Below are 113,695 nucleotides of genomic sequence, written 5' to 3'. Positions count from 1 at the left end.
CGCCGGCAACGCCATCAGCAAGGGTGCGACCAGCGCGGGCAACTCCATCAAGAAGGCGTTCAGGTTCTGATCTCCGGGGCCCGGCGCGGGACGATGTGGCGCCGTTGGCGCGCCACGCCGCCCGCTGCCGGACCCCGGCCTGCCCAGCTTCGTGTCGCGCCCGCCCGGCGCGCGGCCCGGCCTCCCGTTCTCAGACCCCGGCCAGAGGGAACCACCTGCATGAGCGCACTTGCCAGTCGCGCACCCGGCAGCCCACCGTCATTCCGTGGCGGGGCGGTTGCCTTGGCGACCGTCATCCGCGGTGGCGACCGAAGGCCCGCGTCGCGCATCGTGGTCGACAACCTGGCCGCCACGCCGCAGATCCACGGGAGCGCGGCATGAGGATCGCCATCTGCGTCAAGAAGGACATCCACGGCCTTCTTGCGGCCCGTATTCTCGCCGCCCGGCTGGGATTCGCGGAGCTGCGCTTCTTCTGCAGCGTCAAGACGCGCCAGGCGGAGGACGACGTTCCGGCGCTGCGGCTGATGAAGCTGCTGGAACGCGATGTCGCCATCGACACGCTGGCGATGATGGAGCCGCCGACCCCCGGCCTGCCGCACACGGACGAATGGGTCCCGCTGCATGACATGCGCGCCGATGGCGGGGCCGCAACGCTGCTGGCCTTCAAGCCGGACATCGTCATCTCCGCGCGCTTCAGCCTGATCTTTCCGCAGCGCGTGATTGATGCGGTGCCGCGCGGCATCGTCAACGTCCATCCCGGCGCGCTGCCGGGCTATCGCGGCCTGTTCGCGCCCTTCTGGCAGGTGCTGCGCGGCGAACGGGAACTGGGCTGCACCGTGCACATGGTGGATCGCGGCATCGATACCGGACCGATCCTCGGCGTGGCGCGGGTGCCCTTCGATGCCACGCGGTCGCTGATGTGGCACACGGCGGGGCTGTATCGCGGTGGTGTCGCCATTGCCGCGACGGCCGCCACCACGCTGGCGCGCGGCAGCCAGCCGGCTGGCACGCCGCAGCCCGCGGGGGGCGCCTATTTCCGCTTTCCCAGCGCCGCGGATTTCGCCGCCCTGCCCATTCCGATCGTGCGTGCGCGCGACTACGCGCAGGTTCTGGGAGACGCCTTCATGCCGCTTCACGGGGAGACCTGCACGCCGCAGCGGCAGGCGGCATGAGGGGGGAGCTTTCCTTCGCCACGCGCCTGACCGGCGTGCTGGCGACCATGCTGCTGCTGGGCTGCGGCCTGGCGGCGGGGCTGAACTACCTGAAGTTCGAACGCATGCTGCTGGAACAGCAGGCGCGCGTGCTGGAGATCCTGGCCGGCGAGCTGGGCAGCACGGTGGAGAACAGCCTGGCACTGGGCGTGCGTCTGGCCGGCGTGCCCGGCGCGCAGGCGCTGCTGGAACGCTCGCGTGCCGCGGAGCCGCTGATCGCCGGGCTGACCATCGCGGATGCCGACCATGTCGTGCTGTTCGACACCGACCGGCAGAACATGGGCGGCACGCTGCCGCGGGACCACCTGGCCCCGCAGGGCCAGGCCGAGTCCTGGCGCTTCCGCGATGGCCCCCGCTACGGCATCGGCGCGCCGATCATCAACGGATTCGGCCAGCCCGAGGGCGCCATCCTGCTGCGCTACGAACGCTCCGCGGTGGATGAACGGCTGGCCGCCGCGCTGCTCGCCATGATGCAGGCGACGCTGCTGGCGCTGGCCATCGCCATTCCGGCCGGCGCGCTCGGCCTGCACCTGGTCACGCGCCATACACGCCGCTGGTTCGCCGCGATGCAGGAGGCGATGCAGCCCGGCGCCGCGCCGGCCGCGCTCGCCGCGGGGCTGCAGGTGGCGATCGCCGATACCGATACCGTACTGACCGAGGCCGAGGCCCAGCTGGAACAGATCGCGGCGCAAATGCCGGAGAGTGTTCCGCAACCGATGGAGGCCATTGCGCCATGACGCCTGATCGTCGCCTGGTGGGCCGCGTCGTCGCGGTCGCCGTGCTGCTGCTGACGCTCGCCGTCGGCTTCGTCTCCCACACCGCGCTGCGGAGCTTCGAGACGGAGCTGCGGCCGGAGCTGGAGCGGGAGGCCACCATCGTCGGCAGCATCGGCGCGCGCACGCTGCAGCGCGCGCTGGATCTCGGCGTGCCGTTCAACGGTCTGTCGGGGCTGGATGAATACCTGGCCAGCCTGCTCGCCGCACGGCAGGGGCTTGCCTATGTGCTGCTGACCGATGCGGCGGGGCAGCGCATCGCCAGTGCCGGCGATGCCTCGGGTGACTTCGCCGGCCTTCCGGCGGGCACCGTGGCGCCGGAGCGCGGTGCGCTGATGCGCCTGCTCGGCGGCAGCTACGATGCGGCGCTGCCGGTGCTGGAATCCGGGCGGGTCGCGGGCTGGCTGCATGTGGGCATTGCCCGCGCACGGCTCGATACCGCGCTGGATGACATGCGCTGGGACGTGTTGATCGTGCTGCTGGTGGTGCTGCTGGCCACCACGGAATTCCTGCGCTTCGTGCTGTCCCGCACCGTGGCCGCGCCGATCGGCATGGTGCTGCGCCTGCAGTCGCGGCTGGCTGGCGGCGACTGGACGCTGCGCGCGCCGGGCGACATGGGCGCGGAAGCCGGGCGCGTGGCGCGGCACCTGAATGTGCTGGTGCGCCGCATGAACGACCGCTGGGACCGGCTGTGCTGGATGGCGGCGCAGTCCGGCGCCGCGCAGCGGGCCGGCGCAGTGCTGGACGGCGTGCGCGAACGGCTGCGCTTCGGCGTCGCCGCCGTGCAGGAAGGGCTGGGCGCGGGCGCGGCCTCGGCCCGGCTGCCGCTGTTCCTGTTCGTCTTCGCCGAGCAGCTCTCCACCTCCTTCAACCCGATCTTCGCGCTGGAGCTTGCGGGCGGGCAGGGTGGCATCATGGGCGCGGCGCTGCCGATCGTGGCTTTCGTGGCGGCGGTGGCGCTGTTCACGCCCTTCGGCGGCGCCGTGGTGGCACGCCACGGGCCGCGCAATGCGCTGCTGATCGGGCTGCTGCCGGCGGCCATCGGCCATGTCGGCGCCGCGCTGGCGACGGACCTCACCACCTTCGCCATCGCCCGCGCCGTCTGCGGCGCCGGCTATGCCATCGTCACCATCGCCTGCCAGGTGCACCTGGCGCAGGAAGCGCCGCAGGGCCGCGTGGCGCGCAGCCTGGGTGGCTTCACCGCGGCGGTGATGACAGGCGCCGTCTGCGGCACCGCCATCGGCGCGGTGATGGCCGACCGCGTCGGCTTCCGCCTGACCTTCGTGCTGTCCATGCTGCTGGTGGCCGGCACCGCGCTGCTGGTGTGGCGTGCCTTCGCCGCCGGCGGTGCCAGCGAGCAGAAGCAGATGGGGCTGTGGCACAGCGCCCGCGCCGCCTTCGCCGAGCCGCGCTTCGCCTTGCTGGTGCTGTTCGCGGCGATCCCGGCCAAGGTGCTGCTCGGCGGCTTCATCTTCTTCCTCGCGCCGCTGGAGCTGCGCGAGCTGGGGCTGAGCCAGGCCGCGATCGGCCGCAACGTGATGCTGTATGGGCTTTGCATGCTGCCGGCGATCCTGGTCGGCGCCTGGCTGACCGACCGCACCGGGCGCGGCGGCCTGGTCATCGCCTTCGCCGGCGCGCTGAACGGCGTGGCGCTGCTGCTGCCGATGTGGCTGGACCGCGAGACGGCGCTGCCGCTGGCGATCATCGGCACCGGCCTGGCGCAGGGCCTGGCCGCGGCGCCGATGCTGGCGATCATCCCGGGGCTGAGCCTGATGCGCGGCGCGCCGAATTCGGCCGCCATGCTCAGCTTCCTGCGCCTGGCGGAGCGCTTCGGCAGCGTCATCGGCCCGCCCGCGGCGGCGGCGCTGCTGGCGCTCGGCACCGGGCAGGAAACCATGCTGGCGCTGGGCGTGCTCTCGCTCGCCACCGCCATCGGCTACGCGCTGTCGCTGGCGTTCCAGCGACTTCGGCAGAGGGAGGCGGCGTGATGCTGCATCGTCGACATCTTCTCGCCGCGTCGGTTCTTGCAGCACCGGCGCTGCTGCTGGCGGCCCCTGCCACGGCCCAGCAACGGCCTTTCCGCATCATGATGCTGCTGTTCCGCGGCTGGGAGGAAGCCTGCGACGGGTTCCGGGACCATTTCGCGGCACGCCGCATCCCGGTGGAACTGATCGTGCGCGACATCGCCCAGGATCTGCGCCGCGTGCCGGATCTGGTGGCGGAGGTGCGGGAGGTGAAGCCGGACCTGGTCTATGTCTGGGGCACCTCGCTCGCCATCGCGGCGCTCGGCCCGTGGGATGCGCCGGACCCGGTGCGGCACATCAGCGGCGTGCCGGTGGTGTTCAACATCGTCACCGATCCCGTCGGCAACCGCATCGTGCGGTCCCGTGCGGAACCCGGCCGCGCGGTGACCGGCACCGAATACATCGCGCCGGTCGAGGTGCAGATGCGGGCCATGGCGCGCTACCGCGCCTTCCGCCGCGTCGCCACCACCTTCAACCCGAATGAGCGCAACTCGCTGTCCGTGGTGGCGCAGATGCGCGCGCTGCTGGGCGATGGCGTGGTGGAACTGCCGGTGGCGCTGGATGCGGCGCGCAAGCCGATGCCGGAATCGATCCCGGATGTGGTGGCGCAGGCGCGGCGCGCGGGCGCGGAATGGTTGTACATTCCGCCCGACACTTTCCTGAACGACCATCGCGCCGTGTTGACCCGCGCCGCGCTGGATGAGGGGCTGCCCTGCTTCTCCGCCAGCGAGCGCTTCGTGCAGTTCGCCGAGGGGCTGGCCGGGCTGGTCAGCCGCTACTACAGCGTCGGCGCCTTCACGGGCTTCAAGGCGGAGCAGATCCTGCGCGGCGGTCGCGCCCCGGAAACCATCCCGGTGGAGACGCTGACGCGCCTGTCCTTCCTGATCCGCATGGAAAGCGCGCGGCGCCTGCAGATCTTCCCGCCCGTCGGGCTGCTGCGCGTTGCGGAGACCGTCTGAGCCATGCTCCTCCGATCCCGCATTCTGCTGCTGTTCGCGCTGGCCACGCTGCTGGTCGCCGCTTCCGTCGCGCTGCCGGCCTGGCTGGTGCTGCGCGATGGCGAGGAGCGCGCGGCAACGCTGCGCGCCAGCCTGCAATCCGCCACGCTGCGCGAAGCGGTGGACCGCGCCGCGGCCCCGCTGGTCGCCGCGCTCCGCGCCACCGCGACGGACGCGGCGCTGCTCGCGGCCCGTGCCGACAATGACGAATCGGCGCTGCGGCAGCGGCTCGCCGCCTTGCGTGAGGGCCTGGGCATGGCCGGGCGCATGGACATGGTCGGCGGGCAGGGCCAGCTTCTGGCAGCGGCGCCCGCCGCGGCCGACCCGCTGGCCAGCGGCGCCGCCGCCTTGCAGCGCGACCTGGTGCCGGGCCAGGTCAGCGCCGGCTTCGAATCCGCCGAGGGCGAGGTGCTGCTGGTGGCCAGCCTGCGGCTGCCACAGGGCGAATTGCTGTCGCTCGGCGTTCCGGCGGAAGCGGCGCTGGGGCAGATCGCGCGGCATCTCGGTGCCGACCTGCTGATGCGCAACCGTAGCGGCGCACCCCTGTTCGCCAGTACGCCGGCCTTGCGCGAAGACGCCGGGGCTTTGCAGGCGGGCGAGACGGTGCAGATGAACGGCCGGCTGTTCCGGCTGGAGGCGACGCCCTCGCAGAATTCGTCGGGGGCGGTGGTCGGCGAGATCCTCGTCCTGGCCGATGCCACGGCGGAAACCCAGTCCCGCCGGCTGCTGCTGCTGGTGGCCTTCGGCCTGCTGGTGGTGGCCGCCGCCGTCACCTGCCGGGCGCTTTACGGCGTGATCCGCGATGCGCTGGACCCGTTGACCGAACTGGCGCGCGCGCTGCAGGCGGTGGCGGGCGGCGACATCTTCGCCTCCGCCGCCATCGGCCGGCGTGGCGATGAGGTCGGCGCGATCGGCGAGGCGCTGGAGGCGCTGCGCAGCAACACCCTGACGCTGGACCGGCTGCAGACCGGCAACCGCCTCGCCGGGCTGCGCGAGCGCGCGCTGATCGGGCAGGAGATTGCCCGCCTGACCGCCGTGCTGGAAGGCCCGGCGCGGCGTGAGATCCTTGGCCTGCTGGAAGGCGAGGGCGCAACCCTCGGCCCGGCCTTCGCGCGACTTTCCGGCCATGTGGTGCAGCAGCACCGTGCCATGGCGGAACTGCTGGCGGAACGCACCCGTGACCTGGCCCTGGTGCGCCAGGCGCTGGACGAACGCCTGCAGTTCAACCGGATGCGGGAGGAACTGGACGTCGCACGGCGGCTGCAGCTTTCCTCGCTGCCCACCACCTTCCCGGAACGCCCCTGCTTCCGCCTGCACGCCGCGATGGTGCCGGCGAAGGAAGTCGGCGGCGATTTCTGCGACCTGGTGATGCTGGACGAGCACCGCCTGGTGCTGATGATCGGCGATGCCTCCGGCAAGGGCGTCGGCGCCGCCATCTTCATCGCCATGGCACGCAGCCTGCTGCGCGCCGCCATCAGCCGCGGCGCCACGCCGGCGGAGGCGCTGGCCCAGGCCAACGACACGCTGGCGGCGGATAATCCGACGCTGATGTTCGCCACCGCGATCGTCGCCGTGCTGGATTGCCGCACCGGCGTGCTGACCTACGCCAATGCCGGCCATAACGCGCCGCGCCGTCGCTGCGAGGATGGCCGGGAAGGCGAGTTGCCGGTCGAGGTCGGCATCGCGCTGGGCGTGATGGATGGCATCGACTTCGCCGACCAGACCCTGGTGCTGGAAGCCGGTGACCATCTGCTGATGTTCACCGACGGCGTGACGGAGGCGATGGGCCCGGGCGATGCGATGTTCGGCGATGCACGGCTGGCCGCCATCGTCGGCGATCCGCGCAACGCCGACCCGGCGATGCTGGTCGAGGCTGTGGCAACCAGCGTCGAGGTCTTTGCGGAGACGGAGCCGCAGGCGGATGACATCACCATGGTGGCCTTGCACTGGCGCGGCACGGAGCCGGCGTCAGTCATCTACACCCGCGAGAAGGAGACGGTTTGATGGACGTGACCACCGAAGTGCATGGCGAGGCGCTGATCCATCGTGTCAGCGGCCGCATCGATACCGGCACCGCCGCCGATGCGGAGCGCAAGCTGACCGCGGAGGTCCGCCAGGGCCGGCGTGTGGCGATGGACATGACGGGGGTGGCCTATGTCTCCTCCGCCGGGCTGCGCGTGGTGCTGATGGCGGCGAAGCTTGCCAAGGCCAATCGCGGCGCGATTTCCCTGTTCGGGCTGCAGGCAACGGTGCGAGAGGTCTTCGCCATGTCGGGCTTCGACAAGGTGGTGACGATCCGCGACGACGAGGCCTCGGCCCTTGCGGCGGTCGCGCCCTGACATGGTCGAGATCCGGCTGAGCAGCGACCGCGCGCCCGAAGCGGTAGAGAGCACGCTCGATGCGATCGAGGCGCATCTGGTGGCCGCCGGCGCGGCGGAGCCGGAGGTGATGCAGATGCGCCTGGTGGCGGAGGAGATCGTTACCAACATCGCGCGCTGCGCCTGGCCGGAGGGTGTCGACGCGCAATTCCATGTGGAGCTGGCGGCGGAAACGCGCGAGGCCGGGCTGCATGTCAGCATGACGACCATCGACGATGGCGTGGCCTTCGACCCGACCGCGCAGGCGGAACCCGATATCGAGGCATCGCTGGATGACCGCGGCATCGGCGGCCTTGGCATGTTCCTGGTGCGCGAGATGACGGATGCGCAGCGCTATGAACGTGAAAACGGCGAGAACCGGTTTCGCGTGGAGCGCCTGTTGCCGCGCGGCTGATTGGCGGCTGTGCCTGCCGGCGCGATCAATGCGCCGGCCATGCGGTGCGTAAGCGCGAATTTCGAACAACCTTGGGATCGTAGCCGGTCGCGTTGCCGGATTGGCACGTCGGCCATCCGCCTCTGCCGCAGGCGCTGGAAGCCGGATTTCCACCAGGCATCCCGGCCTCGAAAGGTTTCGCCAACAAAAAAGTAACGAATGCGGAGCAAAGTATTCGAAGGAGGCCGCCTGAATACGGCTCCTGAACTTGTCGACTCGTGCGCAGAACAATTGACCCATGGAGCCATCCTATGAGCCCTCCTGACAACAACGCATGGGTCGATCTTGATGAGGGCTCCCTCGCCTCCGTCGTCGGCGGCAGCGGTTCGACCAACGCAGCGCCGACCGGTGGTGGCGAGGAGGATGAGGCCGAGTTCGGCGGCAGCATCTCCAGCCCGACCGTGGTGTCGGGTGGCGCCTCGACGGGTGAGTCGGTCTCGACCAGCATCGTGGTGAACGGCGTGACGCTGGAAGCCGGCGCGGGCTGGGCGGCGGGTGCCGAATACGAAGTGACGCATACCGGTGCGGGTGCCGGTGCGGGCGTCGGCGCTGGCGTCTACGCGACCGGCAGCGTGACGGACGGCAACGTCACCACCACCGTGACGCTGGAAGCTGGCGCGGGCGCGCAGGTCGGCGTGGAAGTCGGCGTCACCGGCATTGGCTACTCCGCCTCGGCGGGTGTTGGCGGCAGCGTGACGGTGGAGGTCGCGACCGAGCACGACCTGGGCAACGGCACCACCGCGACCACCACCACCACCACGGAAGTGGGCGTGAAGGCCGGCGTCGAGGGTACCGTCTCGATCGGCACGGAGGGCGTGCAGACCGAGGCCGAGATCATGGCCGGGGCCTATGCCTCGGTGACGGTGGAAGCGACGATCGGCGGCGAGGAAGGCTCCGGCACCGCGTCGGTGGGCTATGTGGATCCGGGTTCGGCGGGCGTCGGCGCGGAGGTCGACGCGGGCTACCAGGATGGCGAGATCACGATCGGCGTGGGCGGCGAGGTGTCGCTGCTGGTCGGCGGCGTGAATGTTGGCGTCAGCGGCACGGTCGATGTGAACGCGGTTGGCGACACGGCCAGCGAGGCTGCGGTGCAGGCCGAGGCGCAGGCGTTGGTGGCGGCGGAACAGGCCGCCGCCGAAGCGCGCGAGGCGGTGGCCGAGGCGCGGGAAGCCGCCGAGAAGGCCGAGCAGGCCGCGGACAATGCGCGCGAGGTCGCCGAGAAGGAGGCGAAGGAAGCCGCCAATGCGGCGGGCAAGGTGGGTCGCGGCTTCGGCAACATCGGCAACATCGGCAATCAGGTCAAGGCGCAGATCGAGAAGGCGCAGGCCCAGGCCGCTGATGCGGTGGCGGATGGCCTGGAGGCGGCCGCGAGCAAGGCGGCGGCCACGCTCGCCGCTGCCCAGAAGGTCCTGGACAGCGCCGAAGGCACCGCCGGGAAGCTGCTCGACAACGCGTCCGATGCGGTGAAGGCCACGGCCGAGCAGATCGAGGCGGCGGCCGAGAAGGCCGCGGCCGAGGCGCAGGCGGCGGCCGAGAAGGCGGCGGCCGAGGTGAAGGCGGCGGCCGAGAAGGCTGCGGCCGAGGCGCAGGCGGCGGCCGAGAAGGCGGCGGCCGAGGTGCAGGCGGCGGCCGAGAAGGTGGCGGCCGAGGCGAAGGCGGTTGCGGATGCCGCGGCCTCCGCGGCGGCCAGCGCCGGCAACGCCATCAGCAAGGGTGCGACCAGCGCGGGCAACTCCATCAAGAAGGCCTTCAAGCTCTGACGCCCTGATCCGGCAGTCGGGCGGCGGAGCGCCACTGAGGCGCGACGCCGCCCGCTGCTGGTCCAAACCTGCCTCCGCCTGCCCCGCGCCCGACCGGGCGCGGGCACGGCTTTCCGTTTCCAGTCCCAGAGGGAACTATCTGCATGAGCGCCCCCTCCAGCAGCGCACCCGCCAGTCCACCGACCTTCCGCGCCGAGGCGGTCGCCTCGGCAACCTCCGTCACCGTGGTCGAGGATGCGCTGGAGGTGGTGCAGCCGCCGCTGATGGTGCTCTGGTGGGGTCTGGCGGCGCTGGTTGTCGGCCTGCTCACCTGGTCGGCGACCACCGACGTGCCGGTGAAGATCGGCGGCCAGGGCATCCTGCTCTCGGCCGGCGGGCTGACCGATATCGTCTCCGACACCGAAGGCCGCGTCGTGGAATTGCTGGTGGCGCCGGGCGATACCGTCACCGCCGGCAGCGTGGTCGCGGTGGTGGACCAGGCGGAACAACGCCTTCTGCTGACGGCGGCGGAAGGCGAGCTGCGCGACGCGCAGGCGGCACGGGCGGAAGTGCTGCGCTTCCAGGAACGCGACACGGAAGCGGACCGCGCCTGGCGCGTGGCGCGCGACGAGGGCCTGTCGCAGAGCCTGCGCTCGGCGCAGGAACGGCTGCGGCTGATGACGGAACGCGAGCAGGTGGTGCGCGACCTCGCCTCCCGCTCGCTGGCAACCCGCGATCGCGCGATCGGTGCGCAGGTCGAGCTGTTCGGCATCCGCGACCAGATCGAGACGGTCCGCAACGACCGCCGTGTGCTGGGGCTCGACGCCGTGATGCGGCAGACCCAGCGCGAGAAGGACCTGATGACGGCGGACCAGCGCGTCGCCCAGGCGGAACGCCAGGTGACCACGCTGAACGAACGCATCCGCCGCATGGGCGCCATCCGGTCGCCCTTCGACGGGCGGGTGGTGGAGGCGAAGGCCAATGCCGGCCAGGTGGTCAACCGCGGCGGCCCGCTGCTGACCCTGGTCCGCAGCGACGTGCCGGGCGCCGAGGCGGGCGGCCTGGTCGGGCTGATCTATGTCGGCGCGCAGGACGGCAAGAAGCTGCAGCCGGGCATGTCCGTGGAACTGTCGCCGGCCACCGCGCCGCAGCAGGAATACGGCTATCTGCGCGGCCGGGTGGTGCGCGTGGCGGATACGCCGGCCTCCTCCGCCGGCATGCTGCGGACGCTGCAGAACGACGCGCTGGTGACGGAATTCCAGCGCAACCAGCGCACGCTGTTCGAGGTGAACATCGTGATGGAGCGCAACGCGCAGGGTGGGCTGCTGTGGTCCGCCGGCAACGGCCCGCCCTTCACCATCGAGGGCGGCACGCCGGTGGCGATGCAGGCCACCGTCCGCAACGTGCGGATGATCTCGCTCGGCCTGCCCGCGCTGCAACGCTGGCTGGGCGAGGATGTTCGCGTGGCGGCGGCGCCGCCCGGCACCCTGGCGGCGGCGCCGCCCGGCACCCTGGCGGCGGCGCCGCCTGGCACGGTTGCGGCGGCGGCGCCTGCAACAATCGCCGTGGCGCGCTAGGGCCATGCGCACCCCCACCATCCTGCAGATCGAGGCCGCGGAATGCGGCGCCGCCGCGCTCGGCATCATCGCCGCCCATCACGGGCTGTGGCTGACGCTGGAGGACCTGCGCGCCCGCTGCGGCGTCTCCCGCGACGGCAGCAAGGCACAGCACATCGCGGCGGCAGCGCGCGAGATGGGCTTCGAGGTGCGCGCCGTGCGCGGCGAGCCGGAGGCGCTGGCCACCGTCGAAGGCCCGGTGATCCTGCATTGGGGCATGGACCACTTCCTGGTGCTGGAGGGCAAGCGCGGCGGCAGCTGGCAACTCAACGACCCGGCGCGTGGTCGCCGCCGCGTCGATGACCGCGAGCTGCGCCGCCAGTTCAGCGGCATCGTGCTGATGATCAAGCCCGGCCCCGCCTTCAAGAAGGGCGGATCGCCGCCGAGCGCGATGCGTGGCCTGGCGGACCGGCTGCGTGGCTGCCGCCGCGCCGTGCTGCTGGCGATCGGCATCAGCGTGATCCTGGCGCTGCCGGGCGTGCTCGGCCCGTCCTTCCGCCAGGTCTTCATGGACCGCATCCTGTCCGCCGGCGTCATCGCCTGGCTGTGGCCGATGCTGCTGGCGATGCTGGGCGTCGGCGCCTTCGCGGCGCTGTGCACCTGGATGCAGAAGACGCTGCAGCACAATCTGGAAACCCGCGTCGCCGTGGCCGGTGGCATCGGCTTCATGGAACGCGTGCTGCGCCTGCCGATGTCCTTCTACGGCCAGCGCGGCCCGGCCAGCATCGCCGACCGCGTCATGCTGAACGACCGCGTCGCCGGCATCGTCGCCGGCGAGATCGGCGGCACCATGCTGGCGCTGATCATGGCGGCGATCTACCTGGCGGTGCTGCTGCTGTTCGACCTGCGGCTGGGCCTGGTGGCGCTGGCCGCGGCCGCGGCGCTGGCGGTGGCGCTGGCCTTCCTCTCGGCACGGCTGAAGGAGGACCAGCAGCGCCTGATGAACGAACAGGCGATGGAGGCGGCGGAGGCGAAGCAGGGCCTGCGCATGATCGAGAGCTACCGCGCCAGCGGCAGCGAGGCGCTGCTGTTCGACCGGCTGATGGCGCGCCGCGCCCGCGCGCTGAACCTGCGGCAATCGCTGATGCTGGGCCGCACCGCGCTGCGGCACCTGCCGGGGCTGGCCACCGCCGTCGCCGCGGCCACGTCGCTGGCGATCGGCGGCGGGCTGGTGATCGGCGGGCAGATGTCGATCGGCGCGCTGGTCGCCTTCCAGTTCCTGCTGGCGGTGTTCCTGTCCCCGGTCGGCCGCCTGGTGCAGCTCGGCCCGCGCATGCAGGAAGCCGGTGCCAGCCTGCGCCTGCTGGACGACACGCTGCAACACCCGCTGGCGGAGGAGTTCACCAATCCCCCGGCGGCGCCACGGCTGATCCGCCGCCTGGATGGACGGATCGAGCTGCGCGACGTCACCTTCGGCCATTCGCGCCGCGCCGCGCCGCTGATCTCCGGCGTGTCGCTGGTGGTGGAGCCGGGCGAGCGGGTCGGCATCGTCGGTGCCTCCGGCTCCGGCAAGTCCACCCTGGCGCTGCTCGCCGCCGGGCTGCATGAGCCGTGGTCGGGCCAGGTGTTGCTGGATGGCAAGCCGTTGCGGGAGATTCCGCGCGCCGTGCTGCGGCAGAGCGTGCAGGTGGTGGACCAGACGGCGATGCTGTTCACCGGCACGGTGCGCGACAACATCGCATTGTGGGATCCGACGGTCTCCGAGGAACGCCTGCACGCCGCGGCGCGCGATGCCGCCATCCACGACTTCATCCTGGAGCGGCGCGAGGGCTACGCCTTCCCGATCTCCGGCGGCGGCACCAACCTGTCCGGCGGCCAGCGCGCGCGTATCGAGATTGCCCGCGCCCTGGTGCAGGACCCGCGCATCCTGCTGTTCGACGAGGCGACCGCGGCGCTGGACGACCAGACCGAGGCGGAGCTGCTGTCCAATATCCGGCGTCGTGGCGCCACCATGCTGGTGGTGGCCCACCGCCTGGCGCCGCTGCGCGATTGCGACCGCGTGGTGGTGATGGAACGCGGCGCCATCATCGAGATGGGCCCGCCGGCGGAGCTTGCGTCGCGACGCAGCGCCTTCGCCAAGCTGATGCTGCCGTCCGTTGCTGAAGTAGGGGCCTGAGATGGACGCCTTCGTACCGCCCGACCTGCCCGGCCAGCCCGACCCGCATTTCCAGCAGCCGCCGCGCAGCCTGGGGGAACCCGGTGCCTTCTGGCTGCTGGAGGCCGGCGAAGCCGACATCTTCGCGGCCCAGGGCGGGCTGGATGATTGGGAACCCGGCCAGGCGCCGCCCGGTCCCCACATGTTCATCGGCCGCATCCGCGCCGGCACCCTGGTGGTCGGCCACGGGCCGGATCTGGAATGCCTGGTGCTGCGCCCGGCCGCCGGGGCCCGGCTGCGGCGGCTGCCACAGCTCTCGGCGCTGGGCGGGCACCAGGCGCTGGTCGATGCGATGCAGCTCTGGGCCTCGGCGCTGGCCGGTGGCATGGGCGCGCGGCTGTGGCGCCCCTCCAACATCGACAAGGTCGCCCGCCCGGGCCGCCGCCTGCACCTCGCCGAGGGCCAATCCGCCACGGCGCGCGGGGAGGGTGTGTGGCTGGAACTGCCGCCGGGCTGCGGCATGCTGCTCGGGCTGGAGCCGGTGGGCGGCCTGCTGCCCTTGCCGCCGGAGGCCTGGCTGATCGGCGGCACGGAGCTGGATGCGCTGGTGCTCAGCGCGCCGCCACCTTCCCTGCTGGCGGAGGCGGTGGAGGGTATCACCGCCTTCACCGATGCCTGCGTCGCCATGCTGCCGGGGCTGCGCAGCCTGGCCGAGATCGACGAAAGCGGCCGGCTGGGCCAGCGCGCCCAGCATGATGCGGAAGGCGCGCAGCGCACCACGGAACTGGCCGCCGCGCTGCTGCACGCGCCGGCGCCGCAACTGGCCGCCAAGCCGGTGGAAGCCGGGCCGGCGGAGCCGCTGTTCCAGGCGATGGTCGCGGTGGCGAAGGCGGCCCGCATGCGCCCGCGCATCCAGCGCCCGACCCGGCTGCGGGAGCAGGACATCGACACCCCGCCGACCATGGACGAGATCGCCCGCGCCTCCGGCCTGCGGCTGCGGCCCGTGGCGCTGCCGGCGGAATGGTGGCAGCGCGACCTCGGCCCGCTGCTGGGCCATCTGGATGATGGCGAGCCGGTGGCGCTGCTGCCGCGCAAGGGCGGCTACCTGCTGCAGGGCTTCGGTACCGCCGCGCAGCCGATGACCGCGGCGCTGGCCGAGCGCCTGGCGCTGCGCGCCTGGACGATGATCGAGCCGCTGTCGGACCAGCAGCTGACGGTGGCCGATCTCGGCCGCTTCGTGCTGCCCAATCGCGGCGACCGCGGTCTGGCGCTGGGCGCGGCGCTGCTCGGTGCCTTCCTCGGGCTTGGCATGCCGATCGCCATGTCCTTCGCCACCGGGTCGCTGATTCCGGGCGGCAACCGGATGGGCCTGGTGGAGCTGGGCATCGCGCTGGCCTGCGTCGGCGCGGCCAATTTCGTGGTGCAGATGGCGGGCGACATCGCCAAGCACCGGCTGACGGCCACGGCGGAAGCGCCGCTGCATGCGGGTCTGTGGGACCGGCTGCTGCGGCTGCCGATGCCGGTGCTGCGCAAATTCACGCCATCCGAGATATCGTCCCGGCTGAACGTGGCGCTGTCCCTGCCGCTCGGCGCGCAGGGCTTCCGGCTTTCCATGCTGGGCTATGGCGCGGCGCTGGCCACCTCCATGGCCATGCTGTTCATGTACCACGCCATCGCGGCGCTGGTGGCGCTGGGCATCCTGGCGGTGCAGCTCGGCATCGCGGTGGTCGGCGGCATCCTGAAATCCCGCGTGCAGCAGACCGGGCAGCAGCTTTCGGGGCAGGCGGATAGCCTGGCGATCGAGGCGGTGGGCGGCATCACCAAGCTGCGGCTGGCCGGCGTGGAACACCGGCTGCTGGGCGCCTGGGCGGAACGCTTCATCGGCATGCGCCGCACCAAGCTGGTGGAGGAGCATATCGACACCTGGCTGGCCTCCGCCGCCGCCTTCCTGTCCTTCTTCGGCGTCGGGCTGCTGTTCCTGCTGTTCATGTCCGGCGCCGCGCCCGACAATGCCGCGGTGGTCGGCTTCCTGATGGCCTTCATGATCGCCAATGGCGCGGCCAACGGCATGGGCCAGGCCTTCACCGGCTTCTACCCGCTGCATGCGATGCGCAGCTACGCCGCGCCGCTGCTGCAGGCGCAGCCGGAACCGACGGCCGGGCGCATCGATCCGGGCCGGCTGACCGGCCGCATCGCCATGACCAATGTCGCCTTCGGCTATGAGGGTGCCGATACGCCGCTGTTCTCCGGCCTGAACCTGTCGATCGAGCCGGGCGAGTTCGTTGCCATCGTCGGGCGGTCCGGCTGTGGCAAATCCACGCTGGTGCGGCTGCTGCTGGGGCTGGAACGCGCCCGCTTCGGCAGCGTGACATTCGACCGGCAGGATCTGGTCTCGCTCGACCTCGGCCTGCTGCGGCGGCGCATCGGCACGGTGCTGCAGGGCGCGCAGCTGCCGCCCGGCGCTTTGCTGGACGTGCTGCGCGGCTTCAGCGAGGCGACGGAGGCGCAGATCTGGCAGGCACTGGCCGCGGCGGCCATCGCCGATGACGTGCGCGCCATGCCGCTCGGCCTGCGCACCCCGATCGCCGATGCGGCGCATGTGCTCTCGGGCGGCCAGGTGCAGCGCCTGCTGCTGGCGCGCGCGTTGGTGAACAAGCCGGATGTGCTGATCCTGGACGAGGCGACCAGCGCGCTGGACCCTGCGACGCAGGCGGTCACCACGCGGACCCTGGCATCGCTGACCTGCACGCGCATCGTCATCGCGCACCGGCTGGAGACGATCCGCGGCGCCGACCGCATCCTGGTGATCGAGCGCGGCAAGGTCGCCCATTCCGGCAGCTTCGACGCGCTGGTGGCGCGCGGCATCTTGGATGGCGGGGCGGAGCTGCGGGCGGCCTAGCCGCCCAGCATCTCTGGACCCGGCATCTCGGAGTCCAGCATCTCCGAGCCCGGCACCACGCCGCGCGGCAGCCCGGCGGCATAGGCCGCCAGCTCGCCCGGCCGGCACAGCCAGATGCGGTCGCGATGGCCCAGGATGTGGCGCAGCGCGGCGCGCAGGGGGCGCAGGCGGAAGGGTTGGCCGACGACGAAGGTGTGCAGCACCACGCTGCACACCAGCGGCCTTCGCGCCGACTGCTCCAGCATCTCATCGAACTGGTCGACGATCATGTCGGCGAATTCGCGGCCGCTGTGCTGGCGGAACACCATTGCAGGGCTGTCGTTCAGCTCGATCGAATAGGGCACGGACAGGATCGGCCCGGCGCGCGTCGCCATCCAGAACGGCTGGTCATCCGCCGGCAGGTCCATCATGTAGCGAAAGCCTTCCTCCCGCAGCAGGTCGAGGGTGACGTGACTCTGCGCGAGATAGGGGCCGAGCCAGCCCGTGGGCGCCACGCCGGCATGACGCGTGATGGCGTCGCGGGTCTCGATGATCAGGCGGCGCTCATCCTCCTCCCACATCGTGTCCTGGCGCTCGGCGTTGCTGCGGCCGTGGCCGATGAATTCGTCGCCGCGCTTGCGCAGCGCTTCCGCGATCTCCGGCATGTAGTCCAGCGCGGCGCTGTTGACGTTGTGGGCGCTGGGAATCTGCAGCTCGTCCAGCATCTCCAGCATGTTCCACAGGCCGACGCGGTTGCCGTAGTCACGCCAGGCGTAGTTGCGGAAGGATTGCGGTGCGTTGGGCTGCGCGCTGTCGCTGCCCATTCCGGCGCGATAGGCGAAATGCTCGATGTTGTTGCAGACCACCACGGCCAGGCTCGCGCCATTCGGCCAGCGATAGGTGGGGCGGGTGGGGATGGCGCTGGGTGCGTAGCGGCTGTGGCTGGGCAGCTTCATCGGGTGCGGTCCTCTACCAGGGCCGGCCGACGCTACGGGGCGCCGGCGGTCCCGGCAATCAGCCGCGGCAGGCGGAGGCGGCGATGCGGCAGGTGGCCATCGGGTCGCGCGCCCGGCACTCGGCCACCGCCTGCTGTTCTGCCTGCCCCTTGGTCCGCCCGCTGCCGGCGGAGAGCGAGGTGACGGTGTAGGAGGCGGGGTCGGAGGTCATGAACAGCGCCCATTGGCTGCGCCGCACGCCCTGCGCCGCGGCGGCGCAGCTCTCCGTGAACTCAGCCAGCATGCGGCAGCCCGGGCCGGTGGCGGCGCAGCTGCGCTCGGCCCGGCGATGCGCCGCCATCCGGTCCGGCTCGCCCACCACCAGGCCGAAGGCGGCGGAGGGGGCGCGCGCGGCGTAGATGGCGCCGTGGCCGGTGCCGGGCTGGGTGCCAGGCTGGGTGCTGGACCGGGTGCTGGTGGGCTGGATTGGCGGCCGCGCCGAGGCAGGCCGGGACGCGCGGTGGTCCTGGTGCGCCGGCCGGCCGCTTCTGGCGGCCCGGTCCGGGGTGCGGCCGGTGGGCCGGCTGGTGACCCAGTCCGGGGCGCGGGTGGTGCCTCGTGCGGCCTGGCTGTTCAGATGGGCCTGCGTCGCGGCGCAGCGAATGGCGCAGGCCTGCACCGCCTGCTGGGTGGCGCCGCCCACCCGGGTGGCAGCCATCCGGTCGCATTCCGCACGGCACATCGGCCCGGTCGCGGGCTGGGCGCCCTGCGCCGCCGCGAGACCCGGCAGGGCGACAAGGATGAGGATGAGCAGGCGGGGCAGGGCGGCGTACATGGACCTGGTCCTTGGACGCGGCGGCAGCGCGTCGTGGGGCCCTTCTGCCCGGCAAACCTTGCCGGGGAATTTCGCACGCCGGATGTAATCGTAATGATTGCTTCACCGTCAGTCCGATTGCTGCGCGGTGGGCGCCGGCCGTGACACATCATGTGACATATGTTTCGCGGCGTCGTAGGCAGCGCCGATGATGCTTCCCGAATTGCCTGTCACCGAAGCCCTGCCGCGCCTGACGGCGGCACTCCGCGCGGGCTCCAACGCCGTGCTGGTGGCCCCTCCCGGCGCCGGCAAGACCACGCTGGCGCCGCTTGCGCTGATGCAGGAACCCTGGGCCGTCGGGAAGATCCTGGTGCTGGAGCCGCGGCGCGTGGCGGCGCGGGCCGCCGCCCGGCGCATGGCGGATCTGCTGGGGGAGGGTCAGCCCGGCGGCACCATCGGCCTGGCGACGCGGCTGGATCGCATGGTCTCCGACCGCACCCGGGTGGAGGTGGTGACGGAGGGGCTGCTGGTGCGCCGGCTGCAATCCGACCCCTCGCTGGAAGGGGTGGCCGCCGTGCTGTTCGACGAGGCGCATGAGCGCAACCTGGACACCGACCTGGCGCTCGCCTTCTGCCTCGACATGCAGCGGGCGCTGCGGCCGGAACTGCGGCTGCTGGCGATGTCCGCCACGCTCGACGTGTCCCGCTTTGTCGGCCTGCTTGGGGGCCTTCTGGGCGATTGCCCGGTGATCGAATCGCTCGGTCGTGCCTGGCCGGTGCAGGTGGAACACCGGCTGCGCGACCTGAAGGAGGCGCGGGACCTGCCGGAGGCCATGGCCGGCGCCATCCGCGACGCTCTGCGGGCCCATCCCGGAGACGTGCTGGCCTTCCTGCCCGGCTGGGGCGAGATCCGCCGCACCGCGGAGCGCCTCTCGGGCATCGAGGCGGAGGTGCTGCCGCTGCATGGCGAATTGCCGCCGGCCGAGCAGGACCGGGCGCTGAACCCGTCGGACCGCCGGAAAGTGGTGCTGGCGACCTCGATCGCCGAAACCTCGCTGACCGTGCCCGGCGTGCGGATCGTGGTGGATGGCGGCTTCCGGCGCACGCCGCGGCTGGACCCGGCATCCGGCCTGGCGCGGCTGGCGACCGTGCGGATCAGCCGCGCGGCGGCGGACCAGCGGGCCGGCCGCGCCGGGCGCACCGCGCCGGGGGTGGCGATACGGCTGTGGTCGGAAGCGCTGCATCGCGGCCTGCCGCTGCAGGACAGGCCCGAGATATTGGAGGCGGAGCTGTCCGGCCTCGCGCTCGACTGCGCCGCCTGGGGCGCGGCGCCGGCCGACCTGCCCTTCCTCGATCCGCCGCCGGCCGGCGCGCTGGCCGCGGCGCGGGCGCTGCTGGCGGATCTGGATGCGCTGGATGGCCAGGGGCGCATCACCGCCATGGGGCGCGGCATGGCCCGGATGGGCACGCATCCGCGGCTGGCGCGCATGCTGCTTGCCGCGGAGGATGAGGGAGAGAAGGCGCTGGCCGCCGACCTCGCCGCGCTGCTGGAGGAACGCGACCCGATCCGGGGGCGGGACCAGCCGGCCGACATCAACCTGCGCCTGGAATTGCTGCATGGCGGCGACCACCGGGATGCGGACCGCCCGACCATCCAGCGCATCCGCCGTGCCGGGGCGCTGCACCGGCGGCGGCTGAAGCTGCATGGGTCGGCGCTGCCGGGTGGTGCCGCCGGGCCGCTGCTGGCGGCGGGGTTCCCGGACCGGATCGCGGCGAAACGCGGCAGCATGGATGGCGCCTTCCGCCTGGCCTCGGGGCAGGGTGCGCGGCTCGGCGCGACCGATCCGCTGTCCCGCGCGCCGCTGCTGGCCGTGGCGGATCTGGAATTGCAGGGCACCGAGGCACGCATCCGCATGGCCGCGCCGCTGGACCGCGCCGCGCTGGAGGCCCGCTTCCCCGACCGGCTGCGCTGGGTGGAGGGCGCCGCCTTCGATGCCCGCGCCGGTGCCGTGCTGGCCCGCCGCCGCCTGATGTTCGGCCCCCTGGTGCTGGAGGACCACGCCCAGCCCAGTGCCGACCCCGCCGCCATCGCCGCCGCCCTGGCGACCGCCGTGGCGGAACGCGGGCTGCGCGACCTGGACTGGTCCAACGCCGCGAAGCAGCTGCGCGCGCGCATCGGCTGGATGCGCCAGGCCGAGGGCGAGGCCTGGCCCGACCTCACCGACGCCGCCTTGGCCACGACGGCCGCCGAATGGCTGGCGCCGCATCTGCATGGCCGTACCAAGCTGGCGGAGGCGAAGGCGCTGGATCTGGTCGCGGTGCTGCGCGGCATGCTGCCCTGGGATCAGCAGCGGCGGCTGGATGCGGCGCTGCCGGCACGGCTGGACCTGCCGGCCGGCCGCTCCGCCGCCATCGACTACGACCGGGAGGTGCCGACGCTGGAAGCCCGCGCGCAGCATCTGTTCGGGCTGGAACGCCTGCCGCCGCTGGCTGGCGGCCGGGTGCCGCTGCAGGTGGCGCTGCTGTCCCCGGCGCAGCGGCCGGTGGCCATCACCGGGGACCTCGCCGGCTTCTGGCGCGGCGCCTGGGCCGATGTGCGGCGCGACATGCGCGGCCGCTACCCGCGCCACCCCTGGCCGGAGGAACCCTGGGCTGCGGAACCACCGCCGCCCCGCTCCACCTGATCCGTGGCCCTTGACCTGTCGCCCGGCATGGCGCCCGCTTGAGGGGCAACCATATGCTCCCTCGCCCCGTGCTCATTTGCTTCGGAGTCCGCATGTCCCACGCGCTTCCCCGCCGCGCCTTCGCCGGCCTTGCCCTGCTGCCGCTGTTCGGTTGCGCCGCGCCGCCCGCCCAGGCGCAACGGGGCGCGCTGCTGGCGCTGCCCGATTTCGCCGATCTGGCGGAGCGGGTGCTGCCGGCGGTGGTCAGCATCTCCGTCACCTCCGAGGCGCGCGAGATTCCCCCAGAACTGCGCGGCACACCCTTCGAGCGCTATTTCCGCGACCGGCAGCGCGGCCGTGGCCCGCAGGTGATGGGTGCGGGGTCGGGCTTCGTCATCGATCCCTCCGGCCTGCTGGTCACCAACAACCACGTCATCGGCAATGCCAGCCGGGTGCAGGTCACCTTCCAGAACGGCCAGGAATACCCCGCGCGCCTGGTCGGGATGGATGAGCTGACCGACCTCGCTCTGCTGCGGATCGAGGCGCAGGGCGCGCTGCCGGCGCTGAGCTGGGGCAGTTCCGCGGCGCTGCGGGTGGGCAATTGGGTGCTGGCGGCGGGCAACCCCTTCGGGCTCGGCGGCTCCATCACCTCCGGCATCGTCTCCGCCCGCGGGCGGGAGATCGGGGCGGGGCCGTTCGACGACTTCATCCAGACCGATGCGCCGATCAATCCGGGCAATTCCGGCGGGCCGCTGTTCAACATGGCTGGCGAGGTGATCGGCATCAACACGGCCATCTATTCCCCTTCCGGCGCCTCCGCCGGCATCGGCTTCGCGGTGCCGTCGGACCTGGCGCGCGGCGTGATCGACCAGCTGCGCGGCACCGGGCGGGTGGAGCGCGGCTGGCTCGGCGTCTCGGTGCAGGATGCGGAGGCGGAGCCGGGCGCGCTGCGGCGCGGCGCGGCGCCAGCCGGCGGCGTGCTGGTGGCGGGGGTGGTGCGGGGCAGCCCGGCCTCCCGCGCTGGGCTGCGGCAGGGCGACCAGGTGGTGGCGATCAACGGCGATGCGGTGGATACCAGCCGGGCGCTGGTGCGGGGCATCGCCGCGGTGCCGCCGGGGCAGACGGTGCGGCTGTCCATCCTCCGCAACGGGCGGCCGATGGAGTTGCCCGTGCAGGTCGGGCGGCGGCCGGTGGAACCGCAGGGCTGATCGCGGGCCGCCCCCGGCCGAACCCAGGCGGGGTTTTACGGCGATCGGCATGACCCGGAGGTTGCGGCCGGGCCATGCCTGATGCGCTATGGCGGCAGGTGACGCGGCGCGGCGTCCCGCCCTATTCTTCAAATCTAGCGCATTGCACTGGAACACCCATGCGGATCCTGCTGGTGGAGGACGACGTCGAAGTCGCCCGCTTCGTGAAGAAGGGGTTGCAGGAGGCCGGGCATACGGTTGAACACGCCGCGAATGGCCGCGACGGCCTGTTCCTGGCGGCGTCCGAGGGATTCGACGTGCTGGTGCTGGACCGCATGCTGCCCGGCGGGGTGGATGGCGTGCGGCTGGTGGAGACGCTGCGCGGCCAGGGCAACCGCTGCCCCGTGCTGTTCCTGTCCGCCCTGACCGCGGTGGATGAGCGGGTGAAGGGCCTGAAGGCCGGGGGCGACGACTACCTCACCAAGCCCTTCGCCTTCGCCGAATTGCTGGCGCGGGTGGAGGCGCTGGGGCGCCGCCCCTCCGCCGAGGTGCCGACCACGCGGCTGAAGGTGGCCGATCTGGAGCTGGACCTGCTGTCGCGCACCGTGACCCGCGCCGGCCGCAAGATCGAGGTGCAGCCGCGCGAATTCCGCCTGCTGGAGCATCTGATGCGCCATGCCGGCCAGGTGGTCACCCGCACCATGCTGCTGGAGAAGGTGTGGGACTACCATTTCGACCCGCAGACCAACGTGATCGACGTGCATGTCAGCCGGCTGCGGCACAAGCTGGACAAGGGCTTCGACAAGCCGCTGATCCACACGGTGCGGAATGCCGGCTACATGATCCGGGCGCAGGCCTGAACGGGCCCGCCCTGCGCAGGCGCCGCCCGGCATGAACCCAAGCCTGGCGCAATTGCCGCTGATCGGGCTGTTGCGGAGTGCTTCGGGCCGCTTCGCCCTGCTGTTCACCGCACTGTTCGCCGCCGCCGCCACCGCGGCGGCGGTGGTGCTGTGGTGGAACACCGCCGGCGCGCTGGACCGGCAGACCGATGCGGCGATCCGCGCCGATGCGGTGGCGCTGTCCGAGCGCCAGCATGGCGCGGGGCTGGCCGGGCTGGTCACCGCCATCGATGATCGGCTGGCGCTGGATGTGCAGAATGAGGCGCTGTACCTGCTGGTGACGCCGAGCCGCGGCATCCTGGCCGGCAATCTGGAGGCCTGGCCGCCGCAGGCCGAGGCCGACGCGCCCTGGATCCGCATGCCGCTGCTGCGCGACGGCACGGAAAGCGAGGCGCGGCTGCTGCGGGTGGACCTCGACGACGGCTATCGCCTGCTGGTCGGCCGCGACGTGGCGGAGAAGCTGCGCCTGCGCGCCCTGCTGAGCGAGGGAATCGCCTGGGCCGCCGCCTCCTCCGCCCTGATCGCCGTGCTGGGCGCCTGGTTGCTGCGCCGGGCGCTGGAGGACCGGCTGGCGCCGGTCTACGGCACCGCGGCGGCGATCAGCGGCGGCGACCTGTCCCGCCGCGTGCCGCTGTCCGACCGGCAGGATGAATTCGACCGGCTGGGCATGACGATGAACGCGATGCTGGACCGCATCGCCCAGTTGATGGAGGGGGTGCGCGGCGTTTCCGACGCCATTGCGCATGACCTGCGGACCCCGATCGCCCGCGCCCGCGCCAAGCTGGAGGAAAGCCTGGACTCGGCGGCGGATGAGGAGGCGCTGCGCGCGGCGGTGGAACAGGGCATCGCCGACCTTGATGACATCGCGCGCGTCTTCAAGGCGGTGCTGCGCATCGCGGAGGTGGAGGCCGGCGCCCGCCGCGCCGCCTTCGCGCCCTTCGACCTGGCGCCGATGCTGGCCGATGTGGCGGAGCTGTATGGCGCGGCGGCGGAAGCCGGCGAACAGACGCTGGAAGGCACGCTGCCCGATAGCCTGATCATGGTCGGCGACCGCGACCTGCTGCTGCAGGCGGTGGCGAACCTGCTCGACAACGCGCTGAAGTTCAATCCGCCGGGCGGCACGGTGGCGCTGGCGGCGCGATGGCATGGTGGGCTGGTGGAAATCAGCGTGGCGGATGACGGGCCGGGGCTGTCGCCGGAGGATCGCGTCCGGGTCGGCGAGCGCTTCTTCCGCACCGATGCGGCGCGCACCACCCCTGGCTCCGGCCTCGGCCTGTCGCTGGTCCGCGCCGTGGTGGCGCTGCATGGCGGGGAGATGGTGCTGGCGGACCGCCACCCCGGCGCCGAAGCCCGTGGCCTGCGCGTGACGCTGCGGCTGCCGGCCGGCAAGCTGTCCGGGCTGGGTGCTGGGCCGGGTATGGGGCCGGGTATGGGGCCCGCGGGCGGACCAGGATCCACGCCGGCCGCGGCGGCGGCATGAGGCGATGCCCGGCCTGGCCGGATCGGCGCGGATGAGCTTCTGGCGGCCCGCCCTGGCGGCGGCGGCGACGGTCTTCGCCGGCATCGGCCTGGCCCGCTTCGCCTATGTGCCGCTGTTCCCGGCGATGGTGGGGGCCGGCTGGGTGGATGGCGGCGGCGCCGGGCTGCTCGGGGCGGCCAATCTGGCGGGCTACCTGGCCGGGGTGCTGGGCGGGCGTGGCCTGGCGGCGCGGCTCGGTGTGCCGCGGGCGCTGGATGCCGGCATGGCGCTGGCGCTGCTGGCCTTCGCCGCCTGTGCGGTGCAGGGCGGGCTGTGGTGGTTCGTGCTGTGGCGCGGCCTGGCCGGAGCGGCGGGCGGCGTGCTGATGGCGCTGGCCGGGCCGGCCGCGCAGGCCAGCGTGGCGCCGGATCGGCGCAGCATGGCGGGCGGCGTGGTGATGTCCGGCGCCGGCAGCGGCGTGGCGGCGGCCGGGCTGCTGGTGCCGCTGCTGCTGTGGGGCGGGCTGGCCTTCGCCTGGGCCGGGCTTGCGGTGGTGGTGGGGCTGCTGTGGCTGGCGGCGCGGCCTTCCTGGCCGAATCCGCCGGCGCTGGCGGCGGCGGAGGTGGCGCAGGCGGTGCCCCGCGCGCTGCGGCTGCTGCTGGCCTATGGGCTTTCGGGCGCCGGGATGGTGGCGCCGATGGTCTATCTCGCGGATCTCGCCGTGCGCGGCCGCGGCCTGGCTGTCGAGGCGGCGTCGCTGGTCTGGGTGCTGTTCGGGCTGGGGGCGGTGGCCGGCACGCTGCTGGGCGGCCGGATTGCCGGGCGCATCGGTGGCAGGCGGGCGCTGCCGATCTGGCTCGGCGTGCAGGTGCTGGCGCTGGCCCTGGCGCTGCTGCCCTGGTGGCCGGCTCTGCTGCTGGCCGCGCCGCTCGGCGGCTTCGCCGGCATCGGCGCCACGGCGGTAACGCTGGCGGCGACGCAGGAGGTGGCGGGCGCGCGGGCAGGCGTGGTGTGGATCCGCGCGACCGCCTGCTATGCCGTGGCGCAGGCGGCGGTGGCCTTCGCCCTGGCCGCGCTGTTCGCCGCGACCGGCGACAGCCATGCGGCGGTGTTCGGCGCGGGGCTTCTGCTGTCTGCCTGCGCGCTCGCAGCCTCCCTGGCCCGCGGCTGACGTGCATCTTGCGGGCAAAGAAAAGGCGGGACCCCGGGGAAGGGGCCCCGCCGAGTTTCGGATGCTGGCGAGATCGGGGGGAGGCAGCCAGCATCCCGAGGGAGAGACGGGGTGCGGAAGCTCGGCAACCCCAGGACCGTTATGCAGGCAAAATGGTTTCCCCTTTGTTGCCGGTGCGATGAATCGCGTGGCCTTTTCGTGAAGCCGGCGCTGCCGTAAGCCCTTCCCGCGACTTGAAGGGGATGGCTGGCATGGATGGGGCGAATGCGCCGCAGCAGGGCGGATTGCCGCTGGCGGGGCTGCGGGTGGTGGAACTTGGCCACTACATCGCCGGGCCCTTCGCCACGCGGCTGCTGGCCGATCTGGGCGCCGAGGTCATCAAGATCGAGCCGCCGGAGGGTGACCCGATCCGCGGCTGGGGCAGCCGGCACAATGGCCATCCGGTGTGGTTCAGCATCCATGGCCGCAACAAGATGTCCGTCACGCTGGACCTGAAATCGGCCGAGGGGCGCGCGCGCATCCTGAAGCTGGTGGGCCGCGCCGATGCGCTGGTGGAGAATTTCCGCCCCGGCTATCTGGAACGCATCGGGCTGGGGCCGGAGGTGCTGCACCAGGCCAATCCGCGCCTCGTCATCGCCCGCGTCTCCGGCTACGGCCAGGACGGCCCGTACCGGGACAAGCCGGCCTTCGGCTCGATCGGGGAGGCGATGGGCGGGCTGCGCCACCTGACGGCGACACCTGGCGTGACCGACCATCCGCCGCCGCGCTGCGGCGTTTCCATCAGCGACGATCTGGCCGGGATGTACGCGGCGCTGGCGGTGACCGCGGCCTGCTGGGGCATCAAGGGCAACCCCGGGGCGCGCGGCCGCATCATCGATGTGGACCTGGTGGGCGCGGTGTTCAGCCTGATGGAGGGGATGCTGCCGGAATACGGGCTGACCGGGGCGGTGCGGCAGCCGGCCGGGTCTGCCATCCTGACCGCGGCGCCGACCAACACCTATCTCTGCGCCGATGGGAAATGGCTGTGCATCGGCGGCAATTCGGACCCCATCTTCAAGCGCCTGTGCGACGCCATCGGCAACCCGGCCATGGGCGCAGACCCGCGCTTCGTCGATAATCGCGGCCGCTGCGCCAATATGGCGGAGATCGATGCCGAGATCGGCCGCTGGACCCGCACCCTGCCGGCGGCGGAGGCCGAGGCGGTGCTGGAGGCGGCGGATATTCCCTGTTCACGCCTGTATGACATCCGCGACTGCGCCGAGGACCCGCATTTCCGCGCCCGGCAGACGGTGATGGAGGTGGAGGATCCGCTGATGGGCACCACCCTGCTGCACCCCGCCGCGCCTTTCCGCTTCGACGGCGTGACGCCGCGGGAGATGGTGCGATGGACGGCGCCTGCGGTGGGTGCGCACAACGACCATGTGTTCGGTGAATTGCTGGGGGAGAAGGCCAATGGCTGACGCGGTGATATCCGAGGTCGCGCCGCGCGACGGGCTGCAGTCCATCGGCCCCTTCGTGCCGACCGAGACCAAGATCGAGCTGGTGCGGAGGCTGCACGCGGCCGGGCTGCGGCGCATGGAGATCGGGTCCTTCGTCAGCCCGAAGGCGGTGCCGCAGATGGCCGATACCGGCGCGGTGCTGGAGGCGGCGCTGGCCCTGCCCGGGCTGGAATGCACCGTGCTGGCACCGAACCGGCGGGGCTTCGAGATGGCGAAGGCGGCTGGCGCGCATCGCGTCGGCGTCTTCATGTCCATCACCGAAAGCCACAACAAGGCCAATGTGAACCGCAGCCGGATGGACAGTTTCCTCGACCTGTCGGGCATCGTGGCCGATGCCGTGGCGGTGGGTATGAAGGTGCGGTTCAACCTGTCCTGCGCTTTCCACTGCCCATTCGAGGGCGTGGTGCCGGAGCATGACGCGCTGGATTGGGTGGAGCGGGTGCAGGCGCTGGACCAGGGCATCGAGATCAGCATCTGCGACACCACCGGCAATGCCGCGCCCGACCAGGTGCGCCGCGTCTTCGCCCAGGCCATCCGAAGCTGGCCGGATGCCGATGGCGGCCCGCGCTTCGCCTTCCACGGCCACGATACCTACGGCATGGGCGTGGCCAATTGCGCCGCGGCATGGGAGGCCGGCTGCCGGGTCTTCGACAGCGCCGCCGGCGGCCTCGGCGGCTGCCCCTTCGCGCCGGGCGCCACCGGCAATGTGGCGACGGAGGATGTCGCCTGGCTGTTCGGCCGCATGGGCGTTGCCACCGGGGTGGATTGGCCGGCGCTGCTGCAGGCGGCGGATTTCGCGGCGGCCATTCCAGGCGCGCTGCCCGGCGGGCGGATGCGGGCGGTGCCGGCGGCGCGGGCGGCGTAACGACTGGCTTCGGCGCGGCGGCTTTGTTAGAACAAGGTCATGCGCGCCGTCCTTGCCATGCTGATGCTGCTGACGCTCGCGGCCTGTGGCGGCGGGCGGGGCGCGGCGCCTGCCGTGGTCGCGCCGCTGCGGCCGCATCTCGGCGAGCCGATTTCCTGCGTCCCCTATGCCCGCGCGCGGTCCGGCATCGGCCTGTCGGGTGATGCCTGGCAGTGGTGGGATGCCGCGGCCGGGCGGTATGACCGCGGCGCGGCGCCGCGGCCGGGCAGCGTGCTGGTGCTGGGCCGCACCCCCCGCATGCGGGCCGGCCACGTCGCCGTGGTGTCCCGCGTGCTGGGGCCGCGCGAGATCATGGTGGACCACGCCAATTGGGCGACCGGGGCGGCGCGCGGGCGGATCATGACGGATCAGCGCGTGGTCGATGTCTCGTCCTACAATGATTGGTCGCGGGTGCGGGTCTGGTATCCGCCGATCGGCGCGCTCGGCAGCACCGCCTTTCCGGCGCATGGCTTCATCCATTCCGCCAGCCGCTACGCCGGCGGCTGAGGGCCGCCACCGCGACGCCAGCGGCCCAGGTGTTTCCGCCCAGGCCTTTCCGCCGAGGTCTTTCCGCCATGGCATGCAGCGGGCATTCTGCGTCCCAACAATCCCGGAGGAATTCCCCCATGACCCAGACCCGCCGTGGCCTGCTGGCCGCTGCCGCAGGCCTCGCCAGCGCCCCGATCCTGTCCGCGCGCGCACAATCCAGCTGGCCGGACCGGCCGGTGCGATTCATCGTGCCCTTCCCCGCGGGGTCCAGCCCGGACCTGACCGGGCGCGTGGTCACGGCGCATCTGGCGACTGCGCTCGGCCAGCCGGTGGTGGTGGAGAACCGAGCGGGCGCGGGCGGCAATATCGGCACGGATGCGGTGGCCAAGGCGAATGACGGCCACACCATCGGCCTGTCGATCAACGGCCCGCTTTCCACCGCGCCGGCACTGTTTGCCAACCTGCCCTATGACCCGGTGCGCGACCTGAAGGCGGTGTCGCTGCTGGTGCGCGGGCCGCAATTCCTGGTGGTGAACAACGACCTGCCGGTCACCGACCTCGCCGGCTTCGTGGCGCATGCGAAGGCCAATCCGGGCAAGCTGGCCTTCGGGTCGGTCGGCCCCGGCTCTGGCGGGCATCTCGGCATGATCGACCTGATGGCCAAGGCCGGCGGGCTTGAGATGCTGCACGTGCCCTATCGCGGCTTCCCGGATGCGACGCTGGACCTGATCGCCGGGCGCATCCAGGCGATGGTGGTGACCACCGCCGCCGTCATGGGCCAGGTGCGTGCCGGCAGCATCCGTGCGCTGGCCGTGACCTCCAAGGACCGGTTCCGGCTGACGCCGGATGTGCCGACGCTGGCGGAACAGGGCATCGCCAATGCGGAATCCTATGGCTGGCAGATCATGGTGGCACCGGCCAACACGCCGCCCGATCGCATCGCGCGGCTTGCGGCGGAAGCGCAGAAGGGCCTGCGCGAGCCGGCCGGGCGCCAGCGGCTGGAGGCTGCCGGCTTCGAGGTGATGGCCACCGGCCCCGAGGAAGCCGCCGCCTTCCTGGCGGAGGAGACGGATCGCTGGGGCGGCATGATCCGGCGCCTCGGCATCCGCATGGATGCCTGAAGCCCGCATCCGCATGGATGCCTGAAGCCCGCATCCGCATGGATGCCTGAAGCCCGCATCCGCATGGATGCCTGAAGCCCGCATCCGCATGGATGCCTGAAGCCGCATCCGCATGGATGCCTGAGGCGCTTCCCGGACCGGCTTCCTGATGCACTCGTCCCCGTCACCACGCACAGGTGACGGGGCGCGGTGATGCCCGCGCCGATCCGCCGTCTCCCGCAAAGAACCGCTGCCGCCTGATGCCGTTCGTCCCGTATACCCAACGGGAGAAGCCCCATGTTCCTGCGCATCGACAAGCTGCAGACCGAATTGCCGCCGCCCCGGCGCCAGGACCCCAACGAGGCCGCGGCCCTGCAGGAACTACTCGGCGGCAAGTATGGCGAGATGTCGACCCTCGGGAACTACCTGTTCCAGAGCTTCAACTTCCGCAGCAAGGCCAAGCTCCGCCCCTTCTACAGCCTGGTCGCCAGCATCACGGCGGAGGAGCTGGGCCATGTCGAGCTGGTGAGCAACGGCGTGGCGATGCTGAACAACGGCCCCGACAGCGAAGGCGATGACGAGGGTGATGGCGGCGACATCTCCGGCGCGCCCTTCGCGGACATGAAGGACATCCGCCTGGCCGCCGGCTTCTTCTCGCATGGCGGTGGCGCGGTGCCGGTGAACAGCAACGGCATGTCCTGGAATGCGGACATGGTGACCACCACGGGCAATGTGGTGGTGGACCTGCTGCACAATTTCCACCTGGAATGCGGCGCGCGGCTGCACAAGCTGCGGGTCTATGAGACGGTGAAGGACCCGACGGCGCGGGAGGTCTGCGGCTACCTGCTGGTGCGCGGATCGGTGCATGCCCATGCCTATGGCCTGGCGCTACAGCAGCTGACCGGCGTCGACATCCACAAGATGCTGCCGACGCCGAACATCAACCTGATGAACATCCCCGAATGCCAGAAATACCTGGATGAGGGGTCGCACCGCCGGCTCTATCGCTTCAGCCCGAACGACTATGCCGAGATGTCGGCGATCTGGGGGCAGGGCGAGATGGCGCTGCCCGGCGATCCGCCGGGTGAGCTGGAGGTGGTGCCCGGCATGCCGGAGGGCGGCAAGATCCACCAGCTCACCGGCGTGCCCTCCGCCTTCACGCCCGACTACGCGCCGGAGGAGATGTTCGAGATCGCCGCGAAGCTGACCGCGAAGATCTGAGCCGCACGAGGCCAGGGGCCGGCACCCGGGACGGGTGCCGGCCCTTTTCGCAGGTTCAGCCGGCGCGCTCGATCGCCGCCTGCTCGGCCTCCAGCGCATTATCTGCCGGTGGCGCGTTGCGGGTCTTCCACAGGGAGTAGAACACGCCGCCCGCGATCAGCGCCGCGGTGACGCCGAGCGAGACGGCCGGGTCCACCTTCCCGAAGATCTGGTTCCAGAAGATCTTCGCGCCGATGAACACCAGCACCATGGCCAGCGCATACTTCAGGTAGTGGAAGCGGTGCACCATGGCGGACAGCGCGAAGTACAGCGCGCGCAGGCCGAGGATCGCCATGATATTGGCGGTATAGACGATGAAGGTGTCGGTCGTGATGGCGAAGATCGCCGGCACGCTGTCCACCGCGAAGACCAGGTCGGCCAGGTTGATGACGACCAGCGCCAGGAACAGCGGCGTGGCCCAGGCGACGATCTTGCCCGTCTTCGGGTCCGGCTTGCGGACGAAGAACTTCTGGTCGTGCAGCTCATCCGTCACCCGCATGTGGCGCTTCAGGAAGCGCACCACGGGGTTCTTCGAGATGTCGGCATCGCCTTCCGGCACCACCATCATCTTGATGCCGGTGCCGATCAGGAAGGCGCCGAAGATGAACAGCAGCCAGTCATATTCCTGCACAAGCGCCGCGCCGACGCCGATCATGATGCCGCGCAGCACGATGACGGCGATGATGCCCCAGACCAGGGCGCGGTACTGGTACTTCCGGGGGATCGCGAAGAAGCCGAAGATCAGGCTGATGACGAAGACATTGTCGATCGACAATGCCTTTTCGATGAAGAAGCCGGTGAAATAGGTGACGCCCGCATGGGTGCCGTCCTCGGTGGCGATGTGCCCGGCCTCATAGGCCCACCAGATCATGCCGCCATACAGCGTGGCGAAGCCGATGTAGAAGGCGGACAGCCACAGGCTCTCGCCGATGCCCATCTCGCGGTCCTTCCTGTTGAGGACGCCGAGGTCGAAGGCGAGCAGGGCGAAAACGATGGCCAGGAAGCCGGCCCACATCCAGATCGGCTTGCCGATCCATTCGAACAGTAGAAAATCCATGAAGGTTTCGCTCCGGGTCATGCGGAAGCCGCCGCCCTTTCGGGACGGAATCAGACGACTTCACAGGGGCACCCCGGCGCGGGTGTCACGATCCGGGCCGGGGTCGTGGCAGGCTCTGGCGATCCGACATCACGGGGGCGGCGGCCGGCGAAGCGCCGGAAAACCGCCCGGACCGCCAGAGGGGCCCGGATCGAGGCGCGAATTGGGGGCGGAGGGAGGGAGCTTCAACCCCTCCGCACATGGACGGGCGGAAATAATTTGGCCATCTGTCCCGCGGCCCCGGCAGGCCCCGCCGGCCGGCGCGGAAAACCGATTATCGGGCCGCCCCCGGTTGTCTCGGGCGCGGCGACAGGCCATGTGCGGTTTGCGGAAGACGCCGGGGCGGATTACTCTCCGGCCCCGAGGCAATCCGGCCCCCTGCCACGGGTGGGCCACTCACGGGATCGAGGCGTCGCTATGGGTTCTTTCAGCATCTGGCATTGGCTTGTCGTTCTGCTGGTCGTCCTGCTGCTGTTTGGCAGCGGCAAGATCAGCGGGCTGATGGGTGACGTCGCGAAGGGCATCAAGTCCTTCAAGGCCAACATCAAGGAGGAGGACGGCAAGGACGCCTCCATGGCGGCAGACCCGGCGGCGCAGACGCCGGTGCCGCCCACCGGCTCCATCGCCGCGCCTGGCACCCAGCAGACCACGGCGCAGACGGCGAATCCGTCCCGCCCGGCGGCCTGAGGCAGCCGGTCGGCTCTCCGGGGCGGGCGCAGGCCCGTGCCGGTCGTGGAGCGCCGGCGTCGCGGGTTGCTGGCATCGCTGGTTGATCGCAAGGCGCCCCCGGCCTAGTCTCGGAGCGCAATGGACGTGCCCCGCCAGAAGGTGGGGTCGCGCGCCGACCCTGGTAAACGGGGCCGGCGCGTTGCGTTTGGGGGGCTTCAAGAATGAATAGGCCGGCAATGGGCGGCGCAGGGCACGCCTCGGGTGGTGCGCCAGGCGCGACTGCGGACGCGGCTGCGGCAGCAACTTCTGGCGCCAGCCCGGGCGTTGTGCAGATCGACGACATGGAGTTCGCGTCCGCCCGGCGTGAGCTGGCCGGGTGGCAGGGCTATGCCTGGCGCGCTGCCGCCGTTGCCTTCGTGCTGTGGCACATGTGGATCCTGTTGGTCGCGCCTGCCGATCCCACGGTGGCGCGCGCGGCCCATGTGTTTCTTGGCGCCGCGCTCGGCTTCGCGCTGTTCGCGCCGGTCGCGGTCCAGGGTGGGGCAGGCGCTGGAACCCGGGTGCCCTGGTACGACTGGTTGCTGATGATCCCCTGCCTGCTGGTGCCGTTGCACTACATGCTGGATGCGGACGGCATCGAGATGCGGTCCTTCATGGGACCGAACTGGCAGGACATCGCCGTCGGCAGCGTCGGCATCCTGCTGGTGCTGGAATTCGCCCGTCGCACCGCCGGCTTCATCATGCCGCTGATCGCCGTGCTGTTCATCTCCTACTGCTTCGTCGGCCCCTGGATGCCCGGCATCCTGTTCCACGGCGGAATCGCCTTCGATCAGGCGGTCGTGGAACTGTTCAACAACAACGGGGTGCTCGGCACCATCGTGCAGGTTTCGGCCACCTTCATCATCCTGTTCGTCACCTTCGCCGCCTTCCTGACAGCCTCCAAGGCCGGCGATTATTTCAACGACTTCGCCCTGGCGCTGGTTGGCCGGGCGCGCGGTGGGCCGGCCAAGGTCACCGTCATCTCCGGCATCCTGTTCGGCGCCATCTCCGGCTCCGCGGTGGCAAATGTCGTCGCCTCCGGCACCTTCACCATCCCGATGATGCGCCGCGTCGGCTATTCGCGGGAAACCGCGGCGGCCGTGGAGGCGACGAGCTCGACCGGCGGGCAGATCACGCCGCCGGTGATGGGCGCCGGCGCGTTCATCATGGCCGAGGTGCTCGGCATTCCCTACACGGAGATCGCGCTCGCCGGGCTGATCCCGGCGCTGCTGTTCTACCTGGCCAACTACATCCATTGCGACCTGAACGCCCGCAAGTCCGGCATCATGGGTCTGCGGCGCGACGAATTGCCGCGCTGGGTGGACCTCGGCCGGCGCGCCTACATGGCGGCGCCGCTGATCCTGATGATCGTCATGCTGGTGTTGGGGTATTCGCCATTCCGCGCGGCGGCCACCGGCATCGCCGCCACCATCGCCATCATGCTGGTGACCTTCCTGGTGCATCGCCTTGTGCTGCGGCGGGAAGGGCTGGTGGCCGGCGTGGTGGGCGCCATGGTGGAGCTGTTCCAGGCCATCGAGCGCGCCCTGGCAGGCTCGGCGAAGGAGGTGATGCAGCTCATCGCCGTCTGCGCCGCGGCCGGGCTGGTGGCCGGTGTCATCGGACTCACCGGGGTGGGCGGGCGCTTCGCCAACATGCTGCTGGAGATCGCGTCTTCCTCCGAGTTCCTGGCGATGCTGTTCGCGATGGTGGTGGCGATCATCCTCGGCATGGGAGTGCCGACCACGGCGGCCTATGCCATCGCGGCGGCCGTGGTGGCGCCAGGGCTGATCAACATCGGCGTGCCGGCGCTGGTGGCGCATATGTTCATCTTCTACTTCGCCATCCTGTCCTCGATCACGCCGCCGGTTGCGCTGGCCTCCTTCGCCGCTGCATCCATGGCCGGTGCCGATATGTGGAAGACCAGCATGATCGCGGTGAAGCTGGGTCTTGCCACCTTCATCGTGCCCTTCATGTTCTGGATCTCTCCGGCGCTGCTGGCGCAGGGGGAACTGGTGGTGATCCTGCAGGCGGTGGCTACAGCGGGCTGCGGCGTGTTCCTGCTGGCCTGCGCGACGGAAGGCTGGATGCTGAATGGCCGCCTCATTCTGCCGCTGCGCCTGGTGGCGGGCGCCGCCGGCCTCGCCCTGATGGCGCCGGAGGGCATGACCGATCTCGTTGGCCTCGCCGTCGGCGTCGGCCTGCTCGCCTGGCAGTACCGCGCCTATCCGGAAGCGCGCGCGGCATGAGGCTGGAGGAGCAGGCGGCGGTGCAGATCGTCGCCGCCGGGCGGCGGCTGGATGCGCTGGGCTGGGTGCCGGCAACGGCGGGCAATTTCTCCGTGCGGCTGGATGCGCGGCGCCTCGCCGTCACCGTCTCCGGCCGCCACAAGGGCTTTCTCACCACCGATGACGTGATGGTGGTGGACCTGGATGGCGTGGCGGAGGATCCGGCGAAGCGATCCTCCGCCGAGACCCTTCTGCATTGCGGCATCTACCGTCGCTTCCCGGAAGCCGGCGCCGTGCTGCATGGCCATTCCATCGCCAACACCGTGCTGTCCCGCGTCGCGGGCGGCAGCGTGACACTGGCAGGCTACGAGTTGCTGAAGGTGTTTCCCGGCCTGCCGACGCATGAGGCCAGCGTGGACCTTCCGGTGGTGCCGAACGACCAGGACATCGCCCGCATGCAGCGCGGCCTGGATGCATTGTGGGACGGCATGGGAGCCATCCCGCCAGGCTACTTGATCCAAGGCCACGGGTCCTATGTATGGGCGCCCGACATGCCCATGGCGCTGGCCCGCATGGAGGGGCTGGAATTCATGCTGCGCTGTGTGCTTGAGGAAAGGAGCCTGCGATGAGCCGCCTGACAGTCTGGGATGCCGCGACCGACGCGCAGATCCAGGTCACCGAGGACCCCGCCGAGATCGGCCGGGCCCTGTCCGCCATCGGCGTGCGCTTCGAGCAATGGCCGCTGGCCGACCTGCCCGCCGACGCCCCGGCCGAGGCGGTGCTGGAGGCCTATCGCCCGCGCCTCGATGCCTTCATGGGCGAGACTGGCGCGGGCACCGCGGATGTCATCAAGCTGACGCCGGACCACCCGCAGAAGGACGCGATGCGCGCCAAGTTCCTGTCGGAGCACATCCACACCGAGGATGAGGTGCGCTTCTTCCATGCCGGCTCGGGCAATTTCGTGCTGCATGTGGATGGGAAGGTCTTTGACGCCCATTGCACGCCGGGCGACCTGATTTCCGTGCCGGCCAATTCCAAGCACTGGTTCGACGCCGGGGAGAACCCGAACTTCGCCGTGCTGCGCGTCTTCACCGACACCTCCGGCTGGACCCCGCACTACACCGGCACGGACATGGCGAACCGCTTCCCCGCCGCCACGGCATGAGCACCCGCCCGGCGCTGGTGCTGACGGATATCGAGGGCACCACCAGCGCCATCGCCTTCGTCAAGGATACGCTGTTCCCCTTCGCCGAGGCGGAGCTGGATGCCTTCCTGGCCGCGCGCGGCACGGAGCCTGAGGTGGCGGCGATCCTGGCCGAGGTGCCGGGCCCGGACCAGGCGGCGACCCTGCGCGGCTGGATGGCGGCGGATGCCAAGGTGACCGCGCTGAAATCCCTGCAGGGGCTGATCTGGGCGGCGGGTTTCGCCGATGGGCGGCTGCGCGGCCATCTCTGGCCGGATGTGGCGCCCTGCCTGCGCGCCTGGCATGCGTCGGGGGTGGCGCTCGCGGTCTATTCCTCGGGCTCGGTCGGCGCGCAGAAGCTGCTGTTCGGCCATTCGGAGGCCGGTGACCTGCTGCCGCTGTTCTCCGGCTTCTTCGACACCCGCATCGGCGCCAAGCGGGAGGCCGCCGCCTATGCATCCATCGCCGCCGAGGCCGGCCACCCGCCGGGGGACATCCTGTTCCTGTCCGACGTGGCGGAGGAACTGGACGCCGCGGCTTCCAGCGGACTGATGACCTGCCAACTCGTCCGTCCGCAGGATGGCACCGTGGCCTGCGGGCGACACCGGCAGGCGGCCGATTTCCCCGGTGTCGCCCGGCTGTTCAAGCTGCCGCTGCCCCCGGTGACAGGCACCATCGCGGCAGGCTAGATGCCCCGTGCCCCCCGGGCGCGGGAGTCCAATCAACCATGATGACGAGCTACGCCGTCCTTGACGGTCGCCTCGCCCTGCGCGACGGGGTCCTGCCGCCGGAACAGATCGCCGGCGCGGTCTGGATCGACCTGCTCAATCCGACGGCGGAGGAGGAGCGGGCGGTGCAGGATGCGCTGCGCCTGGAAATCCCGACCCGGGAGGAGATGCAGGAAATCGAAAGCTCCTCCCGCCTGTATCGGGAGGATGATGCGCTGTTCCTGACCGCCAACTTTCTCTACGGCGTGGATGGCGGCGACTACGGCTCCACCCCCATCACCTTCGTGCTGAGCAACCAGGCGCTGGTCACCGTGCGCTATGCCACGCCGAAGGCGTTTTCCGTCTTCGCCCTGCGCTGCCAGCGCAACCCGGTGCTGGTTTCCACCGCCGACGGGGTTATGCTGCATCTGTTCGAGCAGATCGTCGACCGGCTGGCGGATATCCTGGAACGGCTGGGGGCGGATATGGACCGCGCCTCCTCCGCCACCTTCCGCGGCGCCCGGGCCAAGGCCAAGACCGGCCCGAAGACCACGCTGGGCGGCGAGCATCTGCGCGACACGCTGATCACGCTCGGCCTGGTGGGAGAGGTGACGACCCGCGCCTCGGAGACGCTGCTGGGCCTGTCGCGCATCCTGACCTTCGTGGGCGCGGAGAAGTCGCACGCGGTCCGCAAGGAGAACCAGGTTCTCATCAAGACCCTGGTGCGGGACGTGCGAAGCCTGGTGGACCATTCGAAGGTGCTGAACGACAAGGCGCAGTTCCTGCTGGACGCGGTGCTCGGAATCGTCAATGTCGAGCAGAGCAACATCATCAAGACCTTCACCGTGGCCTCCGTCGCACTGATGCCGCCAACGCTGATCGCCAGCATCTACGGCATGAATTTCCAGTACATGCCGGAGCTGAACCAGGCCTGGGGCTACCCGGCGGCGCTCGGGCTGATGGTGGTCTCCGCCGTGCTGCCGATCGTCTACTTCAAGCGCAAGGGCTGGTTCTGATCCTGCCCTTCCTGTTCCTCGCGCTGCTGTTGCTGCTGGCCGCGGGGCAGGGGCAGGCCCAGCCTTCGCCGCAGCCGGCCATGCCGCCGCCCGTCCCGGCACCGGTGGCCTGCCCGCCGCGCGGTGCGCCGCTGGTCCGCGTCACCGTCTCGGACCCCGATCCGCGCGTGCTGGCCCCGGTCAGCGCGGAGGATCTGCGCCGGCTGGCCGACCTGCCGGAGGAATCCACCCCAGGCACCGTGCTGCACCATCTGGGCCTGACCATGTCGCGGGTGGAATGGCGCAGCGAGATCACGGTCCGCAGCCAGGGGCCGGATGCCGGGCCGGTCTGCGGCGTGCCCTCCGAGGTGCGGCTGAGCCTGGTGCATGCCGAGCACAGCATCCGCCTGGCACGGGAGATTCCGCGCGGCGGCTGCCTGGCGCGGCAGGTGCTGGCGCATGAGCGCCGCCATGCCGAGGTCAACCGCCGCACGCTGCGCGACGCCGCGGATGGCCTGCGCCAGGCGGCGCGCGCCTGGGCGGCCCGCGCCCGGGCCGAAGCCCCCGATGCCGGCGCCGCCGCGCTGCAGCTGCAGGAGGATCTGACGGCGGCGGTGGAGCCGGTGCTGGCGCGGCTGCGCGAGGCGCGGGAGGCGGGGCATGACGCGATCGACACCCCGCAGGAATACCGCCGCCTCGGCCGCGTCTGCCCGACCGACCAGCGCCGCCTCAGCACCCGGCTGCAGTCGCATTAGGCCACCACATTGACCGGCCCTTGCGGCCTTGCTGCACTGCCTTCCTGATCCACTGAGGTGCCCCATGCCCGCCAGCCACCGCATCGCCGCCACGCCCGAGACCATTCGATGGGGCGCCTTCGACGCCAGCTTCGACCCGGTCCTCACCATCGCCAGCGGCGACCTGGTGGTGCTGGAATGCGTCTCCGGCGCGCCCGAGGTGATGCCGAAGCCGGAGACGGGGCTGCGGATCCCGCACGCGCTGGCCGCCATCCACGCCGCCAAGCCGCCGCGCCTGGGGCCGCACATGCTGACCGGGCCGGTGGCGGTGGCGGGCGCCGAGCCGGGCGATGCGCTGCGGATCGACATCGAGCAGATCGAGCTGGGCTGCGACTGGGGCTTCTGCGGCTTCCGCCCGCTATTCGGCACGCTGCCGGAGGATTTCCCCTACCAGCGCATGCTGCATATCCCGGTCGACAAGGCGGCGATGACCGGGCACGTGCCGGTCGGCCCGGGCGTGACCCTGCCGTTGTCGCCGTTCTTCGGCGTGATGGGCGTGGCCCCGCCGGCACCCTGGGGCGCGATCTCCACCAAGGAACCGCGGGCGCATGGCGGCAACCTGGACAACAAGGAACTGACGGCCGGCACCACGCTGTGGCTGCCGGTGCATGTGCCCGGCGGTAATTTCTCGGCCGGCGACGGCCACGGCGTGCAGGGTGATGGCGAGGTCTGCATCAACGCGCTGGAGATGTGCCTGACCGGCCATTTCCGCCTGACACTGGAAAAGGGCGGCGGCGCGCAGGACCCGGCGCTGCGTTTCCCGCGCGCCGAGACGAAGACGCATTTCATTTCCATGGGGATGAACGAGGATCTCGACCTTGCCATGAAGCAGGCGCTGCGGGAGATGATCGCCTTCATCGTCGCGCGGATGAACGTCTCCGCCGCCGATGCCTACCAGCTCTGCTCGCTGGCGGTGGATTTCCGGGTGACGCAGACGGTGAACGGCGAGAAGGGTGTTCACGGGATGCTGAAGAAAGGACTGCTGTTCTGACCTTGCGTTAAGGTTCGGAAAGCTTCGCCCCAGTCTGTCCACAGGAATCATGCGCTTCGGCTCATTCTACAACTTGTAGTCGTCCCCCGCGTTGCCCTACCGTATGTTGTGTCAGGCGGGGTTGTGGAGAGAGCGCATGGATTGGACAGCGGAGGCCATCGAGCGGCTTCGGGCGCTCTGGGCGGAAGGTCATTCGACGGCTGAGATCGGCCGCCGGATGGGCATCTCGAAGAATGCGGTGGTGGGCAAGGCGCATCGCCTGAACCTGCCGGCGCGTCCCAGCCCGATCCGCCGCGAGGCGGTGGAACGCCCGGCGCAGCCCGCGCCGATGCGCCTGCCGCGCCCGGTCGCGGTGGCTTCGCGCAGCACGCTGCCTGCCCCGCCAGCCAGCCAGGCCGCTGGTGCGCCGCAGGCGGCGAACCAGCCCCAGGTTCCGCCCCCGGTCCCGATGGCGCCGCCGCAGCCGGCGGTCGTCCGCTCCTTCCCGCGCTTCGGTTCGGCACGCAGCTGCTGCTGGCCGATCGGCGAGCCGGGGACGCCGGATTTCCGCTTCTGCTCCGCCGAGGCGACACCGGGCAAGCCGTACTGCACGCAGCATGCGGCGGTGGCCTATGTGAAGGCGCGGGACCGGCGCGAAGACGCGGCCTGACGTCGCCCCGCCCCGCGCGCGGGGCGGCCACGCCGGGATACGGGGTGCTCGGGCAGGATCGTCGCTGGCATAGGGACTGGCATGTCACGGTCCCTCCAGGGCGTGCTGCTGCAACTCGTGGCGCTCGCGCTGTTCGTCACCATGGATGCGCTGCTCAAGGTGCTGGTGGCGAACCACGCCGTGCCGCAGCTCATGTTCGTGCGCTTCGTCTTCCACACGCTGCTGGTGATGGCGGCGCTGAAGCTGCTGACCGGCAAGGTGCCGTTCCGCAGCCGCGCACCGTGGCTGCAGACCCTGCGAAGCCTGTGCCTCGCCACCGCCAATGCGGCGCTGTCCGTGGCGCTGATCCATATCCCCCTGGCCGATGCCACGGCGGTGGCCTTCGCCGCACCGGTGCTGACCGTGGCGCTGGCCGCGGTCTGGCTTGGCGAGAAGGTCTCGCCCCGCCGCTGGCTGGGCTGTGGCATCGGGCTGGCCGGCGTGCTGGTGGCGCTGCGCCCGCCCTTCCTGACCGGGGAGGCGCTGCACTGGGCCATGCTGCTGCCGCTGGTCACCGCGGTGGCCAATACGGTCTACCAGATCCTGACCCGCAAGCTGGCCGGGGTCGATGAGCCGCACACCACCTTCGTGCACACCTCGATCGCCGCCGCGCTGGTGACCGGCCTGGCGCAGCCCTTCGTATGGGTGACGCCGGGGGTGTGGGACTGGCCGCTGTTCGCCGCGCTCGGCCTGCTCGGCGGGGCCGGGCATTGCCTGCTGGTGCTGGCCTTCGCCCGCGCGCCGGCCTCCGTCCTGGCGCCGATGTCCTACACGCAGCTTCTGTGGGCGGGGCTGGCCGGGGTGCTGGTGTTCGGCGACTGGCCGGATGGATGGACGGCGCTGGGGGCGGTCATCATTGCCGCGGGCGGCATCCTGGTGGCACTGCCGGAGAGGCGGGCGACCCGGTGAGAGCCGCCAGGGTCGTGATCCGTGAGCGGCAAACCCGCGCGGGCCGTGAGCAGCGGCCGGAACAGCGCCGATGGCAGGGACGTGATGGCCTTTTGGCGGCTGCCCGGCGCTTGCGTGACAACCCGGTGTCATCATCGGGCTTGCCTAAACCAGCCTGAAAGGACTAGCCCCTTGCTTATTCCTGCAATTGGCCCGGCATGACCATCCGAACCGACGCTCCCGAACGCGACCACCCGCGCACCGCGCTCGATGCGGCGGGCGTGCGCGATGCCTACCGGCGTTGGGCCGGGGTGTATGACACGGTGTTCGGCGGGGTCTCCGCCTTCGGCCGCCGCCGCGCGGTGGCGGAGGTGAACCGCCTGCCCGGCACCCGCGTGCTGGAAGTTGGCGTCGGCACCGGCCTCGCCCTGCCGCGCTACGGCGGCGACAAGCGCGTGGTCGGCATCGACCTGTCGCGGGAGATGCTGGAGAAGGCGGCGGAGCGGGTGCGGGAGGAGCGACTCGGGCAGGTCGTCGGCCTGGCGGAGATGGACGCCGAGCGGATGGCCTTCGCCGATGGCGCTTTCGACATCGCCGTGGCGATGTTCACCGCCAGCGTGGTGCCGGATGCGAAGCGCCTGTACGGCGAGATGTCGCGCGTCGTGCGGCCCGGCGGGCACCTGCTGTTCGTGAACCATTTCGCGGCCGAGGATGGTCCCCGCTGGTGGGTGGAGCGCGCGATGGCGCCGCTGTCCCGCCTGCTGGGCTGGCACCCGGATTTCGCGCTGCGGGACCTGCTGGATCCGAGCCTGGTGCAGGTGGAGGCGATTGAAGCCTGCAGGCCGGCCGGCCTGTTCACCCTGGTGCGGGTGCGCAACCTGCCGGAAGCCAGTTTTGCCGTAGCTGCCTGATTCCACGGCGTCTCGGCGTTTCCTCCCCGTTGACGATTCGGGTGCGACTATGCCCATGGGCATGCTCGACCTGGTAATTTCTTAACCTTACCAACGGGGCAGCAGGCCGGCGGCTTGCGGAAGTGATGGGCGGCGTCACTTGTGCGGTGCAAGGGCGGACACTATGGTCCGCCCGCAGCGCGACCTGCCGCGGCGGCGGTGGAAGAGGCGCGCTTGGGACCGGGGCGGGCGGGCCGCCCCTCGGTCTTGCGACAGTTTCGGCGCGCGACGCGGTGCGCTGACGGGATGACAGGATGCGGCACGTGATCGGTGCGTTTCGGAAAATGACGGGTCGGCAGGTGGCGGGCCGGGTGACCGGCCTGCTGGGTCTGGCATGCCTGGCGGCGGCGCTGGCCGCCTTCGGCGTGCCGGCGGCAGCCCTGGCCCAGGCGGCCGTGGCGCAGGACGCCATGATTGGCGCGCCGCAGCCCTGGGGCATGGGGCTGCAGGCCTCCGGCGGGCCGATCAAGGACGCGATCTCGTCCTTCAACACGCTGGTGTTCTGGATCATCGTCGCCATCACGATCTTCGTGGCGGCGCTGCTGGCCTATGTGATGTGGCGCTTCAAGGCCGCGTCGAACCCCAACCCCTCCCGCACCAGCCACAACACGATGCTGGAGATCGCCTGGACGGTGGTGCCGGTGCTGATCCTCGTGGTCATCGCCATCCCGTCCTTCCGGCTGATCTACTACCAGGACCGGACGGTGGAGGCGGACCTGACGGTCAACGTCCAGGGCCGCCAGTGGTATTGGCACTATGGCTACCCGGACAACGGCAACTTCACCTTCGACAGCTACCCGGTGCAGAACGAAGACCTGCAGGCCGGGCAGATGCGGAACCTGGAGGTCGACAACCCCCTGGTGATCCCGGTGGGCGCCAATGTGCGGGTGCTGACCACGGGCCAGGACGTGATCCATTCCTTCTTCGTCCCCTCGCTCGGCGTGCAGCGCTATTCCATCCCCGGCCGGACGCTGGAGACCTGGATGCGCGCCGACCGCCCTGGGACCTTCTACGGCCAGTGCAACCAGATCTGCGGTGTGAACCACTGGTTCATGCCGATCGTGGTCCGCGCCGTGCCGCAGGCGGAATATGACGCCTGGGTCGCGCAGGCGCGCACGCGCTTCGCCGAGGGTCTGCCGCCGGGCCCGCCCGCGGCGATCGCCGCCAGCGCCACCCCTGGCGCGCCGGCCACCGGTAACCAGATCAACGTCGCCGAGGTCCGCCGGTAAGGCGGCCCCGAAGCCAACATCAGAAGCGGATACACCCCGATGGCGACCGCGGCACACGCGCACGACGATCATCACGATCACAAGCCGAACTTCGTGAACCGGTGGCTGTTCTCCACCAATCACAAGGACATCGGCACCCTCTATATCGGCTTCTCGCTGATCGCCGCGCTGGTCGGCATCGGCCTGTCGCTGCTGATGCGGATCGAGCTGCAGCAGCCCGGCATGCAGATCTTCGCCGATGGCCAGATGTGGAACGCCTATGTCTCGGCCCACGGGCTGATCATGGTGTTCTTCGTCATCATGCCGGCGCTGATCGGTGGCTTCGGCAACTGGTTCGTACCGCTGATGATCGGCGCGCCGGACATGGCCTTCCCGCGCATGAACAACATCAGCTTCTGGCTGCTGGTCCCGGCCTTCCTGCTGCTGGGCGCCTCGCTGTTCATCGGCGGTGGCGCGGGCGCGGGCTGGACGATCTACCCGCCGCTGTCGGATGACACCTACCAGACCGGTCCGGCGATGGACCTGGCGCTGTTCGGCCTTCACCTGGCTGGCGCCTCCTCCATCCTCGGCGCGGCGAACTTCATCACCACCATCTTCAACATGCGCGCGCCGGGCATGACCCTGCACAAGATGCCGCTGTTCGTGTGGTCCATGCTGGTCACCGCCTTCCTGCTGCTGCTGGCGGTGCCGGTGCTGGCGGGTGCGATCACCATGCTGATCACCGACCGCAACTTCGGCACGGCCTTCTTCGACCCGGCCGGCGGTGGCGACCCGGTGCTGTTCCAGCACCTGTTCTGGTTCTTCGGCCATCCCGAAGTCTACATCATGATCCTGCCGGCCTTCGGCATCGTCTCCCACGTGGTGTCCACCTTCAGCCGCAAGCCGATCTTCGGCTATCTCGGCATGGCCTATGCCATGGTCGCGATCGGCGTGGTCGGCTTCATCGTGTGGGCCCACCACATGTTCCAGTCGGGCATCGACGTCGACACGCGCGCCTACTTCATGGCGGCGACGATGGTCATCGCCGTGCCGACCGGCATCAAGATCTTCTCCTGGATCGCCACCATGTGGGGTGGTTCGCTGAAGTTCGACACGCCGATGCTGTTCGCCATCGGCTTCATCTTCCTGTTCACCGTGGGTGGCGTGACGGGCGTGGTGCTGGCCAATGCCGGCCTGACGCAGATCCTGCACAACACCTACTACGTGGTCGCCCACTTCCACTATGTGCTGTCGCTGGGCGCCGTGTTCGGCATCTACTGCGGGATCTACTACTGGCTCGGCAAGATGTCCGGCCGGCAGTACCCGGAGATGCTGGGCAAGATCCATTTCTGGCTCACCTTCATCGGCGTGAACCTGACCTTCTTCCCGATGCACTTCCTGGGCAACCAGGGCATGCCGCGCCGCTATCCGGATTATCCGGATGCCTTCGCGGGCTGGAACCTGGTGGTTTCCGTCGGTTCCTACATCTCGGTCGCCGCGTTCCTGATGTTCTTCTACGTGCTCTACGTGACCTTCGCGCGCGGCGCCAAGGTGGCGGCGAACCCGTGGGGCGAGGGTGCGACGACGCTGGAGTGGCAGGTCAGCAGCCCGCCGCCCTTCCACTCCTTCGATGAACTTCCGCGCGTCCGGTAAGGCTTGATGAGCAGCACCACGATCCCTGTTGCCGGTCCCGAGACGGCCTCCGGCAGCGACCTGTCCGAGGTTCGCGACTGGATCGCGTTGCTGAAGCCGCGCGTGCTGACGCTCGTGGTGTTCACCGGCCTGATCGGGCTGCTGGTGGCGCCAGGGCACATCCACCCGGTGCTGGGGCTGACGGCGGTGCTCTGCATCACCATCGGCGCCGGCGCCGCCGGTGCGCTGAACATGTGGTACGACCGCGACATCGATGCGGTGATGCGCCGCACCCAGCGCCGGCCTATCCCGGCCGGGCGCATCGCGCCGAATGCGGCGCTCGGCTTCGGCGTTGTGCTGTCCGTCACCTCCGTCGCCATGATGGGGCTGGCGACGAACTGGGTGGCGGCCGGCTGGCTGGCCTTCTCCATCCTGTTCTACGTGGTGGTCTACACCGCCTGGCTGAAGCGCCGGACCAGCCAGAACATCGTCATCGGCGGCGCCGCCGGGGCCTTCCCGCCGATCATCGGCTGGGCCGCCGTCACCGGCGACGTCACGCTGGTGCCCTGGCTGCTGTTCACCATCGTCTTCGCCTGGACCCCGCCGCATTTCTGGGCGCTGTCGCTCTGGGCGCATGGTGACTACGCCCGCGCCGGCGTGCCGATGCTGCCGGTGGTGAAGGGCGCGCGGGAAACCCGCAAGCAAATCCTGATCTACACCGTGGTGCTGGCCGTCGCCGGCCTGGCGCCCTGGTTCGTCGGCTTCGCCGGCCTGCCCTATGCCGCGGTGGCCGTGGCGCTGGGCGGCGGCTTCCTCTACCACGCCATCCGCACCTGGCGGGAGGAGCAGGACGAGACCGGCCGCAGCCTGGTGCAGGACGCGGCCGCGCGCCGCACCTTCGCCTATTCGCTGATGTACCTGTTCATCCTGTTCGGTGCCCTCGCGATCGACCGCCTGGTGCTCGCATGACGCCGGAAGAAAAGCTGGCCTTCGAGAAGCGCCGCCGCGGCCGCAACTGGGCGCTGCTCGGCGCGCTGCTGGCGCTGGTGGTGCTGTTCTACTTCATCGCCACCGCGCGGCTGATGCAGGGCTGACGCCATGACACCGGACCAGCAATCACGCCTCGACCGCCGCAACCGCCGCACCGTGCTGGCCGCCTTTACCGGCGTGGCGGGCATGGTGGGCGTCAGCTTCGCGGCCGTGCCGCTATACGACCTGTTCTGCCGCGTCACCGGCTTCAACGGCACGCCGATGATCGGCGGCGCCGCGGCGCCCGGCGCCGGGGAACAGGTGCTGACCATCCGCTTCAACGCGAATACGCAGCCCAACCTGCCGTGGCGCTTCGAGCCGGCGGTGCCGAGCCTGCGCCTGCGGGTGGGGGAGGAGGGGGTCGCCTTCTACAACGCCACCAGCAGCGGCGAACGCCCCTCCACCGGCATCTCGACCTACAACGTGACGCCCGAGGTGGTGGGCAAGTATTTCCACAAGACCGCCTGCTTCTGCTTCGAGGAACAGACCCTGCAGCCAGGCCAGCAGGTGGACATGCCGCTGGCCTTCTGGGTGGACCCGGCGATCTCGCAGGACCCGAACACGCGGGACATCCGCACCATCACCGTCAGCTACACCTTCTTCCGCAGCCTGAACGACGCGGATCGCGCCGGCGCGCTGGCCAGTGCCGGACCGCATGTCGGCCGGCGGCCCTCCGCCACGCCTTGAGACCCCACCCCGCGCGGGCGGAGGCTTGAAAAAGTCGCCGCCTTCGAGGATTGATTTCGCGCAGCCCGCCAGGATGCGCGCAGACCGAACGGATACCAGGACGACCATGGCAAGCGAATCCGGCCACCCGACCTACAAGCACCCCTACCACCTGGTGGATCCGTCCCCCTGGCCGCTGCTCGGCGCCTTCGCCGGCGGCGCGCTGGTGCTCGGCATCGTCATGATCGCCCATTACAACAGCTGGTGGATGCTCGGCGTCGGCCTGGCGGGCGTGCTGGCGACCATGTTCTTCTGGTGGCGCGACATCCTGAAGGAGAGCAGCACCGCCGGCCTGCATTCGCCGGTGGTCCGGCTCGGCCTGCGCTACGGCATGATCCTGTTCATCGCCTCCGAGGTGATGTTCTTCGTGGCCTTCTTCTGGGCCTATTTCCACTTCGCCCTGTTCCCGGACCATGTCTCCGGCTCCGCCGCCGCCACCGCGGTCTGGCCGCCGGCCGGCACGCTGACCTTCGACCCCTTCGGCCTGCCGCTGCTGAACACCCTGATCCTGCTGCTGTCCGGCTGCACGGTGACCTGGGCGCACCACGCGCTGATCGAGAATGACCGCAAGGGGCTGATCACCGGCCTGGCGCTGACCGTGTTCCTCGGCATGTTCTTCACCTTCTTCCAGGCGGTGGAGTACCTCGAGGCGCCGTTCCAGTTCTCCGGCGGCGTCTATCCCTCGACCTTCTTCCTCGCCACCGGCTTCCACGGCTTCCATGTCATCGTCGGCACCATCTTCCTGACGGTCTGCCTGATCCGCGCGCTGCGCGGCGGCTTCACGCCGGAAAAGCATTTCGGCTTCGAGGCGGCCGCCTGGTACTGGCACTTCGTCGACGTGGTCTGGCTGTTCCTGTTCGTCTCCATCTACTGGTGGGGCGCCGGGGAGATCATGCCGCACTGAGCGGCACCCGTATGACGCATGAAACGACCCCGTCCGCCTCGGCGGGCGGGGTCGCGCCGTTCTGGAGGGTCGCGATCCTCGGCCGGTGCCCGCGCTGCGGCCAGGGGCACCTGTTTTCCGGCCTGCTCACCGTGGTGCCGCGCTGCGCCGCCTGCGGGCTTGATCTTTCGGCGCAGGATCAGGGGGATGGCCCGGCCGTGCTCGGCATCTTCGTGCTCGGCGCGCTGACCATGATCGGCGCCTTCCTGGTGGAATTCCGCCTGGAACCGCCGCTCTGGGTGCATGCGCTGCTGTGGCCCGCGTTGCTGATCCCGGCCTCCATCGTGACCATGCGCTTTGCCAAGGCGGCGCTGGTCGCGCTGACCTGGCGCCAACGGGGGGCCTGATGCGCCGGCTGTTGCTTCCCGTGCTGGTGATGTTGCCGGTGCTGGGCGTGCTGCTGGCCCTCGGCACCTGGCAGGTGCAGCGGCTGGGCTGGAAGACGCAGCTGCTGGCCGATATCGCCGCCGCCGAGGCCAACCCCGCCATCCCCATCCCGGCCGAGCCGCAGCCCTGGACCAAGGTCGCCGTCACCGGCCGCCTGGACCATGGGCGGGAGGCGCTGCTGGGCCTGGAGGTGCGCGGGCCGGTGCTCGGCACCCACCTGCTGGTGCCGCTGCTGCGCGAGGATGCGCCGGCCATCCTGGTGGATCGCGGCTGGGTGCCGCTGGAAAGCAGCCGGCCCATCGCCCGGGCGGAGGGCCCGGTGACGCTGGAAGGCTATGTGCGCCCCGGCGAGACGCTCGGCCTGTTCGCGGCCACCGACGATACCGTGGGCCGGCGGTTCTACAGTTTCGTCCCGGCCGCGATCGGCGGCGCCCTGGGGCTGGATCGGGTGGCGCCCTATGGCCTCGTGGTGCTCGGCCCGGCTGACGGGCTTCCCGACCCGGCCCGCACCTTGCCGCGCCCGACCAACAGCCATCTCGGCTACGCAATCACCTGGTATGGCCTGGCGCTGTCCCTGCTCGGCGTCTTCGCCGTCTGGGCCCGCCGCCGCCTGAGGGAACCTGCATGACCGCCTATCAGCGCCTGACCGCCCGCTTCGCCCGCCTCGGTGCCCTGGGGGAGGCGGCGGGCATGCTGCATTGGGATGCCAGCGCCATGATGCCGCCGGGCGGCGGCGCGGCGCGTGGCGAACAGCTCGCCGCGCTGGCCGGCCTGCGGCACGACCTGCTGGTGTCGCCGGATGTCTCGCTCGACCTGGGCGAGGCGACCGGGACGACGCCCTGGGAACAGGCCAATCTCGACCTGATGCGCCACGAACACCTGCGCGCCACCGCCCTGCCGACCGCGCTGGTGGAGGCGGTGGAGCGGGCCAATTCGGCTTGCGAGAAGGTATGGCGCCAGGCCAAGGCCGCCGCCGACTTCGCCCTGGTCCGCCCCTACCTCGCCGAAGTGGTGCGGCTGCAGCGGGAAGTGGCGCAAGGGCTGGGGGAGGCGCTGGGCATGGCGCCCTATGATGCGCTGATGGATGGCTACCAGCGCGGCGTCACCGCCGATGACGTGGACCCGGTCTTCGCGGCCTACGAGGCCTGGCTGGCCGAGGCGCTGCCGCGGGCGGAGGCGATCCAGGCCCGCCGCGGCCCGGCCCTGCCGCTGCCCGGCCCCTTCCCGGTGGCCGCCCAGCGCGATCTTTGCCGCGCCATGGCGCAGGTGGTCGGGCTGGATTTCGCCCATGCCCGGCTGGATGAAAGCCTGCATCCCTTCTGCGGCGGCACGCCCACCGACGTCCGCATCACCACCTTCTACGACGAGGCCAACGTCGCCAAGGCGCTGCTCGGCGTGCTGCATGAGACCGGCCACGCGATGTACGAACGCGGCCTGCCGGAGGCTTTCGCCCGCCAGCCGGTTGGCGAGGCCGCGGGGATGGCGGCGCATGAATCGCAATCCCTGATCGTCGAGATGCAGGCCTGCCGCTCCGACGCCTTCCTGCAATTCCTCAGCGCCCGCCTGCAGGCCACCTTCGGCGGCGACCCCGCGCCCTATGCGGCGGAGAACCTCGGAAAACTGTGGCGGCGGGTGGAGCGCGGCTTCATCCGCGTCGATGCGGATGAAATGACCTACCCCGCACACGTCATCCTGCGCTTCCGCCTGGAACGCGCCATGATCCAGGGCAGCCTGGAGGTGGCGGAACTGCCGGAGGCCTGGAATGCGGGGCTCGCCACGGCACTCGGCATCGCCCCGCCGAACGACGCGCTGGGCTGCCTGCAGGACATCCACTGGCATGACGGCGCCTTCGGCTACTTCCCCAGCTATACGCTGGGTGCCATGGCCGCCGCTCAGCTGATGGCGGCGCTGCGCCGGGCGGAGCCGCAGCTGGATGCGCAGCTCGCCCGCGGCGACATGGCGCCGATGATGGCCTGGCTGCGCGACAAGGTGCATGGCCAGGGCGCCCGCCTCGGCTTCCAGGACCTGCTGCGGTCGGCCACCGGCAAGCCACTGGACCCGGCCGATTTCACCGCGCATCTCGCCTCGCGCTACCTGGCCGACTGAAGGTAATCCGCCACCGCCGCGCGGTCCGCCGCATCGGCCAGGAAGTTGGCGCCCATCCAGGTGCCGGGGAACATCTCCTCCGGATCGGCCAGGAAGCGCAGCAGCCGGTCCCGGTCCCACACGGCGCCGGCCTGCTTCCCTGCCTGGTCCAGCGCCGGGGAGTAGCCGAAGGCGGGGTCGCCGCCGATGCGCCGGCCGATCACGCCCGCCAGGTTCGGTCCGGCCTGTTCCGGGGCATCGCGGTCCACGGCATGGCAACTCGCGCAGTGGTTCTCGAAGACCGCGCGGCCCTCCTGCGCCAGCGCCGCCCCGTGTAGCGCCAGCAGCAGCACCAAGCCGCGGATCAAAGCCCGTATTCGATCCGGACGATGCGATCCGTGCCGCTCTCGCCGCCCCAGGCCTCGCCCGCCACGCCGTCCATCTGCCGCACATTGGCGCCCGGCCGGTTCGACGGAAATGACAGGAAGCTCTCATCCGCCGGGTCGAAGCGGACGATGGCGTTGCCGGGGAAGTCCGTCAGCCAGACCTTATCCGTCGGGTCGACCCACACCGAATAGGCCCGCGGCCGCTCGCCCGGCAGGCGCCAGGCCTTCCAGGACCCGTCGCGCGGGTCATGGACGGAGACGTTGCCGCTGTTCCATTCGCTGATCCACAGGCGCCCCTGGCTGTCGCTCCAGACCCGGCGGGCGCCCTGGTTCGGCGTCGCCGGCTCGATGATCCGCACCCGGGCGGTCTCCAGATCCTCGATCTGCGCCAGGTGGTTGCCGGCGAGCGAGACGTACCAGATGCCGCCCTGCGGCGTGCGGGTGATGCCATAGGGGCCGCGACCGCGCGGCGCCTCCCACACCTCCATCTGCTCGGAGGCCGGCCTGAAGCGGCCATAGATGCCGTTCTGGCCGGTGAACCACAGCGTGCCCTGCGGGTCGAAGACGGCGGTGTTGAGGTTGCCGTTGGCGAAGCGCTCCGGCAGCTTCCAGATCTGGACCCTGTGGTCCTTCGGATCGACGCGCGCGATCGCGTTCTGCCCGCCCTCCGTCACCCAGGCGGCGCCGTCCGGCCCGGTGATGACGCCATGCGGCCGGGCGCCGGCGCCCAGCTTCACCTCCTGGATCGACCCTTCGCGCGGATTGAGCCGGTTCAGCGTGCCGTTGCGCTGGCCGCAGAACCAGAAGGTGCCGTCGCCGGCGGCTGTGATGTCGCGCGAGCCGACACGCTCCGTCGCACCGGGTTGCCTGGCGTCGAACCAGGTCACGCGGTATCCCGGCGGCGGGCTTGGCGTGGCGGCGGCGGACCGGCGTGCATTCAGGACGAGGGGAGCGGCGAAGGCCGCCCCGGTAAGGGTAAGCAGGCCGCGGCGATGCATCGCATCCTCCCATCGTGTGGCCCCGGTTGGGCACAAGAAAACGGGCAGTGGGCGGCAGCCGCCGCCTTGACGATTCCTGCCATCTGGGTCCGAAACGCGCGCCCCGCAAGGCCGTCCGATCCGCCCCGCAGCCGGCATCGGGGCGCTGGCCGTTGCATTCGTGCACGGTGCGGCAACCCTGGTATGGTGCCGCGATGAGATCCGAACGGACCCCCGGAAGGGCCGCCGCGGCGCCCGGGGAGGGGCCGCCCGCCCGCTCCAAACCCGCTCCCATCTGGCCTGGCAGACGGCCCTTCCGGCTGCGTGGCCATCTGGTCGTGCTGGTGCTGGCGGTGCTGCTGCCGGCGTTGGCCTTCGGTGCGGCCGCGTCGTGGGAGGCGCTGCGCAGCCGCACCGCGGCGGGCGAGACGGCGCTGATCGACCGGGCGCAGGCGCTGTCGGCGGGGATCGACGCCCATATTGCCGGGCATGTCGCGGCGCTGACCGTCCTCGCGGCCTTTCCGCAGGCGAATGAAGCGGCCTTCGCCAGCCTGGCCCGCGAAGTGGGCGCGGCTTTCGGGGGCTGGGTGGTGGTCATGGACCGGAGCGGGCGGCCGCTGCTGAACACCTATCCCGAAAGCAGTGCACTGCCCGGGCCGGGCGGCGCGTTGGGGCCGGGCGGCGGCGGACGCTGGGTGGCCCAGGTCTTCGCCAGCGGGCAACCGGTGGTGACGAACCTTGCCGCCGGTCGCGTCTCCGGCCAGACGGTGGCCTTCGTCTTCGCGCCCATCCTGCGCGGCGGCTCTGTCTGGCGCGTGGTCGGCATGCCGCTGCGGCCGGAACGCCTGTCCGCCCTGCTGGCGCAGCGCGAGAGCACCGGGCCGGGTGCGACCGCGCTGACCGATGGCCTTGGCGTGATAGTGGGGCATTCGCGCGCCGCCGCGCAGCTGGTCGGCCTGGTCCGGCCCACGCGGGCGGCGGACGGTGAACTCGGTACATCGGGCATCCTGCACGGACGCAGCCTGCTGGATGGCGCGGCGCTCCGCACCGCCTTCCACCGCCTGGAAGCCGCGCCCGGCTGGATGGTGTGGGCGAACGAGCCTGAATCGACCTTCACCGCGGCGCGGCGCGGGCCGCTGCTGGCGCTGGTTGGCGGCGGGGCGCTGGCGCTGCTGATCGGGCTGGCGCTGGCCGCGGCGCTGACCCGCCGGTTGCTGCGGCCGGTGGAGGCGCTGGTGGCGCATGCCGAGGCGGTGGCCGGCGGCCGCACCCCGCCGGCCGCCAGCGTGGCGCCGGCCAAGGTGCTGGAATTCGAGCGGCTGCGCCTGGCCGTGGCCGCGGCGGAGGCCGCCTTGCGCGAAAGGGGCGAGGAACTCCGCCGGGTGCAGCGGATCGGCCGCGTCGGTGGCTTCATGATCGACTTCCGCACCGGCGAAAGCCGCCGTTCTGCCGAATATCTCGACCTGCACGGCAGCAGGACCGAGGTCGATGGCAGCCATGAAAGCTGGATCCGCGACCTGCACCCGGAGGACCGGGACCGCGCCGAGGCCCATTTCCTGCACGCCATCGCCGCGGGTACCGGCACCACCCAGTATGTGCAGGATTACCGGGTGGTGACGGAGGAAGGCACGCGCTGGGTCTCCGCCCGGGCGGAGGTGGAGCGCGATGCCCAGGGCCGCGCGGTGCGGATGATCGGCGCCCATGTCGACGTTACCGCGCTGAAGCTGGCCGAGCAGGCGCTGCGCGACAGCGAGGAACGCCTGCGCCTGGCGCTGGAGGCGGCGGAACTCGGCGCCTGGGAGGTGGACCTGCAGAATGGCCGTGCCACACGGACCGGGCGCGCGCTGGAAATCTTCGGCTACGGCTCGGAGGCGCAGTTCGGCGCTTACCCATCCTGGCGCGACCGCATCCACGCCGATGACCGCAGCCGGCTGGCGGAGGCGGTGGAGACGGTGCGGCGCGGTGAAGCGGAACGCTATGTGGTGGAGTACCGGTTCCTGCGGCCGGATGGGCAGTGGCGCTGGGTGGAAAGCCACGGCCGGGCGGTGGAGCGCGATGCCGGCACCGGCGCGGCGCTGCGGCTGATCGGCACCACGCAGGACGTGACGGCGCGGCGGGACGCGCAGGAACGCCAGGCGCTGCTGTCGCGGGAGCTGGACCACCGCGCCAAGAACGCCCTGGCGGTGGTGCAGGCGGCGTTGCGACTGACGCCGCGGGACGATGCGACGGCCTTCGCCACCGCTATCGAGGGCCGCGTGATGGCGCTGTCCCGCGCCCATACGCTGCTGGCCGCGGCGCATTGGTCCGGCGCGGAGCTGCGATCGGTGCTGCAGGGGGAGGTGGCGGCCTTCCTGGCCGCTTCCGGCCCCGGCGCGGCGTTCGAGGGCCCGGCCCTGGCGCTGTCCCCTGCCGCGGTGCAGGCGCTGTCCATGACCTTCCACGAACTGGCGACCAACGCCGCGAAATACGGCGCGCTCTCGGTGCCGGCCGGCCAGGTCCGGATCAGCTGGTGGCTGGTGGACGATGAGGCCGGGAAGCGCCAGCTCCAGCTGTGCTGGGCGGAGACGGGCGGGCCGGATGCCTGCGGGACGCCGCCGCGCCGCGGCTTCGGCTCATCCCTCATCGAGGCGACGGTGGTGCGCCAGCTCGGTGGCCGCCTGGCGGTGGACTGGCGGGCGGAGGGCCTGCTGTGGCACGCTTGGCTACCGCTCGACCGCATCCAGGCTCTGCCGCGCTGAGGGCCTGACGATCCAGGCGCATCTTGCGGATTGCCAGGCGTTGCCGCCTGGCCCGGAAAGCTTCAGCCGCAGCGCACGGACATGCCGCCATCCACCACCAGCTCGGTCCCGGTGATGAAGCGCGCTTCCTCCGAGGCCAGGAACAGCACGGCATTCGCCGTGTCCCGCCCATCGCCGGCGAAGCCGAGCGGGATGCGCGCTAGGCGCTGCTTGATCAGCGCATCGACATCGCCGCCTGCGCGCTGGCCGGCCAGGCGCACTTCCACCATCGGCGTGTGCATCTGGCCCGGCACCACGGTGTTCGCGCGGATGCCCTTGGTGGCGTACTGGATTGCGACGACGCGGGAGAACTGGATCACGCCGGCCTTCGACGCCGCATAGGCGACCTGCGCCGCGCCGGTCCAGCGGATGCCGCTGGTGGAGGCCAGGTTGACGATGGCGCCGCCACCGGCCGCCTCCATCACCGGGATCACATGCTTGCAGGTCAGGAACACGCTTTTCAGATTGTGGTCGATCTGCGCGTCCCAGACCTCCTCCGCCATCTCCACCGGTCCGCCGGCCGCGGAACCGCCGACATTGTTCACCAGGATGTCGATGCGGCCGTGCTCGGCGACGATGCGCGCGACGAGGGCTGCGATGGCGGCGCTGTCCGTGACGTTGCATTCGGCGGCGTGGAAGATGCCCTGCACCTCCGCCACCCGCTGCGCGGTTTCGTCCATCGCGGCCATGTCGCGGTCGACGCCGATCACGGTGGCACCTTCGCGCGCGAAGCCCACGGCGATGCCGCGGCCATTGCCCCAGCCTGTGCCGACAGACCCCGCGCCGGTGACGAGGACGATCTTGCCGGCGAAACGTGCGGACATGTGGGGTCTCCGATTGGTGGCGGGTCTTGCCCGTCCTGCCGCGGCGATAGCGGCCTTCTCCACCAGGCGCAACACACTTCCATGCTGCGGAAAGACCCGCTAGGCTTCCCGGGTGAGGAAGTCCAAGGACCTGCCCGCGCGCCCCCGGCGTGCGCCCGAGATCATGCCTGAGGCCCTGGGCACGGTGGAGGGCAATGTGCGCGCGGTGGACCGCGCCCTGGCGCTGCTCGACGCGTTCCGGGAGGAAGACGGGCCGCTGCCGCTGGCCGATCTCGCGCGGCGCAGCGGGCTGCACCTGACCACCGCGCTGCGGCTGCTCGGCACGCTGGAAAGCCACGGCTTCGTCACCCGCCTGCCCGCCGGCGGCTATGTGCTGGGCGCCACGCTGCTGCTGCTGGGCGAGCGCTTCCGGCGCAGCCTGCGCCTCGATGACCATGTGCGCCCGGCACTGGAACGGCTGCGTGGCGAAAGCGGCGAGAGCGCCACCTTCTTCGTCCGCGACGGCGACCGCCGCCGCTGCCTGTTCCGCCTGGAAAGCCCGCATCCGGTGCGCGATTTCGCGCGGGTGGGGGAAATGCAGCCGCTCGGCATCGGCGGGCATGGCCGCGCGCTGCTGGCGCTGGACCCGCCGCCCGGCGAAAGGCCGCGCCTGCCGATCATCAGCCGGGGCGAGCGGCTGCAGGATGTGGCCGCCATCGCCGCCCCGGTGCTGGGGGCGGAGGGCGTGGTGGCCGGGTCCATCGGCCTGACCCTGCCGCTGTACCGCTTCGACGCCGCCGCCGAACGGCTTTGCACCACGCTGGTGATGCAGGAGGCGCTGGCGGTCACCGCGGCGCTGGGCGGCGACCCCGCGCCGATCGCGGCTTTGGCCTGAGGAGAGAGATCGCATGGCCCGACTGAAGCTACCCGCGGAAGCCGACCGCACCCCGGAACAGGCGGAAGCCTGCGCGGAGGCCACCGCCGGCATCCGCGGCCGGGTGCCGGCGCCGATGATCGCCTGGATCCGCAACCCGGAACTGGCGCGCCGCGCGCAGAAGCTGGGCGAGTTGCTGCGCTACCAGACCACGCTGGAGCCGAAGCTGAGCGAGCTCGCCATCCTGGTCTGCGCGCGGCACTGGACCTCCCATTACGAATGGACGGTGCATAAGCGCGAAGGGCTGAAGGCCGGCATGGACCCGGCGGTGGTTGCCGCCATCGCGGCGCGGCGCGAGCCCGCGCTGGCCGATGACCGGGAACGCGCGGTGTATGAGGTGGCACGCACGCTGATCGGCACCGCGCGGCTGCCGCAGTCGCTGCATGACCAAGGCACCGCGGTGCTCGGCCAGCGCGGCATGGTCGAGCTGGTGGCGCTGCTCGGCTACTATTCGATGGTCGCGCTGACGCTCAACGCCTTCGAGATCGGCCTGCCCGAAGCACATGCCGAGGAATTGGAGCCGGCATCATGAGCACGCATTATTTGCCGGTGCGCGAGGATTGGCTCGCCACGACGTCCGAGGAAATCCTCGACCCCGGCCAGATGATCGTCGATCCGCACCACCATCTCTGGGACCGGCCGGGCTGGCGCTACCTGCTGGATGAGATGCTGGCCGATATCCGCGGCGGCCATGATGTGCGCGCCACCGTCTTCGTGCAGGCCCGCGCCATGCACCGCGCGGGCGGCCCGGCGGCGATGCAGCCGGTGGGGGAGACGGAATTCGCCAATGGCGTCGCCGCCATGTGCGCCAGCGGCGGCTATGGCGATGTGCGCGTCTGCGCCGGCATCGTCGGCTTCGCCGATCTGCGGCTGGGCGATGAGGTGCGCCCGGTGCTGGAGGCGCATTGCCGCGCCGGCGGCGACCGTTTCCGCGGCATCCGCCACATCGCGACCTGGGATTTCGAGCCGGAGCTGCTGAACCCGGCCTACCAGCCGGCGGAAGACATGCTGGACAGCCCCGGCTTCCGCGCCGGCTTCGCGCATCTGGCCCCGCTCGGCCTCAGCTACGATGCCTGGCTGTATTTTCATCAACTCCCGCGCCTGATTTCGCTGGCGCGCGCCTTTCCGGGCACGCCGATCGTGCTCGACCATTGCGGCGGCATCCTGGGGATCGGCCGCTTCGCCGGGAAGCGGGACGAGGTCTTCGCCGAGTGGCAGCGCCACATGCGCGAATTGGCCAGCTGCCCGAATGTGATGGTCAAGCTCGGCGGCCTCGGCATGCGGCTGCCGGGCTTCGGGCTGGAGAAGGGCGCCACCGCTCCGTCCTCCGCCCTGCTGGCTGAGACCTGGCGGCCCTGGATGGAAGCCTGCATCGAGATCTTCGGCACCAGCCGCTGCATGTTCGAGAGCAACTTCCCCGTGGACAAGGGTGGCTACGGCTACGTCGCCTGCTGGAACGCCTTTAAGCGCCTGGCGCAGGGCGCGAGCGCGACGGAGAAGGCCGACCTGTTCTGGCGCAGCGCCACCCGCTTCTACCGCCTGCCCATCAACGAAGGAGGAAATTCATGATCCGACGTCTCGCCCTCGGCGCGCTGCTCGGCGCGCTCACCGTGCTGCCCGCCCTGACGCAGTCCGCCGGGGCACAGCCGGCCTGGCCGGACCGGCCGATCCGCCTGGTGGTGCCCTTCGGCGCCGGCGGCCCGAGCGACATCGTGGCGCGCATCCTGGTGCCGAAGATCTCGGCCACGCTCGGCCAGCCGGTGGTGGTGGACAACCGCGCCGGCGCCGGCGGCGTGACCGGCGTGAACGTGATCGCGCGCGCCGATCCGGATGGCTATGTCTTCGGCATGGGCAGCGCCGGCGGTTTGGCGATCTCGCCGGGCCTCGATCGCGGCACGCCCTACAACCCGCTGACCGACCTGGCGCCGCTGACGCTGGGCGTGCTGGTGCCGGAGCCGCTGGTGGTGCCGGTCGCCGCCGGCTTCCAGACCATCCAGGAACTGATCGCCGCCGCCAAGGCGCGGCCGGGCGCGCTGAATTTCGGCTCCACCGGATCGGGCAGCATGCCGCATCTGGCGGCGGAGCAGCTGCGCGCCGCGGCGGGGCTGGATATCGTCCACATCTCCTACCGCTCCGGCGGTGCGCTCTCCACCGCCATCCTGACCAATGAGGTGCAGCTCGGCTTTGCCGACCTGCCAGTGCTGCTCGGCCATATCCGTGGCGGCACGATGCGGGCGCTGGCGGTGGGCACGGCGGAGCGCCTGTCCTGGATCCCGGATGTGCCGACGATGCGCGAAGTGGGCCTGCCCTCGGTCGATGCCAGCAACTGGCACGGCTTCGTCGCGCCGGCCCGCACGCCGGAGCCGATCCTGGCCGCGCTGCACAGCGCCGTGGCCGGCGCGCTGAACGACCCGGATATCCGCCGCCAGCTCGATGGCCAGGGCGCCATCCCGGGCGGCAATAGCCGCGCCGAGTTCGGCGCCTTCATGCGCAGCGAGCTGGAGAAGTGGGGCGCCGTGATCCGCGCCAACAACATCACCGCCGAGTGATGCGCCTTACTCCGCGCGGATATTCGCCGCGCGGATGACCGGGGCCAGCACCGCCTTCTCCCGCGCGATCAGCGCGGCGAAGTCGGCGGGGCTGCCGCCGCCCAGGATGGCGCCCTGCTGCGCCAGCCGACCGCCGATGGCGGGGTCGCGCAGCGCCTCGCTGACCGTCGCGGCCAGGCGTTGCACGATGGCATCGTCCGTCCCGGCCGGGGCGACCAGGCCGAAGGCGGTGCCGAAGGTGAAGTCGATACCCTGCTCCGCCATGGTCGGCACATCCGGCAGTTGCGCCAGCCGCGTCGCGGTAGCGGCGGCCAGCGGGCGCACCCTTCCGCCGGTGATCTGGCCCAGGATATTGGGTAGGTTGTCGATCACGAAGTCGATCTGCCCGCCGACGAGATCCGTGATCGCCGCCGCCGCGCCGCGATAGGGCACGTGCTGGATGTCGGTTCCCGTGGTTTGCTTGAACAGCTCCAGCGCCAGATGCAGGCTGGTGCCCGGCCCGGCGGAACCGGCGGTGAGCCGCCCGGGTGCCGCCTTGGCCGCGGCGACCAGCGCCTGCACATCCCGCCACGGCCGCTCCGGCCCGACGCAGAGCACCTTGGGCGTGCTGATCAGCAGCACGATGGGGGCGAAGGCGGTCTGCGTGTCGAAGGGCATGGTCCGGTAGATGTACTGGTTCACCGCGACGGGCCCGAGCGAGCTGGCCAGCAGCGTGTGGCCATCCGGCGCCGATTTCGCCACCACATCTGCGCCGATATTGCCGCCGGCGCCGGCGCGGTTCTCCACCACGAAGGGCTGGCCGAAGCGTTCCGTCAGGCGCGGCGACAGGGCGCGGGCCAGCGTGTCCACCAGCCCGCCGGGCGGGAAGGGCACCACGATGCGGACGGGTCGGTTGGGCCAGCCTTGCCCGAAGGCGGGCGCGGCAAGCAGCGCGGCGGCGCTGGCGAGGGTGTCGCGGCGGGTGATGGGCATGGGCGTGATCTCTCCCCGTGATCATCGACCTGTTGTTCAGGCCTTGTGGTAGAGGGTGGGGATCGCCGCATCGACGACGACCTCCACCAGCATTGGTCCCTCCGCCCGGCAGGCCTCGCGCAGCGCGGCGTCCAGCGCGTCGGGGTGGGTCACGCGGATGGCGGGGCAGCCCATGCCCTCCGCGATCCGTACGAAATCGAGGCCGGGCAGGTCGATGCCGGGGATATCGCGCACCTGCATCGCCTGGCCGATGGAGCGCATGGCGCCGTAGCCGCCATTGTTGATGACCACCGTGGTCACCCGCAGCCCGTGCTGCACGGCGGTCCACAGCGCCTGGGGCGAGTACATCATCGACCCGTCGCCGATCAGGCAGACCACGCGCTGGTCCGGCTTCGCCAGCGCCACTCCGATGGCTGCGGGCAGGCTGTAGCCGAGGCCCCCGCTCGCCATGGTGAAGAAGCTGCCCCAGCGCGTGCGCGGCATCTGCGCCTGCATGGCTGGGCGGTGGGAGGGAGCCTCCTCCACCAGGATCGCATTTTCGGGAATTGCCAGGTGCAGGCGGTGCAGCAGCCACGCGGCGGGAATGGGATCGGCGGGCAGCGGTGGCGGTGCGGCGATGCGCGGCGGAGGCGGCGTGCGCCGCATCTCCGGCAGCGCGGCGTGCAGCGCCGGGATGGCGAAGCGCAGGCTCCCCAAAATGCTGGTGCCGGCCGGCGCGCTGGCCGCCGTGTCGCCATCGGCCGTGAGATGAAAAATCGGCACGCCGCGGCGGAAGATCGCGGCCTCTCCCGCCACATGGAAGGTGAAGACCGGCGCGCCCACCACCAGCACGCAGTCGAAGGGCGCCAGCGCGTCGGAGACGGCCTGCGGCGCGGCAGCGAGGAAGCCGGCGAACAGCGGGTGATCCTCGGGGAAGGCGATGCGGCTGGCGAAGGGGCTGGTCAGCACCGGCGCGCCGATCGCCTCGGCCAGGGCCACGAAGGCGGGGCCCATGCCTTCCTGGTCCACCTCCGGCCCCGCCACCAGCACCGGCCTGCGGGACGCGGCCAGGGCCTGCGCGGCCTGTCCGATCAGCGCCGGGTCGGGCGCCACATCGGCGGAGAGGATGCGCGGGACCGGCGCCTCGCAGGGCCGGCCCCAGTCATCGGCGGGGATCGAGACGAAGCACGGCCCGCAGGGGCGGCGCTGCGCGATCCGGAAGGCCTGGCCGATGGCGGCGGGCACATCCTCCGCCCGCGCCGGCTCGATGCTGAATTTGACGTAGGGCTTCGGGAAGTTCGCGGCTTCCGTCGCGCCCAGGAAGGGCTGGTTCGGCAGCAGCGAGCGCACCTGCTGGCCGGCGGTGATGACCAGCGGCGCCTGGTTGCGCTGCGCGGTGAAGATGTTGCCCAACGCATGGCCGACACCCGCCGCCGAATGCAGGTTGACGAAGGCCACTTGGCCGCTGGCGCGGGCATAGCCATCCGCGATGCCCACGACGCAGGCTTCCTGCAGGCCGAGGATGTAGCGGAAATCACCCGGGAAGCGGTCGAGGAAGGGCATCTCGGTGGAGCCCGGATTGCCGAAGATGGTGGTGATGCCGAGCGACCGCAGCAGGTCCAGCGTCGCCTGGCGCACCGTGGGCATGAATGATCCCTGCTTCCCGGGGTTTCCTCAACATCGAGCATAGGTGGCGCGCGCGCGGCGCCGCAAGCCGGCTCGGCAGGGCGGGAAAGATCGGGTTATCCTGGCGGCCGAGGCATCGGAGCAGGGCAGCATGGACAGCATCAGCATCGCACGGCCGGAGGATGTCGGCCTGTCCGCGGCGAGGCTCGCGCGCATCGATGCGTGGCGGGATGGGCTGGTGGCGGATGGCAAGGTTGCGGGTGCGACCACGCTGGTGATGCGCCGCGGCCAGGTGGCGCATTGCGCCAGCAGCGGCCTGGCGGATCTGGCGCGCGGCGTGGCGATGACGCCGGAGACGATCCACCGCATCTATTCGATGACCAAGCCGCTCACCAGCACCGCCATCATGATGCTGTATGAGGAGGGGCGCTTCCAGCTCGACGACCCGATCAGCCGCTTCCTGCCCTATTTCGCCGATCAGCGGGTCTGCACCGGCGGCGCGCGCGGCAAGGTGGAGACGGTGCCGGCGATGCGCGGCATCACCTTCCGGGATCTGCTGACGCATACCTCGGGCCTGACCTATGGCTTCATGCAGGCCACGGCGGTCGACGCCATGTATCGCGACCAGGGCATCGATTTCGGCAGCGCCGAGACCTCGCTGGCCGAGGTGGTGGAGGCGCTGGCAAAGCTGCCGCTGATCGCGGAGCCGGGCACCGCATGGAACTACTCTGTCTCAACTGACGTGCTGGGCTACCTGGTCGAGGTGATTTCCGGCCAGCAGTTCGGAAAGTTTCTGAAGGAGCGGCTGATCGATCCGCTCGGCATGGTGGATACCGATTTCCATGTGCCGGAGGGGCAGGGCGCGCGGTTCGCGGCGAATTACGCACTTGGCGCCGACCGCGCGCTCAAGCTGATCGATGACCCGGCGACGAGCCGCTACCTTTCACCCCGAAAAGTGCATTCGGGCGGCGGCGGGCTGGTCTCCACCGCGGCGGATTACCTCCGCTTCTGCCGCATGCTGCTGAACAAGGGCGAGCTGGACGGCACGCGCTACCTCGGCCGCAAGACGGTGGAGCTGATGATGAGCAACCACCTGCGCGGCGACATGGCGGCGATGGGCCAGCCGCGATGGTCGGAAAGCACGGCGGAGGGCATCGGCTTCGGCCTCGGCTTCTCCGTCACGCTGGATCCGGCGCGGGCGCAGATCCTCGGCACGCCGGGCGAATGCGCCTGGGGTGGCGCCGCCAGCACCGCCTTCTGGGTGGACCCGGCGGAGGATATGGCGGTGATCCTGCTGACGCAGCTCATGCCTTCCTCCACCTGGCCGCTGCGGCGGGAACTGCGGGTGCTGTCCTACCAGGCGGTGGTGGACTGAAAGCTGCCGGAGTTCAGGCCAGCCCGAGCAGCGCGTAGAGCCGCTGCGAGGGCGGCCAGGCGGTCATGATTTCCGCCCGGAAGGCGTAGCCGGCATAGGCGGCCAGTGCGAGCACCAGCAGCGTCACCAGCCAGCCGGCCAGGGCGAAGCGGTCCGGCGGGCTGGACGGGGCATCGGCCAGGCGGTCCTGCGCCGCGGCGCCCGGCGGCGGCGGCGGAGTGCGCGCCGATTCGGTGGGGGAGGCGGTCGGCGCGCCCATCACCTTCCCGGGCGCCGGGGGCGCGGCGGGCGGAATGCTTCGCGGCGGCGGCTCCGACTCGGTTGCCGGCGGCTCCGGCAGCGCGGCCCGGAAGCTGTGGCCGCAGCGGGCGCAGCGCAGCGTACGCGGCCCGGCGGCCAGAGCCTGGTCCGGGACATCGTATTCGGCGCTGCAACTCGGGCAGGAAATTCGCATGCAGGCACAGTTTTGCGGCGCCGCGAGCCCGGCGTCCAGCCACCAAGGCGCGTGCATGACGCATTGCCATGACGGGATCATTTGGCGCCGCGCCCGCTGCGTGGCAGACAGGGCCGATGGTTCGCTTCGAGGCGGTCGGCCTCCGCTACCCAGGCGGCGGCCCGCATACCGGATCATGGGGACCGGAGGCGCTGGTCGACGTGACCTTCGCCCTGCCCCAAGGGTCTTTCACCTGGCTGCTTGGCCCCTCCGGGGCGGGCAAATCCTCGGTGCTGCGCCTGATGCACCTGGCGCTGCGCCCGACGCGCGGGGAGGTGGAGGTGCTGGGCCTGCGCACCGCCGGCGCCCGCCGCGCCGCCCTGGCGCCGGTGCGCCGGCGAATCGGCGTGGTGTTCCAGGATTTCCGCCTGCTGCCCTACCTCTCCGCCTTCGACAATGTGGCGCTGCCGCTGCGCCTGGCCGGGCGGCCGGAAGCCTCGCTGCGCGCCGATGTGGCGGAGATGCTGCGCTGGGTGGGCCTGGCGGCGCGGGCGGATGCGCTGCCGCCGGAGCTTTCGGGCGGCGAGCAGCAACGCATCGCCATCGCCCGAGCCGTGGTGCACCGCCCGGCCCTGCTGGTGGCGGATGAGCCGACCGGCAACCTGGACAACCACCAGGCGCGCCGCCTGCTGGCCCTGCTGCGGGAGATGAATCGCCTGGGCACCACGGTGGTGGTGGCGACCCATGACGAGGACCTGGTCTCCCGCTTCCCCGCGCCTTCGCTGCTGCTGCACGATGGCCGGCTGCATGACGTGGATGGCGCGCGTGGCGTGCATGCGGCCGATGGCGACGATCCGAACGGCCATCCCGGCGCCTGGCCAGAAGCCCCACCGCCAGATCATTATCCGCCGCCGGAGCAGGCCTACCCCGGGGAAGCCCAGCCGGAGCGCACCGAATCGCGGCACATCGGGCCGGAGCGCACCGGGCCGGAGCGCATTGGGCCGGAGCGGGCATTGCCGCCGCCGGATCCGGTTGCCGACCCGGGAGATTTCCCGGAACCGCCGCGCCACGCGAACCGCCCGCCGCCCTACATCGTCCGCCCGCCGGACCCGCGCCGCGGACCGCATCGGGGGCCGTTGCCACGTGGCTAGGCGGCGTCGCTATTCGCGGGACCCGCTGGGGCTGCGCCGCGCGATGTCGGGCCTGCTGCTGCCCGGCCTGGTTGCCGCCATGGCACTGCTGGCGGCGCTCGCCCTGGCCGGGGCGCAGGGGGCGGCGACGCTGGCCGAGCGCTGGCAGCGCGGTGCCGCCGCGGCGGTGACGGTGCAGATCCCGGATGCCGATGCGGTGCGGCTGGAGCGTGCGGTGGCGGCGCTGCGCGGGATGCCGGAAGTGGCCTTCGCCCAGGCGATGGAGCCGGAGCGGCTGGCCGGGCTGCTGCGCCCCTGGCTCGGCGACAGCCCGGCGATCAGCGTTCCCGGCGTGATCGAGCTGCGGCTGCGCGATTCGCGCACCGACCCGGTGCTGATCGGCGACCGGCTGGCAAATGTGGTGCCGGGCGCGATGGTGGAGGCGCATGGGCTGTGGGTGCAGCGGCTGGCGGCGCTGGCGCGCAGCCTGCAGGCCATTGCGCTCGGCGTGCTGGTGCTGGTGGCGGTGGTGGCGGCCGCGGTGGTGGCGGTGGCGACGCGCGCCGGCCTCGCGGCACGGCGCAACGCGATCGAGGTGCTGCACGGGCTGGGTGCGCGGGATGGCGACATCGCCGGCCGCTTCGCCCGGCGGCTCGGCCTGCTGGCAGCCACCGGGGCACTGGTCGGCGCCTGCGTCGCGGTGCCCGCGCTGGCGCTGCTGGTGGACCTCGCCGGCCCCTGGGTGGGCGCGGAGGGAAGGCTGGATGGCCTGGCAGGCTTGCCCTGGGCCGGGCTGCTGGCGCTGCCGCCGGTGGCCTACCTGGTCGGCTGGGCCACCGCGCAGGCCACCGTGCGGCGCTGGCTGCACCAATTGCCGTGAAGCGCCTGCTGATTCTGAGCGGCGGGATCGCCCTGGCCGGCGCGTTGCTGCTCGGCTGGGGCTTCGTGGTGTTCCTGGGGGGCACGACATCCCCGGTGGAGGACCCGGTGCGGCCGACCGAGGCGGTCGTCGTGCTCACCGGCGGCGGCGATCGGGTGGAGACGGCGCTTCTGCTGCTGGAACAGGGCGTTGCGCCGCGGCTGCTGGTCTCCGGCGCCAATGCCGGGCTGACGCTGGCGGAGCTGGCGCGCGCGCATGGGCGCGACCCGGCGGCGCTGGCAGGGCGGGTCACCCTCGGCCGGGCGGCGGCGACGACGCTGGGCAATGCGGTGGAGGTGGCGGCCTATGTGCGGGGCCGCGGCATCAGCTCCATCCGCCTGGTGACGGCGGGCTACCACATGCCGCGCGCCCTGCTGGAACTGCGGCGGGCGGCGCCGGGGCTGACCGTGGTGCCGCATCCGGTGGTGCCCGCGGTGCTGCGCGAGGATGCCGACCCTGCCGCCCAGCCTGCCAGTCGCCCCGCTGGCCGTGGCCGCGGTCTGCCGGGGTTGCGCCGATGGACCCTGCTGTCCGGCGAGTATCTGAAGTATGTGGCCGCAGCCGCCGGGCTCACCCGTTTCCTGCCGGCGAAGGAGCAGGCGAAACGATGATCTGGCTGCGGTCCCTGGTATTCAACATTCTGTTCTTCGGCATCACCGCCGTGGTCGGCTTCATCGCGATCCCGACCCTGCTGATGACGCGGGGCGCCGCCGTGCAGGTGACGCGGCTCTGGGCGCGGCTCGTGATCCTGGCGCTGCGCTACACCGTGGGGGTGCGGGTGGAGGTGCGGGGGTGGGAGAACCTGCCGCCGGGCGGCGTGGTGATCGCCGCCAAGCACCAATCGGCCTTCGACACCATCATCTGGCTGAGCCTGCTGGACCGGCCGGCCTATGTGATGAAGAAGGAACTGCTCTCGATCCCGATCTATGGCTGGCACGCCCGCAAGGCCGGCATGATTCCGGTGGACCGGGAAGGCGGCGGACCCGCTCTGCGCAGCATGCTGCGCGCCGCCACCGCGGCGGTGGCCGAGGGGCGGCAGGTGGTGATCTTCCCCGAGGGCACGCGCACGCCGGTCGGCCAGCGCGTCGCGTATCAGCCCGGGGTGGTGGCGATCGCCTCCGGTACCGGGGCGCCGGTTGTCCCGGTGGCGACGGATAGCGGGCGGGTCTGGGGCCGGCGGCATTTCCTGAAGCGGCCCGGCCTGATCCGCATCGTCATCCTGCCGGCCCTGCCGGCCGGCCTGAACCGGGCCCGGCTGCTGTCCTCATTACAAGAACAGATCGAAAGCACAACCGACCGATTGATGTCCGAGCCGCAATTCGGTCATCCACCGGAGCCTGTGGATAAATCTGTGGGTTGACAGGCCGGCGCTGGGCTTCCGGCTGTGGCCGGCGTTGAGGCGAATTGTTTCCAAAACAGTCCAAACCCTTGATCAGACGTCAATCCGGTCGCGGGAGCATTTCCCCAACCCATTGATAATGCTGATCTATGCCATCGTCTCCAGCCGCTGGTTCCGCCGGGTGGAAGATGTAGCTTTGCGAAGCGCGGCAAGGGGTTAGGGGGCACCGGGGGCGGTGGATTAATTCTGGCGTAGCCGCCGCGAAGTGATCTGTCGCACCGGGTATATTATAGGACCGGAACAAGTTCGGGGGCGCTCGGGAGCAGCGCCGCCACGCGCGCCAGGCCCCGGTCCCGCATCCCCAACGCGGCCAGATGGTGCAGCGTGTTCAGCAGGTAGTCGCGGTTCGGGCCCATCTGGCCGACGCCCTGCGCGATCGCCTGCGCCACCGCCGCATCGGCCAGGCCGCGCACGTACAGGCGGCAGCCGCGATTGGCGACGTAGGTGACGGCCGGCACCGCCGGGCTGCCCGGCGCATCCAGCCGGCGCACCCGCAGCACGCGGCGGTGATAGACCACCTCCGCACCATCCGGCAGTTCCCGGTCGTCCAGGTAGCGCAGCACCTCCGCCGCCGCCGCCGCGGGCACGCGGAACACCACGCCCCGGCAGGCGCCGCCGCGGTCCAGCCCCAGCACCAGGCCCGGCGCCTCCGGCGTGCCACGATAGTGGTGCGACCACAGGCAGAAGCGGCGGTGATAGCCGCTCAGCAGCGCGGGATGGCAGCCGGCATGCTCGAAGCCGGGCCGCCAGATCAGCGAGCCATAGCCGAACACCCACAATGCGCCGTCGTGCAGCGGTGGCGGCGACGGCTCGGGGAGGGGGGGAATGGGGGAGGATGCCTGCACGGATGGACCAGCATCGGCTATACAGTCGCCCAGGATGGAAATGAAGACCCCGGCCCCCGCGCCCCCGCGCCCTCCCGTCGCGCCTCGGCGCCACCCAGGCGCGCCCCGGCGGCGCCCCCTCGGCCCGCGCCTGGCGCTCGGTGCCCTGCTGCTGCTGCTCGCCCTCGGCGCCGGCCATGCGGTGCTGTGGCGGATGATGGCCAACCAGCTCGAGGCCGGCCTGGCCACCTGGGTGCAGATCCGGCAGGCGCAGGGCTGGCGCGTGGACCATGCGCCGCCGGTGCGCGGCGGCTGGCCGTTCTCCGCCACCCTCACCCTGGGCGCGGTGCGGTTGGAAGGCGGCGGCGCCACCGTGCCCGGCGGCCTGGTGCTGGAGGCGGAGCGGGTGGTGCTGCGCGTGACCCTGCCGCGGCTGAACCGGCTGCGCGTGGAGATGCCCGGCGCCCAGCGCCTGCGCCTGGCCGGCGGCGAATGGCGCTTCGCGGCGGATGAGCTGGTGGCCCTGCTGCCGCTGGAGGCCGACACCCCGCCGCGGGAGGCTGTGTTCCTGGCGGAACGGCTGCGCCTGTCCACGCCAGCCGGGCCGATGGAAGTGGGCAGCGCCCGGCTCGCCGCCGCCAGTTCCTCCACGGCGACGGAGGCCGAGCCGGCGATCACGCTGGACCTTTCGGCCGAGGAGATCGACCTGCCCGTCGCGGCGGACGCCGCCCGCGGCTTCGGCCGCCGGATCGAGGCAGTGCTGGCCGAGCTGTCGCTGAGCGGGCCCATGCCTTTGGGCCGCTCGGCGCCGGCGGTGCGGGCGGAAGCCTGGCGCGATGCCGGCGGGTCGCTGGAACTACGCCAGGTGGCGCTGCGCTGGGGCCCGGCGGAGGTCGCCGCGGCCGCGACCCTGGCGCTGGACGAGGCGCTGCAGCCGATGGGCGCCGGCACCTTGCGGGTGACCGGCGCCGCGGAAGCCCTGCAGGCGCTGACCGATGCCGGCGTGGTCGGCCGCCGCGCCGCCGGCACCGCGCGCATCATGCTGCCGCTGATGTCCCGCCCCGCCCCCGGCGGCGGCACCGAGATCGAGGTGCCGGTCACGGTGGAGGACCGCACCTTGGCGATCGCCCGCATCCCGGTGCTGCGGTTCCCGACCTGGGATTGGCCGGCCGCCGCCGCAGTGCCGCGCTGAAGCGGCGGAGCCACGGCATCGCCTATCGCGGGCATAGAGGAGACGATCTGGAGGCGTAACCGAATTACGCCTAGCTTCACCTTCGTTGAGGGGCGGACAGCGCTCCTCCCACCCGAAGGAAGCCCAAGATGTCCCGCATGACGCTGACCGCCCTGGCGCTGGGCCTGGCCCTGCCCCTGATGCCCGCCGCCATCCCGCAGGCGGAGGCGCAGGGTAACGTCTGCCGCAACCGCGTCTTCGTCGATTCGGTGTACCAGAACGGCCTGGGCGGCAACCGCTACGAGTACATGGTGCAGGTCCGCAACGGCACCAGCGCGCCGGTGACCCTGCAGCTGAACTTCGCCGGCTTCGGCAGCACCGTGACGCTGTTCAGCCCGCAGCTCACCGGCATCACCCTGCCGGCGCATGGCAACCAGACCATCCGCTTCGGCAATGGCACCAACGGCAATATCAACATGGGCAATGTGACCGTGGTGTATGACGGCCCGGCCACCGCCGCCCGCGCCTCCGTCGCCGCCACCAACTGCCGCTGATGGATGCGGGGCACGCCGCCGGCCGAGTGCGCCGGCGGCGTATCCGTGCGCGCCCGGAAAGTCTAAAGCGGCCCCATGCTTGAGCTGGTCGATATCGGCCGATCCTTCCGCGTCGGCCCGGGCGAGGTGCATATCCTGCGGCATCTGTCGCTGACCGTCGCGGCCGGGCAGCTGGTCTCCATCATGGGCGGCTCGGGGTCGGGCAAGACCACGCTGATGAACATCATCGGCCTGCTCGACAAGCCGACCAGCGGGCAATACCGGATCGATGGCCAGGACGTGCTGAAGGCGGAGGCGCGGGAGCTGTCGCGGCTGCGCAACCGGCTGATCGGCTTCGTCTTCCAATCCTTCTTCCTGCTGCCGCGGCTGAATGCGTGGCGCAACGTGGCGCTGCCGCTGATGTATCGGGGCACGCCGGAAGCCGAGGCGCGGCGGCGGGCCATCGCCATGCTCGAACGCGTCGGACTGGCCGAACGCACGGAGCATATGCCGGCGATGCTGTCCGGCGGCCAGAAGCAGCGCGTCGCCATCGCCCGTGCCCTGGTAGGCGAGCCCCGCGTGATCCTGGCCGATGAGCCGACCGGCGCGCTGGACCCCAAGGTGAGCCAGGAGATCATGGAGCTGTTCCTGGCGCTGAAGCGCGAATACGGCGTGCTGATCCTGATCATCACCCACGACCCCGGCGTCGCCGCGCAATGCGAGCGCCAGGTGGTGCTGGCGGACGGCGTGCTGACCGAAGCGCCACGCGGATGCTGAAGCGGGTGGTGGCGGAGGCGGCGGCGAACCTGCTGGCATCCCGCCAGCGATCGGCGCTGGCCTTGCTCGGCATCGTCATCGGCGCGGCGGCGGTGATCGCCATGCTCAACGTCGGCGCCATCGCGCGCAATGAGACCATCCGCCAGTTCCGCCAGCTCGGCACGGACATCCTGACGCTGCGGGCCGATGGCAATACCGGCCTCGGCAACTTCCAGCTCGCGGATCTGGAGGCACTGCCGATGGAACTGCCGGCGGTGGCGGAGGTGGCGCCCTTCGTCATCGGCGGCGGCAGCGCGCAGCATGAGGGGCAGGTGGCGGTTTCCTCCCAGCTCGGCGTCACGGCCGCCTTCGCGCAGGTGACGCGGATGCGGATGCAGGGCGGGCGCTTCATCTCCGACTATGACCGCTACGAGCTGTATGCGGTGGTCGGCGCCGGGCTGGCGCAGCAACTCTCCACGCCCTACGCGCCGGTCCGCGTCGGATCCGGCCTGCGGATTGGGCGCTACGTCTTCACCGTGATCGGGGTGGTGGAGCCGATGCTGCCGAGCCCGATGATGCCGGTGGATATCGACAACACGCTGTTCGTCTCGATCCCCAATGTCCGCCGCATCATGGCCAATCCGTCCCTGTCCATGGCCATCCTGCGGATGCGTCCGGATGCGGATGCGGAGGCGGTGACGGCGCAGTTGCAGCGCCATCTCGGCCCGAAGCTGCGCGACCAGCGGCTTTCGGTGCAATCGGCGCGGCAGCTCATCGCCGGCATGCAGAGCCAGATGCAGTTGTTCACCCTGCTGCTCGGCGCGGTGGGCGCCATCGCGCTGGTGCTGGGCGGCGTCGGCGTGATGAACATCATGCTGGTGTCCATCGCCGAGCGGCGGCGGGAGATCGGCGTGCGGCTGGCGATCGGCGCGGAGCCGGGTGACATCCGCACGCTGTTCCTGGCCGAGGCGGTGCTGCTGTCGGTCACCGGCGGGGTGCTCGGCATCTTTCTCGGCATTGCCGGGGCCTGGGGCTTCGCCTGGTTGTCGGGGTGGGAATTCGTGCTGTCCGCCACCGCGGCGCCGCTGGGGGCCGGGGTTTCGGTGGCGGTCGGGATCTTCTTCGGCTTCTACCCCGCCGTCATGGCATCGCGCCTGGATCCGATCGAGGCCCTGCGGGCGGAGTAGGCTCGGGCGGAGTAGGCTCGGGCGGAGTAGGCTCGGGCGGAGTAGGCTCGGGTGGAGTAGCCTCGGGTGGAGTAGCCTGGGGCAGCCTGATCGGCGGTTCGCCGGTCGGCTCGGCGATGGCGGGGACCGGCAGGGTGGCAGGGGTTGCCATGCTGGCGGCATCCGGCGGGGCGCGCAGCACCGCCGGGGTACCGCAGCCGGCCAGGGCCAGCAGCAGGCCGAGCATCGCCCGAGGCCGCAATCCGAATGCCATCCTTCCTCGCCCCCCGGCGCGGTCCCGCCGCAGGGTCCGCCCGACATGGATGCGCCTGCCAATCCTTTGCGGCAATGCCCGGGATAGGCAGGCCCTTGCCGCGCCGCATTGCTTCCCCGCCCTGCAGGATGAGATACTTGGAGGGAAGCGGCGTTGCACGGAGAGGAAGGGGGCGGCCGGGTGGCATGGCATGTCTTGGCGCGGATCGGCGCAATGCTGGTCCTGCTGATCGGGCCGGCAGGGGCGCAACCACGCCCGCCGGCCGGCGCCGTGCCGCTGACCTTGCCGGAGGCGGTGGCGCTGGGCCTGCGGAACAACCGCGGCATCCGCGGTGACTACCTGCAACGCATCGCCGACCGTTTCGCGCTGCGCGTGGCGGAGGACAGCTTCTCTCCCCGCCTCAGCCTGGCGGCGGAGGTCGGGCGGTCGCGCACCGCCGGTGTCAACGTCTCCCGCTACGCGGTGGGGCCGGTGGTCACGGTGGATACCCCCACGGGTGCCGTCTTCACCATGTCCTGGCTCAACAACCAGACCAACACGCGCGGCCAGTCGCCGCAGGGGCCGTCGCAGATCGGCTTCCAGGTGGAACAGCCGCTGCTGGCCGGTGGCGGCATCGACTACGCCATGGCGCCGCGCCGCATTGCGCGCATTTCCGAACAGGGCGCGCAGCTGCGGCTGAAGGCGCAGGTGATCGACCAGATCACGCAGATCATCGTCGCCTATCGCGCCCTGCTGCAGGCGCAGGAACAGACCCGCATCGCGGAGGACAGCCTGCGCCGCGCGCGCGACCTGGTGGGCGTGAACCGCGCGCTGATCGCCGCCGGGCGGCTGGCGCAGGTGGAGTTGATCCAGTCCGAGGCCGCCATCGCGCAGCAGGAACTGCAACTCATCGGCGCCCGCAACGCGCGGGAATCGACACGGCTTTCGTTGCTGGTGCTGATGGGCATCGATCCGTCCTCCCCGATCTGGGCGGCGGAACGGCCAGCCGCGCCGGCGGTGCGGGTGGATATGGACCGCGCGCTGGCCACCGCCTTCGCGACGCAGCCCGCCTACCTGTCCCGCCTGCTGAGCATCGAGATCAGCCGCATCAACCTGGACATCGCGCGCAACCAGCGGCTGTGGGACGTGTCGCTGGTGGCCGGTGCCGGGCAGCAGGCGCTGCGGTCGCAGGTGCTGGAGACGATCGGCGCGCTGTCCACCGTGCGGTCCGACTTCAACATCGGCCTGCGCGTGAACATCCCGATCGGCGGCCTGTCGCGCGAGCAGCAGGAGGTCAATGCCACCGTCGCCCTGCGGCAGAACGAGGTGCTGGTCGAGGAAGCCCGCGCCCAGCTGCGCAAGCAGGCCGAGGATGCGGTGCGGAACATCGAGGCGCAGCGCCGCCAGGCGCAGCTCGCGGCGCGCGCGCGGGAACTGACGGCGCAGCAATTGGCGGCGGAGCTGGTGAAGCTGCAGGCCGGGCGGTCCAGCAACTTCCAGGTGGTGTCCTTCCAATCCGCCCTGCAACAGGCGGAAAGCGCCGAGCTTGCCGCGGTGATCGCCTATCTCAATGCGCTGACGGCGATGGACCAGGTGCTGGGCACCACGCTGGACACCTGGCGCATCAGCCTGAACGACCGCTGATGGATGGTGCCGGGCCTTCGCCGGACGCCGCGCGTCCGGCCGCGCTCCACGATGCGGCGCGGCTGGCCGCGAGCCTCGCCGGATGCCCGATCGGCCATGTCGTGCTGCTGGAGGCCGGGCTGCCTGTGCTGAAGGCCGCACATGGCATCGACCCGGCGCTGCTGGCGGGGGCGCTCGACCACGCCTTCTCCGAGCACGCGATCACCGGAGAGGCCATAGCCGGGGCAGCGGTCCGGGCGGGCGGCCTGCTGGCCCTGCCGGACGTGGCCGGCGCGCGCTTTCACGCCGGCGTGCCGCTGGTCTCGGCGGCGGGCGATGCGCTCGGCGCGCTCTGCGTAGCGGATACCGTGCCGCGCGCGCTGACCCCGGCGCAGCGCGAGGGCCTGGCCCTGCTGGCCGCGCGGCTGGTGGCGGATCTGGCGCTGCACCGCCGGCTGGCCGCGCTGGATGCGGCCGAGGCGGAGATCCGCGCCCGGCATGACCGGCTGGACCTGGATTTCAACGCGGCGCTGGATGGGTTGGCCGATGGCGTGGTGACGCTGGCCAGCGACGGCGCCGTGCTGGCGATGAACCAGGCGGCCGCCACCATGCTCGGCCTGGATGCGGCGGCGGCGCCGGGTGCGACGCTGCTGGCGCTGCTGCCGGGCGATGGTACGGCGGATGAATTGCTGGATGTGATCCTGGCGCCGGTGGGTGGCCCGGTTGACGGCGCCGAGGCGCCGCCGCGCCGCACCGTGACCTTCGGCGCGCGGCGGCTTTCCGTGGTCAGCCGCGCCTACCGCCTGCGGGTCGGCGCCGCGCGCGGCCGGCTCGGCCTGACCGCGACGCTGACCGATGTGACGGAGACGGAGCGCCTGGCGGAAGCCGAGGCGGCGCTGTCACGCGACCTGGCGGACCAGCATCGCAAGCTGCAGACCGCCTATCTGCAACTGGAAAACGGCGCCATCCGCATGCAGCAGGTGGCGCGGCGCGTGCGGCTGGCACGCATGGGCGCCGCGGCCGGCGTGGCGCTGCTGCTGTTGGCGACCGGCGCCTATGCCTGGCTGCCGGCGCCAAGCTGGCATGAAGCTGCCCCGTCCCCCTCCGGCGCGCCCGGCATCACGCTGGTGCCGCAGCCGGTCTCGGCGCGTATTTCGGTGGTCGGCATGCTGGATGCCGGGTCGCTGGTCAGCGTGGTTGGGCCCTTCGACGGCCTCGTGCAGGAAAGGCTGTTCCAGTATGGCGGCCAGGTGGAACGCGGCCAGCCGCTGCTGCGGCTGAACCTGTCCGAGGTGGAGGTGCGGCTGCGCGACGCCCGCAGCGCGCAGATCCGTGCCCGCCAGCGCGTCGCGGAACTGCGCGGCTGGACCACGGGCTTCGAGGTGGCGCGCGCCCGCCGCGCCCTGGCGCAGGCCAGGCTGGAGGCCACCGACCTCAATGCCCGCGTGGCGCAGACCCGCATGCTGCTGTCGCGCGGCATCATCGCGGCCGATGAACACCGCGCCCTGGTACAGCAGCAGCGGAACCAGCAATTGCAGGTGCAGGCGGCGGAGAACGACCTGGAGGCGACGCTGGCGCGCGGCGATGCCGAGACGCTGCGGATTGCCGAGCTGGAGCTCGCCAATGCCGAGGCGAAGGTGCGGGAGCTGGAGACGGACCTCGCCAATGCCACGGTTCTCGCCCCGGTCTCCGGCGTGGTGCTGATGCCGCCGGAGGGCCAGGGCGGCAGACGGCCGGAGACGGTGGAGGCCGGGTCCCGCGTACAGCGCGGCCAGACCATGTTCACCATCGGCGCGCTCGAAACCTTCCAGGTACGCGCCACGGTGGATGAGATCGACGTGAACAAGGTGCGCGTCGGCCAGCGGGTGACGGTGACGGGCGACGCCTTCGGGGATCTGGTGCTGGAAGGCCGCGTCACCGCCGTGGCCGCGCAGGCCGGCGGCGAATCGGCGGCGCGCCAGGGCATGCCGAGCTTCCCCGTCTCGGTGGCGGTGGAGGGGCTGTCGCCGGACCAGCGCCGGCAACTGGCCGTCGGCATGTCCGCCAGCCTGTCCATCGTGACCTACGACAATCCTGCCGCGTTGGTGCTGCCGCCCTACGCCGTGCAGGACCAGGGCGGCAGCCGCGCGGTGCGGGTGCGCCGCGATGGGGTGGAGGCCTGGGTGCCGGTGGTGCTCGGCATCAGCACCCCGGATGGCATCGAGATCCGCAGCGGCCTGGTGGCCGGGGATGTGGTCCTGCCCTGACGCTACATGGCGCGCCGGGCGCGCCAGTTGGTGGCGCGTTCGAAGGCGTGGCCGGCGCGCAGCACCATGGCGTCCTCGAACGGCTTGCCGATGATCTGGGCGCCGACCGGCATGCCGCCCGCGCCGAAGCCGGTGCAGACGGTCAGCGCGGGCTGGCCGGTCAGGTTGAAGGGGATGGTCAGGCCGGGCTGTTCCAGGCTGGCGAATTTCGGCACCTGGTCGATCGGCGGCGCCTCCGTAGCCTGGGCTGCCGTCACCAGCAGGTCCAGATCCGCCATCGCCGCCTTCACCTGCTGGCACAGCCACCGCCGCCGCCGCTGCGCCTGCAGATAGTCCGCCGCCGTCACCAGCGCGGCCAGCGCCAGCCTTTCGCGCAGGATCTCGCCGTATTCGTTGAAACGGGCGCGCAGCCAGGGCTCATGCACCGCATGCGCCTCCGACATCAGGATCAGCCAGCCGGCGGCATGGAAATCCGCCAGTGGCGGCAGCGTCACCTCCGAGACCACGGCGCCTTCCTGGCGCAGCACATCCGCCAGGTGGTCCACGCCGGCACGGACGGCCGGGCTGGTGGTGATGTCCTGCTCATGGAAATGGCGGATGATGCCGATCCGCAGGCCCTTCACCCCGCCTTCCAGCCCACCCAGCAGGTCCGGCGCGGGGCGATCGGCGGAGGAGGGGTCGGCGGGATCATGGCCCGCCATGGCCCGCAGCAGCAGGGCGCAATCCTCCACCGTCCAGGCGATCGGCCCGGTGGTGTCCAGGCTATGCGCCAGCGGCAGCACGCCGGTGCGGGAACACAGACCGTAGGTCGGCTTGATGCCGGCCAGGCCGCATAGCCCCGCCGGGCCGCGGATGGACCCGCCGGTATCGCTGCCGGTGGCGCCCAGTACGATGCCGGCGGCGACCGACGCGCCCGCGCCGGTGGAGGACCCGCCGGTGAAGCGGCTGGGGTCCCAGGGGTTGCGGGCGGGCGGCCAGGGCAGGTCGAAGCTGGGGCCGCCCCAGGCGAATTCATGCGTCGCCGTCTTGCCGATGGTCACGGTCCCGGCCTCCGCCCAGGCGCGCACCACCGTGGCGTCGCGGTCCGGGACGTGGTTTTCCAGGATGCGTGAATGGCCGGTCGTGGGGATGCCGGCGGTCTCGTAGATGTCCTTGTGGCCGATCGGGATGCCGTCCAGCGGACCCTTCAGCGCGCCTTGCATCTGCCGCGCCTCCGCCGCGCGAGCCTGTTCCCGCGCGAGTTCGGGGGTCAGCCGGATGAAGGCGTGCAGCACAGGGTTCAGCGCCGCCGCCCGGGTCAGGGCGGATTCCGCCAACTCGACCGGTGAGATCTGCCGGGCCGCGATCAGTCGGGCCGTGGCGGCCAGGCCCAGCGGGAGTTCGGTCATGGCCGGAACACCGTGGCCGGCTCCAGCGCCACCTGGTCCTGCGGGCGCAGGCGTTCGGTGGCGGCGGTGAGGTGGCGGGAGGCGTTGAGAATGCTGGCCCGCTGCGCCGGTGTCAGCACCAGCCCGGCATGGGCGATGAGCGCGTCGAACAGCTTCTCTGGCATCGGTTCCGGCATGGGGGCGGTTCCTTCCTGCGGCGGGCTGATCATGCGGATTATGCGGCGCCTGTCATCCCACCCCCTCGCGGCGGCGGCGGGGGCTGTGGTAATCTGGCGCCAGTGTCTCCGTAGCTCAGCCGGATAGAGCACCAGATTCCTAATCTGGGGGCCGTGGGTTCGAATCCCGCCGGGGACACCATATTTTCAAAGACTTAGCCGCCAAGCCAGACCCGCCAACCCCCGCTCAGACCCTGCGCGGACTCTTTGCGGACTCATGGCGCGGATGATCGCGGCCAGGCCGAAGCTACGCCAGACAGCAACCCAAGCCAGCCAGCCGCCGCCGACCGCAACAGCTACAACAACAGAAGCCTTTGTTTTTGCTTATAACCCGAGCCCGCCGCCGGGGTCCGAATTACCCGTGGCAGGCGGAAAGGCTGGGGAGGACCCGCGGATTCCTGGCCCGGCCCTGCCATTCCCGCCGGAATCTTTCCGGCGGAAATGCTCGGCCGAGGTCCCCGCTGCATCTTCCGGCCTTCGGAAAAAAACCTCCGGGTGAGACCCAGTGTGGTTGGACGTCCTTCGGCGTCAGGGATTTGACTCCCCCCTCCCCATCGGGGCTGGCCCGCGACGTAGAACAACCTTCCACGATTGCGCGGTTGCACACCGTCACCGGTTGCGCCAATCGCGTCACGGCCAACAACCGGGGAGGCGCGGGCGTCCTCACCGTATTAGCGGGCTCTCCGGAGGGACCCACCCGCGCCGGCACCGAGCATCTGAACATGCCGCGCCGCATCACCTGCCACACCCTCGCCGGCACCACCCGCCCGCTTCCGGCACCGCACCTGTCCGCACCCTTCCTCCCCCGGCATGCAGCACGCCAAGCCCGGCCGTAGGGCGCCCTGCGCGGAATGGGGCCGCCGCGTGCCGTCTCCAAAGCACCGCGCGCCCGGCTCCCCTGCAAAAAGCCGTGTCACCGTGTCACTGTGTCACCTTCGTCATATCTCATTGATACAGAACGGATAAATTCGCCAAAGTCCATGTCACCTGGGCTTTGGGCCGCTGTCACCATGTCACCTTTTGCCGACCTCACCCTGCCGTCGGCGCTGCGCCAGGTGGTGCTGGTGGTGGCCCTGCGGCCCGGCCCTCGGCCTGCCGGCGGTGCTGCGCCAGGTGGTGCTGGTGGTGGCCCTGCGGCCCGGCCCTCGGCCTGCCGGCGGTGCTGCGCCAGGTGGTGCTGATGATGCTCGCACGCCGGCAGGGTCACCGGGCCTTCTGGTGCAGCGTGCCGGCGGGGCCTCCCGCGAACCCCGCATGGCGAGCCCGCCCGAGGGCGGTCCTACGGCAGGGAGAATATCACCGTGTCGCGGCACGCTGCGCTGCGCCTATAGCCTCTGGCCCGGCTGCGGCGAAGCGGATAGCGTTGGCCGATAGCGCGCCTCGGCCTGTGCGGATGGTGGTCGCCTACGGCCGTGCCTCGGCCCTGCGCCAGGCGGTGCGGGTGACGGTTCAGCGGCTGGGCCTCGGCCCCGCGCGGCGGCCCCTTACCCTCGTTTCGCGGCGTCTCGCCTATTTGGACAAGACTCGCGAAAGAGACCGAGCCATTGCCGCATAATAGGCATTATGGAAAGAAAACGTCTAAGCCCTTGATATCACGTCCGAATGTGCCGATTTTCGGTTTTGAGACCCAATCCCGATCCGTGAGACAATCTAGGACCGCTTTCCTGTTTTTCCGTGAGCTTTTCAGCCCGTCGCGCGCCCAAAAACGCTAGGCCAGCCCGCCCCCGATAGGCAAGCCCTATGTGCGGAAGACCCGCGCCGCGCCGGTCACCGGTCAAAGCATGGACCATGCGGCGCCGCATCCCCCGCACCGGCCGAAGCCGGGGGAGGGCGCGCCCGCAGCCTACTCCGGCGCCTCGCCGGCATCCCCGCCGAGGATGCTCCCGCACACCTGATAGACCTTGGCCCCCGCCGGGTAGCCGGGAATCTTCACCGTGCGGCTCGGATGGCCCTTGCCTGCCCGCAGGAAGCCGCGCGCCGCCAGCACCTTCGCCGCCTCCACCGGGTCCAGACCCTTGGTCGCCTCGCGCCAGCCCGCCGGCAGGAAGAAGAACACCCAGCGCCCGCCCCCCTCCGCCGCCGCGTCGCGTTCCCATCGGCGGAAGCCCATGCGATTCGGCACCGCCCGCGCCTCCGGTGGCGCATCCGCCGCCGCCGCCTCGGCCTCCGGCATGTCCGGCTGCGCCCGGTCCTTCCACATTTCGAAGCGCGCTTGCCCGTGCTGCGCCAGGCAGGCCCGCACCTGTTCCACCGCGGCCAAATCTTCCCGCGCCTCCACCGATCCGCGCGAGGCGCACCATGCCTCGAAACAGGATCGCGCCGCCTCGGTCGCGGTGCCGGAGGGCCATCCGGTGATGTCGGCTTCCGTCGCCAGTTCGCCAGCCAGCGCCACCAGCGCGAAGCGACGGCAGACGGTGCGAACCTGCCCGCTGGCGCCGTCCGGCATCGCATCCTCAAGGAAGTCCCGCACCCGCGCCGCCAGGTCGCGGCCAGGCCATGCCGGGTCCTTCGCAAGCCGGCTCGTCAACCAGGTCAGGAAGGCCGGTCCCGCCGTGCCGTGCTGCGCCATCGCCGCGCCGGTCAGCCGCTCCGCGAATTCCCCCGCACTCGCCGCGCCATGCTCGGCCGCCTCATGGATGGTCTCGAAGATCCCCAGGCCCCGCCCGGCATCCGCCGGCAGGTCGATGAATCGCACTTCCTGCCCGGCCCGGATGGTGTGCCCGGCCCGCGCCAGGATATCCGCCAGTGATTCCTCTCCGGTGGACAGGAACAGCAGCCGCCAGCTTGCGACCGGCCGGGTGGTGCCGGTGCGATGCGCGCGCGCCTTGCCCGTGCCGTTGCCCAGCATGTAGGCGGTGGCACCGGCCTCGCGCGGGTCCATCTCGCCCAGCTCATCCAGCGGCAGCAGCCCGTCATTGTGCTGCGCCGCCAGCCCCTCGATTCCGTTCCCCGTCGCGCGCCAGCTCCGCTTGAAGGACTCCGCCCCCTCCGGCGGCCCCCACACGCTGGCCGCGACCTTGAGCGCGGTGGATTTGCCGAGGCGCGATCCGCCGCGAAGCTGCAACCCACCGCCTTCCTCATTCAGCGGCGTCAGCAGCGCCCCCGCGAAGGCCAGCGAGGCAGCCAGCACCACGCGCGAATTGCCAGCGCAGCGCGCCGCCACCAGCGCCCGCCAGTCCTTCAAGGTGCCAGCCTGGCGATAGACCGCGGGAGGCCGCTCCGGCAGGTCGAGCAACACCCGCTCCCCGTTGACGGCGCCGAACACCTGGCCCGGCAGCACGAAGGCGGCGCCACCGTCGCGGCCGTGAAACCAGCCGACGCGCGGCACGGTGCGAACACGATCTTTCGGGCGCTGGTGGGTGAGGAATTCCAGCAGCGCCTGGCGCGCGCCCTGCGATGGCGACAGCTTCAAGCCACCCGAGGCCAGGCGCGCGCGCAGCTCCGCCGCTTCACCGACCAGCAGCGCCGCCGGCATGATCCATTCGTGCTGCACGCGGTCATCATCCCACCAGCGCAGCAGCAGCCCATGCGCCTCGCCATCGGCATCCCGCGTGCGGGCCAGGATATCGAAGCGCCCACACACCCACATGGCGGCCTTCGTCTTGTCCGGCGGCAGGCGCCACAGGCCATCGGTCTTCATGTCGAAGCCGACAACCTCCGTCCCTTCCCAGGGACCACCTGGCGGTGGTGGCGGCGTCGCACCCAAGATCGCACGACGCGCCGTGTTCTTGCGCGGATCGTCGCTCATGCGCCCGGCTCCGGTGCGGTCAACACGTCATTGAAGTCCTTCATGCCCTCCGGTGGCCGGGCAATGCGAACCTCGCGCCCCTCCGCCGTGAAGCGTTCGACGGCGCGCGCCAGCGCCTTCGCCGCGCTGGGATTGTCCCCGTCATTGTCAGCCGCGAGGATCACGATGGCGACGTTGGCAGGCAGCGCCACGCGCGCCAGGTTGCCGAGGCTCACGGCGCATAGGACGCGCAGCTCCGGGCAGGCCAGCGCCACGGACAGCGCGGTTTCGATCCCCTCGGCCAGCGCCACCGATGCACCCGGCGCCGCCTGCGCCAGCGGCGTGGCAGTGGCGCCGCGCCACAGGCGGATGGTCCCGCCCGCATAGCTGCCGAGCGTGCGCTTCGCATCCTTCAACTTCGCCTTCCGCCAGACACCATCTGCATCCTGTGCGATCCATGTCCGGTGGGTGGCCAGGTGCGCGCCATCCGGGCCGGTGATGGCGGCGAGCATCGCCGGCAGCGGGCCGCCCGCCTCGCCGCACCAGCACGCGGCATGGAACCGCAGGGCACGCGGCACGCGCCCCAGCTCGGCCAGGTGGATGCCGCGCGCCGCAAGGTAGTGCGCGGCCGGCGTGCCGGTGATCGGCTCCCGCGCCGCGGCGAACAGCGCCAGCGCCTTGCGGCGCTTCGCCACGGCCTCCGCATCCATGCCATCGGCCGAGGCCGCAGGCGCATGCGCGCGCCGCACCGGCTCCGCGGTGGTGGCGTCATCACCCAGGCCGAGCCAGCGGCGCGCCCAGCCCATCGCCGCGCGCCGATCCCCACCGAAGTTGACCGCCGCGACCAAATCCAGCGCATCACCGGCCTCGCCGCTGGCGAAGTCACTCCACACCCCGGCCCGGCCGCCGGACAGCCGCACGCCCAGGGATTCTCCCTGTTCGCCGCTGATGCTGCCGCAGCGCCATTCCGGGCCGTCCCGCCGCCCATGCGGCAGCAGCTCCGCCACCAGCTCCGGCACGCGCTGCGCCAGAAGCCCGGCCAGCGTGCGGGCATCCAGGCCCCGCGTCATGTGGCCTGGTCCCCTGGCGGCACCGGCCGCGGCGCCCACAGCAGCAAATACAGCCCGGCGGCGGCGAGGATCAGCGCGTGCCGCGCCGCCGGCCCCTCGGCCTCGGCGCCGCCCTCCTCCCGGGCCAGCGCCAGGGCCGCCGCGACGGTTTCGACGATGACCGGGCGCGGCGCACCCGCATAGACCGCGACCGCCTCGGCGTCGCTTAGGCGGTGGTCCGGCCCCGGTGATCTGGTCATGCGGCAGTCGCCCCTTGCTCCACCGCACGGACGGTGGTGACGCCATCGCAATGCGTGGCCAGGGCAGTGCCAAGCGCGACCATCCGCGCTGCCGTGTCCAGTGCATCGGCGTCCCCATAGGCCGCCTCGCACCATTGGCACGCCTCGTCCAACAGGTGCCGGAAGGCGCGCGCGATGTGCTGCACGATCACCCGGCTTTCCGGCAGCGGATCATGGTACCGCGTCGCCGCCGGCCGTTTGCCGCTGATCAGGCAATCATCCGCAATGTCGAGCTGCGTGTTGAGCGCGTCCGACAGCAGCGCCAGCGATGCCAGTGCGCCGGGTATCGCGGCAGGCGGATTCTGGATCAGAATTTCGTCACAGTGGCCATTGGGGCCGGTGGCAAGGTCGCGCCGCACCAGCCCCGCCAAGGTCGCCAGCACGGCCGCCAAGCTGCGGACAGGGAGCGAGGGAACACCGTTGCCTGTATCCTCGCGGAAGATCGGGGCATCCATCACGCGGCACTCCCGGCAGCCTGTGCAGCCACGGTGACGGCGCTGGTGGAGGCGTGGGTGTTCGCCGCAATCCAGGCGGCCACATCGGCGCGACGATACCGCACGATCCGGCCGAGTTTCGCGAAGCGGGGGCCGGTGCCATCAAGCCGCTTGCGCTGTAGGGTGCGCGGCGCGAGGCCGGTCAGCTCGCACGTCTGGGCCTCGCTCAGCAGGCTGTCGGGGTCGGGGCCGCTGCGCGGGCTGCCGCGGCCATCAGGCGGCGCGAAGGCGGCGGTGGTGAGAAGGTGAAGGCGTCGCATTGTCAGGCATTCCCTACGGATCGCCGGGCGCCCAATCGCGGCCGGTGACGCCAGGGATCGCCTAACCGGCGCCGCCAATCTGTGATGTGATCGGACCACGCGGAAATCCGATCCGATCACATATCGCCTTTCCCCTGGCCGTACCTGTCGTACCAAGCTTTGTGATTGCGCCTCATATCCTCGCGGTACGGCCGGATCACATCATCAGGCTTCCGGGTGGGCGGTACCTTCACCACCGCCAGCAGCGCAGCTCGCACGCTATGATTGCCTGCCTCCACCAGCGTCATCGCGGCACGAACCATCGACAGCCTTCTTCGCCTATCGTTTGCAGGATGCTCGCCAGGCACCGCGCCTCGCGGCTTCGGTGCCGGCTGAGGAGGCGGCTCCAGCCCGTCATGCCGCACCGATCCGGCGTCTACGATGCGGACGCCAGTCAACGTAGTTTTGGATTGGCCGAATTCGATGGTGACCCGTCCGAAGACGATGGACTGCCCGATATCATCCTCCGAACCGGTCAACCGGACGCTGAGCGTCGGGTCATCCAGGCGCTCGCGCGGAACCTTGGTAGGTGGGGCTTCTATGGGGGCCGCCCTGTCATAGCCGGTGAAGGTGAGCGCGGGCCTCTGCCGAACCGCCGAAAGAAAGACCTCGAACAGATGAGACCAGGCATACCAAGTCGCCTCCTCAGCGCCATGCACCGTCGGCAAAAGGCCGTCCCACCCGTCCATGCGGTCGTGAAGCCAGACCCTCAGTTCCTCACCGCCTCGCTCCACAACGGCTAACTCCCGAGGGCACAGAAGCGCGACGGCCTCTCTCAAGGTCCAGCCGGCAGCCGGTGGGATTGCGTCAGGCTGGATAGGCGATACTGGCGCAGGCGAAGGCGCGCCGTTCGGCACCTTCGGTGCTGCCGCCGTGTTGATCTCAGATCTCGGCAGATCGGGCGCACCGGCACGCTCTTTCTGCACCGCGGCGGCCATCGGCTCCACCACCCGCGGCATGACGAACCGAGGGCCAATGTGAACGTCGAACAGCGTTCCGTGCGCCCCGCGGACGGTGCCCGCCTTGGCGTCAGCGATGGCTAGAACACGCCAGGCCGAAGCCGGAATCTCAAGCGGCACTGCGAACGGCGACCCGTCACGCCCCCAGGTGGTGAGGAAGCCTTGTGCCATCCTACCGGTGAATTCGTCCTTGATCTGGCTCCAGAGGAGGGAAGTCTCTTCCCGCAGCCTGTGACCGTGACCGTCGAATTCCGACAGCCGGTCGCGGGTCCGATCCCTCGGATAATCAGGGTCATATTCCCAGCGCCCTTCGCGGGCGAGCCGCTTCTTTACGTCCTGCCACTTTTTGGCCAACAGCGGGTCCGTGAGTTCCACAAGCGCCCGATCCAAGGGCAAGGCGTGCGCCGCTTCAGTCGGGAAGTCCGGCGGAGGTCGAACAGCGCGCACCGCCTGAACCCGAACCGCCTGAAGGCTCGTCCGGCCGCCGCCGGGCCGGTCAATCCGCAGCGTTTCATCCATGATGCTCAGCACGAACAGGTTGCCGGCGGCGTAGAGGTCGCGCCCGACTGGCACGCGCGGAGCATCAATGGGCAGGGCCAGGTTGCGACCCGTGAGGTAGAGGTCGCGGCGAGCAAATAGCGCGCGCAGAAGATCCACACTCAGGCGGGAGAACCAACCCCTCGGGTTGTCCTGTGACCAGCCCTCAGCCGCGTCGGCTGGAAACAGCGCCTCCGCCGCCTCCATGAGCGACCAGCCCGCATCCGGCGGGGCAGGTCCCAGCAGTTCGCTTGACACTCGCGCCTCCGATGCGCGTCCCCGAATGAAAAGCGGCGCGGCGGCCCGGTTCGGAGTTCCGGGTCTTCGCTGGCCAAAGCTAGCCGCGCCCAACGCCATCATCCCGACGCGCCGAGTCGGCTGCAAGCGCGTTGGCGGTGGTGGCGCCAGGCCGCGCGCCACCACCGCCAGGCGCGGCACCCCGCCACCCGGCCCGCACGGCGCCCCGGCGGCGCCGGCGCTCAACCCAGCACGTCCCGCACCAGCGAGGCGGCAAGGCAGCTCACGGCATCATCTCGGCCGGTGACGTAGCTGCCGAGGATTTCCGCCTTCGCCTCGCGCCCGCTGCGCGTCACGGCTGGCCGTTCCGCAATGGTGGCCAGCACCTGGCGCCGTTCCTCGGCCAGTGCGGCTTGCTGCACCACCAGCGCCTGCACAGGCGGCGCGAAGAACGGTAGCCCGCCCGCCCCCTCCGCCAGCTCGCGCAAGCGCGCCTCCGCCGCCTGCATGCGCTCCCCAACCTCGCACCACCGATCCCACAGGATCAGCAGCTCGGCATCCGGCGAGGCCGCAGGACGCTCCGGCGGGTCCGGCAGCGCCAGGTCATCCAGCAGCCGCGCGGCATCCTCCGCGGCGCTGGCAAGTAGCTCGAATTCCACATAGTTCTGCCCGCCCTCGGGGTCCGCATAGGCGAGGGTCGCGCTCATCTTGGCAGCGAGGCCCACCAGGCCCGCCGCCGGTATGTCCGCCATGTCGAGTAGGGCCGCCTCATACTCGCCCCAGGCGGCATCCTCGGCAGCGCGCGCCTCGGGCTGGCGGGTGCGGTCCCTGGCTTCCTCGGCTTCGGTCCATGCGGCGTGCGCGGCCTCATGGGCATCCATCGCGATGAAGGCGGTGGTGCGGAGCGCGAACAGTCGCCCATCCGCCTCCGGCAACGCCATGGGCGCGGGGGCCGGCGGCACCGGCAGGGCTACCGAAGCGGGCGCGGCAGGCAGCAGCAGCGCGGCTGGGGCAGCGGCCAGGATGCCGCGGCGGGAGGGTGCGGGCTTCATGCCTTCACCCCCGCGGCGTAAGGCACCAGGCGGCGCGCATCGGCGGCCAGGGTGCGCGCCAGCCGGTCGTGCCGATGTTCCGACCCGTTCTGGCCGAGATGGACGCGCGCCAGCAGTCCCGCCTTCACCGCCAGCCCGGCAGCACCCCAGGCAGGAAGCTCGGCAATGCGGTCCTCAGTCGCGCTGATATCGTGGACCAAGGCCACACAGCGAGCATTGGCCTCCGCCTCGGCAGCCGCGTCGCCGGTGGCCTCGGCCGCCGCACACTGGTCTGCCACCGCTTCCAGCGCCGCGAATTCGGCGTTCCACCGCCGCGCCATGGCCAGCAGGTCGGCATCTGGATCGGCGGCGGCGCATGCGACGGCTGGCGTCAGGCGGGGGATGACGCCAGCCACCAGCACTGCGCGCCGCGAGGGCGCGCGTGTATCATGGTCAACAGCCACGGTTCGGGCCTCCAAGGGGCTCGGGTTGCGGTCAGGCCGGGTGCCGGGCTCCTACCCCCGACACTCGGCCGCCCTTGCGGGCGCTGCCGACGCTATGTCATGTTTCCAGACACTTCAAGCCGAATGTCAGGAAACCGGACATGCACCCTGCCCAGCTTCGGGCCGCTCGCGCGCTGGTAGGGTGGAGTCGGCCGCAGCTTGCAAGCGCGGCGGGCACCACGGAACGCACGCTGGCCCGCATTGAAGGTGCGGACACCGCGCCGCGAGACAGCACCATTGCCGCGATCCGCGCCGCCCTCGAAGCGGCCGGCGTTGATTTCATCGCGGAGAATGGCGGCGGGCCAGGCGTGCGGCTGCGGAAAGGACTGGAAAAATGAGCGGCAAATATCGGGCCAGTGCAGCGGTTATTGCTGATCTTTTGGATTTGCTTGAGGGTCTAAAGATGCTCCGGACTGCCATCGACCAAAGCGAAACGGCGGAGGCTCAGCGAATACTGCGGGTTTTAGGCGACGGCACTGCCGATTTAATCAATAAGACCGCGACCCTCAGCAGCCACTCGCATTGAATCCATAAACTTATCTGAGTGCAAGATGCCGTGAAGCGATATATTCGAAAGCTGGCGGAACTAGGACCCGCCTTCTGGTTCTATAGTATCCGAATTCTCTGGCTTCTCACGGGCGGTGCCGTTCTAGTTGCAGCATGTATGGCAATCTATTATCTGCCACAGCCGCGCATGCCGGTGGTGACGGCGGCGGCACCCGCTGCGGCTACCGCACTCTCGGCCGGCAGCGGCTTCACCACCGTCGAGTTTGTTACGATCATCCTCACGGCGGCTACCGTAGTCCTTGCCGGCCTCGCGATCGTGTTGGCGCTTGCAGGCGTGTTCGGATATGTCCAAATGAAGAACAGCGCCGAGGTAACGGCGGAGCGGGTCACGAAGGAATACCTGCGGGACCGTCTTCCCCGCATGGTGGAGGAAACGGCGCGGCAGACCGGCGCCGAACCCGGCGACGGCGATGATTTCATGAAGGCTGCAACTGAGGGAGGCTCCGATGACGATCGCTCGTAGGTTTGACACGAAGCCGGCCTTGGATCAGCGCGACCCGGCGACGCCCATTCAGATCGTGGGGCGCTATCTTGAAGATATCCCGGTGGACCTTGACGCCATGGCCGATGATCTCGGCCTTGAGGTTCGATATGTGGACAACCTGTCCGATGACGTGTCCGGCAAGATCGAGCGCACCCGAGGCGGCTACCGCGTCACGGTGAACGCCAGTCATCCGCGTCGCCGGCAACGCTTCACTCTGGCGCATGAAATTGCCCACTTCATCATGCACCGCGACCTGATCGGGGACGGCATTGTGGACAATGCCATGTACCGGTCTGCGGGCTTGTCCGACGAAATAGAGCGGCAGGCAAACCGCTATGCGGCCGATATCCTCATGCCGGCCGCCGCGGTGCGGCGCCTCTATCGGCAAAACGTGAAGTCTTTCGCCGCCATGGCCAATGCGTTCGATGTGTCGGCAGAGGCGGCGCAGGTCCGCATGAAGGATCTCCGGGTCGGGCGCGCATAGGCTGAGGCCGGGCAGCAGGGCCACCACCTGCACCACCTGGCGCAGCTCCCGCCGGCTGGCCGAGGCCCGGCCGCAGGGCCACCACCTGCACCACCTGGCGCAGCTCCCGCCGGCTGGCCGAGGCCCGGCCGCAGGGCCACCACCTGCACCACCTGGCGCAGCTCCCGCCGGCAGGCCGCGGCCGGGCAGCAGGGCCACCACCTGCACCACCTGGCGCAGCTCCCGCCGGCAGGCCGCGGCCGGGCAGCAGGGCCACCACCTGCACCACCTGGCGCAGCTCCCGCCGGCTGGCCGAGGCTGGGATGCAAGGCCACCACCTGCACCACCTGGCGCAGCTCCCGCCGGCTGGCCGAGGCCCGGCCGCAGGGCCACCACCCGCACCACCTGGCGCAGCTCCCGCCGGCTGGCCGAGGCCCGGCCGCAGTTCCCCGCACCACCTGGCGCAGCTCCCGCCGGCTGGCCGAGGCCCGGCCGCAGGGCCACCACCCGCACCACCTGGCGCAGCTCCCGCCGGCTGGCCGAGGCCCGGCCGCAGGGCCACCACCCGCACCACCTGGCGCAGCTCCCGCCGGCTGGCCGAGGCCCGGCCGCAGGGCCACCACCCGCACCATCTGTCGCAGCGGCGCCGGCCGGTCGCGGAACTTGAGCCTCACGTCAGCGATGTCGCTCTCATGCAGCGTGGCGGCACCCGATGGATCGGTTGAAGTTGCGGCAGCAGATTGCCCGCGCGCAGGAGCTGGTCGCGACGTCGCTTCAATTGCAGCTCACGGGCCGCGGCTTGACGCAGGAAGCTAGGATACTCTGCGAAGAATTGCGGGAACGGTGCCGGGAGACCTCTCGCCTACGGCACGAACACCGCGTCCGGTATGCGGCCCTTTGGCCGCAGCGCAAGGATGCCAAGGGCACCGACTGACGCGCGGCCCGTTCCAACACAGATCAGGATAGCGGCCTCAACCCGCGCCGCGGGTGGTGGAGGGGCGGGCAAGGTGTTCTTCGCGCGCCGCCGCATGCCGCCATCGGGCGCCGATAGCTGCCGCATGCGTTGCACCCGCGCCGCGCAGGGCGTCATGACCGGTAACCCCAATTCCTGACGGCCCAACTTCTGCGGCGGCGCGGGCTTCACCACCGTATTTGCTCCGCCGCCGGAGGGACCCAACCGCATCAAGCCCGGCGGCGGCGCGTGGGATCGAGCTGCACCACCTTCGCGCCCCCACCACCCGCCGCGCGCGGCGCACGCTTGCCGCTGGCCACGGCCAGGACATGCTTCGCCCATGCTTCCAGCGCGGCCTGGCGCTCCGGCAGGAAGGCGTGGCGCTGATAGACCGCGGCTACCCCCTGGATGCTCCCCTGCACATGGTTCAGCAGCCGGTCGCAGACATGCGGCGCGAAGCCGAGGCCGGCGAGGCGCGTCACCCCGGTCCGGCGCAGATCGTGCAGCCGCCAGCCCGGCAGCTCGTGCGGCTCCAACCCCGCGGCCTTGCGCGCCGCGGCAATGTCCCGATCCAGCCGCGCCTTTGCGGTGGAGAAGCCGGAGATGGCCGTCTTCCCGGTGGTGGTGAAGACCAGCGGCGAATCGGCCAGGCGCGGCGCGGCCTTGAGGATGGCGCGCGCGGCCGGCGCCAGGTGGACCACATGCGCCTTGCCGTTCTTCGCGCGCTCGGCCGGGACGGTCCATGTGGCCAGGTCCGGCGCCAGCTCGGCCCAGCGCATGGCGGCCACTTCCTCGCGCCGCTGTAGGGTCAGGATCACCAGCCGCACGAAGCTGCCCATCGGCCAGCCGCGCCCGCCGGCCGCGTTCCATACCGCGCCCAGCTCGGCATCGGTCAGCACCCGGTCCCGATCCGCCACAACCGCCGGGGGCTGAATCCCGGCGAAGGGGCTGGCCGGCAGAAGCTGGCGCCGCATTGCCCAGCCGAACATCGCGCGGCCATAGGCGAAGGCGGAGCGCGCCGCCGCCGGCCCGCTATCCAGCGCGATGCGGTCCAGCTCGGCCACCGCCTCGGCCGCAGTCAGGCCATGCGCGGGCCGCTCCGCCCAGCCGGCGAAGGAGGCGAGCAAGGCGCGCGACGCCTCATGCTGGTAGCGGCTGCGGCGGCTGGCCAGGTGCAGATCGCGCCACCGCTCCACCAGCGTCTTGAAGGTCAGGGCATCGGCGGTGGCCTGGCGCTGCGCCGCGGCCTCGGCCGCCTGCGCCTGGCGGCTGGCCTCGGCCACGCTGGCGGCGGCGGCGGCCCGAGCTGCCGCGCGCTCCGCCTTCGGATCGGCGCCGCCCCGCACCTGGCCGCGCAGAACCTCCGCTTTGTCGCGGGCTTGGTCCGGCGTGAGGGTGCCGTAGTCGCCCAGCACCACCCGGCGCACGGCACCGCCCGCCCGATACTGGAAGATGAACACCTTGCTGCCGGCGCTGGTGACGCGCAGCGCGAAGCCCTTCAGCTCGGCATCGAACACCAGCACATCCTTCCGGCCGGGCGGGCAGGTGGCGGCGTCCACCGTGCGCTTCGTCAGCCGCAGGCGCGCGGCCGGCGGGGCGATGCCGGTCATGCCAGCACCCGCGGCCGGTGACATGGGTGACATGGCCGGCGGCGCGCCATGTCACCTTCCCGGTGGGGAAAATGACATGAAAACCATAGGGTTAAAGGTGTGGTGACATAGTGACACAAGTGACATGGCATTTTCTCTGTCCCCGCCGCCATGGCCAGCAGCTCGGCCCGCCCGCGGCGTAAGAGGGCCGACTGCGGACTCTTTGCGGACTCATTGGCGCGGGTATATCCTGGCGGCTCGCGGCAGCGTGAGTCGAGGCCCTTCCGGCTAAGGTGCTGATATCGGCCCTGCCGTGTCCGCATCTGGCGGCGGCTGGCGCGTCGCGGCGAGCCGGCGCACCCTATTCCTAATCTGGGGGCCGTGGGTTCGAATCCCGCCGGGGACACCAGCCATTTCAGCGGCCTAGCCGCATCGCCCGACAGGGGCTGTTGCAGGATGGTTGCGGAACTTCTGAGGGCGTTCTGCAATAACCGATTCGGCATAATGTGGAGGAAGAACGGATCGCCATCTCGTTCATTGGCTTGTAGCCTCCCTCAGGCTGCTCGCCTCCTCCGGTTGTCAGTTGCCACGGTCGACAGGTTGGCTGGCCCGGTGCCGCCCGAGAGGAACCCTCCACGGGATACGCCAATAGCCTTTATCGATGTCGCAAACGCGGGCAGCGACGACGCTCTCACCTTTGCCGATTTGATGGAATTGAACGTCGCAGGCGGCCTGGAGGGGAGAGGTGTCAGCTGGCCTGGCTGCTTCCAGTCTGGGCGCCGAAGAAGAGCCGCATCTGGAAGGCAAAGGTCCGACGTGACGCGCGGCTGAGGAAAAAGCGGAAGGCGCAGGGCGTGAAGGATCAGGGCGCCCTCTCGTCTGAGTCGCCCGAGCGGCTTGATCGAGACGCGACTTGACTATCTGCAACAGCTACCTCCGCCGGGGTGCCAGCGGGATGACGCTGGGGCCCAGCGCAGCCTCCCAGGCGTTCATCGCCTGGGCCGCAGAGTCCCGCCGCCGGGGCATATAGGTGTCGATAATCGACTGGGCATACCCGATTTTCCAGCCGGCGATCGCGGCGATCTGCGGCACCGTCGCGCCGGCCAGCGCCATCTGCACCACCCCGGTCGCCGCAGGTCTTCGCCACGCCTACGAGGCGCCGGCTAAAGCGCGGCGTCTTCCGCTCCGTCATCGAGCTGAACCAGGCCATCCGCCCCTACCTGGACGCCCATAATGCCGACCCGAAACCCTTCCGCTGGACCGCGCCTGCCGACACTATCATCGGCAAGCACCAGCACGGGAAACGTCAACTGTAATCATTCCACTAGCTTGCACCACATGGCGGCAGGGGGCATGGTAACAAACACTGATAATTTTGTTTTCAAATCGAAGTCTGATTGCGGTCGCCTTGGTGAATGCTCGCGACCGGGGCGAGGCGACCGGATCTTTTCTGCTCGATACGAAAGCACGGCTTCGCGGGAACCTTTCAGATAATGCCTCCGACTTCCAAGCGCCCTCGATGCAACGCTTCTGGGCGACTATTTATTGTGGATCCGAATCTTCGGTCGTTATCGGGTCACTATTTCACCTATGTTCACGTTCTGACGAAAGCGGCCGAGGCTCGGGGCGTCGCCTGTCATATATTCGGTCACCAGGATGTCGAACCCGTACTCGCGGCGCAGCATGGCATCACGCCGGCCTATCGGGCCGATATCTGGCGCAATGCCACCGACGAGGGATACCTCAGCGATTCCAACTTCGGGATCATCAACCGCGAGTTTCTTGAGGACACCATCGCTGCATTGGCAGGCTTCGAGCTCAATGCCGCCGATACGATCTTCTACCCGACCTTGACCGGCGGCCAGCTGTCTGGAATTGCCGGTGTCGTAGAGCAAGTCGCGCCTGGTGGCGCCCGGCACGAAATTCTGCTGCGCTACCAGCCCGCGTTTTATGAAGGCGCCGTTGCTGCCGCGGCCCTGCGCCGGCTGGAAGCAGCCGCGGTGCGGCAGCCCATCCGCCTCAGTTCCGACAGCCACCGGCTCGCCTACTCGCTGGAGGCACTGACCTCCCTTCCCGTTTTCGTCTACCCAATTCCGCACACGAGTGACCCCGCGCCGTACGCGTCCCGCCGCGACGAGGACGGCCAGCCATTGCATCTCGTCAGCCTCGGCAACGCCCGGGGCGAGAAGGGCCTGGCGGAGATCGCCGAGGCGATCCGCCGCAGCGCCGGCCAGGGTTGGGGCGCCAGGCTGCGGTTCACGCTGCAGGTCAACGACCCGTCGGACGACGTCGTCGCCTGCGTCGCCGCGCTGCACGCCAATCCTGACCCGAGGGTGACCCTGATCTCCGAGCCGCTGGAGCCCGAGGCCTACCAGGCGCTCCTGCACTCCGCCGATGCTGTGCTGGTACCCTATCACCACAACGTCTACGAAGCGCGTACCTCGGGCGTGTTCCTGGAGGCTGCGGCCGCCGGCAAGGTCGTGATCGCAACAGCCAGCACCTGGATGGCCGACCTTGCGGAAGCGCAGGACCACGGGCTGCTGGTGAAGGACCGTTCCGCGCGTGACCTGGAACGTTGCCTGCAGCGGCTGGCGGACGACTTTCCCGCGCTGTCGGCAAAAGCGCAGGCCGCCGCCGGGCCTCTGCGAGCTGTCCACAACCCCGCAAACCTGCTCGACCACGTACTCGGCAACCCCGCCATATCTGCCGCCCTGCCGCAGCGCCGGCACGCCGCCATCTTCTACCCCTGGGGCGACATCGCAGGTCGCAGTGGCGCCGCGGCGCGCACCACGCTGCTGGCCAAATACCTGGCGGAAAGCGGCCGCGACGTCCGCATCCTCTATCTTGGTGACGAACAGCTGGAGCTGGCGCCGGGCATCGTCGCCGAGGGTTACCGGACGCCGTTCAGTGCGCCCAACCCAATGAGGACCAGGGTCGCCAGGCTCGTCGACTCCCCGGCCGACCAGGCGTCCGACAGCAGCGTCCACCTCTACTACCATCTCTGGCCGGCGCTGGACGACGGCTTCGTGCGCCGCTGCCAGCGCATGGTCCGCTGGGCCGACGACATCTTCGTCGAATACACCTACTTCGCCACCGTCGTCGCGCCGATGGCGAGGCGGGAAGACAAGACCGTCGCGCTCTCGGTCCACGACCTGCTTTCCGAGGTCTGCCGAGGCTCCGAGCCGCTCTACGGCTTGACCCGCGCCGTGGAACGACTGGCGCTGACGAGCGTCGACCGTGTCATCGTAGCCAATAGTGACGAGGGCCGTATCTGCGCCGAGGACGGCGTTGCAGTGACCGTCATCCCGCATCCCATCGATCACGAGACACTGCGAGCGCATTCGCCCGAGACAGTACGCGCCATCCTGGAGGGAATCTTTGAACTGCCGCTGGAGGGGCGCTCGATGTGCCTGTTTGTCGGCAGCCGGTTCGGCCCGAACTGCGTCGCTGCCGAGGCGGTACGCGAGATGGCGGTGCGCAGCCTGTCTGATCCCCGGCTCAGCAATGTCATCTACGTGGTGGCGGGCCAGGCGCATGAACCGATGCGGACGGAGAATTTCTTCGCGCTGGGTCGGGTCGAGGACATGGCGCTAGACGTGCTGAACCAGGCCGCTGCGCTGGTACTGATCCCGCTGCGCGACGGCACCGGCATGTCGGTGAAGACCGTCGAGGCGCTCGCCCGCGGGGCGGCCATCCTTTCGACCGGTGTCGGCATGCGCGGCTATCCCGTGATCGACGGGGAACACTGCGCGATCGAGAATGACCTTGCCCGCTACCCCGACCGCATAGCAACGCTGCTGGCGCAGCCAGACCAGCTCGACCGGCTGCGCCTCGGCGCGCGGACGCTCGGAGAAGGTTATGACTATCGGGTGCTGTTCGAGGCGTACCGCCTGCCGCCGGAGCCCGATGCGCGCCGTGTCATGCCGCCCACTGCGGCCGGCCTGACCGAGTTCATCCGGCGCTTTGCCGCCGGTGGCGGGACTGCCGAAGGTCTGCGCTGGGTGATGCAGCACATCGACGTCGACGCACTCGGCTTCGAGGACCTGGCTGCGCTGGCGCAGGCCTGCCTGAGGCTGGCGCCGGACGATCCGCGCAGCCGGCAGCTGATCGACAGCGCCTGGCGCCAGGTCCCGGACTCAGTCGATGAGCTGATGACGAAATGGGCCTTCCTGCGCCGGCGGGATGGCGAGCTGGCCTCGCGGGAGCAGTTTCTTGCTGAATTGCGACCGCTGCTCGACGGTGCCGAGACCAGCACCTTGGCGGCGCTGCGGCGACAGGCCTGGACATTCTTCAACGCCGGGTCCGACGGGGGCGGCGACGACGGGCTGATTGCCTGGCTGTGCGAGGGCATCGCCGCGCATGCGGGCGGCATAAGCGATCCGGAGCTCGCCTATATCTTTGCCCTGGTGAAGGAGCGACGGGGCGATCCGGCAGCCTCGGTCATTGAACTGCTGACGGCGGCCCTGGAGGGCGGCTTCGACCCGTCCTGGACCCGGTGCCACCGCGGACGACTGCGGGAATCGCTTGGCGATGCCGGCGGGCGCGATGACCTGGAGCGCGCCGTGCTGCTCGGCGGGGAGGCCGCGACCGAGGCCAAGGCATTGCTGGCGCAGGCAAGCGTGGATGCGCTCTGGCGGCATTTCGATGCCCGCGAGCATGCCGAGGTGGTTCGCCTCGCCGAATCGCTCATTGCTGCCGGGAAGAGCGACCCCGCTATCCACTACATCTTCGGCATGAGCCTGCATGAGCAGGGTGACCGTCCGGACGATGCGCTGGCGCAATACGACATCGCTCTGGCCAATGGCTTCGATGCGGCCTGGACGCTGTTCCACCGCGGCCGGCTGCGGGTGGCGTCCGGCGACGTGGCCGGCCGTGGCGACCTGGAACGGGTCCTGCTGCTCGACGGCGAAGCGGCTGCGGCTGCAAGGGGCCTGCTGGCTGAGATCTCGACGGCGCAGGTCGCGACGGTTGCCCGGCCGAACGAGGTCGATGCTCTCTGGCGCCACTTTCACGCCGGTGATCATGCCGCGGCCATTCTGCTTGCCGAGCGGCTGGTGCAGCAGGGCGCAACCGACCCGACGGTGAACTACGTTCTCGGGCTGAGCCTGCACGCGACCGATGGCAGGCAGGCGGAGGCGTTGCCGCAATACGACATCGCCCTGTCCCGTGGCTTCGACCCGGCCTGGACCCGGTTCCACCGGGGACGGCTGCGGCTCGCCATGGGCGATGCTGGCGGTATCGATGACCTGGAACTGGCGGCCAGCCTGGGCGGCCCGGCTGGCCGGGAAGCGAAGCAGGTGATCGATCAGTCGCGCGGCGCCAGGCCGCGGCAGGACCTGTTCGGCAGGGCTGCGAGCTATCTTCGTTCCATCCGCGCCTGGCGAGCGAATCCGTAGCGGGCCAGCCCCGGGCGTGCCGTAGACGGCGGCGCGCCGCTTCCATCGCAAGGTGGAACCGGCCAGTGTGCAAGGACGCGCTGCGGCCTTCCGTTCGACCGGGCTGCAAAAGGCGAACGCCCCTGCACGACATCGAGCCGGACTACGGCGCACATCGCGTTCCCGCCTGCGGCACACCGCTTGCGGGTCGGCTCAGGCCGCGAGCGAGCGATCGAGCCGGTACACCACGCAGGCTACCCGGTTCCGGCCCTCGTGCTTGGCGCTGTACATCAACTGGTCCGCCAGCATCAGCGCCTCATCCTCATCCGCCGGTGGCCGTTCGAAGGCGACAGCGCCTACCGAGACGGTCACGGGCCAGGCGCGCGAATCCATCACCGCCTTCACCTTTGCGCGCAGCGCCTCGGCCCGCACGGTCAGGCCGACGGTGCCCATCAGCACGGCAGCGAATTCATCGCCGCCCAACCGGGCGGCATGCTCCTCCGCCCCCAGCAGGTCCCGCAGCGCGCCCGCGGCGGATTGGATCACCGAATCGCCTGCCGCGTGGCCATGAACGTCGTTCACGCGCTTCATGCCGTCCAGGTCGGCATAGAACAGCGAGAACCCGCCCCCCGTTGTCCGCTGCCGCGCGATCGCGGCGCGCAGTGCGGCCAGGAAGGCGGGGCGATTGCCCAGGCCTGTCAGCGGGTCGGTCAGGGCCATCCGCCGCACCTCCCGCATCGCGCGGCGTAGTTCCAGGGCGGTGGCAACCGTGCGCGCCAGGCTTTTCAGCGTCTCCACCTGTTCCGGCAGCAACTGCCGCGGCCGGTGGTCCAGGACGCACAGCGTGCCGAGCGGATGACCCGCCGGGTTCACGAGCGGCACGCCTGCGTAGAAGCGCAACCCCGTTTCGCCCTGCACCACGGGGTTGTCGGCGAAGCGCGGATCCTCCGTCGCATCCCGCACCACCAGCGCCTGGTCCGGATTCAAAATCGCATGGCTGCAGAAGGAGAGTTCGCGCGGCGTCTGTCGTACATCGAGCCCGTAATGGGCTTTGAACCACTGCCGGTCACGGTCCAGCAACGTGACAAGGCCGATTGGCGTGCCCGTCAGCCGCGCAGCCAGTCGCGCCAGGTCGTCGAAGGCGCTTTCGCAGGCGGTGTCGAGGATCTCGTAGGAATCAAGGGCGGCGAGGCGCTCGGCCTCGTTCGCGGGGAGGGCGGCGGCGGGCATGCGGTTCCTCCTGGCGCTTGGCGGGAGCTGTCGGTCCTCCCGCCCGCTCCTCTATGCGGGGCTGGTCCGTTGCCGCGCCAGCACAAATCCGGCAGACGGACTACTCCTCACACAGCGGGACATGCCTGCACGCAGTCTGACGATTTGTGACGTTGGCGGGACAACCTCGGGCCTTCGCCAACCTTTCGCGCAGATATCCTCCAGACTTCCCGGGTCTGCCCGGTCTCGGCCGGGGAGGCAGCCTCGGTGGCGGGGCGAGAGGATGCGGCCACGGAGCATAGCGAGAAGGTGCCACGGCTTGCCGAGGCGCGAGATCGCGCTCAGGCCGGCAGCGCCACCAGGTTCTGCGTGACGTAGATCTCGCAACGCTTGACGTCATAGGGGCCGAGCGGAAGCAACGCGCCGTTGAGGCACATCCGGTGGATCGCGTAGCCTGGCAAGGCTGCGTAGAAGTCGCGCATCGTCACCCGGGTTGCGATATTGGCCGGGATGAATTCGAACTGGATCATGTCGATGCGCCGTTCGGCGATCGCCCGCGCGGCCCCTCGCAGCACGGCCAGGTCATAGCCCTCCGTATCCACCTTCAGCAGCGCGACGCGGTCGATGCCATGGCGGTCCAACACATCGTCCAGTCGTGCGCTCTCCACCGTGTGCGAGACCATCCGCTCGGAGTAGAACGCCACGGCCTCGGCGCTGAGGCTTGCCTGGGTGGAACCGTCCTCTGCGGCGAAGTCATGCAGGGTGACGCTGCCGCCTGTTTCCGCCAGCGCCATCTGCAGCGTCTCCACCGAGTCCCCCAGCGCGGCGGTCAGCGCGGCGTAGCTGCGCGGGTGCGGTTCGAAGGCCAGGATGCGCGCTCGCGGCGCCAGGCGGCGCAGATGCCGCGCGTAGTGGCCGGCATTGGCGCCGACATCCAGCAGCACGCCATCCTGCAGCCCGGCCGCGTGGCGCTTCAGGAAGGCTTCCTCCGCGGCGGTCAAGCCATGGCGTCCGGGGAAGCCGATCGCGATGCCGTTGCAGCGCAATGCGAGGTCGTACAGCGCCCGCGCCAGCCCGGCGGCAGCCGGGCGATTGAGAAGGCGAACCACAGGGTAGCCCAACCACCGCGACAGCCGTCGCCAGCGGCTGTCGCGCCAGATCAGGGTACGGACAGGTTGCGTGGTGGGTGCTTCCGATTGAGTCATGTATCCCCCTGGCCAGGATCGACGGCTCGCGCAGCCAACGCCGCCCGCTCCATCACGCTTCGGATCGGATGCGGAATCGCCTTTCCTTCAGGAGCCGTTGCAGAGTCGCGCCCTACCCCTGCTTTCCAATACAATCTGGCACCTGAGCGAGTGCGGCCACAGCCTCGCTGAGGCAGACCGCCGGCAGCGCCGGGGAGAGGATGGCCGCTGCGGTCTCCCGTAGTGCCATCTCCAGCGGCAATCCAGCGGCCAGTGCCTCGCGCTTGCCAGCGATCAGTCGCGGCCAAGCCTGGATCAGCCAGATTGGAGCTGGCAAGGGCAATTCGGGTTCTTCCACCATCATCTCCGTCTTCCGACCCGTTCGGGGTGCGGGGGTCAGGCAGTTGCACCTGCCCGAACCGCGTGGGGTGAACCACGCACGGATAATCCGCCCCGCCGCCTCCGCGCGGAGGCTGAGGCAATAGAACAAAGAGCGAACATAGAGTCGAGTCCGCTGCCAGCCCGGTCGAGCCGGCGGCACCCTATCCTGGGGGAAGCGAATCCTCGCCCGCCGGATCATCGCCCGCCTGGCCGAGATCCCGCACGCAACCTGCGCGGAGCCCTTCGGCATGGGGGGCGTCTTCCTCTGCAGGCCCTTTCGGGCCAGGGCATGCGTAGTATCCTAACCAGCGCCACGATGCAGGGCTGCAAGCGCATCATACCGGATATGCTGCCACACCACGACATCCGCCGTGCAAGGGAGCAACCCATGACAATGCGACGCCGCGATCTCCTGAAGGCCGCTCCGGCCGCCCTGCTGCCGATGCCGGCCCTGGGCCAGAACATGCGGTCCCGGACGCTCCGTCTGGTTCCTTCGACCGATCTGGTCTCGCTCGATCCGGTCATCTCCACCGCCCTGGTCGCGGTGCAGCATGGGTACCATGTCTTCGATACGCTCTATGGCGTCGATGGGCAGATGCGCCCGCATCCGCAGATGGCGGAGGGCCATCAGGTCAGCGACGACAACCTGACCTGGACGATCCGGCTGCGGGATGGCCTGCGTTTCCATGACGGCGAGCCTGTCCGCTCCCGCGACTGCGCTGCGAGCCTGGAGCGGTGGAGCCGCCGGGACGTCTATGGCCGCGTCTATGGTGCCGCCGTCGAAGCCTACGAGACGCCGGACGACCGCACGCTGCGCATCCGCCTGAAGACCCCCTTCCCACGCCTGCTGCAGGCGATCGGCAAGCCGCATTCCTCGCCAGCCTTCATGATGCCGGAGCGCATCGTCAAGGCGTCGCCGGACACGCCGATCTCCGAGATGGTCGGCTCCGGCCCCTATCGCTTCCTCGCCAGCGAGATGGATTCCGGCAACCTGTTCGCCTATGCGAAGTTCGACGGCTACCGGCCGCGCGACGAGGCGCCGAACTGGACCTCGGGCGGCAAGGTGGCGCATTTCGACCGCGTCGAATGGCGCGTGATCTCCGACAAATCCACCGCGGTCTCGGCGCTGCTGCAGGGCGAGGTCGACTGGATCGAGAACCTTCCTGCGGATCTCGAGCCGTTGGCCGCGCGCAGCCGCGATGTGCGGATCCAGAATGCCGATACGCTTGGTACCGTGCTGGTGATGCGCTTCAACCATCTGACGGCGCCGTTCAACAACCCGGCGCTGCGCCGCTTCGTGCTGGAGGTTGCGAAGCAGTCGGACTACCTGGCGACCGTCACCGGCGGCAGCCCGGATGCCTGGCGTGAATGCGCCGCGATGTATCCCTGCACGATCGCCGGCGTCGAGGAGATCGGCAAGGAACGCTTCGGCCGCCTGGTGGGCAACGAGGCGGCGATGCGCGAGGCGCTGCGCGCCACCGGCTACAACAACGAGAAGATCGTCATCCTCAACCCGGCGGACAGTGCGGCGCTGGCGCCGCTCGGCCCGATCACGGCAGACCTGCTGAAGCGCGCTGGGCTGAATGTCGATCTGCAGGACATGGATTGGGGCACGCTGCTGCAGCGACGCGGCTCGAAGGCGCCGGTGGAGGAGAATGGCTGGAGCATCTTCCACAGCACCTGGCCCAGCATCGCCATCGCCGACCCGGTCCAGAACACGACGATGCGCGGCGAAGGCTCGCGCGGCTGGCCGGGCTGGTACGAGAGCGCGGAGATGGAAAGCCTGACGGCACGGTGGCTCGCCGCGACCGATACGGCGGCGCAGGCGCGGCTGCAATCGGAGATCCATGCCCTGGCATTGCGCGAGGTTCCCACCTTGCCGCTCGGCATCTACTTCCCGAAGACGGCCTATCGCCGCGACCTGACCGGGGTGCTCGACGGATCCGTCCGCTATCCCTGGAACGTCAGGCGCGGCTGATCGTGACTCATCTCGTGGGCGGCGTCTCCAGCGCCGCGCGTGTGCTGCCCGAGACGTCCGGGGGTGCCTTATGCGTCGCACGATCCCAGGGCCCCTGGCTCTGGGACCTGGCGGGAAGGCGGCATGTGGACACGGCACTCGGCTTCGGCGGCACCATCCTCGGCCATGCCCCGGCCGAGGTCGTCGAAGCTGCCGCGGCGGCCCTGCGCAACGGCCCGCTTCCGGCCTTCGCCCATCCGGGCGAGGAGGCCGCCGCCGCCGCGCTCTGTGCCCATACGGGGCCGCTCGACAGGGCGCTGTTCGTCAGCACCGGCAGCGAGGCGGTGCACCTTGCCTGTCGCGCCGCGCGGGTTGCCACCGGGCGCCGGCGCATCGCCAAGATGGCGGGCGGCTTCGATGGCTGGCTGGACGACATCGCCTTCGGTGCGGCCGGTTCCGCCGAGGCGGCGTTTCCCGGCAATGCCAGGCCGGAGACCGACCGTGTCGCGCTGCTGCGCTTCAACGATGCCGAGGATGCCGAGCGTCTTTTCGCCGAGCATGACGACATCGCCGCGGTGATCGTCGAGCCGATGCTCGCCAATACCGGCTGCCTGATGCCCGCGCCCGGCTACCTGGCACGGCTTTCCGAGATTGCGCGCCGGCATGGCGCGCTGGTGATCATGGATGAGGTGCTGATGGGCTTCCGGCTGCAGGCGGGGCTGACCTCGCATGCGCTCGGCCTGGATCCGGACCTCGTCACGCTTGGCAAGGCGATCGGCAGCGGGCTGCCCGTGGCCGCCGTGGTGGGGCGGGAGCCGATCATGCGCGCCTTCGCCGATGGCCGGGCGGTGCGCGCCGGGACCTACAGCGGCAATCCGGTCTCCTGCGCCGCCGTGCTGGCGACGCTGCGCCTGCTGGACCAGGCGGATTATCCGGCCCTTCTGGCACGCGGAGATGCGCTGCGCCGGCACATCGAGACCTGCTTCGCCGATGCGGGCCTCGCCGTCAGCACCTGCGGCTATGGCAGCGTCTTCGCGATCTGGCCCGGCGCCCAGGCGCCGCAGGATTATGCGGAGGCGCTGCGCCTGCTTCAGCCGGGCTGGTCGCAGGCGCTGCATCTGCATCTGCGGCGCGAGGGGGTGCTACTGATGCCCTCCGGCTTCGGCCGCCTCTATCTGTCCTTCGCCCATGATGCGGAGGCGATGGCCCTGCTGGAACAGGGCTTCGCCGCCGCGGCGCGGGCTATGCGGGACGGCGCCGCAGCCTGACCTGCGGCGTGATGTCGAGGTCATCCAGCGGGTAGAAGGGCCGCGCCACGGTGAAGGGCAGCTCCGCGACGCGGTAGGAGGACATGCCCGGCGTGTCCACCGTGATGCATTCGCCGATCGCCGCGTAGTTCAGCGTGAAGTGGTAGCCCGAGCGGGTCACCACGACGCGCTGTTCCGCCGGCTCCACGCCCATGGCGCGGTAGTATTCCGGGTCGATGTAGGAATAGGGGAAGGCGGTCAGCACCACCTTCAGATCGCCGGCCCGCAGCACGGCATAGGGCCCGACCGTGGCGCGCTGGCCGGCCTCCGCCGGGCCGGCATAGACCAGGGATGCGCCGGCGCCTTCCGCGATCACTTCGCCGGTCATCGTCACGGGCGGCGCCATGCGGGAGAAGCGGCCACCGAAGGTGACGGTGACGGTGGCACCGAGGCCGGCGGCGCGGCAGGCCACCACCGCCTCCGCATCCGTGATCGGCACGATGGCGGGAAGCCCCGGGCCGCGCGCCAGCAGCGCGTGCAGGATGACCGTGCTGTCTCCCGGCGCGCCGGCTGCCACCCGGTCGCCCTGGTCGCCCAGGATCAGCGGCCGGTCGGTTCCGGCAACGGCGCGGTCCAGGCAGGATTCGAGGCTCGGATAGGCGCCGATCAGGCTGGCGCGGGCCTGCCACAGTGAGGCCGTGAGCTCGGCGACGAGCGCCTCGGCCGCCGCGGAGCGACGGTTGCCATAGGCCATCACCACCTGGCCCAGCCCCGCCACATCCAGGAATTGCTGCGCGTTGAAGATCGAGGCGTCGTGGACCTGTCCGGCCTCCACCGCCGCCCGCGCCCGTGCATGCAGGCCCTGGAGCGGTTCCTCATCCGTGCGGTCGTTGCCCAGCGTCAGCATCGGCAGGTGCGACCAGGCCAGCACCGGGTCCAGCGTCCCGTCGAGCATGGCCAGCGCGGCCGCCCCGGCACGCCGGCCGGTCTCGCCCTGGTCGGCATGCGGGTTGGTCAGGTAGCCCGCCAGCAGGTCGCAGGCCTCCAGCAGTTCCGCCGTGACATGGGCGTGCAGGTCGAAGGCCGCGGTGATCGGCACCTTCGGCCCGACGATGGCGCGCAATTCCTGCACCAGGACGCCTTCCGGATCCGCCAGAGTGGGCGTCAGCATGCCGCCATGCAGCGGCAGGGCGATGGCGTCGAAATCGCCGCTTCGCGCGGCGTCCAGCATCGCGTCCTTCACCTCCTCGAACACCGCATCCTCGACCGGGCCGCCGGATTGGGCGCGGAACAGCAGGGGCACCGTCACCTCGGCGCCCGCCGCATCCGCGGCGGCGATGATGCCGCCCAGCGTGGAGTTCGTACCCCGCGCACGCGCCACCGCATCGGCGCCCCCGGTGATGGTGAAGCTGTCCCGCCCCGTCAGGACCGGGTTGAAGCTGTGGGATTCCTGGGCGATGCCGCCTGCCAGGATACGTCGCGCTGCCATGCCTGCTCGCCCCGTCGATCTGGTTGTCGCGCGGTGATCAGAGGGTGTCGGCGCGCCAGGCGCAACGCCACTACTGGGGGTTGGGAAGGATTGTCGCCAGGGGACCGACGCGGGATCAGTAGGTGGGCGGCGTGATGGCGCTGATGATCGTGCTCACACCATCCGATGCGTTGCGGAACCGATGCGGCTGCCGGCTGTCGAAGTAGTAGCCGTCACCCTCCCGCAGGATGCTCGTCTGCTCGCCTACGGTGACCTCGACAGCGCCGCGGGTGACGATGCCGGCCTCCTCGGCATTGTGGGTGATCATGCCGTCGGTGCCCGCGCCAGGCGCGTAGCTTTCCGAGAGCAGCAGCATGCGGCGGTTCGGGTAGTCCATGCCGACGACGCGATGTGATACGCCATCGCTGCGGCCGATTTCCGTGAATGCTTCCGCGGGATAGAAGATGCGGGCCGGGACGGTGCTTTCCAGGTCGGCGAAGAAGGCCGATACCGTCTGCCCGAGCGCGTCCAGGATGGCTCCCAGCGTGTCGATCGACGGGCTCATCCGGTCGCGCTCGATCAGGGAGATGGCCGAGTGTGACACGCCGGAGCGAATGGCCAGCTGGCGCATGCCGACGCCCCGACGCCGTCGGAGATCGCGCAGCTTCATTCCCAGCATCGGCATGGACAACCTCCCGCGCAGCGATGCCGCGCGTCTGGTTTACGGAAATCATCCCGAACCTGTCAAAATCCTGGTGATAATTCTAGACGGCACGCCCGCGCCTTGTGCTGCGCCGCCTGCCGGCATCGGCATCGGCATCGGCAGCGGCATGCGCGTACACGACAGGCCTCGAAAAGGGCCGCTCTTGGATCGCCGGGTCCCGCATCCTAGCATCAGCGGCCGGCCGCGGCACGGCGCCGGCCGCGAGGGGAGACGGTCGTGAGCATTTTCAATGCCCTGATGGGCAATTCGACAAAAGTGGACCTGGCGAAGCTCGCCGATGAATTCGGCCCTCTGCTGATCGAAGGAGAACAGATCAAAGGGGCGTATCGCGTGGTGCGTGACATGTTCGTCTTCACCAACAAGCGCTGTATCCTGGTGGACCGGCAGGGCGTTACCGGCCGCAAGACCGAGTATCTCAGCATCCCCTACCACGACATTGCGCGCTATGCGGTTGAAACGGCAGGATCATTCGACATGGATGCCGAGCTGAAGATCTGGCTGCGTGGCGACTCGCAGCCCATCGTCAAGCAGTTTCCCAAGGTGGCGAATACATTGAGGTTCACCGCATGATATCTGAAGGTGTTCTCAAGTAGTTCAGGATTGAGCCTCGCAAACCCTCGGCCGCCGGTATTTCCAATCCGGAATCTCCCAGCCCGGTATTCCCAAACGGTCTCCAGGCCGGCGCCTGCGTCAGAACGGCGCCATCCAGAGCAGGCCGTCCGGCGCTCGCCTGACAACCGCCCCCTGGAAGGCCGCAGGCTCCAGGCGCCCCTCGGCGATGGCGGCCTCGATGCGGTCTGCGCTGTCTGCCGGATCTTCGTATCGGAGCGCGGCGCTGATCGGCGCAAGATTCCAGTTCCACCACTCCAGCCGCAGCAGACGCTCCCGCAGCGCCTCATCAAGGCGGAATTTGAGGATCCTGCCTGGCACGCCGGCTGCCACGCCATAGGGCGCGACATCGCGACTGATCACGGCGCCTGCAGCGACGATCGCACCGTGCCCGACCTGGCATGCGCGCCGGATCAGCGCATTTCCGCCGATCCAGACATCATTCCCGATCTGGACCGGCCGCGCGCCATAGGCCCGGAATCGTCCCGTGCCGCGCCATGCCTCGTATGGCGGCCCCAGCCGGCGCGTCCCGTTGTACTGGAAGGGGTGCGAACTCAACCATCCGGTCGGATGCTCGGCCGGGCCGATGGTGACGCTGTTGGCGATGGAGCAGAAGCGACCGATGCGCGCGTGGGATATCTCGCCGCTGCCGACATAGCTGAACGCGCCGAAATGCACCTCGCCCAGCATCGAGGCATGAATCGAGCAGGGCCCCTCGAATACGCCGCATTTCAAATTTGCGAAGCGTTGAAGTGCGTTGACGTTGACCCCGACCGCCCCCAGCTGCGCCGGCCGTTCCAGCCGCACGGCGCCTTCGCAGAATTTTTCTATGGGGAGTGACGCGAGTTCATGACGGGCGCTCATGCTTCGAAAGCTCCGTGCCGTCGTCTGTTCCTGGTCATAGGTGGAGTTGTCCCAGCTTGAAATTGGCGCCGTTGCGGCGCCGATCGCCGAAGCGCCGCCCGCCATCAGGCTTGGCAGCAAGCATGGCGCGAACAGGATGCTCAAGGGACCGAAGCACGAGAAGCACCCGGCCGACCCGAGTGGCAGCGCAACGCAGGCGCGTGATGCGGATCTCGCCGGGATACCGCCGCATCCTCCCGCGCTGCCAGCTCGCGGCACCCCAGGTGGGAACCTTCCGGCGGGTCGATCCGTTCACCTGGCTCCCCGCCGCCGGCTTGCCCGCGCTGCGGAACCAGGAATGAGAGGATCCCCCGTGGTCGCCATGACAGCATCCGGGGTCGCACCCGGCTATCTGAGGCCGCTGCACCCGCTGCACGCCATCCTGCTCGCCTTCCCCTTGCCGCTGTTCCTGGGCGCGTTGCTCAGCGACATCGCGTATTCGGCCACCTTCCATGTGCAATGGGCGAATTTCGCATCCTGGCTGATCACGGGCGGGCTGGTGCTTGGCGGCTTCGCCCTGCTGTGGGCGCTGGTCGACCTGATCCGCGGCGGCGCCGCGCGCCGCAAGTCGCGCGGCATCTACTTCGTCGTGCTGCTCGCCATGTGGGTGATCGGCTTCCTCAATGCCCTCGTCCACGCCAAGGACGCCTGGGCGACGATGCCGGAGGGGCTCTATCTGTCGGTCGTCGCCACGCTGCTCGCGCTGGTCGCTTCCTGGATGGGGTATTCCGGCTTCCAGCATCGGGAGACAAGGTGATGCGCGCGACCCTTCTACTCGGCGTGGCCGCCATGGCGCTGGTCGCCTGCGACGGCGATCCGGCTCCCGTCGAACGCGGCGCCAACCCGACCCTGCCGGCGCCGCAGCGCGGCCTGCTGCCGAACATGACCATTCCGCGGCCGGCCGGCTGGGGCACCGAGCGGCCGACCGTGCCGCAGGGCTACACTATCCAGGCGATCGCCACGGATATGCGGATTCCGCGCCAGATGGTGGCGTTGCCGAATGGCGATATCCTGGTCGCCGAAGGCTCTGGCGGCAACGCACCCACGCTGCGGCCGAAGGACTTCATCGCGGGCATCATCAAGAGCTGGGGCAAGTCCTCGGTCTCGGGCGGCAACCGCCTGACGCTGCTGCGCGATGCCGATGGCGACGGCACCTATGAGACGCGCAACATCTTCGCCAGCGACCTCAACGCGCCCTATGGCCTGGCGCTGGCCAATGGCTCGATCTACGTCGCCAACCAGGATGCGCTGGTGCGCTTCGACTATGTCGAGGGCCAGACGGAAGCCAGCGGGCCGCCGGTGCAGGTTACCGGTCTGCCGGCCGCCATCAACCATCACTGGACCAAGGCGCTGGCCGCCAGCCCGGACGGCCGGTTCCTGTATGTCGGCATCGGCTCCAACAGCAACATCACCGAACGCGGCATGACCGCCGAGGTGGACCGCGCGATGGTGTGGGAGATCAATGCCGAAACCGGCGCGCACCGTCCCTACGCCACGGGTCTGCGCAACCCCACCGCGCTGACCATCCAGCCCGGTAGCGGCCAGCTCTGGGCGGTGGTGAACGAACGCGACGAGATCGGCCCGAACCTGGTGCCGGACTACCTGACCTCGGTGCGGGAGGGCGCCTTCTATGGCTGGCCCTACAGCTATTGGGGCCAGAACGTGGATGAGCGGGTGCGGCCGCAGAATCCGCAACTGGTCGCCGCCGCCGTCGCGCCGGACTACGCGCTCGGCTCGCATGTCGCGGCGCTGGGACTGGCCTTCTCCACGCCCGCGATGGGCGCCAGCTTCGCCGATGGCGTCTTCGTCGGCGAGCATGGCAGCTGGAACCGCAGCGTGCCGTCCGGCTACCGCGTGGTCTTCGTGCCGTTCGAGGGCGGACGCCCGGCCGGCGACGCGGTAGATTTCGCCACCGGCTTCCTTAACGCTGAGGGCAATGCCCGCGGTCGCCCGGTTGGCGTGACGATCGACGCACGCGGGGGTCTGGTGATTGCCGATGACCTGTCGAATACGATCTGGCGGGTGACGGCGAGCCAGCCGCAACCGGCTGCGACGCCCGCAGCCGCCGTACCTCCGGCTGGGGCGCCCGCGGCTGGCGATACCCCGGCTGGCGATACCACGGCGGCGCCGGGCCGCTGACGCCCGGCGGTGGCGGGGGTTCACCCCTCGCCGGCGCCCGGCTCGGTATCGTCCTTCGGCTTCAGCGGCGTCAGCACATACAGCGTCACCGCCGTGAACAGGCAGATGGTGACGGCGACGTGGTAGCTGCCGAGCGCCACCGCCGCGCCGATCGCGCCGGTGGCCCAGATGCTGGCCGCCGTCGCCGTCCCCCGGATTTCCGCGCCACCCTTGAGGATGGCGCCGGCACCGATGAAGCCGATGCCGGTGATCACACCCTCGATGATCCGTGCCGTCGCCTCCGGGTTGTTGCCCATCATCTCCTCGGAGGCCTGCACGAAGCCGCAGCTGGCGATGGCGACAAGCGGGAAGGTGCGCAGCCCGGCGCTGTTGCTCTCCCTCTCCCGGTTCCAGCCGATGATGAAGGCCAGCATGTAGGCGAAGCCCAGGTCGCGGATGTTCGGGCCATAGGCCGGCACCAGGTCGCGCAACGCATCGGGTAGCCAGCCTTGCATCAAGGTCATCCTCCTCTCAAGCTGCCGCGCGAAGCCGCGGGCAGGCAGCAGAACCCGGCGACACCGACCGGGTTGCATGGCCGGAGACCGCGGTACGGGGCAGGGGGGATGCGACGGCATGCATGTGGTCCTGATCACCGGCGCGGGCCGCGGCATCGGCCTGGCCACCGCGCGGCGCTTCCTGGCCGAAGGCTGGCGCGTTGCGCTGCTGGATATCGAGGCCGGCCTGCTCGATGCCGCGATGGCGGAGATTGCGCAGCCAGAGGCAACGCTGGCGCTGCTCTGCGACGTGGCCGATGCGCCCGCGCTTGCTGCCGCCATCCGGCGCACGCACGCCCATTTCGGCCGGCTGGATGCGCTGGTGAACAATGCCGGCACCGCAGTGTTCAAGCCGATGCTGGAGACCACGGCGGAGGAATGGGCGCGGGTGCTGGCGGTGAACCTGACCGCGCCGTTCCTCGCGGTGCAGGCGGCGGCGCCGCTGATGGCGGAAGGTGGCGGCGGGGCGGTGGTGAACATCACCTCCATCTCCGGCCTGCGCGCCTCCACGCTGCGGGTCGCCTATGGCACCAGCAAGGCCGCGCTGGCGCATCTGACCAAGCAGCAGGCGGTCGAACTGGCCGGCCTCGGCATCCGGGTGAATGCGGTGGCACCGGGGCCGGTCGATACCGCCATGGCGAAGGCGGTGCACACGCCGGAAATCCGCCGCGACTACCACGACACCATCCCGCTGAACCGCTACGGGCTGGAGAGCGAGCTGGCGGAGACGATCCTGTTCCTGTGCAGCGACCGCGCCAGCTACCTGACCGGCCAGGTGATCGCCGTGGATGGCGGCTTCGAGGCGACCGGGATCGGCCTGCCGACGCTGCGGGCCGCGCGCCGGAACATATAGCCGAAGGGGCTGCCGCCGGGCCGGCGCCGAGAAGGCTCAGCGCGACAGGTTGCTGGCGCGCATCTCCTTCGGCGCTTCCGTCACCATCCGCACTTCCACCCGGTTGCGCCCCTTGGCCTTGGCCAGGAACACCGCCGCATCGGCCCGCTTCAGCAGGTCCTCGGGCGATTCATCGCCCGGCAGCAGGCCGGTGACACCGAGGCTGGCGGTCAGCCGCGCCGGAACCTCGTCACCCGTGAACAGGAAGCTGTGCCGGGCGATGGAAGCGCGCAGACCCTCGGCGAGGGAGGCACCCTGCACCGTGCTGGCGCCGGGCAGCGCGATGGCGAAGATCTCGCCGCCCAGCCGGCCGAAGCTGGCCTTCAGCCCCTCGGCCTGAGCGCAGCCGAGCTTCGCCACCGCCTGCAGCGCGGCATCGCCCGCGGCGTGGCCGCGCATGTCGTTCAGCGGGCGGAAATGGTCCAGGTCCATCACCACCAGCGCCAGCGGGCTGCCCTGGCGGCGCGCCTCCGCGAAGGATTCCTGCAGCCGGCGCAGGAAATGGCCGCGATTGCCGATGCCGGTCAGGTCGTCGGTTTCCGCACGCTGGCGCAGTTCCGCCGTGCGGGCCGCCACGTCCGCCGTCAGGCGCACATTGCTTTCCGCCAGCAGCGTCTCCGCCTCCCGCCGCTCGCTCAGCAGGGCCATCAGGACCAGGGCGTTGGTCGCCATCAGCACGATCATCATGCCGACCGCGCGCAGCGGGTTCGGCACCACATCCGCCTGGAACGGCCCGAGCCCTGCCAGCGTGCCGACGGTCGCCACCACGGAAATCAGCGTCAGCAGGCTGTAGGCGGCACGCAGCGAGATGCGCAGCGTGACCCAGGTGACCGGGATGGTCAGCAGCACCACCGCCTCCGGCTGCACCAGGGCGGCGGCCTGCGGCGGCAGGGCGAAGACCAGGGCGGCGAGGCCGGCCGCGGCGGCCAGCACCGCGCGATCCCCGGTCGCGGAGGCCGGCCGCGTGCCATCCGCCAGGATGCGCCGGCCTGGCGAGGCCGGGGTGCGCTCCAGCCCCATCCACAGCATCAGCGTCGGCGCGAAGAAGAACACGCCCCCGGCCTCGCACAGCGCCCAGCGCGAGAAGACGGAATAGGCGGCCTCCATCGGCAGGCCGCCGACCAGCAGCAGGGCCGCGGTGCCGCCCAGCGCAGTCAGCACCGCCTGCAGCACCACGCATCCGGCGACGAAGCCGAGCACCCCCTGAAGCCGGGTGAACAGGCCGGTGGGCGGCCGCAGCGCCCGCGTCAGCAGCGCGCCGGCCAGCGGCCCGAGGCTGTTGGAGACGGAAATCAGCATGGCGCCGAGGAATCCCGCCTCCAGCAGCAGCCAGTTGACCGCGAAGGAGCCGAGGAACAGCCCCGGCACCAGCCTGGCGCCGCCCATCATGCAGGCCACCGCGGCAATGCCCGCCGGCAGCCAGATCGGCGCCGGGAACAGGCCGTATCGAGAAAAGAAAGTTCCGACCGCGGCGCCGAGCCCGGCATAGAGCAGCGCCACCGCGAGGTTGCCCAGCAGCAGGCGGCCCGGACCTGACAGCTCGAAGCGCCGCTCGCCGGCCGGGTTCGAGTGCCTGGGCTGGTGCGGCGCCACGGACTGAGATGCGGTGGCGCTCGAGGCGTAACCGCCCTGGGCTGGATATGGCATCGGGTCGGTGGATCTCACTCGTCGCGGGATGCGGGCGGGGCGTCGAGGTACTCCCGCCCGCCGATCGGGACCGGTCAAACGATCACGTGCAGCGTAAATAAGTTTGGCATCCCCATGCGTGCGCTGCAACAACAGGTTGTTGAGCAGCCTGACCGCGACCGCGCTTGCATCGGCATCAGGCCGTGGCGGCGGGTGAGGGCGCCAGCCGGCGGCCGAACACCAGGATCGCCAGCAGCGGCAGCGCCAACCCCACCAGCGTCGCCGCGATCACCAGCAAAGGCAGCTGGGCATAATCGCCCCGCCCGACCTCGAACACGGCGTTGAGCCCGCGGGAGGCGATGGCACCCGCCTGCAAGGCAAGGTTCATGAGAGACGCCATCAGCGCGAACCAGGTGGCGCGCCGCCCCTCCGGCGCATGCAGCGCGATCAGCGTCAGCATCGGGATCATCGCGAGCTGCGCCATGGGGGCGGAGAAGGCGGTATCGACCAGCCCGATGGTGCGCGCGCCGAAGCCGAAGGCCTGCGCGGTCCATTCATGTAGCCCGTAGAGCATGCCGATGCTGGGCAGCATGAAGGCGGCGTTCAGCACCGCCAGCCAGAAGAACACCGCCCCCAGCGGCCAGCGCACGATTCGCCCGCCCAGCAGCAGCGCGCCGGCGATCGCCAGCCCGGTGCCGAGCTGGCCCAGCGTGCCGAAGAAGCCCTGGCTGTAGCCCAGCACGTCGATCTGCCACCATTGCAGCGCCGGACCCGGGGACGGCATGGCGCGGAAGGCGAAGATGATGATGGCCGCCGCCGCCATGGCACGCCGCGTCGCCGCCGGCACGCCCGCCACCGTCACCCGCAGCAGCGCCAGGATCACGCCCAGCGTCAGCAGGAAGCCGATCTCCTCCGCGAAGGGCGGCTGGCCGATGCCGAGCGCGAGCATCGCCGCGCCGAAGCCGAGGCCTCCCCACAGGATGCGCGCATCCCGCGCACCCGGCGCTTCCTCCGTCTCGCGCAGCAGGAAGGCCGCGACCAGGCTGGGCAGCGGCAGGGCGGCGGCCATCAGGAAGATGGTGGAAGCCGGCAGCAGCTGCGCCAGCCAGCCGCCGGCACCGGCCGTGGCGAAGGCACCGCCCATCAGCGCGACGCGGCCGAGCACCTGGATATCGCCGAGTTCCGCCTGCACCACCTCCGCCGGGCGGGGCGAGCCATCGGGGTGGCTGCGGTCCACCACCTCCGTCGTCATCGCATCCGCCACGCTGTCCTGCACCACCAGGCCGAGCACGGCGGCGAGCGAGGCTGCGATATAGGCGGCCTCCGCCGGCACCGGCGCCGTCATCCCCGCCGCGGCGCCGGCCAGCATCAGGTTGGCGGCCACCTGCAACCCGGCGCCGAGCAGCACATAGGCGCGGCGGCGCGACCCCAGGATCGGCACCGTATCCACCAGATGGCCGATCACCATCTTCAGCGTCCAGGGCACCGTCAGCCAGGCGGCCAGCGCCAGCAGGCTGGCGGGAGACAGGCCCAGGCTGTCGCGTACCCAAAAGGTCTCCGCGATCGCCGCGAAGCCGCTGGCACCCGCCACCAGGTAGATCAGCAGCGGCGGCGCGGTGCGACGGTTCAGCATGGCCAGCGGCGCCAGCAGGCCGCGCTTCGGCGTATCCGTCATGCCTCGATTCAGCCCCTGACTGCCTGCAGCAGCACCTGCAACGCGATCAGGGCGAGGCCGGCTGCGAACAGCCGGCGCAGCAGGGATTCGCGCAGCCGGCTGCTGAACCGGGCGGCGACCGGCGCCGTGACCATGGCCGGCAAGGCGAGCAGCAGCACCGCGCCGAGCGCCACCTGCCCCACGGCATCCGGCAGGCCGGCCGTGGGCGCCAGCGCGAAGACCAGCGCCGCCGGCGCCGCCACCGCCAGGTTGAACACCGCCCCGGCGCCCGCGGCGCGCAGCAGCGGCACCCGGAACATGCCCAGCACCGGCCCGCTCAGCGTGCCCGCGCCGATGCCGAGCGCCGCGGCCAGCAGGCCGACCAGCAGCGGCGGCACCAGGCCGAGCGGGGGTTCCGGCGGCGCATCGGCCAGGGTGAAGCCGGAGGCCGGGCCCATCCGCAGCGCCAGCAACGCCACCAGCCCGCCGAACAGGCCGACGGAAAGCCCAGGCGGCAGGATGCGCGCCAGCAGCAGCCCGCCCAGCCCGCCCACCACCACGGGCGGCGTCCAGGCGCGCAGCAGCCGCCGGTCCAGCGTGCCGCCCCGCGCATGGCCCCAGGCCGCCGGCAGTGCGGACAGCGCGACCACCAGATGCGCCGTGCCGATGCAGACCGGCAGCAGCCGGTCCGGCGCCAGCGCGCCGCCGCCGAGCACCGCCAGCAGCACCGGTACCGCCACCACGCCGCCACCGATGCCGAGCAGCCCACCGATGGCGCCGATCACCACGCCGGAGGCCGCCAGCATCAGCGCACCGCCCGGGCCATAGGCGCCGAGCAGGCCGGTCACGCGCCGTCCAGATTGGCCAGCATCTCCTCCTCCACCGTCAGGTGCATCCGCAGCAGGGCCTCCAGGGCAAACAGGGTGCGACGCAACTCGCCTTCCGTCACCTCCGCGCCGCCGGATTCAGTGGCCAGGCGCAGCAGGGTGGCCAGCCGCTCCGCCAGCGTCTCCAGCTCCGCATGCATGCGGATCAGCGGTGCCATCGGGTCGGCCCCGCCGAGGCGGCGCGCCGCTTCGGGGTAGAGGCTGCGTTCCTCGGCGTGCTGGTGCGGCAGCATCTCCTCCCGCAGCCTGGCTTCCAGGGCGGGCAGGGCGTCCAGCCTCGGCGCGGTGGCGGCGGCGCCCAGGGCATCGGCCAATTGCCGCAGCCCGGCATGTTCCCCCTGGCGCGCCACCAGCCCGGCGGCATCGGGCATCGCGGTGGGGGCCGAATCCTGCCGGCCCGGGCGCAGCGCGGTCAGCGCCAGCAGGATGGCGGCGACATCGATGCCCTCCTGCACCAAAGCGCCGGCCAGCGGCGGCAGCAGCCCGATGGCGGCGAAGCCCATCGCCACACCGGACAGCCCCATGCCGAGCCAGATGGCGCGCAGCGCGATGGCGCGGGACCGGCGGGCGATGGCGATCGCCTCCGCCACCCGGTCGACGCGATCCACCAGCAGCACCACGTCGCCGGCCTCCGCCGCCGCAGCGGTGCCGGAGGCGCCCATGGCGATGCCGACATCGGCCGCCGCCAGGGCCGGGGCGTCGTTCACGCCATCGCCCACCATGGCGGTAGGGGCGGCCTCGGCCTCCCGCCGCACCGCCAGCAGCTTCGCCTCCGGCGACTGGTCCGCCAGTATTTCATCCAGCCGCAGCGCGCGGCCGATCGGCGCGGCTGCGGCGGCGCGGTCGCCACTCAGCAGCACGATCCGGTCGATGCCCAGCGCCCGCAGCCGGCGGATCGCGCGCGGCGCTTCCTGGCGCATCGCATCGGCCATGACGAAGGCGGCCACCACGCGCCCGTCCCGCGCCAGCCAGGCGACGGAGCCGGCGGCAGCCGCCACCTGGGCGGCGATGCCGAAGCCGGGGCGCGGTTCCAGCCCCTCCGCCAGCAGGAAGCCCTCCGAGCCGAGCAGCAGCGCGTGGCCTTCCACCTGGCCGCGCAGCCCGCCGCCCGCGATCTCCGCCACCCCATCCGGCACCGGCAGCGTCACCCCACGCGCGGCGGCGGCGGCAACGAGCGCGGCGGAGACGGGGTGGGACGATCCCTGCGCCAGCGCCGCCGCCAGCCGCAGCGCGGCATCCCGGCCCAGCGAGGGCTCCGCATCCAGCGCCACCAGCCGCGGCTGGCCGGGGGTCAGCGTGCCGGTCTTGTCGAAGATCACGGTCCGCACGCGCGCCAGCCGCTCCAGCGCGCCGCCGCCCTTGACTACGATGCCGCGCCGCGCGGCGCGGCCGATGCCGGCCATCAGCGCCACCGGGGCGGCCAGGATCAGCGGGCAGGGGGTGGCCACCACCAGCACCGCCAGGGCGCGCAGCGCATCGCCGCTGAAGGCCCAGGCGCCGCCGGCGATGATGGCGGTTGCCAGG

Annotated in this window: 101 protein-coding genes, 1 tRNA gene and 1 pseudogene (2 of these 103 cut by a window edge); 70 read left to right on the top strand and 33 right to left on the bottom strand. The window is 70.8% G+C overall.

Annotated features, from left to right (window positions below):
* From HB662_RS02955 to HB662_RS02900, 12 genes are all read left to right on the top strand, one after another.
* Positions 1-70 carry the 3' portion of a hypothetical protein gene (locus HB662_RS02955; RefSeq protein ID WP_168046958.1) on the top strand. 1,706 nt of this gene lie to the left of the window's left edge, so only the last 70 of its 1,776 coding nucleotides appear in the window; the start codon falls outside the window, past its left edge; its stop codon occupies positions 68-70.
* Between the two features lie 307 nt (positions 71-377).
* Complete coding sequence (locus HB662_RS02950; RefSeq protein ID WP_168046956.1) at positions 378-1,172, top strand: formyltransferase family protein; 795 nt, start codon at positions 378-380, stop codon at positions 1,170-1,172.
* Entirely contained in the window at positions 1,169-1,948 is a 780-nt protein-coding gene (locus HB662_RS02945; protein WP_168046954.1) for a hypothetical protein, read from the top strand. Before HB662_RS02950 ends, HB662_RS02945 begins: the two co-directional genes overlap by 4 nt.
* Complete coding sequence (locus HB662_RS02940; RefSeq protein ID WP_168046952.1) at positions 1,945-3,972, top strand: MFS transporter; 2,028 nt, start codon at positions 1,945-1,947, stop codon at positions 3,970-3,972. Before HB662_RS02945 ends, HB662_RS02940 begins: the two co-directional genes overlap by 4 nt.
* A complete protein-coding gene (locus HB662_RS02935) occupies positions 3,972-4,967 on the top strand; it encodes an ABC transporter substrate-binding protein (RefSeq protein ID WP_168046950.1) in 996 nt (331 codons plus the stop codon). Before HB662_RS02940 ends, HB662_RS02935 begins: the two co-directional genes overlap by 1 nt.
* Before the next feature lie 3 nt (positions 4,968-4,970).
* On the top strand, positions 4,971-7,010 hold the full coding sequence (locus HB662_RS02930) for a PP2C family protein-serine/threonine phosphatase (protein ID WP_168046948.1): 2,040 nt from the start codon (positions 4,971-4,973) through the stop codon (positions 7,008-7,010).
* Positions 7,010-7,345 carry an STAS domain-containing protein gene (locus HB662_RS02925; RefSeq protein ID WP_168046946.1) on the top strand — a complete coding sequence of 112 codons (336 nt, stop codon included), beginning with the start codon at positions 7,010-7,012 and terminating at the stop codon, positions 7,343-7,345. Before HB662_RS02930 ends, HB662_RS02925 begins: the two co-directional genes overlap by 1 nt.
* Position 7,346: 1 nt before the next feature.
* Positions 7,347-7,778, top strand: coding sequence for an ATP-binding protein (locus tag HB662_RS02920; RefSeq protein WP_168046944.1), 432 nt, complete (start codon positions 7,347-7,349; stop codon positions 7,776-7,778).
* Between the two features lie 290 nt (positions 7,779-8,068).
* The gene (locus tag HB662_RS02915; RefSeq protein WP_168046942.1) at positions 8,069-9,577 is read left to right on the top strand and encodes a hypothetical protein; all 1,509 of its coding nucleotides are present in this window, start codon (positions 8,069-8,071) and stop codon (positions 9,575-9,577) included.
* A gap of 143 nt (positions 9,578-9,720) precedes the next feature.
* Complete coding sequence (locus HB662_RS02910) at positions 9,721-11,133, top strand: NHLP bacteriocin system secretion protein (protein WP_168046940.1); 1,413 nt, start codon at positions 9,721-9,723, stop codon at positions 11,131-11,133.
* 4 nt (positions 11,134-11,137) lie between these two features.
* The gene (locus HB662_RS02905) at positions 11,138-13,288 is read left to right on the top strand and encodes a cysteine peptidase family C39 domain-containing protein (protein ID WP_168046938.1); all 2,151 of its coding nucleotides are present in this window, start codon (positions 11,138-11,140) and stop codon (positions 13,286-13,288) included.
* Between the two features lies 1 nt (position 13,289).
* A complete protein-coding gene (locus tag HB662_RS02900) occupies positions 13,290-16,166 on the top strand; it encodes an ATP-binding cassette domain-containing protein (RefSeq protein ID WP_168046936.1) in 2,877 nt (958 codons plus the stop codon).
* On the opposite strand, the gene HB662_RS02895 is transcribed toward HB662_RS02900, so the two are convergent.
* Together HB662_RS02895 and HB662_RS02890 are read right to left on the bottom strand one after the other, a co-directional pair.
* Positions 16,163-17,101: a polysaccharide deacetylase family protein gene (locus HB662_RS02895; RefSeq protein WP_168046934.1), complete on the bottom strand. Its 939-nt coding sequence runs from the start codon at positions 17,099-17,101 to the stop codon at positions 16,163-16,165. The genes HB662_RS02900 and HB662_RS02895 overlap by 4 nt on opposite strands.
* 58 nt (positions 17,102-17,159) lie before the next feature.
* On the bottom strand, positions 17,160-17,915 hold the full coding sequence (locus HB662_RS02890) for a DUF4189 domain-containing protein (RefSeq protein ID WP_168046932.1): 756 nt from the start codon (positions 17,913-17,915) through the stop codon (positions 17,160-17,162).
* A gap of 190 nt (positions 17,916-18,105) precedes the next feature.
* Between HB662_RS02890 and hrpB the strand changes: the two genes are divergently transcribed.
* From hrpB to HB662_RS02840, 10 genes are all read left to right on the top strand, one after another.
* Positions 18,106-20,577, top strand: a complete 2,472-nt coding sequence (gene hrpB / locus HB662_RS02885; RefSeq protein ID WP_168047601.1) for an ATP-dependent helicase HrpB — start codon at positions 18,106-18,108, stop codon at positions 20,575-20,577.
* Between the two features lie 92 nt (positions 20,578-20,669).
* Positions 20,670-21,764: a trypsin-like peptidase domain-containing protein gene (locus HB662_RS02880; RefSeq protein ID WP_168046930.1), complete on the top strand. Its 1,095-nt coding sequence runs from the start codon at positions 20,670-20,672 to the stop codon at positions 21,762-21,764.
* A 158-nt stretch (positions 21,765-21,922) separates the two neighbouring features.
* A complete protein-coding gene (locus HB662_RS02875) occupies positions 21,923-22,603 on the top strand; it encodes a response regulator transcription factor (RefSeq protein WP_168046928.1) in 681 nt (226 codons plus the stop codon).
* 31 nt (positions 22,604-22,634) lie between these two features.
* Entirely contained in the window at positions 22,635-24,122 is a 1,488-nt protein-coding gene (locus HB662_RS02870) for a sensor histidine kinase (protein ID WP_168046926.1), read from the top strand.
* A 31-nt stretch (positions 24,123-24,153) separates the two neighbouring features.
* Positions 24,154-25,272, top strand: coding sequence for a YbfB/YjiJ family MFS transporter (locus tag HB662_RS02865; protein ID WP_168046924.1), 1,119 nt, complete (start codon positions 24,154-24,156; stop codon positions 25,270-25,272).
* Between the two features lie 251 nt (positions 25,273-25,523).
* On the top strand, positions 25,524-26,732 hold the full coding sequence (locus tag HB662_RS02860; protein ID WP_245185384.1) for a CaiB/BaiF CoA transferase family protein: 1,209 nt from the start codon (positions 25,524-25,526) through the stop codon (positions 26,730-26,732).
* Positions 26,725-27,636, top strand: a complete 912-nt coding sequence (locus tag HB662_RS02855) for a hydroxymethylglutaryl-CoA lyase (RefSeq protein WP_168046920.1) — start codon at positions 26,725-26,727, stop codon at positions 27,634-27,636. Before HB662_RS02860 ends, HB662_RS02855 begins: the two co-directional genes overlap by 8 nt.
* Positions 27,637-27,675: 39 nt before the next feature.
* On the top strand, positions 27,676-28,182 hold the full coding sequence (locus tag HB662_RS02850) for a CHAP domain-containing protein (RefSeq protein WP_168046918.1): 507 nt from the start codon (positions 27,676-27,678) through the stop codon (positions 28,180-28,182).
* Positions 28,183-28,301: 119 nt separating this feature from the next.
* Positions 28,302-29,285 (top strand): Bug family tripartite tricarboxylate transporter substrate binding protein, encoded by a 984-nt coding sequence (locus HB662_RS02845; protein WP_168046916.1) that lies wholly within the window; start codon positions 28,302-28,304, stop codon positions 29,283-29,285.
* A gap of 276 nt (positions 29,286-29,561) precedes the next feature.
* Entirely contained in the window at positions 29,562-30,485 is a 924-nt protein-coding gene (locus tag HB662_RS02840; protein ID WP_168046914.1) for a manganese catalase family protein, read from the top strand.
* Positions 30,486-30,540: 55 nt separating this feature from the next.
* Here the strand turns inward: HB662_RS02840 and HB662_RS02835 are convergent, their stop codons facing one another.
* On the bottom strand, positions 30,541-31,581 hold the full coding sequence (locus HB662_RS02835; protein WP_168046912.1) for a TerC family protein: 1,041 nt from the start codon (positions 31,579-31,581) through the stop codon (positions 30,541-30,543).
* A gap of 456 nt (positions 31,582-32,037) precedes the next feature.
* Here HB662_RS02835 and HB662_RS02830 point away from each other — a divergent pair, with 456 nt between their 5' ends.
* The 20 genes from HB662_RS02830 to HB662_RS02740 all read left to right on the top strand — a co-directional run bounded on the left by HB662_RS02830 (position 32,038) and on the right by HB662_RS02740 (position 49,780).
* On the top strand, positions 32,038-32,307 hold the full coding sequence (locus HB662_RS02830) for a twin-arginine translocase TatA/TatE family subunit (RefSeq protein ID WP_168046910.1): 270 nt from the start codon (positions 32,038-32,040) through the stop codon (positions 32,305-32,307).
* Positions 32,308-32,630: 323 nt separating this feature from the next.
* On the top strand, positions 32,631-34,574 hold the full coding sequence (locus tag HB662_RS02825; RefSeq protein WP_168046907.1) for a TRAP transporter permease: 1,944 nt from the start codon (positions 32,631-32,633) through the stop codon (positions 34,572-34,574).
* Positions 34,571-35,182 (top strand): methylthioribulose 1-phosphate dehydratase, encoded by a 612-nt coding sequence (locus HB662_RS02820; RefSeq protein WP_168046905.1) that lies wholly within the window; start codon positions 34,571-34,573, stop codon positions 35,180-35,182. The genes HB662_RS02825 and HB662_RS02820 overlap by 4 nt, the downstream gene beginning before the upstream one ends.
* Positions 35,179-35,718 (top strand): 1,2-dihydroxy-3-keto-5-methylthiopentene dioxygenase, encoded by a 540-nt coding sequence (locus HB662_RS02815; RefSeq protein ID WP_168046903.1) that lies wholly within the window; start codon positions 35,179-35,181, stop codon positions 35,716-35,718. Before HB662_RS02820 ends, HB662_RS02815 begins: the two co-directional genes overlap by 4 nt.
* Positions 35,715-36,425: an acireductone synthase gene (mtnC, locus tag HB662_RS02810; protein ID WP_168046901.1), complete on the top strand. Its 711-nt coding sequence runs from the start codon at positions 35,715-35,717 to the stop codon at positions 36,423-36,425. The genes HB662_RS02815 and mtnC overlap by 4 nt, the downstream gene beginning before the upstream one ends.
* 38 nt (positions 36,426-36,463) lie before the next feature.
* A complete protein-coding gene (gene corA / locus HB662_RS02805) occupies positions 36,464-37,459 on the top strand; it encodes a magnesium/cobalt transporter CorA (protein WP_168046899.1) in 996 nt (331 codons plus the stop codon).
* 80 nt (positions 37,460-37,539) lie between these two features.
* Positions 37,540-38,193, top strand: coding sequence for a hypothetical protein (locus HB662_RS02800; RefSeq protein ID WP_168046896.1), 654 nt, complete (start codon positions 37,540-37,542; stop codon positions 38,191-38,193).
* A 64-nt stretch (positions 38,194-38,257) separates the two neighbouring features.
* The gene (locus HB662_RS02795) at positions 38,258-39,223 is read left to right on the top strand and encodes an acetamidase/formamidase family protein (RefSeq protein ID WP_168046894.1); all 966 of its coding nucleotides are present in this window, start codon (positions 38,258-38,260) and stop codon (positions 39,221-39,223) included.
* Between the two features lie 136 nt (positions 39,224-39,359).
* Positions 39,360-39,872 carry a GcrA family cell cycle regulator gene (locus HB662_RS02790; protein ID WP_168046892.1) on the top strand — a complete coding sequence of 171 codons (513 nt, stop codon included), beginning with the start codon at positions 39,360-39,362 and terminating at the stop codon, positions 39,870-39,872.
* Positions 39,873-39,953: 81 nt separating this feature from the next.
* A complete protein-coding gene (locus tag HB662_RS02785) occupies positions 39,954-40,820 on the top strand; it encodes a DMT family transporter (RefSeq protein ID WP_168046890.1) in 867 nt (288 codons plus the stop codon).
* A gap of 197 nt (positions 40,821-41,017) precedes the next feature.
* Positions 41,018-41,710, top strand: coding sequence for a class I SAM-dependent methyltransferase (locus HB662_RS02780; RefSeq protein WP_168046888.1), 693 nt, complete (start codon positions 41,018-41,020; stop codon positions 41,708-41,710).
* A gap of 323 nt (positions 41,711-42,033) precedes the next feature.
* Positions 42,034-42,978, top strand: a complete 945-nt coding sequence (gene coxB / locus HB662_RS02775) for a cytochrome c oxidase subunit II (RefSeq protein ID WP_171970203.1) — start codon at positions 42,034-42,036, stop codon at positions 42,976-42,978.
* Positions 42,979-43,017: 39 nt separating this feature from the next.
* Positions 43,018-44,610, top strand: coding sequence for a cytochrome c oxidase subunit I (ctaD, locus tag HB662_RS02770; RefSeq protein WP_168046884.1), 1,593 nt, complete (start codon positions 43,018-43,020; stop codon positions 44,608-44,610).
* A gap of 6 nt (positions 44,611-44,616) precedes the next feature.
* Entirely contained in the window at positions 44,617-45,558 is a 942-nt protein-coding gene (locus tag HB662_RS02765; RefSeq protein WP_168046882.1) for a heme o synthase, read from the top strand.
* Positions 45,555-45,683 carry a hypothetical protein gene (locus HB662_RS29590; RefSeq protein WP_280863882.1) on the top strand — a complete coding sequence of 43 codons (129 nt, stop codon included), beginning with the start codon at positions 45,555-45,557 and terminating at the stop codon, positions 45,681-45,683. Before HB662_RS02765 ends, HB662_RS29590 begins: the two co-directional genes overlap by 4 nt.
* Before the next feature lie 4 nt (positions 45,684-45,687).
* On the top strand, positions 45,688-46,305 hold the full coding sequence (locus HB662_RS02760; RefSeq protein WP_168046880.1) for a cytochrome c oxidase assembly protein: 618 nt from the start codon (positions 45,688-45,690) through the stop codon (positions 46,303-46,305).
* Between the two features lie 106 nt (positions 46,306-46,411).
* The gene (locus tag HB662_RS02755) at positions 46,412-47,248 is read left to right on the top strand and encodes a cytochrome c oxidase subunit 3 (protein ID WP_168046878.1); all 837 of its coding nucleotides are present in this window, start codon (positions 46,412-46,414) and stop codon (positions 47,246-47,248) included.
* 11 nt (positions 47,249-47,259) lie between these two features.
* On the top strand, positions 47,260-47,634 hold the full coding sequence (locus tag HB662_RS02750) for a DUF983 domain-containing protein (protein WP_168046876.1): 375 nt from the start codon (positions 47,260-47,262) through the stop codon (positions 47,632-47,634).
* The gene (locus tag HB662_RS02745) at positions 47,634-48,302 is read left to right on the top strand and encodes an SURF1 family protein (RefSeq protein ID WP_168046874.1); all 669 of its coding nucleotides are present in this window, start codon (positions 47,634-47,636) and stop codon (positions 48,300-48,302) included. The genes HB662_RS02750 and HB662_RS02745 overlap by 1 nt, the downstream gene beginning before the upstream one ends.
* On the top strand, positions 48,299-49,780 hold the full coding sequence (locus HB662_RS02740; protein WP_168046872.1) for a carboxypeptidase M32: 1,482 nt from the start codon (positions 48,299-48,301) through the stop codon (positions 49,778-49,780). Before HB662_RS02745 ends, HB662_RS02740 begins: the two co-directional genes overlap by 4 nt.
* On the opposite strand, the gene HB662_RS02735 is transcribed toward HB662_RS02740, so the two are convergent.
* On the bottom strand, positions 49,765-50,127 hold the full coding sequence (locus HB662_RS02735; RefSeq protein WP_168046870.1) for a c-type cytochrome: 363 nt from the start codon (positions 50,125-50,127) through the stop codon (positions 49,765-49,767). The genes HB662_RS02740 and HB662_RS02735 overlap by 16 nt on opposite strands.
* Positions 50,124-51,032 carry a Vgb family protein gene (locus HB662_RS02730; RefSeq protein ID WP_168046868.1) on the bottom strand — a complete coding sequence of 303 codons (909 nt, stop codon included), beginning with the start codon at positions 51,030-51,032 and terminating at the stop codon, positions 50,124-50,126. Before HB662_RS02730 ends, HB662_RS02735 begins: the two co-directional genes overlap by 4 nt.
* 305 nt (positions 51,033-51,337) lie before the next feature.
* Here HB662_RS02730 and HB662_RS02725 point away from each other — a divergent pair, with 305 nt between their 5' ends.
* The gene (locus tag HB662_RS02725) at positions 51,338-53,860 is read left to right on the top strand and encodes a PAS domain-containing protein (protein ID WP_168046866.1); all 2,523 of its coding nucleotides are present in this window, start codon (positions 51,338-51,340) and stop codon (positions 53,858-53,860) included.
* A gap of 62 nt (positions 53,861-53,922) precedes the next feature.
* Here the strand turns inward: HB662_RS02725 and HB662_RS02720 are convergent, their stop codons facing one another.
* Positions 53,923-54,723, bottom strand: coding sequence for an SDR family NAD(P)-dependent oxidoreductase (locus tag HB662_RS02720; protein WP_168046864.1), 801 nt, complete (start codon positions 54,721-54,723; stop codon positions 53,923-53,925).
* Between the two features lie 163 nt (positions 54,724-54,886).
* Here HB662_RS02720 and HB662_RS02715 point away from each other — a divergent pair, with 163 nt between their 5' ends.
* From HB662_RS02715 to HB662_RS02700, 4 genes are read left to right on the top strand one after another with little or no spacing between them, the layout of a single operon-like run.
* Positions 54,887-55,597 (top strand): IclR family transcriptional regulator, encoded by a 711-nt coding sequence (locus HB662_RS02715; protein ID WP_168046862.1) that lies wholly within the window; start codon positions 54,887-54,889, stop codon positions 55,595-55,597.
* Between the two features lie 13 nt (positions 55,598-55,610).
* The gene (locus tag HB662_RS02710) at positions 55,611-56,168 is read left to right on the top strand and encodes a carboxymuconolactone decarboxylase family protein (RefSeq protein WP_168046860.1); all 558 of its coding nucleotides are present in this window, start codon (positions 55,611-55,613) and stop codon (positions 56,166-56,168) included.
* On the top strand, positions 56,165-57,205 hold the full coding sequence (locus HB662_RS02705) for an amidohydrolase family protein (protein WP_168046858.1): 1,041 nt from the start codon (positions 56,165-56,167) through the stop codon (positions 57,203-57,205). Before HB662_RS02710 ends, HB662_RS02705 begins: the two co-directional genes overlap by 4 nt.
* Positions 57,202-58,185, top strand: coding sequence for a Bug family tripartite tricarboxylate transporter substrate binding protein (locus tag HB662_RS02700; RefSeq protein WP_168046856.1), 984 nt, complete (start codon positions 57,202-57,204; stop codon positions 58,183-58,185). Before HB662_RS02705 ends, HB662_RS02700 begins: the two co-directional genes overlap by 4 nt.
* A gap of 6 nt (positions 58,186-58,191) precedes the next feature.
* Here the strand turns inward: HB662_RS02700 and HB662_RS02695 are convergent, their stop codons facing one another.
* The gene (locus HB662_RS02695) at positions 58,192-59,157 is read right to left on the bottom strand and encodes a Bug family tripartite tricarboxylate transporter substrate binding protein (RefSeq protein ID WP_168046854.1); all 966 of its coding nucleotides are present in this window, start codon (positions 59,155-59,157) and stop codon (positions 58,192-58,194) included.
* A gap of 36 nt (positions 59,158-59,193) precedes the next feature.
* Positions 59,194-60,783: a benzoylformate decarboxylase gene (gene mdlC, locus HB662_RS02690; RefSeq protein WP_168046852.1), complete on the bottom strand. Its 1,590-nt coding sequence runs from the start codon at positions 60,781-60,783 to the stop codon at positions 59,194-59,196.
* A 130-nt stretch (positions 60,784-60,913) separates the two neighbouring features.
* Here mdlC and HB662_RS02685 point away from each other — a divergent pair, with 130 nt between their 5' ends.
* Positions 60,914-62,137 carry a serine hydrolase domain-containing protein gene (locus HB662_RS02685; RefSeq protein ID WP_168046850.1) on the top strand — a complete coding sequence of 408 codons (1,224 nt, stop codon included), beginning with the start codon at positions 60,914-60,916 and terminating at the stop codon, positions 62,135-62,137.
* 13 nt (positions 62,138-62,150) lie between these two features.
* Here the strand turns inward: HB662_RS02685 and HB662_RS02680 are convergent, their stop codons facing one another.
* A complete protein-coding gene (locus tag HB662_RS02680) occupies positions 62,151-62,591 on the bottom strand; it encodes a zinc-ribbon domain-containing protein (protein ID WP_168046848.1) in 441 nt (146 codons plus the stop codon).
* A 116-nt stretch (positions 62,592-62,707) separates the two neighbouring features.
* Here HB662_RS02680 and HB662_RS02675 point away from each other — a divergent pair.
* The 4 genes and pseudogenes from HB662_RS02675 to HB662_RS02660 form a co-directional block, all read left to right on the top strand.
* Positions 62,708-63,376, top strand: a pseudogene (locus tag HB662_RS02675) (cell division ATP-binding protein FtsE); the annotation flags it as partial.
* Positions 63,377-63,713: 337 nt separating this feature from the next.
* On the top strand, positions 63,714-64,580 hold the full coding sequence (locus HB662_RS02670; protein ID WP_168046844.1) for an FtsX-like permease family protein: 867 nt from the start codon (positions 63,714-63,716) through the stop codon (positions 64,578-64,580).
* Positions 64,577-65,230, top strand: a complete 654-nt coding sequence (locus HB662_RS02665) for an ElyC/SanA/YdcF family protein (protein WP_168046842.1) — start codon at positions 64,577-64,579, stop codon at positions 65,228-65,230. Before HB662_RS02670 ends, HB662_RS02665 begins: the two co-directional genes overlap by 4 nt.
* The gene (locus HB662_RS02660) at positions 65,227-65,979 is read left to right on the top strand and encodes a lysophospholipid acyltransferase family protein (protein ID WP_168046840.1); all 753 of its coding nucleotides are present in this window, start codon (positions 65,227-65,229) and stop codon (positions 65,977-65,979) included. The genes HB662_RS02665 and HB662_RS02660 overlap by 4 nt, the downstream gene beginning before the upstream one ends.
* A 266-nt stretch (positions 65,980-66,245) precedes the next feature.
* Here HB662_RS02660 and HB662_RS02655 read toward each other — a convergent pair whose 3' ends face one another.
* Positions 66,246-66,863, bottom strand: coding sequence for a gamma-glutamylcyclotransferase (locus HB662_RS02655; protein WP_342449428.1), 618 nt, complete (start codon positions 66,861-66,863; stop codon positions 66,246-66,248).
* Between the two features lie 40 nt (positions 66,864-66,903).
* Here HB662_RS02655 and HB662_RS02650 point away from each other — a divergent pair, with 40 nt between their 5' ends.
* The 6 genes from HB662_RS02650 to HB662_RS02625 all read left to right on the top strand — a co-directional run bounded on the left by HB662_RS02650 (position 66,904) and on the right by HB662_RS02625 (position 74,590).
* Positions 66,904-68,034, top strand: coding sequence for a DUF2125 domain-containing protein (locus HB662_RS02650; RefSeq protein WP_168046838.1), 1,131 nt, complete (start codon positions 66,904-66,906; stop codon positions 68,032-68,034).
* Between the two features lie 128 nt (positions 68,035-68,162).
* A complete protein-coding gene (locus tag HB662_RS02645; protein ID WP_168046836.1) occupies positions 68,163-68,567 on the top strand; it encodes a hypothetical protein in 405 nt (134 codons plus the stop codon).
* 75 nt (positions 68,568-68,642) lie between these two features.
* Positions 68,643-69,323, top strand: coding sequence for an ABC transporter ATP-binding protein (locus HB662_RS02640; protein ID WP_168046834.1), 681 nt, complete (start codon positions 68,643-68,645; stop codon positions 69,321-69,323).
* Complete coding sequence (locus HB662_RS02635; RefSeq protein ID WP_168046832.1) at positions 69,317-70,489, top strand: ABC transporter permease; 1,173 nt, start codon at positions 69,317-69,319, stop codon at positions 70,487-70,489. Before HB662_RS02640 ends, HB662_RS02635 begins: the two co-directional genes overlap by 7 nt.
* 466 nt (positions 70,490-70,955) lie before the next feature.
* On the top strand, positions 70,956-72,365 hold the full coding sequence (locus HB662_RS02630) for a TolC family protein (protein ID WP_168046830.1): 1,410 nt from the start codon (positions 70,956-70,958) through the stop codon (positions 72,363-72,365).
* The gene (locus HB662_RS02625; RefSeq protein ID WP_168046828.1) at positions 72,365-74,590 is read left to right on the top strand and encodes an HlyD family efflux transporter periplasmic adaptor subunit; all 2,226 of its coding nucleotides are present in this window, start codon (positions 72,365-72,367) and stop codon (positions 74,588-74,590) included. The genes HB662_RS02630 and HB662_RS02625 overlap by 1 nt, the downstream gene beginning before the upstream one ends.
* A 2-nt stretch (positions 74,591-74,592) precedes the next feature.
* Here HB662_RS02625 and HB662_RS02620 read toward each other — a convergent pair whose 3' ends face one another.
* Together HB662_RS02620 and HB662_RS02615 are read right to left on the bottom strand one after the other, a co-directional pair.
* A complete protein-coding gene (locus HB662_RS02620; RefSeq protein WP_168046826.1) occupies positions 74,593-75,978 on the bottom strand; it encodes an amidase in 1,386 nt (461 codons plus the stop codon).
* A complete protein-coding gene (locus tag HB662_RS02615; RefSeq protein ID WP_168046824.1) occupies positions 75,975-76,154 on the bottom strand; it encodes a hypothetical protein in 180 nt (59 codons plus the stop codon). The genes HB662_RS02620 and HB662_RS02615 overlap by 4 nt, the downstream gene beginning before the upstream one ends.
* 104 nt (positions 76,155-76,258) lie before the next feature.
* Between HB662_RS02615 and HB662_RS02610 the strand changes: the two genes are divergently transcribed.
* Positions 76,259-76,335, top strand: a tRNA-Arg gene (locus HB662_RS02610).
* A gap of 1,701 nt (positions 76,336-78,036) precedes the next feature.
* On the opposite strand, the gene HB662_RS29585 is transcribed toward HB662_RS02610, so the two are convergent.
* From HB662_RS29585 to HB662_RS02570, 8 genes are all read right to left on the bottom strand, one after another.
* A complete protein-coding gene (locus HB662_RS29585; protein ID WP_168046822.1) occupies positions 78,037-79,941 on the bottom strand; it encodes a DUF927 domain-containing protein in 1,905 nt (634 codons plus the stop codon).
* The gene (locus HB662_RS02600; protein ID WP_168046820.1) at positions 79,938-80,990 is read right to left on the bottom strand and encodes a DUF7146 domain-containing protein; all 1,053 of its coding nucleotides are present in this window, start codon (positions 80,988-80,990) and stop codon (positions 79,938-79,940) included. Before HB662_RS02600 ends, HB662_RS29585 begins: the two co-directional genes overlap by 4 nt.
* The gene (locus HB662_RS02595) at positions 80,987-81,229 is read right to left on the bottom strand and encodes a hypothetical protein (protein ID WP_168046818.1); all 243 of its coding nucleotides are present in this window, start codon (positions 81,227-81,229) and stop codon (positions 80,987-80,989) included. Before HB662_RS02595 ends, HB662_RS02600 begins: the two co-directional genes overlap by 4 nt.
* Positions 81,226-81,723: a hypothetical protein gene (locus HB662_RS02590; protein WP_168046816.1), complete on the bottom strand. Its 498-nt coding sequence runs from the start codon at positions 81,721-81,723 to the stop codon at positions 81,226-81,228. Before HB662_RS02590 ends, HB662_RS02595 begins: the two co-directional genes overlap by 4 nt.
* Complete coding sequence (locus tag HB662_RS02585) at positions 81,723-82,022, bottom strand: helix-turn-helix transcriptional regulator (RefSeq protein WP_209443067.1); 300 nt, start codon at positions 82,020-82,022, stop codon at positions 81,723-81,725. Before HB662_RS02585 ends, HB662_RS02590 begins: the two co-directional genes overlap by 1 nt.
* Before the next feature lie 116 nt (positions 82,023-82,138).
* Positions 82,139-83,815, bottom strand: coding sequence for a hypothetical protein (locus HB662_RS02580; protein ID WP_168046815.1), 1,677 nt, complete (start codon positions 83,813-83,815; stop codon positions 82,139-82,141).
* A 221-nt stretch (positions 83,816-84,036) separates the two neighbouring features.
* Positions 84,037-84,846, bottom strand: a complete 810-nt coding sequence (locus tag HB662_RS02575; protein ID WP_168046813.1) for a hypothetical protein — start codon at positions 84,844-84,846, stop codon at positions 84,037-84,039.
* Entirely contained in the window at positions 84,843-85,247 is a 405-nt protein-coding gene (locus HB662_RS02570; protein ID WP_168046811.1) for a hypothetical protein, read from the bottom strand. The genes HB662_RS02575 and HB662_RS02570 overlap by 4 nt, the downstream gene beginning before the upstream one ends.
* Positions 85,248-85,429: 182 nt before the next feature.
* On the opposite strand from HB662_RS02570, the gene HB662_RS02565 reads away from it, so the two are divergent.
* The 4 genes from HB662_RS02565 (at position 85,430) to HB662_RS02550 (ending at position 86,863) form a co-directional block, all read left to right on the top strand.
* A complete protein-coding gene (locus HB662_RS02565; protein WP_168046809.1) occupies positions 85,430-85,666 on the top strand; it encodes a helix-turn-helix domain-containing protein in 237 nt (78 codons plus the stop codon).
* Entirely contained in the window at positions 85,663-85,854 is a 192-nt protein-coding gene (locus tag HB662_RS02560; RefSeq protein ID WP_168046807.1) for a hypothetical protein, read from the top strand. Before HB662_RS02565 ends, HB662_RS02560 begins: the two co-directional genes overlap by 4 nt.
* Before the next feature lie 138 nt (positions 85,855-85,992).
* Entirely contained in the window at positions 85,993-86,358 is a 366-nt protein-coding gene (locus tag HB662_RS02555) for a hypothetical protein (protein ID WP_168046805.1), read from the top strand.
* On the top strand, positions 86,342-86,863 hold the full coding sequence (locus HB662_RS02550) for an ImmA/IrrE family metallo-endopeptidase (RefSeq protein ID WP_168046803.1): 522 nt from the start codon (positions 86,342-86,344) through the stop codon (positions 86,861-86,863). Before HB662_RS02555 ends, HB662_RS02550 begins: the two co-directional genes overlap by 17 nt.
* Positions 86,864-88,024: 1,161 nt before the next feature.
* Here the strand turns inward: HB662_RS02550 and HB662_RS02545 are convergent.
* Positions 88,025-89,404 (bottom strand): tyrosine-type recombinase/integrase, encoded by a 1,380-nt coding sequence (locus HB662_RS02545; protein WP_168046801.1) that lies wholly within the window; start codon positions 89,402-89,404, stop codon positions 88,025-88,027.
* A 909-nt stretch (positions 89,405-90,313) separates the two neighbouring features.
* Complete coding sequence (locus HB662_RS02540; RefSeq protein WP_168046799.1) at positions 90,314-90,502, bottom strand: hypothetical protein; 189 nt, start codon at positions 90,500-90,502, stop codon at positions 90,314-90,316.
* 428 nt (positions 90,503-90,930) lie between these two features.
* Between HB662_RS02540 and HB662_RS02535 the strand changes: the two genes are divergently transcribed.
* Positions 90,931-94,779, top strand: coding sequence for a glycosyltransferase (locus HB662_RS02535; RefSeq protein WP_168046797.1), 3,849 nt, complete (start codon positions 90,931-90,933; stop codon positions 94,777-94,779).
* A 192-nt stretch (positions 94,780-94,971) separates the two neighbouring features.
* Here the strand turns inward: HB662_RS02535 and HB662_RS02530 are convergent, their stop codons facing one another.
* The 3 genes from HB662_RS02530 to HB662_RS02520 all read right to left on the bottom strand — a co-directional run bounded on the left by HB662_RS02530 (position 94,972) and on the right by HB662_RS02520 (position 97,515).
* Positions 94,972-95,988 carry a sensor domain-containing diguanylate cyclase gene (locus HB662_RS02530; protein ID WP_168046795.1) on the bottom strand — a complete coding sequence of 339 codons (1,017 nt, stop codon included), beginning with the start codon at positions 95,986-95,988 and terminating at the stop codon, positions 94,972-94,974.
* Positions 95,989-96,308: 320 nt separating this feature from the next.
* Positions 96,309-97,076, bottom strand: a complete 768-nt coding sequence (locus HB662_RS02525) for an FkbM family methyltransferase (protein ID WP_168046793.1) — start codon at positions 97,074-97,076, stop codon at positions 96,309-96,311.
* Between the two features lie 208 nt (positions 97,077-97,284).
* Positions 97,285-97,515 (bottom strand): hypothetical protein, encoded by a 231-nt coding sequence (locus HB662_RS02520; RefSeq protein ID WP_168046791.1) that lies wholly within the window; start codon positions 97,513-97,515, stop codon positions 97,285-97,287.
* A gap of 405 nt (positions 97,516-97,920) precedes the next feature.
* On the opposite strand from HB662_RS02520, the gene HB662_RS02515 reads away from it, so the two are divergent.
* Both HB662_RS02515 and HB662_RS02510 read left to right on the top strand, forming a co-directional pair.
* Positions 97,921-99,510, top strand: a complete 1,590-nt coding sequence (locus tag HB662_RS02515; protein WP_245185381.1) for an ABC transporter substrate-binding protein — start codon at positions 97,921-97,923, stop codon at positions 99,508-99,510.
* 2 nt (positions 99,511-99,512) lie between these two features.
* Positions 99,513-100,757: an aminotransferase class III-fold pyridoxal phosphate-dependent enzyme gene (locus tag HB662_RS02510; RefSeq protein WP_168046789.1), complete on the top strand. Its 1,245-nt coding sequence runs from the start codon at positions 99,513-99,515 to the stop codon at positions 100,755-100,757.
* Here HB662_RS02510 and HB662_RS02505 read toward each other — a convergent pair.
* Entirely contained in the window at positions 100,732-102,225 is a 1,494-nt protein-coding gene (locus HB662_RS02505) for a M81 family metallopeptidase (protein ID WP_168046787.1), read from the bottom strand. The genes HB662_RS02510 and HB662_RS02505 overlap by 26 nt on opposite strands.
* Before the next feature lie 115 nt (positions 102,226-102,340).
* Positions 102,341-102,889: a cupin domain-containing protein gene (locus HB662_RS02500; RefSeq protein ID WP_168046785.1), complete on the bottom strand. Its 549-nt coding sequence runs from the start codon at positions 102,887-102,889 to the stop codon at positions 102,341-102,343.
* A 255-nt stretch (positions 102,890-103,144) separates the two neighbouring features.
* On the opposite strand from HB662_RS02500, the gene HB662_RS02495 reads away from it, so the two are divergent.
* Positions 103,145-103,498 (top strand): PH domain-containing protein, encoded by a 354-nt coding sequence (locus HB662_RS02495; RefSeq protein ID WP_168046783.1) that lies wholly within the window; start codon positions 103,145-103,147, stop codon positions 103,496-103,498.
* Positions 103,499-103,618: 120 nt separating this feature from the next.
* Here HB662_RS02495 and HB662_RS02490 read toward each other — a convergent pair whose 3' ends face one another.
* Complete coding sequence (locus HB662_RS02490; protein ID WP_168046781.1) at positions 103,619-104,545, bottom strand: CatB-related O-acetyltransferase; 927 nt, start codon at positions 104,543-104,545, stop codon at positions 103,619-103,621.
* Positions 104,546-104,762: 217 nt separating this feature from the next.
* On the opposite strand from HB662_RS02490, the gene HB662_RS02485 reads away from it, so the two are divergent.
* Positions 104,763-105,197, top strand: coding sequence for a DUF2231 domain-containing protein (locus tag HB662_RS02485; protein WP_168047593.1), 435 nt, complete (start codon positions 104,763-104,765; stop codon positions 105,195-105,197).
* Positions 105,197-106,579: a PQQ-dependent sugar dehydrogenase gene (locus HB662_RS02480; protein WP_168046779.1), complete on the top strand. Its 1,383-nt coding sequence runs from the start codon at positions 105,197-105,199 to the stop codon at positions 106,577-106,579. The genes HB662_RS02485 and HB662_RS02480 overlap by 1 nt, the downstream gene beginning before the upstream one ends.
* Before the next feature lie 20 nt (positions 106,580-106,599).
* On the opposite strand, the gene HB662_RS02475 is transcribed toward HB662_RS02480, so the two are convergent.
* A complete protein-coding gene (locus HB662_RS02475; RefSeq protein WP_168046777.1) occupies positions 106,600-107,082 on the bottom strand; it encodes an MgtC/SapB family protein in 483 nt (160 codons plus the stop codon).
* Positions 107,083-107,191: 109 nt separating this feature from the next.
* Here HB662_RS02475 and HB662_RS02470 point away from each other — a divergent pair, with 109 nt between their 5' ends.
* Complete coding sequence (locus tag HB662_RS02470; protein WP_168046775.1) at positions 107,192-107,965, top strand: SDR family NAD(P)-dependent oxidoreductase; 774 nt, start codon at positions 107,192-107,194, stop codon at positions 107,963-107,965.
* Between the two features lie 36 nt (positions 107,966-108,001).
* On the opposite strand, the gene HB662_RS02465 is transcribed toward HB662_RS02470, so the two are convergent.
* From HB662_RS02465 to HB662_RS02450, 4 genes are all read right to left on the bottom strand, one after another.
* On the bottom strand, positions 108,002-109,597 hold the full coding sequence (locus HB662_RS02465; protein ID WP_168046773.1) for a diguanylate cyclase: 1,596 nt from the start codon (positions 109,595-109,597) through the stop codon (positions 108,002-108,004).
* 229 nt (positions 109,598-109,826) lie between these two features.
* Positions 109,827-111,305, bottom strand: coding sequence for a folate/biopterin family MFS transporter (locus HB662_RS02460; RefSeq protein WP_168046771.1), 1,479 nt, complete (start codon positions 111,303-111,305; stop codon positions 109,827-109,829).
* Between the two features lie 8 nt (positions 111,306-111,313).
* Positions 111,314-112,132, bottom strand: coding sequence for a TSUP family transporter (locus HB662_RS02455; RefSeq protein ID WP_168046769.1), 819 nt, complete (start codon positions 112,130-112,132; stop codon positions 111,314-111,316).
* On the bottom strand, positions 112,129-113,695 hold the 3' portion of the coding sequence (locus HB662_RS02450; RefSeq protein WP_168046767.1) for a heavy metal translocating P-type ATPase. It continues 692 nt past the right edge of the window; the window shows 1,567 of its 2,259 coding nt (coding positions 693-2,259); its start codon lies off the right edge, out of view; it ends in the stop codon at positions 112,129-112,131. The genes HB662_RS02455 and HB662_RS02450 overlap by 4 nt, the downstream gene beginning before the upstream one ends.

This window comes from Falsiroseomonas frigidaquae, assembly GCF_012163145.1.
Taxonomy (GTDB): domain Bacteria; phylum Pseudomonadota; class Alphaproteobacteria; order Acetobacterales; family Acetobacteraceae; genus Falsiroseomonas; species Falsiroseomonas frigidaquae.
Note: the sequence above shows the minus strand (reverse complement) of the source record. Positions and strands in the feature narration are given on the sequence as shown.

What these genes read in the sequence shown, in the direction of transcription:
- HB662_RS02925 (WP_168046946.1), top strand. Translation starts at nt 7,010, where the DNA reads ATGGACGTGACCACCGAAGTGCATGGCGAGGCGCTGATCCATCGTGTC.
- HB662_RS02630 (WP_168046830.1), top strand. Translation starts at nt 70,956, where the DNA reads ATGCTGGTCCTGCTGATCGGGCCGGCAGGGGCGCAACCACGCCCGCCG.
- HB662_RS02645 (WP_168046836.1), top strand. Translation starts at nt 68,163, where the DNA reads ATGTCCCGCATGACGCTGACCGCCCTGGCGCTGGGCCTGGCCCTGCCC.
- HB662_RS02565 (WP_168046809.1), top strand. Translation starts at nt 85,430, where the DNA reads ATGCACCCTGCCCAGCTTCGGGCCGCTCGCGCGCTGGTAGGGTGGAGT.
- HB662_RS02940 (WP_168046952.1), top strand. Translation starts at nt 1,945, where the DNA reads ATGACGCCTGATCGTCGCCTGGTGGGCCGCGTCGTCGCGGTCGCCGTG.
- HB662_RS02505 (WP_168046787.1), bottom strand. Translation starts at nt 102,225, where the DNA reads ATGGCAGCGCGACGTATCCTGGCAGGCGGCATCGCCCAGGAATCCCAC.
- HB662_RS02905 (WP_168046938.1), top strand. Translation starts at nt 11,138, where the DNA reads ATGCGCACCCCCACCATCCTGCAGATCGAGGCCGCGGAATGCGGCGCC.
- HB662_RS02820 (WP_168046905.1), top strand. Translation starts at nt 34,571, where the DNA reads ATGAGGCTGGAGGAGCAGGCGGCGGTGCAGATCGTCGCCGCCGGGCGG.
- HB662_RS02725 (WP_168046866.1), top strand. Translation starts at nt 51,338, where the DNA reads ATGAGATCCGAACGGACCCCCGGAAGGGCCGCCGCGGCGCCCGGGGAG.
- HB662_RS02860 (WP_245185384.1), top strand. Translation starts at nt 25,524, where the DNA reads ATGGATGGGGCGAATGCGCCGCAGCAGGGCGGATTGCCGCTGGCGGGG.
- HB662_RS02720 (WP_168046864.1), bottom strand. Translation starts at nt 54,723, where the DNA reads ATGTCCGCACGTTTCGCCGGCAAGATCGTCCTCGTCACCGGCGCGGGG.
- HB662_RS02895 (WP_168046934.1), bottom strand. Translation starts at nt 17,101, where the DNA reads ATGAAGCTGCCCAGCCACAGCCGCTACGCACCCAGCGCCATCCCCACC.
- corA (WP_168046899.1), top strand. Translation starts at nt 36,464, where the DNA reads ATGATGACGAGCTACGCCGTCCTTGACGGTCGCCTCGCCCTGCGCGAC.
- HB662_RS02520 (WP_168046791.1), bottom strand. Translation starts at nt 97,515, where the DNA reads ATGATGGTGGAAGAACCCGAATTGCCCTTGCCAGCTCCAATCTGGCTG.
- HB662_RS02585 (WP_209443067.1), bottom strand. Translation starts at nt 82,022, where the DNA reads ATGCGACGCCTTCACCTTCTCACCACCGCCGCCTTCGCGCCGCCTGAT.
- HB662_RS02950 (WP_168046956.1), top strand. Translation starts at nt 378, where the DNA reads ATGAGGATCGCCATCTGCGTCAAGAAGGACATCCACGGCCTTCTTGCG.
- HB662_RS02875 (WP_168046928.1), top strand. Translation starts at nt 21,923, where the DNA reads ATGCGGATCCTGCTGGTGGAGGACGACGTCGAAGTCGCCCGCTTCGTG.
- HB662_RS02590 (WP_168046816.1), bottom strand. Translation starts at nt 81,723, where the DNA reads ATGGATGCCCCGATCTTCCGCGAGGATACAGGCAACGGTGTTCCCTCG.
- mdlC (WP_168046852.1), bottom strand. Translation starts at nt 60,783, where the DNA reads ATGCCCACGGTGCGCCAGGCGACGCTGGACCTGCTGCGGTCGCTCGGC.
- HB662_RS02865 (WP_168046924.1), top strand. Translation starts at nt 24,154, where the DNA reads ATGAGCTTCTGGCGGCCCGCCCTGGCGGCGGCGGCGACGGTCTTCGCC.
- HB662_RS02850 (WP_168046918.1), top strand. Translation starts at nt 27,676, where the DNA reads ATGCGCGCCGTCCTTGCCATGCTGATGCTGCTGACGCTCGCGGCCTGT.
- HB662_RS02900 (WP_168046936.1), top strand. Translation starts at nt 13,290, where the DNA reads ATGGACGCCTTCGTACCGCCCGACCTGCCCGGCCAGCCCGACCCGCAT.
- HB662_RS02910 (WP_168046940.1), top strand. Translation starts at nt 9,721, where the DNA reads ATGAGCGCCCCCTCCAGCAGCGCACCCGCCAGTCCACCGACCTTCCGC.
- HB662_RS02825 (WP_168046907.1), top strand. Translation starts at nt 32,631, where the DNA reads ATGGAGTTCGCGTCCGCCCGGCGTGAGCTGGCCGGGTGGCAGGGCTAT.
- HB662_RS02625 (WP_168046828.1), top strand. Translation starts at nt 72,365, where the DNA reads ATGGATGGTGCCGGGCCTTCGCCGGACGCCGCGCGTCCGGCCGCGCTC.
- HB662_RS02615 (WP_168046824.1), bottom strand. Translation starts at nt 76,154, where the DNA reads ATGCCGGAACCGATGCCAGAGAAGCTGTTCGACGCGCTCATCGCCCAT.
- HB662_RS02935 (WP_168046950.1), top strand. Translation starts at nt 3,972, where the DNA reads ATGCTGCATCGTCGACATCTTCTCGCCGCGTCGGTTCTTGCAGCACCG.
- HB662_RS02475 (WP_168046777.1), bottom strand. Translation starts at nt 107,082, where the DNA reads ATGACCTTGATGCAAGGCTGGCTACCCGATGCGTTGCGCGACCTGGTG.
- HB662_RS02515 (WP_245185381.1), top strand. Translation starts at nt 97,921, where the DNA reads ATGACAATGCGACGCCGCGATCTCCTGAAGGCCGCTCCGGCCGCCCTG.
- HB662_RS02750 (WP_168046876.1), top strand. Translation starts at nt 47,260, where the DNA reads ATGACGCATGAAACGACCCCGTCCGCCTCGGCGGGCGGGGTCGCGCCG.
- HB662_RS02595 (WP_168046818.1), bottom strand. Translation starts at nt 81,229, where the DNA reads ATGACCAGATCACCGGGGCCGGACCACCGCCTAAGCGACGCCGAGGCG.
- HB662_RS02845 (WP_168046916.1), top strand. Translation starts at nt 28,302, where the DNA reads ATGACCCAGACCCGCCGTGGCCTGCTGGCCGCTGCCGCAGGCCTCGCC.
- HB662_RS02800 (WP_168046896.1), top strand. Translation starts at nt 37,540, where the DNA reads ATGCCGCCGCCCGTCCCGGCACCGGTGGCCTGCCCGCCGCGCGGTGCG.
- HB662_RS02640 (WP_168046834.1), top strand. Translation starts at nt 68,643, where the DNA reads ATGCTTGAGCTGGTCGATATCGGCCGATCCTTCCGCGTCGGCCCGGGC.
- HB662_RS02765 (WP_168046882.1), top strand. Translation starts at nt 44,617, where the DNA reads ATGAGCAGCACCACGATCCCTGTTGCCGGTCCCGAGACGGCCTCCGGC.
- HB662_RS02650 (WP_168046838.1), top strand. Translation starts at nt 66,904, where the DNA reads ATGAAGACCCCGGCCCCCGCGCCCCCGCGCCCTCCCGTCGCGCCTCGG.
- HB662_RS02930 (WP_168046948.1), top strand. Translation starts at nt 4,971, where the DNA reads ATGCTCCTCCGATCCCGCATTCTGCTGCTGTTCGCGCTGGCCACGCTG.
- HB662_RS02550 (WP_168046803.1), top strand. Translation starts at nt 86,342, where the DNA reads ATGACGATCGCTCGTAGGTTTGACACGAAGCCGGCCTTGGATCAGCGC.
- HB662_RS02705 (WP_168046858.1), top strand. Translation starts at nt 56,165, where the DNA reads ATGAGCACGCATTATTTGCCGGTGCGCGAGGATTGGCTCGCCACGACG.
- HB662_RS02790 (WP_168046892.1), top strand. Translation starts at nt 39,360, where the DNA reads ATGGATTGGACAGCGGAGGCCATCGAGCGGCTTCGGGCGCTCTGGGCG.
- HB662_RS02795 (WP_168046894.1), top strand. Translation starts at nt 38,258, where the DNA reads ATGCCCGCCAGCCACCGCATCGCCGCCACGCCCGAGACCATTCGATGG.
- HB662_RS02480 (WP_168046779.1), top strand. Translation starts at nt 105,197, where the DNA reads ATGCGCGCGACCCTTCTACTCGGCGTGGCCGCCATGGCGCTGGTCGCC.
- HB662_RS02945 (WP_168046954.1), top strand. Translation starts at nt 1,169, where the DNA reads ATGAGGGGGGAGCTTTCCTTCGCCACGCGCCTGACCGGCGTGCTGGCG.
- HB662_RS02890 (WP_168046932.1), bottom strand. Translation starts at nt 17,915, where the DNA reads ATGTACGCCGCCCTGCCCCGCCTGCTCATCCTCATCCTTGTCGCCCTG.
- HB662_RS02740 (WP_168046872.1), top strand. Translation starts at nt 48,299, where the DNA reads ATGACCGCCTATCAGCGCCTGACCGCCCGCTTCGCCCGCCTCGGTGCC.
- mtnC (WP_168046901.1), top strand. Translation starts at nt 35,715, where the DNA reads ATGAGCACCCGCCCGGCGCTGGTGCTGACGGATATCGAGGGCACCACC.
- HB662_RS02785 (WP_168046890.1), top strand. Translation starts at nt 39,954, where the DNA reads ATGTCACGGTCCCTCCAGGGCGTGCTGCTGCAACTCGTGGCGCTCGCG.
- HB662_RS29585 (WP_168046822.1), bottom strand. Translation starts at nt 79,941, where the DNA reads ATGAGCGACGATCCGCGCAAGAACACGGCGCGTCGTGCGATCTTGGGT.
- HB662_RS02815 (WP_168046903.1), top strand. Translation starts at nt 35,179, where the DNA reads ATGAGCCGCCTGACAGTCTGGGATGCCGCGACCGACGCGCAGATCCAG.
- HB662_RS02500 (WP_168046785.1), bottom strand. Translation starts at nt 102,889, where the DNA reads ATGCCGATGCTGGGAATGAAGCTGCGCGATCTCCGACGGCGTCGGGGC.
- HB662_RS02620 (WP_168046826.1), bottom strand. Translation starts at nt 75,978, where the DNA reads ATGACCGAACTCCCGCTGGGCCTGGCCGCCACGGCCCGACTGATCGCG.
- coxB (WP_171970203.1), top strand. Translation starts at nt 42,034, where the DNA reads ATGACGGGTCGGCAGGTGGCGGGCCGGGTGACCGGCCTGCTGGGTCTG.
- HB662_RS02470 (WP_168046775.1), top strand. Translation starts at nt 107,192, where the DNA reads ATGCATGTGGTCCTGATCACCGGCGCGGGCCGCGGCATCGGCCTGGCC.
- HB662_RS29590 (WP_280863882.1), top strand. Translation starts at nt 45,555, where the DNA reads ATGACGCCGGAAGAAAAGCTGGCCTTCGAGAAGCGCCGCCGCGGCCGC.
- HB662_RS02695 (WP_168046854.1), bottom strand. Translation starts at nt 59,157, where the DNA reads ATGCCCATCACCCGCCGCGACACCCTCGCCAGCGCCGCCGCGCTGCTT.
- HB662_RS02680 (WP_168046848.1), bottom strand. Translation starts at nt 62,591, where the DNA reads ATGCGAATTTCCTGCCCGAGTTGCAGCGCCGAATACGATGTCCCGGAC.
- HB662_RS02660 (WP_168046840.1), top strand. Translation starts at nt 65,227, where the DNA reads ATGATCTGGCTGCGGTCCCTGGTATTCAACATTCTGTTCTTCGGCATC.
- HB662_RS02920 (WP_168046944.1), top strand. Translation starts at nt 7,347, where the DNA reads ATGGTCGAGATCCGGCTGAGCAGCGACCGCGCGCCCGAAGCGGTAGAG.
- HB662_RS02710 (WP_168046860.1), top strand. Translation starts at nt 55,611, where the DNA reads ATGGCCCGACTGAAGCTACCCGCGGAAGCCGACCGCACCCCGGAACAG.
- HB662_RS02870 (WP_168046926.1), top strand. Translation starts at nt 22,635, where the DNA reads ATGAACCCAAGCCTGGCGCAATTGCCGCTGATCGGGCTGTTGCGGAGT.
- HB662_RS02600 (WP_168046820.1), bottom strand. Translation starts at nt 80,990, where the DNA reads ATGACGCGGGGCCTGGATGCCCGCACGCTGGCCGGGCTTCTGGCGCAG.
- hrpB (WP_168047601.1), top strand. Translation starts at nt 18,106, where the DNA reads ATGCTTCCCGAATTGCCTGTCACCGAAGCCCTGCCGCGCCTGACGGCG.
- HB662_RS02915 (WP_168046942.1), top strand. Translation starts at nt 8,069, where the DNA reads ATGAGCCCTCCTGACAACAACGCATGGGTCGATCTTGATGAGGGCTCC.
- HB662_RS02485 (WP_168047593.1), top strand. Translation starts at nt 104,763, where the DNA reads ATGACAGCATCCGGGGTCGCACCCGGCTATCTGAGGCCGCTGCACCCG.
- HB662_RS02555 (WP_168046805.1), top strand. Translation starts at nt 85,993, where the DNA reads ATGGCAATCTATTATCTGCCACAGCCGCGCATGCCGGTGGTGACGGCG.
- HB662_RS02880 (WP_168046930.1), top strand. Translation starts at nt 20,670, where the DNA reads ATGTCCCACGCGCTTCCCCGCCGCGCCTTCGCCGGCCTTGCCCTGCTG.
- HB662_RS02545 (WP_168046801.1), bottom strand. Translation starts at nt 89,404, where the DNA reads ATGACCGGCATCGCCCCGCCGGCCGCGCGCCTGCGGCTGACGAAGCGC.
- HB662_RS02575 (WP_168046813.1), bottom strand. Translation starts at nt 84,846, where the DNA reads ATGAAGCCCGCACCCTCCCGCCGCGGCATCCTGGCCGCTGCCCCAGCC.
- HB662_RS02715 (WP_168046862.1), top strand. Translation starts at nt 54,887, where the DNA reads ATGCCTGAGGCCCTGGGCACGGTGGAGGGCAATGTGCGCGCGGTGGAC.
- HB662_RS02855 (WP_168046920.1), top strand. Translation starts at nt 26,725, where the DNA reads ATGGCTGACGCGGTGATATCCGAGGTCGCGCCGCGCGACGGGCTGCAG.
- HB662_RS02635 (WP_168046832.1), top strand. Translation starts at nt 69,317, where the DNA reads ATGCTGAAGCGGGTGGTGGCGGAGGCGGCGGCGAACCTGCTGGCATCC.
- HB662_RS02685 (WP_168046850.1), top strand. Translation starts at nt 60,914, where the DNA reads ATGGACAGCATCAGCATCGCACGGCCGGAGGATGTCGGCCTGTCCGCG.
- HB662_RS02780 (WP_168046888.1), top strand. Translation starts at nt 41,018, where the DNA reads ATGACCATCCGAACCGACGCTCCCGAACGCGACCACCCGCGCACCGCG.
- HB662_RS02560 (WP_168046807.1), top strand. Translation starts at nt 85,663, where the DNA reads ATGAGCGGCAAATATCGGGCCAGTGCAGCGGTTATTGCTGATCTTTTG.
- HB662_RS02760 (WP_168046880.1), top strand. Translation starts at nt 45,688, where the DNA reads ATGACACCGGACCAGCAATCACGCCTCGACCGCCGCAACCGCCGCACC.
- HB662_RS02840 (WP_168046914.1), top strand. Translation starts at nt 29,562, where the DNA reads ATGTTCCTGCGCATCGACAAGCTGCAGACCGAATTGCCGCCGCCCCGG.
- ctaD (WP_168046884.1), top strand. Translation starts at nt 43,018, where the DNA reads ATGGCGACCGCGGCACACGCGCACGACGATCATCACGATCACAAGCCG.
- HB662_RS02460 (WP_168046771.1), bottom strand. Translation starts at nt 111,305, where the DNA reads ATGACGGATACGCCGAAGCGCGGCCTGCTGGCGCCGCTGGCCATGCTG.
- HB662_RS02755 (WP_168046878.1), top strand. Translation starts at nt 46,412, where the DNA reads ATGGCAAGCGAATCCGGCCACCCGACCTACAAGCACCCCTACCACCTG.
- HB662_RS02835 (WP_168046912.1), bottom strand. Translation starts at nt 31,581, where the DNA reads ATGGATTTTCTACTGTTCGAATGGATCGGCAAGCCGATCTGGATGTGG.
- HB662_RS02745 (WP_168046874.1), top strand. Translation starts at nt 47,634, where the DNA reads ATGCGCCGGCTGTTGCTTCCCGTGCTGGTGATGTTGCCGGTGCTGGGC.
- HB662_RS02830 (WP_168046910.1), top strand. Translation starts at nt 32,038, where the DNA reads ATGGGTTCTTTCAGCATCTGGCATTGGCTTGTCGTTCTGCTGGTCGTC.
- HB662_RS02700 (WP_168046856.1), top strand. Translation starts at nt 57,202, where the DNA reads ATGATCCGACGTCTCGCCCTCGGCGCGCTGCTCGGCGCGCTCACCGTG.
- HB662_RS02530 (WP_168046795.1), bottom strand. Translation starts at nt 95,988, where the DNA reads ATGCCCGCCGCCGCCCTCCCCGCGAACGAGGCCGAGCGCCTCGCCGCC.